Raw genomic sequence first — 115,343 nt, 5'->3', positions numbered from 1 at the left:
CCCCTTGCAACTTAATCACGGACAAAGCCGTACTTCTGACTGGATGTGGAGCTGGAGCTGTTTTTCGTACTAGTGATATTCCCAATAATACAGCTAATACCCCCGTAATATTGGGATTCTATGACGTGCGGGAAGAACAAGCGATAGAACGTTTACCAACAAGTTTGCGTAATGGAAATAACAAAATAACACTTCCTATTCTGAGTGAGGATCAGCGTGTATTAAGGTTAGAGGTGAGCTATGAATAAGATATTTTTTTTCCTAATGTTATTTGGAATTTTATCTAGCGCATTTTCGAATAATCAATTGGATGTGGAGTTTAAAGGCGAGCTTATTAGTAATAGCTGCCAAATTTCAGCGGAATCGGTGAATAAACAAATCAAGTTAGATAATTTGCGTTGGCAATACATTAATAAGTTTGGCTCCAGTGATGTGATGCCTTTTTTTCTTGAAATAGAAAAGTGCAGTGAGGCTAACTTGAATAAAACGATTCGTATGACTTGGAAAAGTAGTCAATTGATTAAAGTTGATGGACATGAATATTTAAACACACAAGGTGCTAGTGGTGCGTTACTTGGGATTATTGAAGTAGATAAAAATGAGCAGCCTATTGTTTGGAATTCTCCAATAGATGTTGGCGTAATTTCTGTCGTTGAGGACCGGCAGAAATTAAATTTTGGCGTCTTTGTTCGTAAACCTGCAACGGGTGATATTAAGGTGGGGGATTTTAAAGGAACAGCGACATTTGCAGTGGAGTATGAATAATGAAACAACATTTTATTATCGGCCTGATACTGCTATTAGGTAGTTCATCTGCTTTATCTGATATTTTTGTTGAAGTAAATGCGACCATGCTAACGCCCGTTTGTGATATCCGCAGTGAAAACTATAGTTCTCCGCTGGTAATTGATTTTGGTACGGTTAATTCAGAGCAACTGAATGGAAATACGGTTGATAGAGATTTTCCAATTTATTTGTCTGGCTGTGATTTTAATAAAAGTATTGCCATTACGTTGAATACCCGAGATGGCAATACATTGATGCATAATGGTCAAGCATTATTAGCAACGACAATAAAAGGTCTGGGTATTCAATTCAATGAAACTACAGAGGGGACGATACGTTTCCTTGATGTTAATGCTATCCAAGCCATTCATCCTATTCAAGTTAATGCCACTGAATATCGTACTGATATACAAGCACAACTTGTAGGGACCATACCAGCGGATGAATTATCAAGCGGTCGGTTTACATCATCCATGACGGTTTTAGTGATGTATGAGTAATAGGGAGCTCAGCTATGTTTGACTTAAAATCTCATCATGATAACGGTGTAGTTGCTAAATATTGGAATATGACGCTGGTGTCATTATCAATCATGATATGTCCAATTGCAGTCGCGGATTATGCGGCGCAAATTCAGGATCCTTCCTCAGGCTACACAATTAAGTTAGAGCGTGATAGCCAATTAATAGACCCTCCCATCACTGCAACAAATGGGAAAAAATATTATCGTATTGGTAGTGTGATACAAGTTGATATTGGAAGTGCTGGTGTTGATGTATCAGGAAGCGTTAAATGCCATGGACGAGAGTGGGGAGATACGAGTAAACCAATCTCTGCTCAGAATGCATTTCATCGCTTATTTATGTATCTACCAATGGCTGGAACGAATATAGAAGGAAAACCTGCATATCAAATTCATAGTAATTTACTCATGACTATCGAGACAAAACTGACGGATTGGATAAAGGGAGATGCAGGTATTTGTTCCAATGGTTATGGTGGTGAGGTTTTTCCATCATCGTCGTTTACAACTCATTTCCCAATGGGTTTGACATTCTATGTCAATGAAAAAATTATTGATAATCAATTGGTTATTGCCCCTATAGATTTGGGCGGATATGTACGAGCTTTTACTGCGGCAGGAACCCCCCCACCTTATGATAGTTGGTCAATAAATGAAACAACAGCACCGCTACGGCTCGAGGCATCTCAAATACATCTTAACTCTAAATGTTCAACGATGACCAGCACAGGGCAAGCAGAAACGGTGAGCCTAAGCCATGGGGGTCTTAATAGCATCAAGTATGACAGCCTAGTAACTGAGAAAGTGAACTACATTTGTCAATTTACCTCTGGAACGAAGGTTCGCTTACGCTTAGATTACACTAAAGATAGTGACCCACAGAAACGTTTGCCTTTAACTAACGATACAGACGGTAATGATGTTATTTACAGCGAATTAACACTGACTGATGAGGCTTCAGGACAAACAGGGCAAGCTTTGCAGGTCGAATTTAATGAACTTAATACAGTCAGTATTTCGAGCCATATAAAAGGAGAGAATGCCGCGGCTGGAAATTACTATGGATCAGCATGGTTGATCGCTACCTATGAGTAACCTATTTTAAAGGGTATACGCTCTAAATAATTTGAGTTGCGGGTGGGCGATAAGCGAAGATAGCCGGGGAGCATAGATAAATGATGTAACTCGGCGAGCGTAGCATCGTTACTTATACCTCAACGAAAAGTCCTGAAATTTGAAGTATGACGAGGGTAACAGTTTTGGTTGCACTGTAAGTATTATCGACTTATTAAGTAAATTCAGGGGGGCAGCCCTGAATGATATACGATAAAAAAGCGTCGCTATTTCTCCCCTTATGAGACGTTTGGCTTACGGTTCAACCGATTTTTTTATTGGGCAATACGTTGAATAAAACTGGATGGTGTTTGCCCCAGCCACTTTTTAAACATGGTTGAAAACGACCCAACGCTGTTATATCCCAAATCAAATGCGACTTCAGTGATCGACTTCCCTGCTGAAATATGCGTGATTGCATTGAGTAAGCACGCTTGTTGGCGCCAATCAGAAAATGACAGGCCAGTTTGCGCCCCAAAAAAACGACTAAAAGAACGTTCACTTTTATGTAGTTTTTCAGCCCATTCATGGGGTAATGATGTGATTTTTGGCGATTTTAGGAACTCTCGACAGAGTTTGGCTAAGTTTGCATCTCGAGGGATTGGCGCATAAAAAGGCAGTGGTTCAGCGCGCGCGATCTCATGTAAGGTTAACTGTATCAACATGCCATCTCGCCCATTAAGCTCATATTCTATCGGCATATCAACAGATTCAAGTAATAGCTGGCGCAATAATGGCGATACTCGTAAAACTTCGCATTTCTGATTTTGCCGTGGTGCCGCGGTAGGTTCGATATATAAACTGCGAGTGCTTACATTCAACATACGTGTTTCGTGCGCAGTATTTTCAGGGATCCAAACACCACTATCCGGCGGAATAACCCACTCACCATCAGCTGTACTGACTTCAATTAACCCTGTCGCACCATACAAAAATTGAGCACGTCGATGAACATGTGAATTGAGTAATACATTCGGGAGGTAGTCGGTGCCGATCGCTAATACATCACGTTTTACATCATCGACGCTTTTAAGTGGAATATTTCGCATAGTCGCTCTTATTGGCTGAGATTCAAATATCATTGTCTATTTTTCGAAAGTTGGCAACTCAATAAATGTTTACTATGACACGGCAACATAATGTATTTTTGAGGTAGAGTTATTATGGAAAGTAAGCACAATCAGTCTGATGAGCAACTGATTGGTCCGTTAAGTCGTCGCCGGTTTATCCAAGGCAGCTCTGCACTAATGGCTGTGCCTTTTTTAGCGTCTAAGTCAGTTGCCTCTATCCCTACAGACCCGTCAGTGATCCCAACAAAAAACATATCAATTCAGGATACTGAACGGGTCGTTTCTACATGCAGTAGTTTTGACTGTGGTGGTAAATGCGATATTAGAGCGCATGTTAAAGAAGGCATTGTCACTCGTATCAGCACACGGCCTGATGCTGATCTTGATGAGGAAATGCCGATTATGCGAGCTTGTGTGCGTGGGAGAAGCTACCGCAAGTTTGTTTATCATCCAAATCGCTTGAAATATCCAATGAAACGAGTCGGCAAGCGAGGTGAAGGCCGTTTTGAACGCATCAGTTGGCAAGAGGCTACCACCCTAATCGCGAGTGAATGGCAGCGTATTACCGATCAATACGGTCCAGCTTCGCGGTTTGTGAGCCTAAGCACAGGAGTTACAGGGGGAATTTTTTCAGGTGCCAACATGTTGCGCCGATTATTTAATTTGACGGGCGGTTTTCTGGAAAATTACCATTCGGTTAGTAATGGTAACACGATGGCAGTGACGCCCTATACTTATGGCACTTCAGCAAGTGGTAGCACTCTTGATACATTAGAAAATACCCCTTTAGTTATTTTATGGGGACATAATCCAAATGAAACTATTTTTGGTCATACCAACCATTATTTTCAAAAAATGAAGAAAAACGGCACTAAATTTATTGTCGTTGACCCACGCTACTCAGATACAGCTTCATCTTTAGCTGACCAATGGATCCCCATTTTACCGACGACAGATAATGCATTAATGGATGCGATGATGTATGTGATCATCAGTGAAAATTTACATGATCAAACATTTATCGATAAATATACACTTGGATTTGATGAACATCAGATGCCAGAAGGCGTCGCTGAAAATGAATCATTAGTTGCTTATTTAATGGGTAAAAAAGACGGTGTTGTTAAAACACCTGAATGGGCAGAACCGATTACTAAAGTTCCCGCAGAAACGATCAAACAACTCGCGAGAGAATATGCATCAACCAAGCCTGCAGCATTAATGCAAGGTTGGGGCCCGCAACGCCATATTTGCGGAGAACGCTCTGCACGTGGTGCGACCTTGCTAGCAACTATCACGGGGAATGTGGGTGTTCGTGGTGGTTGGGCTGCTGGTTATGGCATGGCTGTAACACCCGACCTACGAAAAACGATCGCAGGGCCTAGCCTATTTGAAAATAAAGTTAAAGCCAAAATCAATATTACGAACTGGGTGCAAGCTTGTGAAAATGCGGCACTTGTGACGCCTGATAATGGCTTAAAAAATGCAGAAAAATTGGATACTGAAATCAAAATGATTTTCTCGCTGGCGGGAAATTATATGACTAATCAGAACCCTGATATTTTGCATGCAGCGAAAGTGCTGGAAGACGAAAGCAAAGTTGAATTTATTGTCTGTAGCGATCTTTATCTCACACCAAGCGCAAAATATGCTGACTTATTATTACCTGAAACTAGCTTCTTAGAACGTTGGAACATTGGTGGGACTTGGGGGCCAGGTGATTACATTATTTTGTCTGAAAAAGTGGTCGAGCCTGAATTTGAGCGGCGAAATGACTATGATTGGTTGTGTGATGTGGCTGATAAATTAGGTGTTGGTGAGCAATTTAGTGAAGGGCGCACAGAAAAACAGTGGATAGAGTTTTTAGTGAATGATGCGCACGCTAAACGCCCTGAAGATGGTATTCCAACTTTTGAGGAGCTGCTAGTTAAACGTCGCCACTTATTGAAACATAAACCTCACACAGGTCACGTTGCTTTTGAAAAAAATATTCAAGATCTTGAAAAACACCCATTTGAAACGCCATCAGGCAAAATTGAAATATTCTCTAAACGGTTGTATGAGCGCAATAATCGAGATATTCCTGCTTTATCACATTATGTGCCTGCCATTGAAGGGCCTGAAGATAGATTAACACATCGTTATCCTTTGCAGCTGATCACGTGGAAAGGACGTAATCGTGCTAACTCAACGCAGTTTGCAAATCCTTGGTTACAAGAAGTGCAGCAGCAAGAACTGTGGATAAACCCGATTGATGCCCTGCAACGTGGTATTGAAGAGGGCGAACGTGTTCAAGTCAGTAATGACCGTGGCACCACGATGGTGCCTGTTAAGATCACGCAGCGGATCATGCCTGGCGTTGTCGCTTTACAAGCAGGAGCATGGTGGATGCCCGATGAGAAAGGAATCGATCAAGGAGGGTGTGCCAACGTATTAACGTCTGCACGCAGCACAGCAATGGCACATGGTAATGCCCATCAAACCTTATTGGTGGAGGTAAGCAAAGTATGAGTAAATTTGAAGTTCGTCCCGCAGTGAGTGATCGACAGCTGGGGTTTTATATTGACTCTGCGCGTTGCTCGGGCTGTAAAGCCTGTCAGGTTTCCTGTAAAGATAAAAATAACCTTGAAGTCGGACGCAAATTTCGCCGTGTCTATGAAGTAACCGGCGGAGAATTCATTGAGAATGGGACTGGCGGGCTGATAAATAATGTTTTTGCTTATACCTTATCTATTTCATGCAACCACTGCAAAGACCCAATGTGTGTAAAAAACTGTCCAACAACAGCAATGCACAAGCGAGAGGGGGATGGCATTGTGTTGGTTAATACGGATAAATGTGTTGGTTGTGGTACTTGTGCATGGTCATGCCCTTACGGTGCACCACAGATGAACCCAGAAACTCAGCAAATGTCCAAATGTGATTTTTGTATTGATTTACAACTAAAGGGCGAATCTCCAGTTTGTGTGGCGACATGTCCTTTAGGCGCGATTCAGTTTGGCCCAATTGATGAATTAAGAGCACGCTATGGTTCACAAGCAGATGTAAAAGGATTGCCTGATCCTTCAATTACTCATCCAAATTTGGTTGTCCACCCGCATCAAGGTGCTGGTCGTCATGCTATGGCGTATCAAGGAGCGAAAAAATGAATGAATGGCCATTATTACTTTTTACATTTTTGATGCAAACCTCTATTGGTTTAACGCTAATGTTAGTTTTCTCTGCTAAAAAATTAGCGAGTTTATTCGAACAGGGAATGAGTCGCTCATTTTTACTTGGTTACCTTTTTGTTAGCTGCGCATTTGCTGGGGTCGGGTTAATTTCTTCAATTACTCACTTAGGTGTACCGCTCAATGCGCCAAACTCACTGTTGAACATTTTTTCGTCTTGGTTGAGCCGAGAAGTGGTATTTACCGCGACGTACTTTACCTTTTTGGGATTAGCATTTTTATGGGCGTGGTTTAGAAAAGCGTTATCTTACCCATTATTAAGCTTAGCGGCAGTCGCTGGGTTATGTGATGTTTATGCGATGGCATCGATTTATCGTTATACATCCATGCTTACATGGATGAATGATAATACTTATTTGATGTTTTATGGTGCTACATTGACGTTGGGGGCTGCGGGATATTATTTACTGGTTAATTTATTGATGAAGTTTAATCAAGGAAACATCATCAAATCGTTTTCGCATCAAGGAATTTGGGTTTTGTGTGCAGTGATTAGTGCGAGTTTGTTTATTCGTTTATTGTACCAGCCTTACTATGAACGCTATTTGGTTGATAGCACTTATAATAATGAATCAATAACATTTCCAATTTCGTCAATTGAGGCTTATCAAGATATTGAATTGCTACGATCCGTCGGCTGGGGGCTCTCGATAGTTGCGGTATTTGCACTTGGGTATGGCCTATTTCGCCGTGCTAAAGCTCAGAGACAAAATACAACGATTGTAAATAGCCAGACATTTTTAGCCTTGGGATGCTGTGGCGCGGTTGTTGGCGAGTTTATGCTGCGTTACTGTTTTTATTATATTCATATTTAACATTAATAGCGGTTTTAAAAGGTTTAAACATTACTGATGATCCACTTTTCGCATTACGCTGCGGCTTTTAACCTATTAGGAACGTGTTATTTATTTTCACCTAATGATGAAACTAGCCACAGCGCACTTAATTTTTTTAAAACGGAAGATTTTGCAACGCAATGGCCTTGCAAAATAGATGATTCATTGAGTCGACAAATTAAAAATGCACTAGAAATAGATTTTGAACAATTAAATTCTCAGTGGGTAGGGTTATTTATTGGTCCTAATAGCTTGCCTGCCCCTCCTTGGGGATCTGTGTACTTAGATCCTGAAGGCGTATTGCATGGGTCATCGACGGTCGCATTAAGTGAATTTTTAAAAAGAGAGAGATTAAAACTACAGACGAGTTATCCAGAACCTTCGGATCATATTGGACTCATGTTATTTCAAGCCGCAGTTCTTGCTTCAGAAATACGTGAAAAAGCATTAACTGAATTACTTGAAGAACACTTAGGGACTTGGCTACCTTTGTTTGCGACACAATTTAAGTGTGTTGTAGGCAGCCCATTTTATAGCGCATTAACTGAGTTGACGTTAGTGACTGTCAATCAATACCGTCGGTAAGTTTTTTTATATTAAAGTGGAAGCAATTAAATTGCTTCCACTTAATTAATGATGTGATTATAAATTAAAAAATAGTAAATGGAGCCATAACAATAAATTTAACATCTTTTTCATCTTGGAAGATATTATTATAGCCGCCCCCCCAGCTTGGGATATTCGAGTGGTTATCGTAACGTGTATAGTGAAGTTTAAATGTTGTATCTTTTGCTTTCCCTGATTGGATCGTATACATAATATCGAAATTCCATGCACTTTCAGTGAGGCGTTTATTTGGATTAACTGTTGGATCAAGTATTGTATTTGGTTTTGCATCCCAGCCATGAATATATGACGTTCCTACTTTCCAACCAGCGAGATCCCAATTAGTTAAATCATAGGTTACACCTGCAAATAACGCTTTTTCACCGTCGGCGTTAAAGTCTGAGCGGCCATCCCACCAAATATCTAAGCGGCCATTAGAAGAACCATATTGATTAGTTAAACGTTGTAAAAAGTATCCCATACGACCTGGAGAATGGACTATTGTACCTTCTACACGGAAGTCAAAGGAGTCATAGGTATAGCCGAGTGTAAAGGCTTGTAACCATGCAAGACCATCGTACACATCGTTGACACCGCCACTATTGTCCTTATCGTTTGCACCATAGAATTGATATGACATTCTGATATCACGTTCAGCAAGTGGGAAGGCGTAAGACAACTTGCCGAAGTATTGTTCCATATAGTTTGCTGCTTCACCAACAGCAGCTTCTAAGACCAATTTATTTTTAGCATCATATTTGACCCCTAATGAATGGAGATAATCAATCGGAGTTTTTTTATCAGCCATACGGAAATCATACATCGAGCTATACCATGGAGCTTTATATTGATCTGTCCACATATAGGAAATATTAAATTTTCCATTTGAGCCAGCATCAAACTCAGCCCCCAATTCAGCACCGCGATATGTACCGGGTAAAAAACTCCAGTTAGATGCTAACAATGTTTGACCTACAGGTTGTATATAGCCTACATTCGCCCAAAATGGCCCTGCTTTTAGCTTGGTTGCGGCTTTGGTAAATGAAAATCCACTACGATCGCCAGTCCATTTTTCATCCCAAACGGTTTTAGCATTACTAAGATCAATTTCGTTTGGTGCTGCGGGACCGCCATTAGATAATGCAAATGCATAAAATCCTGCAAGGTCAACGCCAATGAAATTTTGAATATATCCAGACGAAAAATCTAAAGCAAAATTTGCTGAAGAATGCTTTAAGTTATCTGAATATTTATCAGCCTTAACGTCTTTTCTTGAACGATCCCTTTGCCAATAATAAATGCCACCTTTTAATGTTGAATCCTCAAAAAAAGGTTCTGCATTGATTTTTGGAATATAGCAGGATGCAGTTAATATCGAAAATATCTCTAGTACTAATAGTTTTTTAGTGTATTTTTTCATTGAATTAGCCATTCTTTATTCCTCAATATCTCTTGAGTTAATTAATTTTTATTTTATATATATAGGAAATGGGCGAGAAATTAATAAAACACTAAGCCCATAATAGTTATATTTTGTGTCGAAAATTAAGCAATCTGAAAATGTCTATTTACACACGATAAAGGGAGTTAATTGATAAACACGTTAAAAACCAGTGATTATATTTATACTAATAAACTAAATTGGAATTTTGTTCTGTACTGAATGTCATGAATAGACTTTATGCTTAAATTTTATTTTTATTGGTTGTTTTATCAATGAAATTTATTTTTTGGTTTATTTATAAATGTCAATGTAAAACAATTAATAGAGTTTAGGCATTAAAAATGTTCTGTTTATTTATTGAGTATGATTATTTATTAGTGTTTCACAATGTGGCGTGTAAAAACAAAAAGTTGTCACCTTCAGCTATTAAATAAAATAAAAATTTATATATATATTAATGAAAATAAAATAAACAGAGGGTTTGATATGAGTGAATCAGTCGGATCTATAAAGTCGCAGAGGTTACCATTAGCGACATGGCGAGTATATTTGGCTCCTATAATTGGTGGTATATTTGTACCTATGACGTTCTTATGGGCTCCATTAATATCTTTACAAATGGATAAAGAGCTTGGTTTTTCACCTGAAAAGGTGGGCTTTATTTATATGATAGAAATATTAACAGGTATGACAGCAAATGTGTTGGCCTTCTTCTGGTTAAAAACCAAGATTAATTGGTATCATATATTTGTCACTATGATTTTATTAACAGCAGTATTGAATATAATTTCTGGTTTTTTAATTAAAGATCACTTTAGTCTCTATATTGCAGTTAGGATCTTAGCCGCAATATCGGGATCAACGATTTTTATCATTACTAATTCAAGCATGGCATTGTTGCCAAATTCATATCGAGCATTTAGCATCTCACTGTTCAGTCAGATTGTTTTTGGTAGTTTAGGTCTATTTATATTACCGTTATTTCTCGGTAAATATGGAATATTTTCTGTCTATCTTTTTGTGTCGTTATTGTTAGTTTGTGTATTGCCTTTAACAAAGGGCATTGACTCAATTTGGCGTATGAAAGAAGAAAGTATCCTCAAAGAAAAATCACATTCACAACAAGGCATTGTCATTAGTTCTCGTTCTAGCGCGATGAAAAAAGAAATGTATTTATGTTTAGTTGGTATCTTTCTATTTAATCTTGTCGTTGCTGGTGTATGGACATTTATTGGTGGATATTTAACGTCATTAAATATAGAACTCTCTGTTGTTTATAATATTTTAGGTTCTTCAAGTATGCTTGGAATATTAGGAGCAGGAACATCAATTTTATTCAGTAAAAAGGTTAATTTGGTTATTGTGACTTGCTTTATATTCTTACTTGCTTCTGTTCTTGCAATGTATATGAATGTTAATGCTATTTTAGTTATAGCTAGCTGCTATACCTTTAAATATATCTGGACACTTGCCCTACCATTTACAATGAGTATTGCGGCAGAATATGAAGTTGACGGAAATATGATGAACCTTGTTTCGTTGTCATTAGGGTTAGGGATCGCCTTGGGACCGATGCTGAGTGGCATGTTTATTGAAAGGGTTAGTTTTTCATCAATGTTTTTATTCAATTTTATAATGTTGATGATATCTATGGCCATCATTATGAAAATTATATTCAAGTCAATTAGAAATAAGGCTCAATAATAATGAACGAAAATTTAAATAATTATCATGTTCATACAACATGGCAAGAGGTATTAAATGGAATTTCACTTAAAAATAAAAAATATTTAATTACAGGAGCAAACATTGGTTTAGGAAAGGAATCGGCTAAGGCGATACTTAGCCATGAGGGTTATGTTATATTGACGGTGCGGACAGAAGAAAAAAAGCAAAAGCTTTATGAAGAATTAATTTCACAATTTGATGTGAGTTTATTTGATATTCGGTTGCTAGATTTAGCCTCATTAAACGATATTCGTCGTTTCACTAAACAGTTTTACTTAGAGGGTATTAAACTAGATGGTGTGCTTGGTAACGCAGGCATTATGGCAACGGATTTTAAATGCACAGTTGATGGGTTTGAACAACAATTCGGTGTAAATCATTTAGGGCACTTTGTTCTTATTAATAGGCTGACTGCGTGCTTATTAAAAGGTGCGCGAGTTGTGATGATGACATCGGGTGCACATCGACTCAGTAATGTTGATTTAGCTGATCCTAACTTTAACCATCGGGAATATAGTCGCTGGACAGCTTATGGTCAGTCTAAATCAGCCAATGTGTTGTTTGCATTTGAATTTGATCGCCGTTGGAAAGATTATAATGTCCGTGCGTTTGCTGTAGCTCCCGGTATTGTGCTTGATACCAATCTACATTTGCATTTGCAACATGATGATTTCAAAGAATTAGCCGATAAGCAAGAGACAGATAAAGTACCTGTAAAATCATTGCAAGCAGGAGCAGCGACCCAAATTATGGCACTTTGCCATCCCGAATTTGCTAATAAGGGGGGAGTTTTCTTAGAGCATTGCAATTACTCACAAGTCAATGGAGATACTCGCCAAGGAACGGGGGTCATTCCATGGGTTTTGGATGTCGAATTCGGGCAAAAGCTGTGGCAACTTTCAGAAGAAATGGTTAATGAAGTCTTTCCTGAAACGGCTAAACTTGCCTATGAAATCAGTTATGGTGAGCTTGCACATAACCGATTACCTAAAAGCCAAAAGTTGCAACTGATGGGTGTTGAATTTAAAACTGAAGATTCGATTATAGAAATTTTCTTTGAACAAGATACCTGTACGATCGAAGGATATAGCCATCCCGATATTTCGATTCCGTCGATTGCTAATTATGAACTAGTTGAAATTAGAGATAACTTATTCTTTGCTGATCTTTTATTCACTGAAAATACCGAAATCACAGTATCGATAGCAATTGATTTTAAATCCAATAAGGCATTATTTATATTGACTCGGTATCAACCTGCCAGTACACCTGATAAAAATGCGCCAATACCACTAAAATTAGCGTCTAACTATCAACAATATTTTACACCAGCAATCGTATTAACCGGTAATCATCAAGTTGATCAATGTCGGTATCCTCATATTACAAAAGACCTGATTGGCAGCCGGTCTTTATATTGTTACTCGGCTTCAATACCCACTGTTTATGAACATATCTATATGAATTCACACTGGTATTGTTACAACGTGATCAATGGAATAAGGAAAGGGGATGGTGGTTGTGATCAAGTGAGTTACTATAAATTTGATGATTCAACCTATGTAGTGACTTGGCGAGAATTGCTTATCGATCTCTCTTTTGTATTTGTTTATGACCTTGATAATAAAACCACCACAGGGAAAGGTTGGGGGAATCTTTCTGATGTCAATAAAATGATCAATATACCCGCTGGGGCTCATATTATTCCTCTTAATCCTTTGAATTATCCATTGAATTATATTCCAACCTAAGGTGATGATGATGAGTCAGGGGGCTGATTTAGTGATTATTAATGCAAAAGTTGCCACTGTGGATCCAGACTTTTCATTTGCGGAAGCGATTGCTGTATTAAAAGGGCGTATCGTTGCTGTTGGTAGCAATGAGGTAATTAGACGAAAAATAGGCCATCAAACTCGCGTTATTGATGCAAATAATAAACTGGTTTTACCGGCAGCTCATGATGCACATATTCATGCAACACATACAGGGATGTTGATTTCAGGGGATTTCTTAAATTTATTTGAATGTAAAACAAAAAACGATCTGAATAATAAACTAGATGCTCACTTAGACACTGAGAAAAATAGGGATTGGATATATGGTATTGGATGCCAATTTGAATTAAATGATGGGGATAACCAAAAGTTTAACCTTAATAAATCATATTTAACCAGTAAAATACCAGAAAAACTAGCAAGCTTTAGTGATTTTAGCTTGCATAATTTAGTCGTAAATCAGAGTGTTATTGATAAATTTGAGGTTGATTTCATTGATCTGCCCAAAGAAGTAGGACGTGTGGGGTTAGATGACCAAGGTAACTTGAATGGCACTATTTTTGAATGGGGGGCGATGAACCTTGTTGGTAAATATCTTCCTCAGTTATCCGATGAGGAACTCAAAAAGTATATTTTATTGATCCAGAGTCATTTATTACAAAATGGCATCACGAGTTATACCGATATTTTAGGACCAGGTGGTGAGCATTTGTTTCATGGAGCATGGAGCAGCCGAATTATTCAGTTATATAAGGAACTCCATGATGAAAATAAATTATTAACTCGAGTTAGTGTCGATCTTTTTGCTGCTAAAGACGGGATCCATAGCTTTGAGCACATTCTTGCCGGTGTTGAGGCGTTTGAGTTTCCAGTTGGTCTTGATAAGTCTTGGTTGAAGATTGATACCATCAAATTATTTGGTGATAGCTCACCTTGTATTAGAACTTCCTGTCATGGTTATCATGGTGAATTAACATTTGCTGGTAATAATATTAATCAGCAAATTGCAGAGCTTCAAAAAACCATTGTTGAATTGCATTGCCTTGGTTGGCAGGTTGGGATCCATGCAATAGGTGGTAAAACGATTGATGCTGCGATCGAGGCTTTTTCATACGCAGAAAAAATAATGCCCAATAAAGATCTACGGCATTTTATTATTCATGGTGATGACCTCACCATAAACAATGCAAAAATGATGGCAAAAAATAATATTTTGCTTTCCTGCCAGCCTGTTGCTGGCTATAGCATTATCGAAGGTATTAAGCAGCTCATTCCTGATGAATACAATGCTAAGTTATTTGATTGGCAGTCATATATTAATGAAGGGGTTATTGTGGCTGCGGGATCTGATGCGTGTTGTTTCCCGTTTAATTGGTTAGAAGGGCTTGAATTTACTGTTACACGAAGAGCAAAAAACAATAAAGTTTATCAGGCAGAACTAGCTTGCAATATTGAAGATGCTATTCGCATGTATACGATAAATGGTGCTATTCAAGAACATTTAGAGGATGAACGGGGTTCTATAGAGGTTGGTAAATTTGCCGATTTACAAATATTGAGTCACGACATCTTCATAATCCCTGCCGAGCAAATAGGAAAAACAAAAGTAGTGACCACTATTTGTAATGGAAAAGTTGTTTACGAGCGGTGAGATACCTTTATACCGTTAAAGAAGCTTGAATTTCATTATCTTTTAAAGGAGAAGATTATGCTTTGTACGATTAAAGATCCTGCGATTAAAACCGGTTTTTTTTATCACGAATATTGTTTATGGGGTCGTAACCATAAATCATCTCCTTTGGGACAAGATCAAATGAATTGGTTGCAGCCTTTTGCAACGAATGAGTTTGGTGCTAATCCTGCAAGTTGTGTGCGTCGATTTAAATCATTAATTGATATGAGTGGCGTGAAAGATCATTTGTTTACTAACAGCGCAGAGCCTATTACCTATAATGATGCAGCACGGGTTCATACAGAAGAATACTTAAATAGTTTTATTGAACTGAGTAACAATGAGGGAGGAGAACTAGGGTTACAAGCGGCTTTTGGTCCTGGTAGTTACCAGATAGCGTTATTATCGGCTGGTCAGGCAAAGGCGGCAGTCCATCATGTCATGCAGGGCTCATTAAATAGAGCTTATGCGGTTTGTGTTCCTGCTGGGCACCACGCATTACCTGATAAAGCGATGGGAGCGACATATCTTGCAAATAGTAGTATTGCAGCTAAATATGCACTGGAGTGCTTAGGGGCAAATAAAGTTGCTATATTGGATTGGGATGTTCACCATGGAAATGGCACTCAAGAGATTTTTTATGATGATAATAAGGTTCTGACAATATCGATGCATCAAGATAATTGTTTTCCAATTAATTCTGGAGGTATTGAAGAGCAGGGAAATCGTGAGGGATTAGGATTTAATATTAATATCCCATTACTACCAGGGTGTGGGCACGATGAATATTTATATGCGTTAAGAACAATTGTACTTCCTGCGATAACCACCTATAAGCCTGATATTATTATTGTTGGAAGTGGTTATGACGCGAGCACCTTTGATCCTTTGGGGCATATGCAGCTTCACAGTCAAAGCTATCAAGAAATGATGGAAAGTATCGTTGCGATTGCAGAAGAAATTTGCCATGGAAAAGTGGTGGTTATTCATGAAGGTGGATATTCAGAGCATTATGTTCCTTTTTGTGCGTTGGCGGCATTGGAAGGATTAAGTGGAATAAAATCGCATGTTGTTGATCCTTTTATTTCATTTATCCAACAACAACATATTCCTAGCGCATTAAAAAATTTACAAGAAAATCTGATTAATCATCAAGCTATCAAATTAGGTTTATAACTCCTTAAATTTCCGATATTACAGAAATCGTTTCAGTATTAATTTCATCTATTAATAAGGTGTGCAACTATGAATATATTAAAAACAAATGACTGTATTATTATCGGATGGCATTCGTCTTGTTATACCGGAAGCTTTGATTCACAATTAAAGAATATTGTTTCAGAGGTTGATGATATTTTAAATAAAATGAATATCAGCTACTCTGATATGTTGAAACATACCATTGCCATCAAAAGTGGTGAAGTAGACCCTATTTATGCAATTAATTTGTTTCATGATATTAGCCGAAAAATATCCAAGGGGTATGGTGAAAAAAAACCTGTTGGCACAATAATTAAACTTCCTAAGTTATTATCTGATAGTGCATTAGTTGCAGTTGAATTTATTTTTCCGTGTAAAAAAACAGATGTGTTATGTTTACCTTTCTACAATATGGAAATGGATGTAAGCCGTTCCTTAATATATGAAAAATTACTCTATGTTACAGGTACAGAAGCTTTAGTGGTTTCCGATGATAGTGTTAGTCCTTATTACGTAAGCAGTACCTTGGAAGAGCAAGTTGATGCTGTGTTTACAAAAATTCATCGTTCGATTATTGAGCTTGATTATCTGATGGATGATATTTTTTTATTAAATGTCTATTTACGCAGTGATATTGATTATCAAACGGCAGTGGAGTTAATAAGGCAAGAAATTGCTAAGTATACTGATAATACACTCGCTATTAACTGCAATATAAATATTACATATTGTGATGGTATGGCCGTTGATGATTTTTTAATTGAAATAGATGGTTTTGTTAAGAATAAAAATTCGACGTCAGATGAACCTATCAGTTATGCATGTTTTCAGCTTAACTTAGATTTATATGATAGCTTTAGCCATGCAAAAAATCATCTTGATAACTTACTAAAAGATAACTTATCACCGAGTATTAGAATTACAACAAAATATGTTAAGAGTAAAAACAGTAGTGAGGTCTATATTGATATTATACATGATGAACTGATGATGACGTTAAACAATGCTAATATAGATAATTATATCATAGAGACACTTCCAGTTAGAAAATTAATGAATAATAAGTCTTTTTTGGAAGTAAACATTCATTCATTTTAATTCATATAATAGGTGATAATATGACTGATCAGATAATCCATGACGTATCATTTGATACTTTCACTAATGAGTTAAAGAAAAATAGGTTAAAAAGAAGCAATGAAATTATTAATATTGAATTTAATCTGTTTTTAAATAATGAGAGTTTTTATTTTCGTATTGATGAACATGATCGAATAAACACCGATAGCACATTCCTCAGTGATTATTTTGACAATAAAAATAGACAGATTAGTGATCTTACAGAGGCCGCGAAAGGTGTTTTTTTGATTGAGATATCAAAGGGCAATGTAGACTTTGCACATACTGTCATGATCTTAGATTTGAATAATAGCAATGTTGTCTTGTTTGTCTCTCAGTATCAACCAAGCAAGAGAGTCTCTCCCCGTTTTGAGCAAAATTATCATATTGGTAAAATCATCGGCAGCCAGTCAAGTACAACGCCACCAGCAGAAACCCGTGATTTGATTGGATTACATATTTTAAATGAATATAGCGACACAACCGCAGTAGAGCATATTTATATTAATAGCCAATGGTATGCTTATCATATTTATGGTGGTGTGAGACACGGTGAGTGTGATTGTGATCAAGCGAGCTATCTAAAAATCAAAGATAATGTCTATTTACTTGGCTTTAGGGAACGCGCTGTTGACGTTGCAATTATTTTAATATTGGATATGGCCTCGATGAGGAATACAGGTTTTGCCATTGGTTATACGGAACAACGATGGTTTAGTATCCCTATTGGCGCATACATGAAAAAAATTAATAAAAGGTTAGATGAACATAACCTTTATGCTTTGTAATGGCCATTTTTTTTGATGTATTGAAGAGGTGGAGAGCCTGTCCATCGTTTAAATGCTTTTGAAAATGCGGCACTGTCAGTATAGCCTAGTAGTTCAGCTAGGCTATCTATTCTAATATTTTCTTCGACAAGTTTATTAATCGAAATATCACAACGAATTTTATCTAGGATATCTGAAAAATTGATATTTTCTTTTGCTAATTTTCTCTGAAGTGTTCTTGGTGAAATATATAGCTTAGAGGCTATCCATGATAGAGAAATATTTTTTTCGGATAAAATATATTGATGTACAATATCTTGAACTCGGGTACTCATAGACTCAGGCATACTGCTCGAATGCTTAAGTTTATCTAAATGGTTTTTTAGGAAAAAAATAAAAGTTTCATCATATTCTTTTTGATTTAAACTATCATGAAGCCAGTGCTCACCAAATGAGATTGCATTAAATTTAGCATTGTCTTCATAGTGGGTAGGAAGGATTTTTTTTAAGTTTTCTTTATCTTTTTTAGTTAGTGTATATTGAAAATGAAATGAATCGGGTACCCAGTTTTTCCCCAATCTCTCTCGCAATTGGCCAACTAAACGAAATAGACTATATTCAATGTCAAATCTATAAAATTCAGGTTTAAATATACTGACCTCATAATTAACAAAAGCTTTGTTATTTTCTATTACAATATCTGTATTGGTTTTACCTTGGAATAAATCAGTATATTTGTTGAGTTCAATTAAGGCATCATGTAATGTCTTTGCAGACATGAAAAGCTCTCCTATAGGGGAGTAATTATGCTGGCAAGATGAGAGTCCTGCTTTTGCACACCATTGTAAATCCTTAGTTTCATAGGCAATCAATCGCAGAAACTCGTTATATATCTGGATTGGAGCAACCTCTGTTAGTTTTAATAGCTTAAATTTATTATATAACACTTTAGATCTATATGAGAATGGGATATCTATTGACTTTAAATAGCTCATAATCTCAGATAATTTCAATTGATGTATGTATGAATAGCTCGAGTGATGAGCACTATTTTCTTTTTTCATATTGGTGCCTCGTATTAAGGATATGTTATTTTTATGAATTAAATACATACATCATTTTTAGATGATAAAATTACATGTTAATAATTAAATAGCAACGACTTTGTGTGGTTATCGCTTTATATTGATTAATTAAATAATTCATTTTTATGTTATTGATAGACTGTCTTAATTAATATTGGTTTTAATATATTTAAAATATAGAATTATGGGGGGGTGTTTTTTATTAAGAAAAAAATGGATTAATACTAAAGAACGGTGCTTTCTATCACGATATTTTTAGTTTTTTTACGATAATCCAAAATAGTATTTTGTTATTTGTTTTTATTGTCTTATATTCAAATTATTATAAAAAATGCTGCTTTATACTACTAAAGTATTAGTCATGATTGCCGATAAAAATGATACTGGTATGATAATTACGAATAAATTCGATTCTCATTTTGCTCGCAATTAAACCATAATAAATGTTTTCAGCTTGGGAGGTTTACGGTGCTAGGTTCATTTAATCGGTTGTTAACTCATGATGATGCTGGAAAATTATTACTACGCATTACTATCGGTGGGCTCATGCTGTTCCATGGTATGAGTAAGTTGTTAACAGGAGCTAGCGGTGTCAAAGCTATGTTGGCTGCGCATGGCTTACCTGAATTTATTGCTTATGGAACAATTCTAGGTGAAGTGGTTGCACCGATTTTTATTGTTTTAGGTATTTTGACGCGGCCATCAGCGCTTTTAGTTGCCTTTACTATGGTGGTTGCATGGTTGATGGTCGGTTTAGATAAAACATTTGTGCTTGAAAAAACGGGGGCATGGGCAATAGAAAGTATCGTTTACTTTTTCGTTGGCTCTATTGCACTAGCATTGATGGGATCGGGTAAGTACTCTATTATCAAAAACCCAAATTGGCGCTAAATATCGTAAGGCCATCAAGTGTGATGGCCTTAGCTAATAATGACTACATTTTTTCAATAAACTCTTTATGTGATTTGAGGGCCTGCAAGTAATTGTTCATTGTGGCAGTCGGCTTAAGGAAATTAATTTTTTCTAAGTACAGTAAAAAGTAACCTACATATGCATCAACGGCAGTCAGTTGCTTACCACAAATATAAGGGGCTGCATTGGCAATCCCTGTTTCTAAACAATCCATTACTCGCTTTAACGAGCCAAAACCTGACATTTTTTGTTGTTCAGCATCCAACTCTATCTCCATTGCATGAGCGGTAAACGCTGCTTCAATTGGGCCTGCAGTGAAAAAGAACCAGCGGTAATAGTCAGCACGTTCAGGTGCATCTAATGCAGGCGCTAAACCTTTTTCAATAAACTTGTCGGCTAAATAGGCACAAATGGCAGCCGTTTCAGTAATGACTTTGTCACCGTCAACCAATGCAGGCACTTTTCCCATCGGATTAATTGCAAGGTATTCTGCTGTGTGCATTTCCTCACCATAATCTAGCTCAATACGCTGATAAGGAACGTCTAGTAGTTTAAATAGCAGATCAACTGTGTTACCGCGCGACATTGAATTTGTGTACAGAGTGAGTGAGTTCATGGAATTTTCCTTACGATTAAGTTGAGGTTTAATCATAGAAGAGAGAGGTGTCAGATTTTGTCAGTAGTCATGCATAAGACTTCTTTTCGCCATTGTTCAAATAAATAATGTTTCGGGTACGGCAATTTTTCATCAAGAGCAGTATAGGATTGGATCCTATCTAAGCGAAAATGACGATAGCTTTGGCGTAATTCGCACCATGCTGCAAGTACCTGTGTTGCTTTCATATAACCAATGGCAATGGGCCAGATTGTTCTATTACTACGTTTGCCACTTTCATCTTGATATTCAATTTTCGCTTTAGTTTCTTTGCGTAGACTACGGCGTAGATCTTTGGCTATCACATTATCAATAGATGTAGTTTGTGTACTTGGTGCAAACAGTGTTGTTTGGCTAATAACGGTCTGAGCACTTTGTTTTACCACTGAGTTAATTTTATTGATGGCTCGTATTGCAGATAATTTAAGCTCTTCATCTGCATTGTTTTCAACCCAACGTAAACCTAAAATAAGTGCTTCTAACTCATTTTCGTCAAACATTAATGGGGGCAGTAATAGCCCCGATTTTAATTGATAGCCAATACCGGCTTCCCCCGCAATATCTGCGCCTTGGCAGCGCAACTCTTCTATATCGCGATAAATTGACCTTACGCTAATTTGTAATTGTGATGCTAAAGACTCCGCAGTAATTGGACAGCGGCTTTCTTTTAAAATTTGTAATAAGGTGAGTAAGCGTTGTGTGCGAGTCATTTTTATCTATTTTCGGGTCATGGAGTACAAACGTTATAATTAGAAAAGAGTGGTAGGGCAAGCAACCGTACCACTAACTATTATGCTATTTTATTTATATTCGTCATACTTCAAGTTGCAGTATTGTTGACTACGTTCACTTACGCTAGTCACATCGTTTTCTATGCGCCTAGTAATTCGCTCGCTTGTGGCCTAGCTGCATCTCAAATTATTTAGAGTATATTAATATTGTATCTTTTAAAAACGCATCTAATAAACGACTATCGCGGCAATAGGGCTCAGGTAGATTGAGTTTCTCAGCTTTAGCAATTGTTTCACTTATTAGTTTATCAATTGTAGGCCGTCGCGCGCCGTATTGGCTTTCATTAACATTTTGTTTGATCAGCAATAATTCATCTATTTCTGCTAACACGGCATGCTCTGTGACTGTTGCTGCAACCAATTGTGAAAATGCCATCGGTGGCATATTTTTTGATTGTTCGATCCATCGTAATGCTAATATTGCTCTCAAAATATAAAAATACTTTTTAAGCTTAACTTGTTCACCTTTAAAGTCAGTATGTAAGTTGCGTCTTGCTATCGATAAGTAGTGGTAGCGTGCTTTCAACGGTGAATAGAACTTTGAGGCTAACTGTTCCAATTGTTCAAAGAATACTTGGTCTTTACCATAAACAATTGGTGAATGTAGCCATTCAATTAATGCGGGGTTAGAGTTACGCATCAGTTTCAATGCCTTCGACAACTCCCAACCAGCAATATCTAATTCATCATCAATCGGTTTTTCGATAACATCACGTTGACTATCAAGGGTTAAATACCAATCTAGTGGGTGAACATAGATAAATCGTACATCATAATCACTATCACGGGAGGAGAATCCCCACCCGCGGCTTCCTGATTCACAAGCAAAAAGTACTTTTACTTGATGCTCAGCTTCTATTTTTACTAAGGTTTCTTGTATCCGTTTTTGCATCAATGGGGATACCATTACCGATTCACTTTCCATGCCATCCTCCTATCCTTTTACACACACCACTTGGCGTAGCGTATGGACAATTTCTACTAGTGATGATTGAGCAGCCATTACGGCATCAATATCTTTATAGGCCATTGGGATCTCATCGATCACATCACTATCTTTTCGGCACTCCACATGAGCAGTCGCTATTTTTTGGTCGGTTACGGAATAGCGTTTTTTTGCTTCAGTACGACTCATTACACGTCCTGCACCATGACTACATGAGCAAAAGCTTTCTTCATTTCCTAGACCACGAACAATGAAACTTTTTGCTCCCATTGAGCCTGGAATGATCCCCATTTGGCCTTTTTTCGCCGATACTGCGCCTTTGCGCGTCACTAAGATTTCTTCACCAAAGTGTTGTTCTTTCTGCACATAATTATGATGGCAGTTAACCGCTTCCTGTTGCGTGGTAAAAGGTTTGGTGATTTGTTTCGATAGCGCTTCAAGCACTCGGTGCATCATCACTTCGCGGTTATGGCGGGCAAAATCTTGTGCCCAACCAACGGCTTCCATGTAATCATCGAAATGGCGGCTACCCTCTTCAAAGTATGCTAAATCACGATCGGGTAAATTAGCGATATGTTGCTGCATATCTTGTTGAGCCAATGAAATAAACAGGTTACCTATTGCATTACCCACACCACGCGACCCACTATGTAGCATCACCCACACACAATCTTGTTCATCTAAACATAGCTCAATAAAGTGGTTGCCTGTTCCCAGTGTTCCTAAGTGATTGTAATGATTGGTTCCACGTAATTTAGGATACTTATCACAGATACGTTTAAACTGTTCATCTAAAGAAGCCCAATGTTGATCAACGATCTCAGGCGCTCGATGCCATGCTCCTTTATCACGCCCATGTCGATGAGTTGTACGCCCATGTGGCACGGCAGCTTCGATCGCAAAACGAATGTTTTGTAAGCTATCTGGCAGATCAGATGCAGTAAGTGATGTTCTCACTGCAATCATTCCACACCCTATATCAACGCCAACGGCGGCAGGAATGATGGCGCCTTTAGTTGGGATCACGCTTCCAATTGTTGAACCTTTCCCAACATGGACATCAGGCATCACGGCAAGATGTTTAAAAATAAATGGCATTTTGGCTGTGTTTTGTAGTTGTGATACCGCTTTTGGATCAACGGGAACGCCATTAGTCCACATTTTTACAGGTGCACTGTTTTCTAATATAAATTCATTAAAGTTACTGTTAGTCATTATTTATTCCTTAGTTTTTAATTTTTATTGGCCACTATACCTTTTACAGACCAAATTCTCTTTCTAGTCATTCCTGATAGTGGGTGGAATAAGTATTGCCATAAGTATGCCAACTTTTATGAATTCACTAAAAATAATCATATCTCTTTGATATTTATTTGATAATTATTTTATGCTCTTTTAGGGTATTCTTTGTAAGGTAAATGATTTATGTTGTTTCTTATCTTTTTATATATCAATTTATAAAATTTTATAAAATATCATGAGTGATAAACGCAAAGTAGTGATTGGTGTGCTAGGTACTGTCCTTGATAGACGAGGTAAAAAAGCTAACCGCTGGACCAAGTGGCGGCCGACTGTTGGCCTATGTCAGCAGCCTGATTTAGATATTTATCGTTTTGAATTAATCCATCAGGTTAATGATTATAGTATGGCTCATCGGGTTAAAGAGGATATCGAGCAAGCTTCCCCAAATACTGAGGTAGTATTACGGGAGGTGGATATTGCCGATCCTTGGGATTTCGAGGAGGTGTATACCTCATTGCTTGATTTTTCGAGTCATTATTCTTTTGATACAGAGAACGAAGAGTATTTGGTACACATTACCACAGGAACCCATGTGGTGCAGATTTGCTGGTTTCTGTTAACTGAAGCATATTACTTGCCAGCAAAATTATTGCAAACTTCACCTTCTCAAGCAGGAAGAGAGAAAGATCCTGCGGGTATTTACACAGTAATTGATCTCGATCTCAGTCGTTATACTCATATCACCAGCCGTTTTCAAAAAGAGCAACAAGCGCAGATTTCCTTTCTTAAGTCAGGCATTGCAACACGTAATGCTAATTTTAATGCCATGATTGAGCAGATAGAGCGTGTCGCATTACGTTCAAAAGCACCTATTTTGTTAAATGGGCCAACTGGGGCTGGTAAATCATTCCTTGCGCGTCGGATCTATCAACTACGTGAAAGTCGTCATCAAGTTAAAGGTCGTTTTGTTGAAATTAATTGTGCCACTTTACGTGGTGATAATGCGATGTCGACGCTATTTGGCCATATTAAGGGGGCATTTACGGGGGCAATCAACGCACGTCGAGGCGTATTAAAAGAAGCCGATGGCGGGGTTTTGTTTCTAGATGAAATTGCGGAGCTTGGGTTAGATGAGCAGGCGATGTTGCTTAAAGCAATTGAAGAAAAAAGTTTTTTCCCTTATGGCGCAGATGAAGAAATACAGAGTGATTTTCAACTGATAGCGGGAACACATCGTAACCTTACACAATGGGTTGAAGAAGGGAAGTTTCGTGAAGATCTGTTTTCACGTATCAACATGTGGACATTTGCTTTGCCGGGGTTGGCTGAACGACGTGAAGACATCGAACCAAATATCGATTATGAATTAGCAAAATGCAGTCAGGAAATGCAGAACCAAATTCGTTTTGATAGTGAGGCTCGTCAGGTCTACGTGCGGTTTGCTTGCTCGGCAAATGCACTATGGCGTGGTAACTTCCGAGAATTAGGTGCTTCAATTAGCCGTATGGCAACATTTGCAGAACATGGTCGCATCACTAAAGCGATTGTTGAGGAAGAAATTATGCGTTTGCAATCACAGTGGGCCACTAAAAAAGCAACGGTTCTACCTGCTGAAATAGGTGAAATTGATCTGTTCGAGCAGCAGCAGCTGGCTACGGTTTTAGAGGTTTGCCGCCGTTCAGCGAGTCTTTCAGAGGCGGGACGAACCCTGTTTGCCGTTTCTCGCCAGCAGAAAAAACAACCCAACGATGCGGATCGGTTACGTAAGTATTTGGCAAGGTTTGGGTTGGATTGGGAGCAGCTAAAGCATGATGAGTATTAGACAAAAGCCCTCACAAGGAGGGCGATAAGCTAAATAGTCGAGGTTAATTATTCGATATACTCATAACTCATTTTCGGCACCCATTTTGCTTCTTTAGTCTGCTTGTTTGTACCTAAATAAGTAACAACTATTTTCGAGTTGTTTTTCTTGCCCTTCAAGTGCGCAGTATAGACGCCTTTATTAGGATATTGCTCTGCAAATCCATTTATAGTTGGATCTTCGCCTGCTATTGCTGCATTGAGTTTAGCTGCTTGGCCCGTAATTTGTAAGCCTTGGTTATCCATTAAGATCACTATTATCTGCCCCTGTTTGGACGCTGTATTTTCAGCGAGTGCAGCGGCGATCCTTGCCTGAGAGGGATCCGCAGTATAGTAGAAATCACAGTCAATAGGATCGCCATTCTCAGGAGTCGCTTTGACAGTCACTGTACCTTCATGTCGTGAGGCAACTTTAATCGTAACTTCACCTTTTGCATTCGTCCTGGTGGTGTAGATCCCATCATCATCACTATTAATAAACCTCACTGATGGTACATTTGCCATCAAGTTCATAGATGATTGTTGACTAGCAAGGTCTGGGATCTCCGAGAACTCAAACGTGATTTTTTGGTTAGGTACCGCATTACCGTCGTTATCATTGAGCACTATTGTTGCTTCACTGATATTTTTACCTTTTATCTGCCTTTGAGTCCCTTTTTTTACAATAGCTCGCACACGTTTTATTTTGCTGGCTTTGTTGATTTTGATATCTTCGGTTTTGCCAATAATTTCATTAATTTTGAGATCAAATGTTCCAATACCCGGTTCTTTCATTGTGACTGTTGCGGTATAACTACCGTTATCATTATCTTTCCAATCAGATAGAGTGATAGGCGAGCTAGCAAAGTGGGCAGTAACATCATTTTTATTGATACCTTTTAGCGTATTACCAAGGGCATCTGTTAATTTCACAGTGAATTCTACAGTTCCACCAACCATAATTTCTTTGGCTTTAGTGTCTACGCCAATGTTATGAACAACCGCAAACTCACCATCCTTACCATTTTTATTGACGGTAACAGTACCCGCTACAAACGCAATATCAACAGTCTCTTTGGCTCCATTGACTGTCGCTGTGACAGTGCTTGTACCTACTGTAGTGCTTGAAATATCGACCTCAGCAATTCCTTGTTCATTAGTTTTTGCTGTTTTCTTAATAGTGGTGTTAGTTGCTTCAAAATTAACTAATTCATCTTTAACACCATTGCCATTAGAGTCAGTAACATGGACACTAATTGTGTATGTCGCTTTACCATCAGCAATAACATTCTGTCCTAATGCTTTAATTGAATGAATTTTGGTTTGTGCGGTGTCCGCTTTAAACTCAAATGTTTTGGAAATCGACTGACCATGCTCAGGGATCGCTTGAATACTAAATGAACCTGCACTTTGTGCAGTAAAGTGAACTGATGCTTCACCTTTTTCGTTGGTCACCGTTGAATACGCTTGCTGAGTCATCGATTTTACCGCTTGTGCTTTTTTTATGATGCTATTTTGCGCAGCACTGCGTGAGCTTACTTTTTTGCTAACGCGCTTTAACCCTGCGGGTAACAAAAAGGTGACTTTTTCATTGGGTACGATCTTGCCAAACGCGTCTTTAATAACAACGGTTAAGGTATTTATATCATTACCATTTGCAATTCCATGGCCTGTTTGTACTACACTTGTTGGTGGAATAATCACAGAGCCTGAATCAGCCACTTCAATCCATGTTTCCGCCTGAGATGATGCATTGCCTTGATTATCATAAGCAATTGCTGTGAGGCGATAGCGGTTTGCTTTTAATTGTTCTTGAGCTGTAGATGCTGTTTTATGTGATGGTAATTTAACCTTCAAAGCAGTTCCTGAATGACTAATAATGCCGCCAGCAAGTGTCAATTCAGGTGCTTGCCAAATAATTCTATCCAGAGGGTATTTGCTACTAATTTGTTCGATTAAAGCATATTCCTTACCTGTGCTACCACGAATGATTTTTGGCAGAACTAAGGTAATTAAGGTTTTCTTTTGGTACTCGAGAACGATATTGTTGTTACGATTAACAAAATCATAGCGATTACCATTAAATTGGCGCAAGGCCGCCACTTGTAATGGATCCAGCTGTTGCGCTAAGTTTTGACCAAATTGCCATGTGAAATCGATTTTAGCTTGAGTATCACTTAGGCCGGAGCTACCCATTTTATGTTCTGCACCAAGTGTCAGCAGTGGGAATGGGGTCCAATTTAAACCAACGGTAGTCGCAAATGGGTCTTGTTGGCGCTTGTCTTTGCCAAATAATGCTACTTCATCGCCATAATATTGTTCTAATTTTAGGTTCGCACCAATATTAGGGTAAGACGGTAGCCAGCCTTCCGCATTAACATCCCAACCATTGGCAGGGCGTGCATTGTAATCATTATTTAGGCCATCAGCGCTACGCCATGATGATAAACGGTAGTAACCATTTGCCGACAAACGCAGGTAGTTCATCCAATATTCCGCACCTACACCAAGACGTGCGTGAGACTGTGAAATATCATAGTCATAAAAAGCATTCACGCCGTACATCGCACGATCAGTAAATTGGCGCACACCAACACCGTTATTGGTTTGCCAGCGCGAATCGGTACGATGTAGGCTATGTTGAGTAAATAACACTGTTTTGTCATTGTCATACCATGGTACTAACCAGTCGAATTCAGAACTATTTAAAGACAGATCTTTATCAATGCCAACTCGAGCTTTGACATTCCCATAGTGAGATAACCATTTTTCAATTTTGGCAGTAGCAGCGCTACTTGCTGCATTTAGTGCGTAATTTTGCGCCGTTTCTGACAATTGCTGTGCGTTTTTGTTTGCAGATAAAATGGTTGCTGCTTCTTTTGCATGCTCTGCAAGCCAGCGCTCATTTTCACTTGGGGTATTATTTATGTCACTTTCATTAGTCACATGATTATTGTGAGGCAGCATTTTTGCGTAACTAGGCATGGTTGGCATAACAATCATTGACCAAACGGCGGTCGCTAATGCTATATGGTTTTTAATTTTGCTTTTCATGATTTTCTAGGTGTTTCCCATCGAAATTTACGAGTTAATTTGTTTTTTTAATGCAGTTATTTTTATTCAATCGATGGTTTTATGCTTTGGAATAACCCTGACTTATTTGGAGTCTGGATGTGCCGGTATGATTTATTGATGGGAAAATAGAGGGTTGCAGACGTTAACGTCATATTATCGATTCATTTGAAAAGTCTTGCGAAAAACGATTCTGGCAGGTTGGAATCTTTTGGAATACATTGGAATTATTGGTTTTAATATAATAAAAACAATTGATTATATTAACTTGGGGAGCATTAACTTTTTTGCTAGCCCGCAGTGTGTTTGATATTTGGATTGTCCGAAAAGTATAAGTTTGATGTTTTACCCTCCAGATAGGAGGGTAAACAAAGCATAATGATAAGTGACTCTGCTATTTTTCAGTGATATTTAAATCAAATTTTTGTTTTATCGATGTTCCATCAACGCTGATTTCCACTTGATGATGGCCTGCAGATATACTAGTAAAGCTAATTATATATGCTCTTTTATCATGAATGATAAATTCATAGATCTGTGGGTCAACAAGTTTGTCATCAATGAATACTTTAAGTTTTTTTTCTAATCCAGAAACAAAGTTACCTGTCGTATCTAAAACTCGCACACCGATATCGTTCCTTTTGTATATTTTGTCGACCATGATTATCTGTGAAGGTGGACCTGCAACAAAGTGAACACTGGCTCCCTTAACATGATCCTTTCCATCGAGGGAGACAAGTAATACAGATGTCGTTTTAATGGTATAAGAAAGATTGATTTCGGTATAACCATTGAGGTCAGTCGGTAAAGGGGGGGTTCTTATATCAGCGCTAGAAGAGGCGGTTATTTTAGCTCCTTTAATTGGATGACCTTGTTCATCAGTAATATGCACTCTCACTTTATTGGTATCTATTCCGTCAGCAATGGCATAATCTTTTATTACTTCTAACGTGATGTTGCTTGCTGTAGTTGTTGAGGGAGTCACTTGGATTTCTTGTTCTGCTGTAATGCCATTTACACTGACGGTTAACCGATGTTTCCCCGCACCTTGCAGAGTCACATTTGTGGAATATACACCATATGTTCTATTAGCATGAGTGTGTGATTGGTCGTTTTGCCAGTGAGTAGGTAATATTACAGAATGGCTATCTATATTATCAGTGAGTGTAATATCGGCATTTGATACCCTCGTGACCCCGTTACCATACTGATCTGTTGCGATTAAAACTAATTTAACCTGTCCATTTTCTTGCAAAGAGAGTGTAGGTGAGGTCAGCGTTAAATGAGCAATATCAGCGCTGTCTTTTGGGGGAAAAATAGAAAATTTGATAGGAACGCTTTTTTTGCCATTAACTATAGCCGTGATGGTATTCAGCCCCGTTTTGGTCATTGGAACACTTGTGGTGTATACGCCATCACTTTCCATTTCCCATGATAGTTGACGATTATCAATAACGTTTTGATCGTCATGTAAATCAATTGAGCGGTTATTTAATCCGACAACACCATGATTATATTGATCGATGAGTGTGAGCGTAATTAGGGCACTTTCACCCACCTCAAGGTTGGTCTCTTTGACATCCATGGTGACTTTACTGACTTGTGCTGCGTTATCAGCTTTATCAACCACAACACTGAGTTCCTGGCTTTGGCGCGAGTTAATCGCTATTTTAAAATGGTGCTTGCCCGCTTGGGTTAATTGCAGCTTACTGCTATAAGTACCTAAAACATTATTTTTATGCCATAGAAGTTGTTCGGCTGGGACTAAGGTATCATTATCAAAGAGTTGAATACTTTTCAGGTTAACATCAATAACGCCATTCTTGACATTGTCATACAAGTAAGCAACAACATCGATCTGGTCTCCGACATGCGCATATTGCTTAGGTAGAGCTATGTTAACTGAGTTAACGGCGTCATCACCAGCTTGCGGTATGACATTAATAGCGATACTTTGGCTTTCTACCTGATTAATGACGGCTTTTAATGTGTCATCTCCGAGCTTATCAAGCAACAGATTGATATTGTAAGTCCCATCCTTATTATCTCTCCATTGTGGCGAAGTCTGCTGGGTGTGGGTAATGGCATTATCTAAATTCACACCGCTTAAACGATGACCAAAAGCATCTTCTAAAATGATATCTAGACTGAATTGATGGCCTGATCTTGCTGTTGGCGTTTGCTGTTTTGTAAAATAAACGTTTTCCACAACACCTTTTTCACCTTTAGGACCACTGCCATCTGGGTGATTAGCAGGGATAATATTGGATGAGGAAACATCTAAAATAACCCTCTGAGATGGCTGATTATCGGCAATAATGATGAGCTGATGATGACCTTTTGTTTGCTTTGGTACAGTGACTGTGTAGCTCCCTTTTTTATCAATCAGCTCTTTGGCTGGCGTAATCGTCTTTATTCCATCAATAGAGAGGGTTATGTCGCCAAGAAAGCCTGTAACCAGTTGCTTATTCGCATCTTTTAATTCGAAGGTCACTACGCCTTCCTCACCGGCTTGCATGGGGGAAGTCTCAATAATATGCGGTGTCACCATACTATTGGCCGTAAAGTTAACGGAAAGTTTTTTGCTCTCGCCATTGGTTGTCGCCGTCACTTCGCTGTGACCTATCTTATTGCTTGTCAGCGTGACTTCTGCGTCGCCATGACGATCGGTGATTGCTTGAGGGGTTATGGTTGCGCCGTGAGTGGCTGTGAAATCGACAAAAGTACCCGCGACAGGCTGGCCTTGCGTATCGGTAATATGAACTTTTGCTTTATTAGTGGCAGTGCCATTAGCAAGCGCATTATCATCAATGATGGTGAATTCAGCAATACGGATCTGATCAATACTTGGCTTAATGGTGACTTGGCTAATGACAGGTGTGCCATTTTTAGGGAGCGCGGTGATGTTATATTGCCCAGCAACATGGGCGGTATATTGAACGGAAGCTTCACCTTGGTGATCAGTGGTTGTTGAATATCGTTGCGCTGAGGAAGGGCGGGTCTTCAAGGGGGTGCTCACTAAGCGGTTATAAAAGGTACTTGATGTTTGTGCCAGTTTTAATTCAGCAGGTAAAACAAAGGTTATTGGGGTATCAGGGAGAATATTCCCCGCATTATCACGAAGTGTCACTTTTAACGTATTAATATCTTTACCGTTAGCCAGAGCACTACCTTGTTGTACGACATCCACGGGTTTTGCATTGATGGTGGTTGGTTCAATCACATCAATAAAGGTTTCTACCTGAGGGGAAGCATTACCTTGGTTATCATAAGCTATTGCTGTGAGTCGATAATGGTTTTTCTGTTGTGTTTCTTGAGGCGTAGCTGCCGCTTTATAGGCAGGAAGTTTGAGCATTAAATTGGCGTTGGTATAGTCAACACGGCCACCTGCTAAAATTAATTCAGGCGCTTGCCAGCTCACTTTATCGAGAGGGTATTTGCTATCAATACGCTGGATCATTGAAACGCTGGTACCCTCAGTGCTGCGAATTAATGGTTTTAACACCAAAGAAATCAGATTTCTTTTTTGATATTGCAACACAATATTATTATTACGTTGCACAAAATCATATCGGGTACGACTCAGTTGGCGCATTTCATTAACTTCTGATGGTTCAAGGTGCTGTGCAAAGTTTTTACTAAACTGCCAAGTAAAATGAATATTAGCTTGCGTATTACTTAACCCTGAATTGCCAATTTTGTGCTCAGTACTGAGTGTAATGAGTGGAAACGGTGTCCAATTCAGGCCAACGGTAGCCGCGAAAGGGTTATTTTGACGTTGATCTTTACCAAATAATCCCACTTCATTGCCATAATACTGCTCATATTTTAGCGTTGCCCCAATATTAGGGTAAGTGGGTAACCAACCTTCAGCATGAAGATCCCAGCCCCTCGCAGGCTTGGCGTTATAATCATGGTTAAGTTCTTTTGCTGCGCGCCAAGATGATAATGGGAAATAGTGATTGGCACTGAGTTTTAAATAATCTTGCCAATATTCTGTGCCAAGACCAAGCCGTGAATGGTATTGGGAAATATCATAATCGTAAAACGCATTTAAACCGAACATGGCTTCATTTTGGAATTGTCGAATACCCACTCCGTGATTGGTTTGCAGGCGAGAATCCGAATGATGGATACTGTGCTGCGTGTATAACACGGTGTGTTGGTTATCGTACCAAGGCATTAGCCAACTGAATTCGCTATTTTTTAATGATAAATCTCTATCAATATTTAAATTAGCTTTAATATTGCCGTATTGAGGTAGCCATTGGGTGAGAGCCTTGTTCGCCATCTGATTGGCCGTGGTGATAGCGTGCTGTTGGATGGCTTCTAAAAGTGCTTTGTTATTTGGGGTTTCTGTTATTGTGATAGCCGCATTTTTGGCTTGTTCGGCAACAATTTGCTCAGTAGCGTTTTGTTCTTGAGATAACATTTTTGAGTAACTGGGCACAATGGGTATGATAGCCAGTGACCAAATGATAAATGCTAAGGTTGTAGAGTTTTTTATTTTTAACCTTAGATATTGTTGTATTTTTTTCATGCTAACAGATCCCCAGTTATGACTAATAATGTTGTTAACGGTTTAAATCGGTTATGGTTTTGTTGTCAGTTCGTATTATTCGAAACCAATCTTTGGGCGAGGGTAGCGAATAGGTGAAGTGAATGATTTTATTTTTAGATGCTGAATTGAATGTCATAGCGAAAAATGTAAGGCGACTTCCCAAAATGTTGAATGATGTATTTAAAATAAAAAGAGTGATTAATGGAGTAATAAAAGATGGAATTAACTTTCCTTGGCACCAGTGCTGGCGTACCAACAAAAGAGCGAAATGTCACCAGTATGCTGTTAAACCTAACTGGTATTCGTAAAACCTACTGGTTATTTGATTGTGGTGAAGGCACTCAACATCGCATTCTCAATAGCGTGTTTAAGGCTCCGAGAATCGAAAAGATTTTTATTACCCATTTGCATGGCGACCATATTTTTGGTTTGCCGGGCTTGCTATGTAGTCGTTCAATGGGGGGCTCCACTGACTTATTAACTCTGTATGGCCCAAAAGGGATCAAGCAATATGTGGAAACAGTATTAACATTGAGTGCCTCTTATTTAACCTACCCGTTAGAAATTGTGGAAGTAGATGCAGGACAACTGTTTGATGATGGCGAGCTAATTGTGACGGCATATCCATTAGATCATCGTGTTGAGTGTTATGGCTATCGCATCGAAGAACATCCTAAAAATGGTTCATTAGATATTGATAAGTTGGCGTTAGATAATATTCCGCGCGGGCCATGGATGCAGGCATTGAAAGCGGGGGAAACTATCACTCTAGATGATGGGCGGATAGTTAATGGTGCTGATTATTTAGGTGAACCGAAAGCAGGGAAAGTGATTGCTATTTTTGGTGATACAGAGCCCACTGAGCAAGCACGATTACTGGCTCAAAATGCCGATATGATGGTACATGAAACAACCTTAGAAAATGCGTTTCATGAAAAAGCCAATGAGCGTGGACATAGTACGACAGGCCAAGCGGCACAATTAGCGCGAGATGCAGGTGTGAAGCGGTTTATCGCAACCCATATCAGCGGTCGCTATAGCGCAGAAGATGTGCCGATGCTACTAGCTGAGTGCCGAGCTATTTTTCCTAATACAGAAATGGCCGCTGATTATTTGACAATTAAGATTTAAAATTAAACCGCCTAAAGCTTTGGTTAGGCGGTTTTTTGCTTATGTGTTTTGGTTGGGATAAGGTTCAAACAGATGTCGATCATCACTCATTAAACTCATCAATCTATAGTTAACGAATAATTTTTCCCTTCCAAATTGCATTTCATTTAATACGTTAATATCACAAAGTTTTTTTAAATAATCAGAGGCTGTTTGTCTTTTGGCGATGTTTTTATCAACTAAATTTTTGATTCGGCAATAAGGTTGTTCGAAGATGCACTGTAATAATTCATAGCTATAAATATCATTATGATACGTTTTAATATATGAAGATGTGAGCTCGATTAAATCACGGATGGCATTTATTTTCTCCATAGTCCATTTTGATGTGTGTTCAATGGCAGAGAGCATATAGAGGATCCATGATTGCCAGTCACCTTCTTTGGTGACGTTTAACAGCAAAGAGTAGTAATTATTTCTATTTTGAATAATGTAGCGACTCAAATAGAGAACGGGGATAGTAATCAGCCCTTTTTCGATTAAAAACAATATGTTTATAACCCTTCCTGTCCGCCCATTGCCATCCGTATATGGATGAATTGCTTCAAATTGGTAATGAGTGAGAGCGAGTTTGACCAACGGATCTAAGTCATCTTCTTGGTGAATAAATTTTTCCCAATTACTGAGAAGCTCTGTAATTTTTTGCTCCCCTAGTGGTGGAGTATAAATAATCTCACCTGTCTTTTGGTTTTTTAGCGATGTTCCAGGGAGCTTTCTTATTTCCATTTGAGTATTTTTAATCGTGTTACACACTTTCAATGCGGTATTTGCACATAACGGTCTGTTTTCTAATTCTTTATAACCTTCATAGAGTGCTGTTCGATAGCGCAAAGCTTCTTTGGTCATAGGATCTGCATGGCTATCTTCACTGATGTACTGAAAAAGTTTATCTGTCGTTGTTACGATATTTTCTATTTCAGAACTATCTTTCGCCTCAAGGATAGGAATGAGGTTAATTAATAAATTTTGATTAGGTAATAGCTCACCAGCCTGTTTTAGCCCCTCTAGTGCTGTTCTTGCTTCAACACAGGCTTTCAAAACAGCTTTTGTTTCAATATCTTGTTGTGGAGGAAGTAGAGGTAAATTGTTATAAGGTTGTGCCGGATCCCAAGTCATTGCTATGTCTCTGTCATTGCCATTTGTACAGAGTATAAACTAGAAAAGGTTATTTTACGTTAAATATGTCGAAAAACCATGGAAAAATGTACATGTTTTGATGTTATGTCGACTCAATCGACACGTCGCAATAATATGTCGAAAAATAGTGAAAAAATGTACATGTTTTGATGTTATGTCGACTCAATCGACACGTCGCAATAATATGTCGAAAAATCTTGGAAAAATGTACACGTTTTGATGTTATGTCGACTCAATCGACATGTCGCAATAATATGTCGAAAAATTATGGAAAAATGTACACGTTTTGATGTTATGTCGATTGAATCGACACGTCGTAATCACGTGTCGAAAATTTAAGATAAAATCGACATATTAAGGCTAGTATATCACCTTCACAAAACCATTACGGCAATAGGTCTCATATTCATCAGAGAGCTGGCGGTTGGTAATGATGACATCGAATTGGGAGAGATCGCCCATATTTGCGGTCGCGACTTCATCAAATTGGTTATATTTCGCCAGTAAAATTTTACGAATCGACTTTTCCATGGCTTTCTTTTTCATTGGTAAATCATCTAAGTTGTAGCAAGTTACACCATAGCTACTGTGAATGCCCGCTGCTGAAATAAAGGCTTTTTTCGGGTTTATCGAGTCAAGAATTGAGGGCTGGGTAGGATTATAAAATGAATCACTTTTAGGGCGGTATTCACCACCACACAGTAAGGCTGTCGCGTTTTTCTTCTGACTTAATGCGAGGAAAACGTTATGAGAGTAACAAATACCAGTAAAACTAATTTCTTCTGGGATCAGTGATATCAGTGTCGCCATTTCGATTCCATTATCGAAAAAGATCACATCGTCATCGGATACCATACTGGCTGCTAAGTTAGGGATGTATAGCTCTTCAGTTTGATCGGGGGTGAAAATATTGGCTTGGGGGTCGTTATGTTGTGGCAAGGATGGTTGGGTAACAGAAACAATATAGCCACCGAGAAGTGACATAGGGATAGGGCCTTCAGTATCGGCATTTAAGTCACGGCGAATCGTCATTTCAGAGACTTCAAGTATTCTAGCCGCTTCTTTCAGGTGAATTCTTCCTGAGCGTTTAATACATTCACTCAAACGGCGAAGGCGTTCTTTTTGTTTAGTTTCTATCACCGAGCAATCCTTTTTTAATTGGCGCGGATTTACCGCGCCCCGTCGTTTAGTACCCACTTGAGGTTACATTTTCACCTGAGACAATCGCGACACTCGCGCTGGCCCCAACGCGGTTGGCACCAGCTTTGATCATTTTCTCTGCCGTTTCACGATCACGAACACCACCAGAGGCTTTAACGCCAATTTCATCACCAACGACTTTACGCATTAATGCAACATGGTGTTCAGTGGCACCCATTGTACTGAAACCTGTTGAAGTTTTCACAAAACCAACCTTCAATGTGCGGCAAATTTCACAAACTTGAATAATTTCTTCATCGGTTAACAGGCAGGTTTCTAAAATCACCTTCAGCGTTGCATTGTCACAAGCGGCTAAAACGGTAGCAATGTCCTGACGAACGAACTCAAGCTCACCACTTTTTAGCATTCCTATGTTGATCACCATATCAACTTCATTTGCACCGCGACGCACTGCTTCTGCGGCTTCAAATGCTTTTGCTTCAGTTAAACAGGCGCCGAGAGGAAAGCCTACCACACAACAGACCATGACATCGCTATTTTTGAGGCATTCACTGGCTAAAGGTACATAGCCAGTGTTTACACACACGGATGCGAAATGGTATTCAGCAGCTTCAGAGCAGAGCTGTTTGATGTCGTTTACGGTAGCATTAGCCGCTAATAAGGTGTGATCGATAAATTGTGCTAAGTTTTTCATTTAAATGTTTCCTATAAAGAGCAAATATGGAGTTAATAACAATGAATGAAAAAATGTGGCGGATATAACACTTGGTCATTCGTTATTCGCGATCTTAATCACAAATGATATTTATGCAACATGATAATGTTATTATCATATCATTATGTGATTTATTTAACACGAGGGACATTATGGATATAGCAGTTATAGGTTCAAACATGGTCGATCTGATCACTTACACTGATCAGATGCCAAAAGAGGGCGAGACCTTAGAAGCGCCGTCATTCAAGATTGGTTGTGGTGGTAAAGGGGCCAACCAAGCCGTTGCCGCAGCAAAGCTGAATTCAAAAGTGATAATGTTAACAAAAGTGGGTGATGATATCTTTGCAGATAATACGATCCGTAATCTAGAGTCGTATGGCATCAATACTCGCTATGTTGAAAAAGTGCCTTGCACATCGAGCGGTGTAGCGCCGATCTTTGTTAATCCAAACTCCGCAAATAGCATTTTGATCGTTAAAGGGGCTAATAAATTCTTATCACCTGAAGATATTGAACGTGCCGCGGAAGATCTGAAAAAATGCAAACTGATTGTATTGCAGCTCGAAGTGCAACTAGAAACGGTTTATCACGCCATTGCTTTTGGTAATAAACACAATATTCCAGTATTACTTAACCCAGCACCCGCACAACGTACATTAGATCTCGACTTTGCCTGTCGTTGTGATTTCTTTGTGCCTAATGAAACAGAGTTGGAAATTCTCACCAATATGCCAGTCGACACCATGGATAATATCCGTCGTGCCGCTCAATCATTATTGGATAAAGGGCTAAAAAATCTCATCGTCACATTAGGTGAAAAAGGCGCGTTATGGATGACTCGTGATAGCGAATTGCTGATCCCAGCCATCAAGGTAAATGCGATAGATACTAGTGGTGCAGGGGATGCCTTTATTGGCTGTTTTTCTCATTACTATGTCCATACAGGCAATATTGCTGATGCATTGAAAAAAGCGGTACTGTTTTCTGCATTTAGTGTGACAGGTAAAGGTACTCAATCTTCTTACCCAAGCATTGAACAATTTACTGAGTTTGTGCAACTGAATAGCTAATAAAAAAGCGATATCCCTCGATAATAATGCGGTCATTAGAGCCGCAATAAAAGTGGATATCGATAATAAAAATAAGGGTTACTCTATGAACATCAAAAATATCACTCAGTTGCCTGATGGCTACCTGAGTCGGACTCCTATATTCCAATTTATCCTATTGTCGTGCTTATTTCCGCTTTGGGGATGTGCTGCGGCACTTAATGATATTTTAATCACACAGTTTAAAAGCGTTTTTGAATTAAGTAACTTTGCCTCGGCACTGGTGCAAAGTGCTTTCTATGGTGGTTATTTCTTAATTGCCATTCCTGCTTCTTTGGTGATCAAAAAAACCAGTTATAAATACGCAATTATGATTGGTTTAATTTTATATATTGCGGGCTGTTCAATGTTTTTCCCTGCATCACACATGGCAACCTACACAATGTTTTTAGCGGCGATCTTCGCGATTGCGATTGGTTTAAGTTTTCTTGAAACTGCTGCCAACACTTATAGCTCAATGATCGGGCCAAAACAGTATGCAACACTGCGTTTAAATATTAGCCAGACCTTTTATCCAATCGGTGCTGCTGGTGGTATTTTATTGGGTAAATATTTGGTGTTCTCTGAAGGCGATAGTTTGCAAAGCCAAATGGCGAACATGAACCCAGATCAAGTGCATCAGTTCCGTTTAGCGATGTTGGAAAATACATTAGAGCCGTATCGCTATATGATCATGGTACTGGTGGTCGTGATGATCCTATTTTTACTGACTAAATTTCCAAAATGCAAAGTGGCAGAAACCAAAGATCATAAACGCCCATCTGCATTAGATACGTTGAAATATCTAGCGAAAAATAGTCGTTTTAGAAAAGGCATTATTGCGCAGTTCTTATATGTGGGTATGCAAGTGGCGGTCTGGTCATTCACAATTCGTTTAGCACTTGAAATGGGGGATATTAACGAACGCGATGCATCTAACTTTATGGTATACAGCTTTGCTTGTTTCTTTATTGGTAAGTTTATTGCCAATATTTTAATGACACGCTTCAATGCCGAAAAAGTATTGATTATCTACTCCGTGATAGGTGCATTGTTCTTAGCTTATGTCGCCTTTACACCTAGCTTTACTGCGGTTTATGCAGCGGTATTAGTCAGTATTTTGTTTGGACCATGTTGGGCAACCATTTACGCGGGTACCCTAGATACCGTTGACAATGAACATACTGAAATGGCGGGTGCGGTGATCGTTATGGCCATCGTCGGTGCAGCATTTGTGCCTGCGGTACAAGGTTATGTCGCAGACGCATTACACTCATTACAACTCTCTTTCCTTGTTTCAATGTTCTGCTTTATTTACGTTGGCATTTACTTTATTGGTGAGCGCCGCTTCAAAGCCAAGAATGCGGAATAACTCTTTTACGAGGCAGACTAGTCTGCCTCATGGATTAATTTAACCGTGAGTATGAAAATGAATACGATCATTCCACTTCACAAAAGCTTATTTACGGATAGACCAACACTGATCGTTAAAAATAACCACTTTGTGGTAAATGCCTTTCGCTACGCATCGGGTGTTGAAGGTCTAAGGATTGAAAATTCACAAGGCTATCTGACTATTCTGCCATTTCTTGGGCAAATGATTTGGGACGCGGAGTTTTGCGGGCAAAATTTGAAAATGGATAATATGTTCTCAGAACCTAAACCGGTTAAAACGGTGGTCGAAACATATGGATGCTTTGCTTTTCATTCAGGCTTAATCAGTAATGGTTGTCCATCGCCAGAGGATAGCCACCCATTACATGGTGAAATGCCTTGTGCAGCAATGGATAATGCATGGTTATCATTATCACCGAACAGCCTGCAAATCTGCGGTGAATACGAGTATGTGATGGGGTTCGGCCATCATTATCTTGCAGAACCGAGTGTTAAATTAACCGCAGACAGTGCATTGTTTGATATTCAAATGTCAGTGACTAATCTTGCATCTGTTCCTATGCCACTACAGTACATGTGCCATATGAATTATGCCTATGTGGATAATGCACAACTGAGTCAAAATATTCCCGAAAATGCAATTATGTTGCGTGAATCAATTCCCGGACATGTTCATCCAACACCGCAATGGTTGGATTTTAATCAATCAATTCAATCAGGTAAGGTCACATTGAATCAACTCAATCAGCCGAACTTGTGTGATCCTGAAATTGTGTTTTTTATGGATAATTTGTCGCAATATACCCAACAGCCTGAATTTCGCATGATATCTCCTGAAGGGATTACGTTTGTGACACGTTTCAGTGCCTCAGAGCTAAATTATGCCACTCGTTGGATCTTATATAATGGCGATCAAAAAGTAGGTGCATTTGTGCTACCTGCAACTTGTCGGCCGGAAGGTTTTTTAGCTGCAAAAAATAATCAAACACTGATTTGGTTATCAGCAGGAGAGAGTCGTCAGTTTACGGTGACAACAGGGGTTGAAAAATAGTATTGAAATCAGCGCAGGTGCTGTTTATGCCTGCGTTGTTTATTCGTATTGTTTACATTCCTCTATGAGATCTTGCAAAAGATGTTTTGCTTGAGTAATGACATAGGTTTCGCATTGCGGATCCATCATAATTGCAATTGTCATATTCGCGTCATGCATATCAGGTAACATTTCGGCCATAAAATGTGTGAGATCTAAGCGTTTAGATGTGAAATGTGACCATTTACCTTCTAGATTCCGTTCAACATAAGCCTTCGCTGGCCAGACTGGAAACAGCAATCGATGTTGATTATCTTTTATTGTAACTAATTCATCGACATCACAGAATGTCCAGACCTCCTCCCAATCGGCAACTTTACCGATAAAATAAAGGTATTTTCGTTGTAAGCTCAACTCGAGTACATTATTGATCTGTTTTTGATTGGGGCTAAACATGTTATCTGCTCTATATTGGATTGTCTAAAAAAGCGATTGATAATTATCAAGAAAATAAACTTTAAAGTTGTTATCTTAGTAACGTTTTGAATGGTTCACAGTGTAACAAACGCCATCGAAAAATGTAAAACATGGCAGTTGAGGGCAGTAAAATATGATTGACACACTACTCGAAAAATATGCGATCGGCATGACGATTATTGCAGTTTTTTTGGCCGTTTTTGTTGTTTTCGAGATGATAAGTAAAAAACGTAAACATAAACACAAGCGTAAAAGCATTTTCATTCATGTTATTCAAACCGCCGTATTATGCGGTATGGTTGTGATTGCTGCGCAGTATGTTGATATGGCAGCAACAGACTTCGATTTGACTTTTATTTCGACACCACTGATTAATTTTATTACCGTTGCATTAATTGCCATTATTCTGATGCGCAAGTTATTTCAACTGGCTAATCGGCTTGAAAAAAGCCAAATAAAGAAAGGCAGTGATCCAACATCAGCTCGTATCATTGCGAGAGTGTTTAAAACCGCAACATTTGTGGTGATCATCTTATTATTTGGTGAACATTTTGGCATGAGTCTATCAGGGTTGATGGCTTTTGGCGGTATCGGTGGTATTGCTATCGGTATGGCGGGTAAAGATATTCTGAGTAACTTTTTCTCGGGGATCATGCTGTACTTTGATAGGCCGTTTAATATCGGTGATTGGGTTAGCTCACCAGATAGAAATATTGAAGGGACTGTGGTGGAGATTGGCTGGCGTATCACTAAAATTGTCACCTTTGATCATCGCCCTTTGTATATCCCTAACTCATTGTTTTCATCAATAAGTGTGGAAAACCCTGGGCGCATGACCAACCGAAGAATTAAAACCACATTAGGCTTACGCTATGAAGACGCCGATAAAATCAGTGTGATTGTCAGTGAAATTCGTACTATGTTACAGCAAGAGCCGAGTATTGATACAGGGCAAACCTTATTGGTTTACTTTGATGAGTTTGCTGATTCATCGTTGAATATTATGGTGTATTGCTTTACTAAAACAACGGTATGGGCGGAATGGTTAGCGGCACAGCAGGATGTTTATTTGAAGATTATTGATATTGTTAAGAGCCATGGCGCTGACTTTGCATTTCCTTCACAGACGTTGTACATGGAAAAAAACAACTAACTTCCCATTCTGGATAAAATTGCCGACTAATATTCTGATGAATATCTTAATGTTAGTCGGTAATTTTAATTTATATCATATTTATCCCGCTTCACTCTGTTATTGCCAAAAGAATGCCTAATATTTTTATGCTATTAACCAGCATGTTATGAAAAATTATCTGCTTTTAAATCTTATGCGTTATTTCTGGTTGTTTGGATCATTCCAATCTTAGGTGCTATCCAGTATATTGTCGGCCTCTTTTCCTCAGCTAACTAAGAGCCAGACTGCTATGCAAAAAATCAATGTGGCATGTAGCCAGGGGGTCGCTATCTACTTTTCTGGAGATTTCCAATGGGTAGATATTCGCGATGCACAGTTAAACAATATTGCTGCTGTTGTGCTATCCGAACAGGATGCCAATCAAGGGCTGTGGAAAAGGGTTGCTGATAGTAAGCTCAGTATTCCGCTGTTTATCATTAGTGATAAGCAGCTCCCCGATGATATTGAAGCACCTCCTTATTTAACTGGCATTTTACCGCCAGCACCGGCAGAGCGTGCTGAAAATGACCGTCAGTTATTTGATGCTGCAACGCTTTATCTTGAGCAGTTATTACCGCCATTTTTTGCACGAATGACGGACTATGCTGCGGGTCATAATGTGACTTTTGCTTGCCCAGGCCATCAAGGTGGGCAATTTTTCCGTCGTCATCCAACGGGCGAGCAGTTTTATCAATTTTATGGTGAAAATCTGTTTCGTACTGATTTATGTAATGCTGATGTGGCGATGGGCGATTTGCTGATCCACGAGGGGGCAGCAAAAGAAGCACAGAAATTTGCCGCTAAAGTCTTCAATGCGGACAAAACCTATTTTGTGTTAAATGGTACTTCATCATCCAATAAAGTGGTCCTCAACGCCTTATTAACACCGGGCGACTTAGTTTTGTTTGATCGTAATAACCATAAATCTAACCACCATGGCGCGTTAATCCAAGCTGGAGCGACACCTGTTTATTTAGAGACGGCTCGTAACCCATTTGGTTTTATTGGTGGTATTGATGCACACTGCTTTGAAGAAGGTTACTTGCGTGAGCTGATTGATGAAGTGATGCCAGAGAAGAACGCTACTGCACGCCCATTTCGCTTAGCCGTGATCCAATTGGGTACTTATGATGGCACTGTTTATAACGCGAGGCAGGTGGTGGATAAAATTGGCCATCTATGTGACTACATTTTATTTGATTCAGCATGGGTAGGTTATGAGCAATTTATCCCAATGATGCGTCAATGCTCACCATTATTGCTGGAACTGAATGAAAATGATCCTGGTATTATGGTCACGCAGTCGGTACATAAACAATTGGCAGGATTTTCTCAGGCATCACAAATTCATAAAAAAGATAATCATATAAAAGGGCAACCGCGTTTTGTTTCCCATAAAAAACTGAATAATGCATTTATGATGCACGCCTCTACCAGTCCATTTTATCCGTTGTTTGCTTCTCTCGATGTCAATGCACGTATACATCAAGGGGATGCAGGCGAAATGATGTGGATGGAATGTGTGAAGCAAGGTATCGAGGTAAGAAAGGCTATTATCAATCACTGTCACTATTTTAGGCCATTTGTTCCTGAACAAGTGGATGGTAAGCCATGGCAAGAGTATCCAACAGAGCAAATTGCGGCTGACCAACGCTTTTTTAATTTTATTCCTAAACAGCGTTGGCATGCATTTGAGGGCTACGCTGAAAATCAATACTTTGTCGATCCATGTAAATTAATGCTCACAACACCGGGTATTGATCCACAAAACGGTAAGTATGAATCTTTTGGTGTCCCAGCCACTATATTGGCACATTTTCTGCGTGAACATGGCGTGATCCCTGAAAAATGTGATTTAAATTCGATTCTATTTTTATTGACGCCAGCAGAGAGCAAAGAAAAACTCGATTTATTGGTGATGCATTTAGTTCGTTTTGAACAATTCCTTGATGAAGATGCGCTATTAGAGGATGTTCTACCATCAGTCTATCAACGTTATCAGCAACACTATCAAGGTTATACTTTGCGCCGGTTATGTCAGGAAATGCATCAATTAAGTGTTGATCATGATATCAAACAGCTACAAAAAGAAATGTTCCGCAAACAACATTTCCCAACGGTGAAAATGAATCCGCAGCAAGCTCATCTGGAATTTATTCGTGGCAATGTGGAGTTGCTGCCATTGTCTGAATTGGAAGGGCGCATTGCTGCCGAAGGTGCATTGCCATATCCACCGGGTGTGCTCTGTGTGGTTCCCGGTGAAGTGTGGGAAGGGCCAGTATTGCGTTATTTCCAAGCGTTAGAAGCAGGGATCAATTTACTCCCGGGTTTTGCTCCAGAGCTGCAAGGAGTTTACCTTCCTAAAACAGAAGATGGCCAAAAACGTGTTTACGCACATGTTTTGAAGTAATCGTAGAGACAGCCCACAACATAAAACATGTTGTGGGTAATATTCTTTAATCAGATGGCAACTTATGTCCTAATTGGAACCATTAAAAAGTATCATTTTGAGATAGCAAACAATGCGTTATCGAGAGTTTATCTATACACTGAAAAATAAGAAACCTATTACTTATTTTAAAAGGTATGGTGTATGGCAAAAAAAATTATCCTTGATTGTGATCCCGGACATGATGATGCAATCGCTCTTCTCTTAGCCTACGGTAATCCTGAAATTGATCTGCTTGCAGTCACGACAGTCGCGGGTAATCAAACACTTGAAAAAGTGACTCATAATGCACTTGCTATTGCTGAAATGGCAAAAATTCACAATATTCCTTTCGCCGCAGGCTCTGCACGACCATTGGTACGAGACACTGAAGTTGCACCAGATATTCATGGTGATTCTGGTTTAGATGGCCCCAAGTTGCCAGTGCCAACATTGGTATTAGAAAGTTGTCATGCTGTGGAGCTAATTATTAAACTCATCATGTCACATCCACCTAAAACGATTACCTTAGTTCCCACTGGCGCATTAACGAATATTGCTCTTGCTGCAAGACTTGAGCCTCGTATTGTTGAACGTGTCAAAGAGGTGGTTTTAATGGGGGGTGGTTACCATGTTGGTAACTGGAGTGCGGTGGCTGAATTTAACATTAAAATTGATCCTGAAGCGGCACACATTGTATTTAACGAACAATGGCCACTGACGATGGTAGGGCTCGACCTTACCCATCAAGCACTGGCTACCCCTGATATTGTTGCTAAGATTGCTGATGTAGGAACTGATTGTTCTCAATTTGTAGTAGAACTATTGGACTTTTTTGGCAAGATGTATAAACAAGCTCAAGGTTTTGATGCGCCTCCAGTGCATGATCCTTGTGCGGTTGCTTATGTGATCGACCCAACGGTGATGACGACACAACGTGTACCTGTCGATATTGAATTAACAGGGACATTAACATTGGGCATGACGGTTGCAGATTTCCGCCATCCAGCCCCCGATGATTGTCATACCCAAGTTGCAGTGAAACTCGATCATGCTAAATTTTGGCAGTTGGTGGTCGACGCATTAAAGAATATTGGATAATTAAGGAAATCGCCGTGGATCAACAATACGAAAATATGCCCTATGCTGCATTAATTGAGCGCAGTATGAATTCATTGCAGTACAAAAATCAATTTCATTGCGATAATTGGAAACTTGATGAAGCCAATTGGTCTGTAGATCAGGAGAAAGGCTCGATAGTGTTTGATGCACCAGAGAATATTATGGTGACTGCACCTGTTCAAATCATTGGTACTTATGATCAAAACCAAGGTAGTTGGATGTGGGGCTGGGCAAATAGCTCGGTCGAAGAACCACTTATTCAAGATGCTCTGGCAGTGCAGGAGTTTGGTGAACGCCATGGCTATGAACCATTAACTGAAGCGATTTGTGAGATAAATGAAATTGAAGCGTGGCAATTTGCTGCTCTGGCTTGTGAGTTAAATCAACAGCAAGGTGTTTATCGTGGGTTCGCTGGTAGTACGCTGATTTTTATGACCTTTGGTGAGGTATCGTTACAAAAAATGGGTACAGATTAGGTTTAAAATACACAGCACTACAGGCCGGAACCAAATCCGATCATTGAGTGTGGCATGTCGATATGCACATAGCATCGTGGTAAGACAACGCTAATGATCACGATAGCGAAGGGTTTATGCTACAATGCCCAACTGAATTGGCTCTTATTTTTGCCTTCTTGCTTTTAAGAGCTAAAAATCGATAAAACTCAAAAGATTAGCATGCAACAACAAACACCAAACTCAATCAGCACTGAACAGACTGCAACGCAAGGCTACCGTAATCTTAATCGCTTCTCGGTTGCGCCCATGTTGGACTGGACCGATCGCCATTGTCGCTATTTTCACCGTTTACTCAGCAAAAACACGTTGCTATATACCGAAATGGTAACCACGGGTGCGATTATTTATGGAAAAGGTGATTACCTTGCTTTTAGTCAGCAGGAACAACCAGTTGCATTGCAATTAGGTGGCAGTGATCCTGAAGCATTAGCGCAATGTGCTAAATTAGCGGAACAACGCGGTTACAATGAAATTAACCTGAATGTCGGCTGCCCATCTGATCGTGTGCAAAATGGCCGCTTTGGTGCTTGTTTGATGGCAGATGCTCAGCTAGTCGCAGATTGCATCAAAGCGATGCAAGATGTCGTTTCAATACCTGTTACCGTGAAAACACGGATTGGTATTGATGAGCAAGATAGCTACCAATTCCTTTGTGATTTTATTGATACCGTCTCAACGAAAGGCGGCTGTGAAATGTTTATTATCCATGCACGTAAAGCATGGTTATCTGGTCTTAGCCCAAAAGAAAACCGTGAAATTCCACCTTTGGACTACCCACGTGTTTATCAATTGAAACGTGATTTTCCACACTTAACCATGGCAATTAATGGTGGAGTTAAAACGCTTGAAGAAGCAAAAGAACATTTGCAGTATCTTGATGGCGTGATGGTAGGACGTGAGGCTTATCAAAATCCATCAATTTTAACCGCAGTAGATAATCAATTATTCGATAACCAATTACCAGTGGTCGATGCGGTCGAAGCCGTTCGTCAAATGTTCCCTTATATTGAACAAGAGTTATCACAAGGTGCCTACCTTGGGCATATCACTCGACATATGTTAGGTATATTTCAGGGGATCCCCGGCGCACGTCAATGGCGACGTTATTTAAGTGAAAATGCTCATAAGAAAGGAGCTGATCTCGCGGTAGTTGAGCAAGCTCTTTCGTTAGTGACTCGTGATGAGTAGTGTTGATAGGGGTGCCAATGGTTATTGGCACCCAAATTCCTTAAGGGATCAGTAAGCTAGAACCTTGCGTTTTTCTTGATTCCAGCGTTCGATGAGCGGTTTGCACGTCTTTGAGTGCAAAGATTTGCTGTTCTGGCACATCGACATTAAGTTTGCCACTTAAAATCATGTCAAACAGAGCCTGACTTGCTTGGTCTAACTCAGCACGATCAGAAACATACACGCCTAAAGATGGGCGAGTAACATATAAACCGCCTTTCTGATTCAAAATACCTAAATTTACCCCTGTGACAGGGCCGGATGCATTACCAAAACTCACCATCAAGCCTCGGCGCTTTAATGAATCCAATGAGGCAATCCACGTTGATTGACCGACAGAATCATAAACAACGTTAACTTTCTCGCCTTGGGTCAGTTCTTTAACGCGTTCAGCAATGTCTTCAGTTTGATAATTAATGACTTCCCATGCACCTGCGGCTTTTGCACGTTCTGCTTTTTCTGCACTACCGACAGTCCCTATCATTTTTGCGCCGAGTGCTTTCGCCCATTGGCAAGCAATTAACCCCACACCGCCCGCCGCCGCATGAAATAAGAAGGTTTCATCGCGTTTGATTTGATAAGTTTGATTGAGGAGATAATAAACGGTCATGCCTTTTAGGCCACAAGCGGCTGCTTGTTGGAAGGAAATGCCGTCGGGAAGGTGAGCGACGGCATGTTGTGGTACATTATGAACCTCACTATATGCACCAAGTGGGCCTTGAGCATACATGACTCTATCTCCAGGGCGGAAACCCGTCACCTGTGAACCTGTTCTTACAACCACACCTGCAGCTTCAGTGCCTAAGCCCGAGGGCAAGCTTGCGACAGGGTATAAACCACTTCGCACATAAGTATCAATGTAGTTAATCCCTATTGCATGATTTTCTATCTGAATTTCGTTATCGGCAGGTTCTTTTAGGTCAAAATCGGTGTAAGTTAAAACTTCAGGGCCACCGTGTTGTGCAAATTCAATACGTTTTACCATGATTATCTCCGATAGGAATAGTCTATTTTATTTACCATACCAATGACTCGATAATAACGCTACGTTTTGGTGATATGAATGTAAGGTTGTCGGGTAAATAAATAGAATGCAAAAATTCAGCTAAGGAAAGTCAAAGAAAGGCCCCCTCAGCAACAAGTTTGGCGTATACTAATGTGCTAGTTAATAATAGATGTGGATTATAAAGTATGGCTAAAAAATACCCTTCAGAAAACAAGAACAGTGCACCGCGCGATCAGCAGATGGAGGGTTTAAAGCTTCCGCCTCACTCTATCGAAGCGGAACAGTCTGTATTGGGAGGGTTGATGTTGGATAATGAGCGTTGGGATACCGTTTCTGAGCGTGTTACCCATGCTGATTTCTACAGCCGTCCACACCGTACTATTTTTGCTCAAATGCAAACGTTGCTTGAGCAAGGTAAACCTATCGATTTGATTACACTGTCTGAATCCCTCGAACAGCAAGGGGAGTTAGATGGTGTTGGCGGGTTTGCTTATTTAGCCGAATTATCTAAAAATACGCCAAGTGCGGCGAACATCAATGCTTATGCAGACATCGTCCGTGAACGTGCTGTTGTACGCGATATGATCTCTGTCGCCAATGACATTGCCGATGCAGGGTATGATCCGCAGGGGCGTAGTAGTGAAGATCTACTCGATTTTGCAGAAACAAAAGTCTTCCAAATTGCTGAGTCACGAGCTAATAAAGATGAAGGGCCAAAAGATATTGAAGCAATTTTGGCTGAAACCATCGAAAAAATCGAAAAACTCTATCAACAGCCACATGATGGTGTGACAGGGGTTTCGACTGGCTACCAAGACCTTGATAAGAAAACTGCGGGTTTACAAGGCTCTGACTTAATTATTGTCGCAGCTCGTCCATCAATGGGGAAAACCACCTTTGCGATGAACTTGTGTGAAAATGCAGCCATGACAGAAGAAAAACCCGTGCTGATTTTCAGCTTGGAGATGCCCGGCAACCAAATCATGATGCGTATGTTAGCGTCGCTATCGCGTGTAGACCAAACGCGTATCCGTACTGGTCAGCTCGATGATGAAGATTGGGCGCGTATTTCCAGTACCATGGGGATCTTGTCCGAAAAGCGCAATATGTACATCGATGACTCCTCAGGTTTGACACCAACAGAAGTTCGCTCGCGCGCCCGACGTATTTATCGTGAGCATGGTGGTTTAAGCCTTATCATGATTGACTACTTGCAGTTAATGCGAGTGCCTGCATTATCGGATAACCGTACTTTAGAAATTGCAGAAATTTCACGTTCATTGAAGGCATTAGCAAAAGAGCTGAATGTCCCAGTGGTTGCATTATCACAGCTTAACCGAAGCCTAGAGCAACGAGCAGATAAACGCCCTGTCAACTCTGACTTACGTGAATCAGGGTCTATCGAGCAGGATGCTGACTTAATCATGTTTATCTATCGTGATGAGGTCTATCACGATAATAGTGAGCTGAAAGGGGTCGCTGAAATTATTTTAGGTAAGCAACGTAATGGGCCAATTGGTACGGTTCGCTTGACGTTTAATGGTCAGTGGTCGAGGTTTGATAACTATGCAGGGCCTGCTTATGACGACGAATAGCTCGTCATATTTCAAGCCACAGCGTTGTTGACTGCGTTCACTCGCACTAGTCACATACTTATGTATGCTCCTAGCGACTCGCTTACTTGTCGCCTAGCTGTGACTTGAACTATTTAGAGCTAAATTAGTGACTCTTAGAATTAATTTAGCAAGTTAATTTTGATATTGATTAGCGTATCGTATAGAAAATAAATAAAAGAGGGAATATGAAAGCGGCAACCGCATTAATTAACCGCCGCGCTCTGCGACACAACTTGCAGCGAGTGAGAGAACTTGCACCACACAGCCGCCTCATTGCAATTGTTAAAGCAAACGCTTATGGTCATGGATTAACCGAGGTCGGCAGTACGATTGAGGATTTAGTTGATGGTTTTGGTGTCGCCCGCCTAAAGGAAGCGATCACGCTAAGGGAGCAAGGGATCAGGGCCCCGATTGTGTTATTGGAAGGCTTCTTTGAAAGCGCTGATCTGCCTTATTTAGTTGAACAGCAAATCGATACTGTGATCCACTGTGTCGAGCAGCTTGAAATGCTGGAAAACAGTCAACTTGCTAAGCCTATCAAAGTCTGGATGAAACTGGATACAGGTATGCATCGTTTAGGTGTGCTACCTCAAGATGCAGAAGCTTTCTATCAACGCTTACAGCTCTGCAAAAATGTCGAACTCCCTATCAATATTGTTAGTCACTTCTGTCAGGCCGATGAGCCTGAACTGCTGACAACCTCGAATCAAATTAGCTGTTTTAAACAATTTATTGCAGATAAAGCAGGAGAGAAATCGATAGCAGCATCTGCTGGGATCTTATTATGGCCAGAAGCACACTATGACTGGGTAAGACCGGGGATCATTATGTACGGTGCTTCGCCTCAAGAAGGGCAATCAGCAGAACAGTTTGGTTTGCAAAGTGTGATGACACTTAAATCGACACTAATTGCGGTTAGGGAACATGCTGCTGGGCAATGTGTCGGCTATGGTGCAACATGGTGCAGTGAACGTGACACTCGGCTGGGTGTGGTGGCAATTGGTTATGGTGATGGTTACCCAAGAAGTGCGCCATCGGGTACACCTGTACTAGTCAATGGTCGGAAAGTGCCAATTGTTGGGCGTGTCTCTATGGATATGATCACCGTCGATTTAGGGCCAAATGCCAATGATAAAGTCGGTGATGAGGTAATTTTGTGGGGGAAAGCTCTGCCTGTTGAAGAAATTGCCACACAAACAGGTATTATCAATTATGAGTTACTTACAAAATTAACCTCACGTGTGGTCATGGAATATATAGACGAATAGCTAACAAAGGGTTATGTTCAAAACGCAAAATAAAATTCTAATGAAAGAGTTAGGGAGATACCTGTGTACAAACATGTTGATTCTTACCCTGGCGATCCGATTTTATCGCTGATGGATGAATTTAATAAAGATACCCGTGATAATAAAATCAATCTAAGCATCGGTTTATACTATGATGGTGAAGGCAAGACCCCTGAACTAAAAACAGTCGGTCATGCAAAATCAGAAATCAACAAACGTCCTGCCAGAGCATCATTATACCTGCCAATGGAAGGTTTGAAGGATTATCGTTTAGAGATCCAAAAACTATTATTTGGTGCTGATTGTCCTTTGATTGCACAAGAGCGTATCGCCACTGTACAAACTATTGGTGGTTCCGGCGCATTAAAACTTGGTGCTGATTTCCTTCATTACTATTTCCCTAAATCAGAAGTCTGGTGTAGCGACCCTACATGGGAAAACCATGCATCCATTTTCTCTGGTGCCGGCACAAAAGTGCATTATTACCCTTACTTTGATGAAAAAACTAAAGGGGTAAAATTTGATGAAATGTTGGCAACATTCAAGACATTACCAGAGCAAAGCATCATTTTAATGCACCCTTGCTGTCATAATCCAACTGGCTCTGATTTGACAACAGAGCAATGGGATGAAGTGACTAAAGTGGTTAAAGCGCAAAAATTGATCCCATTCTTAGATATTGCCTACCAAGGTTTTGCTGAAGGGATTGATGAAGATGCTTATGCGATCAGAGCGATGGTAAAAGCAGGGCTGCCAGTATTTGTGAGTAACTCATTCTCTAAAATCTTTGGTATTTACGGTGAACGTGCAGGTGGCCTGTCTGTGATCTGTGAAAATAAAGATGAGCGCGATCGTGTGTTGGGGCAATTGAAAGCAGGTGTACGCCGCTTATACTCAAGCCCACCATCAAATGGTTCTAAAATTGTTGCTCAGGTGCTCACTGATGCAGAGCAGAAAGCACAATGGTTACAAGAAGTTGAACAGATGCGTGTGCGTATTTTAGAGATGCGTACTGTGTTAGTGAATGAATTGAAGAAAGCATTACCTAACCAGAACTTTGACCACTTATTGAAGCAACGCGGTATGTTCAGCTACACCGGTTTCTCGAAAGAGCAGGTTACCCGTTTAAAAGATGAATTTGCTGTTTATTTAGTTGGAACAGGCCGTGTATGTATGGCTGGTGTTAACCGCCATAATGTACATCGTATCGTGGAAGCGTTTGCCGCAGTAGCTAATAAATAATAAGTGAATTATTGATTTAAAAACGCAGGTAAAACCTGCGTTTTTTATTTTCTCAATACGGTTCAACTAGTTAAGTTTATCACTAATAACCACGCGCTAAGATTGGCTTTAAGAAACGCGCAGTGTGTGATTTCTCACATTCAGCGACTTCTTCAGGTGTGCCTGCAATCAGAATTTCTCCACCACCACTACCGCCTTCGGGGCCTAAATCAACAATCCAGTCAGCGGTTTTGATGACATCTAAGTTGTGCTCGATAACCACAATGGTGTTGCCTTGATCACGCAATTGATGCAAGACGGTAAGTAATTGTTGGATATCAGCAAAATGCAGCCCTGTGGTTGGTTCATCAAGGATATAAATAGTTTGCCCAGTTCCACGTTTCGATAGTTCACGTGCCAATTTGACACGTTGTGCTTCACCACCTGACAGTGTGGTTGCTGATTGCCCTAAACGAATATAAGACAGGCCAACATCTATTAAGGTTTGCAGTTTACGCGCCAATGCAGGTACGGCGTCAAAGAAATCGCGAGCCTCTTCGATAGTCATATCAAGGACTTCGTGAATGCTTTTACCTTTATACTTAATTTCTAACGTTTCTCGATTATAACGCTTACCTTTACATTGATCACAAGGTACATAGACATCAGGTAAGAAGTGCATTTCCACTTTGATCACACCATCACCTTGGCATGCTTCACAGCGTCCACCTTTGACGTTAAAACTAAAACGCCCAGGGTTATAACCACGAGTGCGTGATTCAGGCACACCTGCAAATAATTCACGAATTGGTGTAAATACCCCAGTATAAGTCGCAGGGTTTGAACGTGGAGTGCGACCAATTGGGCTTTGGTCAATATCGATCACTTTATCGAAATGTTCTAAACCTTCAACATCCAAGTAAGGTGCTGGTGTGATTGTGGTGGCACCATTTAATTGGCGTTGTGCAATAGGGAACAAGGTATCATTGATGAGCGTCGATTTACCTGAACCAGAAACCCCGGTGATACAGGTAAACAAACCAACAGGCAGTTTTAAGGTCACATTTTTTAGGTTATTACCTTTTGCCCCAAACACAGTTAGCATCTTGTCTTTATTCACTGGAATGCGTTTTTCAGGGATTTCGATACGACGCTCACCGCTAAGGAATTTACCAGTTAATGATTCAGGATTAGAAACAATATCCTCTAATGTACCTTGTGCAACGATTTGCCCACCGTGCACTCCAGCCCCAGGACCAATATCAATGATATGATCCGCAGCTCGGATGGCATCTTCATCGTGCTCAACCACAATCACGGTATTACCTAAGTTACGCAGGTGAACTAGGGTTTCTAATAAACGATCATTATCGCGTTGGTGCAGGCCGATTGATGGCTCATCAAGCACATACATAACACCAACTAAACCTGCGCCGATTTGGCTAGCAAGACGGATACGCTGTGCTTCACCGCCAGACAAAGTATCGGCAGAACGAGATAAGGTTAAGTAATTAAGACCAACGTTAACTAAAAATTTCAGTCTATCGCCAATCTCTTTTAGCACTTTCTCTGCGATTTGCGCACGTTGCCCACTTAATTTGAGATTTTGGAAAAACTCCATCGCGTGGCCAATACTGTAGTCGGCGATTTCTGGGAGCGTAGTATTTTCAACAAACACAAAGCGTGCTTCTTTACGTAAACGTGTGCCGTGACATGTCACGCAAGGACGATTACTAATATATTTGGCTAGCTCTTCGCGAACTGCGGTTGATTCAGTTTCTTTATAGCGACGCTCCATATTATTGAGCACGCCTTCGAAGGGATGACGACGTACCGTAATATCACCGCGATCGTTACGATATTTAAACTCAATTGTTTCTTTCCCTGACCCATAGAGGATAATTTTCTGAATGGATGGACTGAGTGAATCATAAGGCGCTTCAACATCAAATTTATAATGTTCAGCAAGGGATTGGAGCATCTGGAAGTAATAAAAATTACGACGATCCCAACCACGGATAGCGCCCCCAGCCAATGAAATCTCAGTATTTTGGATCACTCTTTCTGGATCAAAGAATTGTTGTACACCAAGACCATCACAGCTTGGGCATGCACCAGCAGGGTTGTTGAATGAGAACAAACGAGGCTCTAATTCCACCATGCTGTAACCACATATCGAACACGCGAAGTTAGCTGAGAAGACTAATTCTTCTGCTTTAGGATCATCCATATCAGCAACGATAGCAGTGCCGCCGGAGAGCTCTAATGCGGTCTCAAATGACTCGGCCAAGCGCTGTGCAATATCATCACGGATCTTAAAGCGATCAATCACCACTTCAATAGTATGTTTCTTTTGCAGTTCAAGCGTTGGCGGATCAGAGAGATCACACACTTCACCGTCGATACGAGCTCGAATATAGCCTTGGGTGGCTAAGTTATCTAATAATTTTACGTGTTCACCTTTGCGGTCCTTCACTACAGGTGCGAGTAACATCATGCGACGATCGGTCGGCTGTGCTAGCACGTTGTCGACCATTTGGCTGACGGTTTGTGCCGCTAATGGAATATCATGATCAGGGCAGCGAGGCTCGCCGACACGGGCAAACAGAAGACGTAAATAATCGTGGATCTCAGTGATTGTTCCTACCGTTGAGCGCGGGTTATGGGAGGTCGATTTTTGTTCGATAGAAATCGCGGGTGATAGCCCTTCTATATGGTCAACATCAGGCTTTTCCATTAAAGAAAGAAACTGCCTAGCATAGGCCGATAAAGATTCAACATAACGCCGTTGACCTTCTGCATATAGAGTATCAAAGGCTAATGAAGATTTCCCTGAACCAGACAACCCAGTAATAACTATCAGTTTGTCTCGGGGGATGATGAGATTGATGTTTTTCAGATTATGAGTGCGGGCACCGCGTACTTCGATATTATCCATTTACCACTTCCCGGATGATTTGATAGTGAACAATCATAAGTGGATCATTATCGCACAACTTAAACTGAATGGATATACAGTATATTATTAAAATAATATTCCGTGGCTGCTCTTTGCCGTAAACGGCGAAGCTTCCCATTTTTCAGTCCGCTGCCGTCTGTACCGCGGATTTACACTGCCCTCGATTTGCACGGCCTTTTTGCTAAATAATTACAAAGCGGTTCGCATTTTGATTAATCCACTGGTATTTTCATCAGTAATGCGTATGCAATAGAGGATAGGTCGTGCTAAACTTCACGATTAATACAGCGATTAAATTTAATGCATCAGGAGTAATTCAATGGCCAGCAGAGGCGTAAATAAAGTAATTCTTATCGGTAACTTGGGGCAAGATCCTGAAATCCGTTACATGCCTAACGGCGGTGCTGTGGCAAACCTAACTCTGGCAACTTCTGAAAGCTGGCGCGATAAGCAAACTGGTGAAATGCGTGAAAAAACCGAATGGCACCGTGTTGTGATTTTCGGGAAATTAGCTGAAGTTGCAGGCGAATATCTGAAAAAGGGTTCACAAGTTTACATCGAAGGTTCTTTGCAAACGCGTAAGTGGCAAGACCAAAGTGGCCAAGATCGCTACACCACTGAAGTGGTTGTGAATATTGGCGGCTCAATGCAAATGTTAGGTGGCCGTGGTGGTGAATCAACAGGGCAAAGCCAAGGTGGACAAGGCAGTTGGGGTCAACCTCAGCAACCAGCGGCAGCGCAGCAATTCAGTGGCGGTGGCGCTCCAGCACGCTCACAAGCTCCTGCTCCACAAAGCAACGAACCACCAATGGATTTCGATGACGATATTCCGTTCTAAGAGATATTATTAGCAATTATTCTAAGAAGCCCCGTTTGTCGGGGTTTTTTGTTTTTTAATTTTGCTCTAGAGTAATAATTCTAAGTACGAAAAACGATAAGTGATATTTTAAATAAATATTAAAACTGTAATGAATTTTTGCAGGGGAATAGCTCTGTCAAATTTTTGTTTGATTTTACTTTATAAGTATAAATGAATATATGCTTAATATTATCTAATTTAAGGCATTACTTTAATAATAACTTTTTTATTATAAAAAACCTTAAGAGTTTATTAAGATTTGTTTTAATTAGTAGGCCACTGAAACATACCTTGGATATTCTTTGTTTTTACTCAAAAATAAAGCTCCAGTCGATTAAAACGTGGAGCTTATTAGAGGGTTATATTGTGATATTTAAAATTTCGATATTTTTTCATATTAGCTGATTAAGCTACCTGTGGTTCTAACAGCACAGGGTCATTATCACAAATATCAGCAAGGCGGTATAAAGAAGGTGAGGTTCCTAAGTATGCCCTGAATCTTTTTGCGAATGATTGCTGTGAGTCAAATTGGTACTTTAATGCTATATCAATGACTTGCATATCTGTTGTTCGTAAATCTCTTGCGGCTTCACTTATTCTTCTACGGCGTATATATTCTCCTAAAGGTATACCCACAACTTTACGAAATACTCGTTGTAAGTGCCATTTTGTATACCCAGCACGCTGCGCAATATCATCTAATAATAATCGATTGGTAAGGTTTTCTTCTATCCAAACAATAATATCAGAGACTACAGTAGACTGGAATTTAGTATATCTGTTGCTATATGAAATGGATAATTTGTTATACATAATAAATTTCCTGCTTGTTAGATTATAAGCATAGCCTCCATTTAATCAGTTTTAAATAAATAATTATTAAACAAACTACAATACAGGTTGCTGTTGAGTAATACAGTGAATTCCACCACCGCCAATAGCAATAGCATCGATATTTATTGCATTAATCTTTTTATCTGGGAAATAGTCATTTAATATTTCAATGGCAGTATTATCTGCAATCTTATCGCCAAATTGAGGAATAATAATGCCATTGTTGCAGTGATAGTAATTAATATAACTTGCAGCAAAATCAGGGTAGCGACTACGACTGACCCTAATATCTTGAGGCGCATTGAGAGTAATAATGTCTTCTAGCGAGCGATCGACCTGTTGCTGCTTTTGTAAGGTAGCAAGGTGTGAACGAGTCACATGATAGTCAAATGAATCAGGGTCATCATCCATATTGATAATAATCGCGTTATCGTTCAAAAAACGTGCATAGAAATCAACGTGCCCATCAGTGATATCTCGCCCTTTAATGCCTTCTAGCCAGATAATATTATTGAGCCCTAAACAGCGTTTAAGCTCTTGCTCGATTTGTTGCTTAGTTTGTGTCGGATTGCGATTGTGGTTAATAATGCAGCTTTCAGTGAGGACTGCATTACCTCGTCCATCGACTTCGATTCCACCTCCTTCCATGGTCAGAGAGCTTTTAACAAGTTCAGCACCAGTAAACTCAGCCATTAATGTTGCAACATGTCGATCAAATTGATGAGGTTGCTTATTACCCCAGCCATTAAAATTGAAATCAATAGCGGCGAGTTTTTGCTGTTGAGTATCGATGACAAAGTTGGCACCGTAATCTCTTACCCAAATATCATTTAAGGGAGCTTCTATGTATTCAACATCATGACCCATCAACTGATAGGCCACATCTTTATTATTGGCGGTGACTAAAACTCGTACGGGTTCAAATTGCGCAATCGACAGTGCAACATCAGCCACGTTTTGTTGTACCAATGGTAATAATTGCTTCCCCCAAATAGTAGGGGACATGCCAAATGCAAGCCAAGTACATTCATGTTTTTCTGATTCAGATGGATAGCGGTACATAGTCAATTAACTCTTGAACAGTGGTGGCAAAGTGGTACTTATGGATTTTTTAACTTCACAAATTTGCTGTCAAAGGACTGAAAAAAAAGTGCTGACGATGCTAAGATTGGCTCATTGAATAAAGGTTTAATGTTGAGCGAATCTATTCGCATAGGTTGGCCTTTTTACAGCTTACTAATTATAGATAGAGTAATCAGTCTAATTTTTTATGTCCAGCGTTTTTGGAGGAAATCCATGTCGGTTCAGACCGAAAGGCAAAAAGCGAAGAAAAAGCAGATTATTGATGCTGCGATCAGCTGTTTTATTGAAAAAGGCTTTCATGCCACATCAACAGCTGAAATATGTAAAGCCGCTGGGATGAGCCCCGGGAACCTGTTCCATTATTACCCAACCAAATATGCAATTATTGAAGCTATTGCTATTGAAGATCAGGTTTATATTGAGCAGATCTTAAATTCATTTGAAAATGCTAGCACATCCATCGACTCAGTGATCTTAATGATGACAAAACTGATCGAGCTATATAGCGATCCTGACTATGCGCGCATCAGTATTGAAATTTTTGCGGAAGCCAGCCGAAACCCAGAAATTAACCATATCTTTGTTGAAAATGATAAAAAGCTGCGAAATAAGCTAACAGCATTAATCGTTGAGGGGAGAAACAACGGCGAAATTGATAGCCAGTTACACCCCGAAAACACAGCTTCTTGGCTAATGACAACAGCCGATGGTTCGATCGGCCGTGAATTAATGGATCCTGAGTTTAACTGGCAAAAAAGTCTTGATGCTTTTATTTATATGATCAAAAAAACCCTGTCAGCTTAAAATTAAATTGTTAAAGAGCAATCAGTCAAAGAATATAGCGGCAGGTGAAATACCTGCCTTCTCTGCCTCTAATGCGGAATGTATTTTTTTAACGTTAGATAGGTTAAAAATATCATCAGCGCAACTACAACAGTCACAATATTCATGAGCTGCCAGCCAAGTGAGAAAAACAGAACTCCCGCACCGAGACTGCCTATTGCCCCAAAGAAGTAAATCAAGAAGTCAGTCATCCCTTGCACTTTGGCGCGCTCATGCATTTGATAGCCATGAGGCAATAGATTGGTGGTGCTAATTAAAATGAGATTCCATGCAACGCCAACAAATATTCCTGACAGTAGGTAGTTGTAAAAATGTGTACCTAACAAGTTCATGATGGCAGATAAGATCAATAATAAGATGCCAACAAAGATGATCTTTTTTGCACCAATTTTCTGCACTAAATGCCCAGTAAAAAACGAAGGCGCAAACATGCCAAGGACATGGCACTGAAAAACAATGGCGATCAGTGCAAATGGAAAATCATGTTGTTTCATTGAAAGTGGAATAGACGCGAAAGTGAATACCACCAATGCATAACCGACAGCACTGACAACGGCAATTAACTTGAGTATCGGTTGCGAATAGAGTTGTTGATAGCTACGTTTCTGCTCCGTACTGTTTTGTGATTGCTGAGGTATTTTTTTTAATGGAACATTGAGCAATAACACAAAGGCGATTAGGTAGATAACCACTAGTGTGCTGAATGGACCTGCAAATGGATAAGCAGAGAAAAAGCGTTGTGTCGTCACAGCAAGTGTTGGGCCAATTAAGGCGGCAGCAATACCGCCACTCATGACTAAACCAACCGCTTTAGCATGTAAATATTTAGGTGCTTCTTCGAGTGCGGCAAAACGGAACTGTTGAGCTGTGCCAATAGCAATCCCAGTAAAAAACAAGCCAATCGAGAAAACAATCAAATTGTGATAAACGATACCCACAATGGATAAAGTTGCACCAATCATGCCTGCAATATTGCCAAGAATGAAACCGAATTTTCTTGAATATTTCTGCATTAAATAGGCAATCGGAATTGTTGCCATAATCAGACCAATATATTGGCTCAATAATGGAATTGTCGAATAACTCGGATCTGGCGAAAGTGCTTCACCAATGACTACCGCAGTGGAAAGCACAATGGCATTCCCAGAGGTAAATAGCGCTAATGCAATAGTTAACCACCAAACATTTTTTGGCATAACATCCTCTAAAATAATGAAAATAAGTTGATAGAGTGGCAATATTTCAATTGTTGATGGAATCGAATGATCGGCATCTTACAACTTCAAGTTGACTTTAAGTCAAGGGGTGAGGAGTGTTATTTTTAGCTAGATAATAAAATGGTAAAATAAGAGATTATTAGATAAATATTCTAATTAAGTTTAGTGTGATATTGATCGCGTTTTACATTCACGGTAAATAAAATCAGAAAAAATGATTGTTATTACGAAGAAGATATGTTTTCTTAAAAGAACTTACACAGAATAATGATTAATAATTTAAACGCAGAATTGATATATAGGATTAACCCGTGAACATGAACCTTAATCACTCAAACCTACTACTTACCGCGCCACGTGCCGCGGTGGTCGTGCGTGTGGTGGTGGTCGTGGGCTTAGCGCCGTAACGGGTACAAATCAACGCAGATTTAGAACCCCGCCGGCGCGAACCGAGCGGGGTTTTTTTATGACCTACCGCTCGGATCCGCCGCCTAGTGTGAAGGATAAAATTATGAGCGAGTCGGGTACAACATCATCAAAGAAAACCTGTTTTACGGGTGCAGAACTGATAGTTCACCTGTTAGAAAAACACGGTATCACGATAGTATCGGGGATCCCCGGTGGGGCAGCATTGCCTTTTTATGATGCTTTAGGTAAAAGCAAACAAATCCGCCACATTCTTGCACGTCATGAGCAAGGGGCTGGCTTTATTGCTCAAGGTATTGCGCGTACAACGGGTAAGGCCGCGGTATGTATTTCTTCAAGTGGCCCCGGCGCGACTAACCTTGTGACCGCGATTGCTGATGCTAAGTTGGATTCTATTCCACTGGTATGTATCACTGGACAAGTCCCTTCTTCAATGATCGGGACCGACGCATTTCAGGAAGTCGATACCTACGGTATTTCGATCCCTGTTACCAAACATAACTATTTAGTTCGTGATATCAATGAGCTGCCACAAGTCATTTGTGATGCATTCCGTATTGCAGAATCAGGGCGTCCGGGGCCTGTTTGGATTGATATTCCTAAAGATGTCCAGACGGCAACGATTGAACTTGAGTCATTACCAGAAATTCAGATGAAAGATAAAGCGCCTAGTTTCGATATGGAAAAAGTCCTGCAAGCTGCCGACATGATAAATCAATCGAAGCGACCAGTCCTCTATTTTGGCGGTGGGGTAATCAGTTCTGAATCAACTGAAACGGCGGTTGCTTTTGCGGAAAAAGCTTCATTGCCAACCACCATGACACTAATGGCATTGGGGACAGTTCCGATGCGCCATCCACTGTATTTAGGCATGTTAGGCATGCATGCGGCTCGTAGCACTAACATGGTGATGGAAGAGTCAGATTTACTGATTGTTATTGGTGCACGTTTTGATGATCGCGCAATTGGTCGCGCAGAAAAATTCTGTCCTAATGCTAAGATCATACACGTTGATATTGATAAAGCGGAAATCAGTAAAATCAAACGCCCAGATATTGCTATCAATGCAGATGCAGGGCAAATCCTTGAATTGCTGCTGCCACTGGTTGAACGAGATCAACGTGAAGAATGGATAACCCGCGTTAATGAGTTAAAGCAGGGCTACCCATTGAATCTCAGTGAGGCAGACAATCCATTGACTCATTATGGCTTAGTGTTAGCGGCAGCAAGAGCCGCTGGTGAAGAGGCGATTGTCACTACCGACGTTGGGCAGCACCAAATGTGGGCTGCACAGGTTTATCCGTTGTCACGTCCACGCCAATGGCTAACCTCCGGCGGTTTGGGCACTATGGGTTTTGGTTTACCGGCAGCGATTGGTGCGGCATTGGCTAACCCAGAAAAGACGATCGTTTGTTTTTCAGGTGATGGTAGCTTAATGATGAATATTCAAGAGCTTGCTACTGCTGTTGAGCACCAACTGAATATCAAAATCGTTTTGATGAACAACCAAGCGCTTGGCATGGTTTATCAACAACAAGAGCTATTTTTTGACAATCGCATTTATGCGGCGGCTTATCCATATCAAACTGACTTTATTAAGATTGCTGCGGGGTTTGGTTTACAAACTTGTGATTTAAATAGTGAAGCTGATCCAGAAATGGCTTTGGAAGCCATTATGAATACGAAAGGCCCTTGCTTAATTCATGCCCTGATCGATGTGAACCAAAAGGTTTACCCAATGGTCCCACCAGGTGCAGCTAACATTGATATGATCGGAGCGTAATTATGGTTTTTGAACATCACCCTATCGCCTTAGAACTGATTGTCCGAAACCATCCGGGCGTTATGTCACACATTTGCGGCTTGTTTGCTCGTCGAGCTTTTAACGTTGATGGCATCCTATGTATGCCAATTAAAGATAAAGATGAAAGCCGTATTTGGTTGCTGGTACAAAAAGATGAGCGCTTGTCGCAAATGATCAATCAAGTGGAAAAACTGGAAGACGTTAGAGAAGTTCGCTTTAGCGATGATCTACGGTTATTTGAGACGATGCAAAACTACCTGCAATAAATAATTATCAATATTCAACCTACATTCACCCTGTAGGTTGAATTTTTTTATGGCTAAACGACACAATTAAAGTACATTTGTTTGTTTTTATATAACAAAGATTTCTTAAAGCGAACGGTAATGATATAACGTGTTGAGTATCACATCACCAAGTAGACATCACGAGGTAGATTATTCATGCAAAACAATCTTTATCTTACTGACACTTATCTTTATGAAATCGAAACAACTCTACTCGAACAAGGCCAAGACGACGAAGGTCAATGGGTTGCACTTACTGACAACATTTTTCACCCCCAAGGTGGTGGTCAGCCAGCGGATACCGCTTGGATCAATCAACAGCCTGTTCGGATTAAGAAACACTTGAATGGCTTGATCGTGGCTTACGTGGAGGGAGAGTTCAGTGCAGGCTTATCAGTAACTGCTAAAATTGATCAGGAAAAACGTCAATATTATGCGGCATTGCATACCATGGGGCATTTATTAAGTTGGGAAATGGCGCGTTTTGGTTGGAAAGGGCAAAAAGGGCATCATTTTCCGGATGAATCACGCGTTGAATTCAGCGCCATTAGTGACGATGCGATACCTATTGAACAATTAAATGATCAGCAAATAGAGCAGTTAGTAAATGATAGCTTACTGGGCGATCATGCGGTATCAATAGGGCAAAGAGGAGATCTGCGCCTGTGCAGTGTGATTGAAGGCGATGAAGTACCTTGTGGTGGCACACATGTTGATTCATTGGGTAAAATTTGTCAGTTTGTAATCAAATCAATGAAATACAAAAAAGGTGTTCTGCGTATTAGTTATGATGCGAAACACATCAGGCTCTAGATACCATCGCTAAGGTGTGAATAGGTCATCACGACGGTTGCATTTAGCTCCCCCTCCATACATAAGTAGGAGTGGGGGAAGTCACAGCTAAAGGCGTAAAAATCACCCATTTCTAATAATACTGTTTGTTCATTCTTCAACCGCAACATTAATGACCCTGTATGCAACATAATGTGCTCATGTGTACCGCTCATATGTGCAGGGCTGTTAATGACGGCGCCCCGTTTCATATTAAGTTGCCATATCTCAGAAATATTGCCCATATTAATGCGAAACTTAAATTGTTGGGTATAGTCACTTTGCATAGGCGTTGATTTGACTAAATAAGGATAAGCTTCGTGTTGCAGTGTAAAGAGGTCACTGAGGGGGAAACGCAGCGCAATAGCAATTGCTTCTAAGGTGTCAATTCGCGGGTTGGAATCCCCAGATTCCAGCTTTGAAAGCGCCGCTTTTGAGATCCCCGACAAACGAGAGAGCTCATTTAATGATAGATTTCTTGCCTGTCTCAATAGACGTACTTTTTGGCCTATCTTTATATTAATTTTTTTGTCCACGATGTGCCGTCCTTGAAAGTGAAATTATGGTATAAATTCTATCATAATAGCTAGCTTATGCCAGAAAGGCATTTTTACGCATATAATGTTTTGGAAACGAAGATAAATAACCACTAATACCTTATTTAATCGTTAACTTAAGTGATCCTTAAAAAATAACGATAGGGCTATTTTATTTTTCTAGAAGAATTTATAGTGAATAAAAATATTCCTGATAGGGCTCTACTATGCCGTTTGATTTCTTCTCGCTAGAAATGGCGATTTGTTTTGTCACGTTATTATGTGCTTATTTAGTGTTTGGAATGGCCGGTTTTGGCTCTGCACTGATTGCAACGCCTGTATTAGCGATGTATTTACCCTTAAATATGATTGTTCCAATACTGGCATTAATTGATTTAACCGCTGCGCTGATTAACCTCGCAAAAGATGGTAAAAATGCAGACTATCAGGAAATAAAGTGGATTATTCCACTGATGGTGGTCGGTAGCTTGATTGGAGCAGCAATATTATTAAAAACGCGTCCTGATATTTTAGTTTTACTGCTGGGTGTTTTTGTTATTTGTTATGTACTTCATTCATTTTTATCGAAAAAAGGCCAGTCGCATTTTTCTAAGGCGTTAGTGGTTCCTTTTAGTTTAGTGGGTGGGGTTTTTAGCGCATTATTTGGCAGCGGTGGTTTTATTTATGCGATGTATCTTTCCAGTCGTATTGCAGATAAACAACGCTTTCGTATTACGCAGATGACGTTAATCGGTTTTAGTACTTTAACGCGGGTGATTATATTTTTAGCGATGGGGGTTTATGTTAATACTGATATTTTATTAATGGCGTTAGCTTTTTCTCCTGCTATGTTACTTGGTATTTGGGCTGGTCGACATATAACCCTAAAAATATCGCGAGAAGCTTTCTTAAAAATCATTAATATCGTTATTTTAATTTCAGGAGTGGCATTGTTATACCGCTATTTCTTTGTCCTATAAAAATATAAAACATGCTACAATCAGTTTCTCTATATCTATGATCTGTGGTTATCAAAAATAACCGCAGATTTTTTCACTATTTAATTGACTAAAAATGGATGTTTTCGCCAGAAAACAATTAACATCAAAATGAGCTCTGATAATCAGTGTTTACCGCATTTTCGCCATAGCCCTTCATTTGCTATTTTTACCATCACCACCAGTATCGCTGTCATTGGCATCGTCATTGGTTTAAGCATCCCAATGGTGGCACTTCGCTTAAATAATTATGGGATCAGCGAACTCTACATTGGCATTATTTCTGCTGCCCCTGCACTCGGTATGTTTTTAATTGCACCCGTTGTACAACGTATTGTGTATTGGTGTGGGAAACGGCAAGCAATGCTGATTGCAACGGTGATCTCAGCCATTAGCCTGCTACCTCTATTGGGCTCGTTACCACTATGGCTACTGTTTCCACTGCGTTTGATTACTGGGTTAGCGAGTGGAGTATTGATTTGTTTAGGTGAAACGTGGATCAATGAATTATGCCCTGAAAATCGGCGCGGACGCATCCTTGCTATCTATACTACCGTTTTTACCGTTAGCCAGTTATTAGGTCCTTCTTTTATTGCCTATTATGGCGTAGAAGATAAATCACCATTATTCATTTGTACCTTACTGCATGTCATTTCTGTGGTCCTGTTTTTAATCATGGATCAAAAAGTAGGTGACCGCATTTCTTCAACAGCCAGTGAGTCGAATTTTTCAATTATTCAGTTTGTTAAAGTTGCCCCAGGTATTTGTGCAGGTATTTTATTTTTTGCTTTCTTTGATGGCACGATTTTATCTATGTTCCCGATTTATGGAATGGGCATGGGGCATACCGAAGCCATCGCCGCAATGATGATCAGCGCGATTTTAGCGGGGGATGCGATTATGCAAATGCCATTTGGCTGGTTGGCTGATCATATGAACCGTGAAAAACTGTATCGGATTTGTGGCGTGGTCACATTAGCCGCAAGCTGCATGTTGCCATTGATGATCACCCATAATTATTTAATTTGGGTACTCTTGTTTGTATTGGGGGCTACTGCGGGGGCTATTTATACCATCGCTTTGGTGCAAATCGGGCAACACTTTAGCGGCAATGATCTGATTATTGCCAATGCCGCAGCGGCAATGTTATGGGGTATTGGTAACTTGTCAGGGCCGTTATTGGCAGGGATCGCAACATCGATTTCCTCATCGGGTTTACCTTTGTTACTGATTGCGATTGCTACACTGTTTTTATGGTTCACACGAAGCAAATTTAGCGCTCGAGTCACGCAAGAAGCCTAATAAATGGGGTGTTAACAATAGCACCCCATCATCAGTTTATTCAATTGCTTTATAAACCACTAAATTTTCAGTGGATTCATCAGGGCGATGATTTGTCCAAAACAGCGTCATACCTGATGGCGCTGGTTTAACTTGTTTTGATAAGACAATTAGCCAACGACAGTGTTCTGGTTTTTCAAAACGATCTTGTCGTTGATGCAAAATTCCAGTGTAGTAGTACAGCATTGGTGCTTCAGATTCACCAATATTATCTGAAGCCATGCAATCATCAACGTGGTAGTGGTCTTTTAATTGCTGATCTAAGTCAACAAATACACCTTCAAAGCCTTTACTATAGTCAATCCAGCCAACAAACAAGCTTAAAATTACACCCCACACAATGCACATACCAAGAGCCCAATTTTGTATTGCGCGTAGTGCGATTTGTGAGCTAACAAACAAGCTTCTTGAAAACCACACGACAGTTAGGATAACTGCACCTATAAAGCCCCAAATTGAAAATGACATTTGGTAACTCATCGGGAGCCATTTACCAAATGGTGCGAGCCATGTCGACGCTTCTCCGGATAAAGAGACCAAGTAGCAAGCCCAAACAAATATTACCAAGAGTGACCATAGCACCGCTGAAAAATGAGAAAAAATGCGTAGTATTTTTTCTGGGAGATTTAGCAAGGTATGTGTACCTAGTATTGCTAGCGATGCAATAAATGGCAGTAGGTAAAGTGCGCGTCCAGTGGCAGAAATCTGTAAAAGTAAGATCCCTAATAAAGGAAACATAGTGACTAAGTAAATATTAGGATCGCGTAAACGTTTTAATGGGCCCCTAAAAAAGTAGAGGACTGCCAAAATTCCTGAAGGCAATGCGAAAAGAGCAATAGCAGAAGGGATGCGTGTTAAATTTGCTTTAGCTCCCAGCTTTTCAACGGAAAAACCTAAGAAGCGACCGATGTTGTTTTCCCAAATCCACGAAACGAATAGCTCTGGGTGCTGGTGGTATAGCAAAATAGGCCAAGGCAAAATGAGCATTAGGGAAACTAGCCCTGCTGTTATTGCGGGTAGCCAAAATATTTTTTGACGACACTGAGGTAGGAAGATTGGCGCAAAGAACAGACTGAGCCATAACACACCCGGCACAAATAATCCTTTCGATAGCATTGCGACTACAGTACCGATCATTAGCCATAGTGCAGACATTGCCACTTTTTCTTGACGTATCAACCCCAAAGCGCCGTATAAGCCAATAGTTGTCCCAGTAATCAAGGCCACATCAGTAAACATATCGTGGCTGTGCCTTAAGATACCAGGGGCACAGACATACAATGCAAAGGCAATCCAAATGCGTTTATCACTGATATCACAAGTATTAAAGGCACGGCGAGCAAGTAAAACAAAGAAGCAAAAATTAATGATCATAAACAACAGGCTAGCACTACGTGCTGCATCATAAAGAGGCATAAAGCCAGACAATAGATGAGAAGTGATAGTGGCAACCCAATAATAGAGTGGAGGCTTCTCCATAAAGGGTTCACCCGCATTAGTTGGCACTAACCAGTTACCAGTTTCAAACATGGTTTGAATAATACCGAAACTGTAGTTTTCATCTTGTTTCCACGGAGTATGCCCATAAATACCCGGCAAAAGGTAAATAATGAGAAAACCAACAAATAAAACGAGTGATATTTTTTTAGGTAATAATAATTTTTGCATTATTTCTACGGTGAATATTTATTCGCGATTAATAGTTTCTACTTAAATTGAATTATAACCTAGTGAAATTAAATTAAAGCTCAACAATAAAAATTTTAATATTATGAAATGAAAGTTTAATTTCAATTTGATTTTTCATGAATAGATTATAGAGTGACAATGCAAGATACTTAATAATAAATGCCATTTATACTCGGCATACTTCAAATTGCAGCGCTTTTCGTTGAGGTATAAGTGACTGCACTCAGCTAGCCGAGTCACAGTGTTTATCTATGCTCCCCGACTATCTTCGCTTGTCGCCTACCTGCAATTCGAATTATTTAGAGTATATAAAATTGAATTTATAATAATTGGAATTTAATGTTTATGGTTTTTAATATAATGACTCTTCCATTATAACAAAGTATTTATTAACTACACTTAAACGAAGTATTAAATTGATGCTGAAATTAAATGTTACTCTTATTTAGTCGATTAATTAGCTGCTATGTATGACTTTTTTAAATATATTCGTCAACTTTAAATTGCAGCGCCTTGCGTTAAACTATGGTGATTACATTCATTCACCATTTGTGCCTAGTGACTCACTCACTTGCCGCTTAGCAGCACCTTGAATCATTTTGAGTATATGATGATATTCAGTGCTTATCTTAGAAATAAAGGTTAAAAATTTTACTTAAGTTGCCTGCAACCTGTACCATCACTCGACTTAACTCGAAAACACTTGATCATTACGCCTATTTCGATTGATAATTGCACGCTTCACAATCCGCCGTTCCTTATCAATAAAGCCAAACGATTGCGTAACGAATATTTCACTAAGATAATGTCTTAATGGATCGTTCTATTTTAAATAGGTAATCGTTTTCGTCAGTGGGGATGGTCGCTTTTAGTCATGTTTAGCAGGGGTATCTCCATGTCTGGCCAACAGGCTTCAACCAATTGTAAGTTGGATAAATATTTTAAAATTTCAGCGCGCGGCTCCTCCGTTCGCCGTGAAATCATTGCTGGGTTAACCACCTTTTTGGCAATGGTCTATTCCGTCATCGTTGTGCCTGGGATGCTAGGGCAAGCAGGGTTCCCTCCTACCGCTGTGTTTATTGCGACTTGCTTAGTGGCTGGTTTTGGTTCATTACTCATGGGGTTATGGGCTAACTTACCGATGGCGATTGGCTGTGCAATTTCATTGACCGCATTTACTGCATTCAGTTTGGTATTAGGCCAGCAAATTAGTATTCCAGTAGCCTTAGGCGCTGTATTCTTAATGGGCTGTTTGTTTACTATTATTTCTGTTACAGGTATCCGTAGTTGGATCCTACGCAATATGCCAATGGGTATTGCGCATGGTACAGGTATTGGTATTGGCTTGTTTTTATTGCTAATCGCTGCAAATGGCGTCGGTTTAGTGGTTAAAAATCCGAATGCAGGCCTGCCTGTGGCACTTGGCGAGTTCACTTCTTTCCCTGTCTTGATGGCTCTCGCTGGTTTGGCTGTGATTTTTGGCTTAGAGAAACGCCGTGTACCGGGTGGCGTGTTGTTAGTGATTGTTGCAATTTCAATTATTGGGTTAATTTTTGATCCCGCAGTGAAATATCAAGGTTTCTTTAAGCTTCCTTCGCTGGGCGAAGATGGCTTATCACTGATCTTCAATATGGATATCATGGGGGCCTTACAACCGATGGTTTTACCAAGCCTATTGGCGTTGGTAATGACAGCGGTATTTGATGCAACTGGCACCATTCGCGCCGTTGCTGGTCAAGCTAATCTGTTGGATAAAGATGGCCAAATCATTGATGGTGGTAAGGCTTTGACTGCAGACTCTGTCAGCAGTATTTTTGCAGGGGCAATCGGTGCTTCTCCAGCCGCTGTGTATATTGAATCCGCAGCAGGTACTGCCGCAGGTGGTCGCACAGGTTTAACTGCTGTTGTGGTTGGTGTGCTGTTCCTGCTCATCCTATTTTTATCACCGTTATCTTATCTTGTTCCTGCATATGCAACTGCACCAGCTTTGATGTATGTGGGCTTGTTGATGTTAAGTAACGTTTCTAAATTAGACTTTGATGATTTTGTCGACTCAATGTCTGGCTTATTATGCGCTGTGTTTATTGTTCTTACCTGTAATATTGTTACGGGTATTATGTTGGGCTTCGCTGCTTTGGTGATTGGACGCATTTTTGCAGGTGAATGGCGTAAGCTGAATATTGGAACTGTCGTGATAGCGGTGCTTTTAGTAGCGTTTTATGCTGCTGACTTGGCGATATAAAACCATTTTATCTATTGTAGCGGTCTTAATGACCGCTCTCTAATGGATTATCGCGATTAATCTTAAAGTTTGAATAATTTTCCCGTCTAAGCATTAGTTGACGATAGAATAGATGCACGGCGGTGAATCAAGTAAAACCCGCGGGTTTTCACGAGTTGCTGGCTACTGAAAAATTTTATGGCCTAACCAGTTACCTAATATTCTATTGCGATGGGCCATATTTGGGTTTTGGTTCGTATGGCTAATCAGTAAGGGTAACATGGAAATTTTCTTTACTATTCTCATCTTGATCTTGGCAGTTTCTGTTTCTGGTGTCGTGACAAAAGTCCTTCCAGTTCGTGTTCCATTACCCTTAATTCAAATCGCGATAGGTGCCTTGCTTGCATGGCCTCAGTTCGGCTTGCATGTCACGTTTGACCCTGAATTATTTATGGTATTACTGATCCCTCCATTGCTATTTGTTGATGGCTGGAAAACCCCCACACGTGAATTTTTCCAAAATGGCCGTGAGATTTTCATCCTTGTATTAGTGCTGGTGTTGGTCACCGTGGTCGGTATTGGTTACCTAATATATTGGCTGATGCCAGGGATCCCGCTCATTGCTGCCTTTGCTCTTGCAGCAGTCCTTTCACCGACCGATGCCGTGGCACTTTCATCTATTGTGGGCAAAGGACGCATTCCAAAGCGCATGATGAGTGTGCTAGAGGGTGAAGCATTGATGAACGATGCTTCAGGTCTTGTTGCCTTAAAATTCGCGGTCGCTATTGCGATGGGAACTATGGTGTTCTCTGTCTCAGGCGTGACGATTGAATTCTTTAAGGTGGCTGTGGGGGGGTTATTAGCTGGTGTCGTGGTGACATGGGTATACAGTAAGTCCTTACGTCTGATGAGCCGCTGGAGCGGTGATGATCCTGCAACACAAATCGTCTTTATGTTATTGCTGCCTTTTGCTTCCTACATGATTGCAGAGCATATTGGCTTTTCAGGTATTTTGGCTGCCGTTGCGGCAGGTATGACAATTACTAAGTCAGGCGTGATCCGCAATGCGCCATTGGCGATGCGTTTACGAGCTGACAGCGTCTGGTCAATGTTAGAGTTCGTGTTTAACGGGCTAGTGTTCATTATGTTAGGCTTGCAACTTCCGGGGATCTGGCAAACCTCAGTCATTCAAGCAGAACTGGATCCAAGTGTTGAAACTTGGATGCTATTTACCGCCGTCGCTGTTATCTACTTTGCCTTGCTGATCTTACGTTTTTGTTGGCTATGGTTAATGAAAAGGTTTAGTCGCCTGTTCTTAAAGAAAAAGCCATTACAGTTTGCTAACTATACTGTACGCGAATTATGGCTGGCTTCCTTTGCGGGGGTACGCGGGGCAATTACCTTAGCGGGTGTGCTCTCTGTTCCATTGTTTTTAAGTGATGGCTCACCATTCCCTGCTCGTTATCAATTAGTGTTTATCGCAGCTGGGGTGATTTTATTTTCCATTTTTGCTGGTGTTATTGCCTTACCGTTGTTACTGCATAATTTTAAAGTCGGTGATAAAGAGGCTGACATCAATGAGATCCGCATGGCAAAAGCTGCGATGGCAGAAGTGGCTATTGTTAGCTTGAATAAGATGGAAGAGCGTTTATCTGCGGATGTTGATGAAAAATTAGATCCAGAAGATATCAGTGAAGTTGCCTCAAGGGTAACGGGTTATTTACGTCGACGTACCGCAGGTCAAGATGAAATCGACCATAATCTATTGATTGAAGATCTTGAGCGGCGTTTCCGATTGACAGCATTACGCGCTGAACGCGGTGAGTTATATCATTTACGTGCAACACGTAAAATCAGTAATGAAACACTACAATCATTGCTGGTTGATCTCGACTTATTAGAAGCCGTTCTGATTGATAAAGAACACTGATAAAAAACTGAATTGAGAACAATATCACTATGTGGTTATTAGTTATTACGACGCTGCTTTGGGCTGCGTCTTTTAGTCTGATTGGCGAATTTCTTGCTGGGCGAGTAGACAGCTGGTTATCTGTATTAATTCGCGTTTCACTTGCTGCACTGGTCTTTCTACCATTTTTACGTTGGCGTGGCTTTGGTGCCAAAGTTATCACTCTGTATATGTTAGTGGGTGCATGCCAACTGGGTATTATGTATTTCTTTGTTTTCCAAGCTTATAAATATCTCAGTGTCGCAGAGTTTTTACTGTTTACCGTCTTAACGCCTCTCTATGTAACATTAATTTATGATCTATTGGAGCGCCAACGGTTGCGAATAGGCTATTTATTTAGCTCTTTGCTAGCGGTCATCGGTGCAGCCATCATTCGTTACGATCATCTGAGTGAATCTTTCTGGCTGGGATTGGTGTTTGTACAATTAGCAAATATTTTCTTTGCAATAGGGCAGGTGGGTTATAAGCGTTTGATGGAAGTTCATCCGATCCCGCAGCATCAAGCGTTTTCATGGTTTTATATCGGCGCAACACTGGTGGCGCTAATTGGGTGGTTGCTATTTGGCAATAAATCGTTGGTGCCTACAACGCATTCACAATGGTGGGTTTTATTGTGGTTGGGCGTTGTTGCTTCAGGTATTGGTTATTTTATGTGGAATTATGGTGCAACCAAAGTGGATGCCGGAACCCTTGCTATTATGAATAACATGATGGTTCCAGCAGGATTACTGGTGAATTTCGCGATTTGGCAACAACATCCAGATTGGCTGAGTTTTACCATTGGAGCGAGCCTAATTGTTGCTTCTCTGTGGGTGCATAGGCGTTGGATACTTTCACCGGTTTCACATAAGACAAATTCTCCACAGCGTGATTAGCCGCTGTTTTGGTAAATGCTTCAATAGCAGGTTGGCGTTGTTCGCCTTCGCGGCAGGCAGCGTACAACCGGCTCCATAAACCACTCCCTAACGTTTTTGTGGTAATCAAACCTTGCCTTTCGAATGAATCGACCGCCCAATGAGGCAATGCAGCAATACCCATTTTTGCGGCTACCATTTGAATTAAGATCAGCGTGTTATCGACGGTTTTAATATTCGGTGAAACCCCAGCAGGTTGCAGGAAATGCCGCCAAACATCAAAACGATTACGCTGTACAGGGTAAATCAGCAAGGTATCATCAGCGAGATCGTGTGGCTCAATAATAGGCTTTCTGGCTAGTGGATGGTCGTTTGCCACAATCAACTTCACTTCATAATCAAACAATGGCGTGTAGTGAATTTCTTTGTCAGCCAAAATATCTGATGTCAGCACAATATCCAGCTCTCGTGACTGTAATTCAGGTTGCGGGTCGAAAGTTACCCCTGATTTAAAATCGACAGAAACTTGTGGCCATGTTTGCCTAAATTGCTGTAATGCAGGGGTCAGCCACTGAATACAACTATGACATTCGATTGCAATACGCAATGTCGAAACACCGGGCTCATTACAAATACGGATCGCATCTTTCACCAGCGGTAGGATTTGTTGTGCGAGCTGTAATAACACTTCCCCTTGTGGGGTAAAGCGTAGTGGTTGGCTTTTACGAACGAATAACTTGAAGCCAAGGCGGTGTTCTAAGTCGCTAAACTGATGTGACAGAGCAGACTGAGTCTGGTGTAAGTACGTTGCAGCCGCAGCTAATGAGCCATGTTGGTTGAGTGCTTGCAGCGTCTTTAAATGTTTTAATTCGATCATGAGAAACCTTCAAGATGACAATGAATAATTTGCGCTTGTGCTTTATACAGTACCTGTTGATTATAGATGTGTAAACATCTAGACGGCTAAATATTTTAAGGGGTCAATATGTCTGTTATAAATCATACACTTGGTTTTCCTCGTGTCGGTCTGAAAAGAGAACTAAAACGCGCACAAGAAGATTATTGGGCAGGCAAGATTGACCAAGCCGCACTTCTAGAGACTGGGCGTGAGTTGCGTGCTCGCCATTGGCAGCAACAAAAAGAGCAGGGCGTTGAGCTGCTGCCCGTTGGTGACTTTGCTTGGTATGACCAAGTATTAACAACTAGCTTGCTGTTGGGGAACGTTCCACCACGTCATCAAAATGAAGATGGTTCCATTGATTTAGATACCCTGTTTCGAGTGGCTCGCGGTCGTGCACCAACCGGTAAGCCAGCGGCAGCGGGAGAAATGACTAAGTGGTTTAATACCAACTACCACTACATTGTGCCAGAATTCCAAAAAGGGCAAAAATTCAGCCTATCATGGACGCAACTGTTTGATGAAGTTGATGAAGCGCTTGCTTTAGGTCATAACATCAAACCTGTGGTGATTGGTCCAATTACCTATCTGTGGTTAGGTAAAGTGAAAGGTGAATCATTCGATCGTTTATCTTTATTGAATGATTTATTACCTGTGTATCAGGAAATTTTGTCACGTTTAGCGCAAAAAGGCGTTGAATGGGTACAAATCGATGAGCCTGCACTGGTTTTGGATTTACCTGCTGAGTGGCAACAAGCCTATAAAACAGCTTACCAAGCACTGACAGGTAAAACGAAGCTACTGTTAACCACCTATTTTGATGGTATCAGCCACCATTTAGACGTGATCAAGCAATTGCCAGTACAAGGTTTACATGTTGATGTAGTGGCAGGTCACGATGATATTGAAAAACTGCACAAGGCATTACCGCAAGATTGGGTTTTATCACTGGGTGTTATCAATGGCCGTAACGTTTGGAAAGCAGACTTAGGCGAAAAATTTGCTCGTGTAAAACCACTGTTAGGTCAGCGCACGTTGTGGATTGGCTCATCTTGCTCGCTGCTGCATAGCCCAATCGATCTGAATGATGAAACTCGCTTAGATGAGGAAGTCAAAAGTTGGTTTGCGTTTGCACTGCAAAAATGTGCTGAATTAGCACTGCTGAGCAAAGCACTGAACCAGCCAACAGAACAGCATATTGCTGAGTTGGAACAATACAGCACACCAATTCGTGCTCGTAAAACCTCAACACGAGTGAACAATGCTGCGGTTGCTAAGCGTTTACAAGCGATCCGCGAAGGTGATGCAGAGCGTAACAGCGCATACCCAACAAGGGCACAACGTCAGCGCGAACGCTTCAATCTACCATTGTGGCCAACGACAACCATTGGTTCGTTCCCACAAACCAGTGAAATTAGAACACTGCGCCTTGATTTCAAAAAAGGCAATGTTGATAAGACGCACTATCGTACCAATATCAGCGAGCACATTAAGCAAGCGATTAAAGAGCAAGAGCTGCTTGATATCGATGTTTTAGTACACGGTGAAGCGGAACGTAACGACATGGTGGAATACTTCGGGGAACACTTTGACGGTTATGTATTTACACAAAATGGTTGGGTGCAAAGCTATGGCTCACGTTGCGTGAAGCCACCAGTTATCATTGGTGATATTAGCCGTCCTGAAGCCATTACTGTTGAGTGGGCGAAATATGCGCAATCCCTAACTGAAAAGCCAGTCAAAGGAATGTTAACAGGGCCCGTCACGATCCTTTGTTGGTCATTCCCACGTGAAGATGTCAGTCGTGAAACCATTGCCAAGCAAATAGCACTGGCGCTCCGCGATGAAGTGGACGATTTACAAAAAGCAGGTATTGGTATCATTCAAATCGATGAACCAGCACTGCGTGAAGGGTTGCCACTGCGTAAAGATGAGTGGGCAGAGTACTTAAATTGGGCTGTTGATGCTTTTAAACTGAGTGCTGCGATTGCGGAAGATGACACACAGATCCACACGCATATGTGTTATTGCGAGTTCAATGACATCATGGATTCGATTGCCGCTCTCGATGCAGATGTGATCACGATTGAAACCTCGCGTTCGGATATGGATTTACTGGATGCTTTCGAAGACTTCGATTATCCAAATGAAATTGGGCCGGGAGTGTATGATATTCACTCACCAAACGTACCAAATGTAGAGTGGATTGTTGCGTTACTGAGAAAGGCCGCAGATCGCGTACCGGTAGAGCGTTTATGGGTTAACCCAGACTGTGGTTTGAAAACACGTGGCTGGACAGAAACTCGTCAATCATTAGCCAACATGGTTGAAGCGGCGAAAAAACTGAGAAACGAATATCAAAGCTAATTAATCGTTTATTAGCAAAGACGAAAACGGCAGGTTAAGCAAAAGCTAACCTGCTTTTTTTTGATGGTACAATTGATACTGTCTTAGATACTTAATGCTTAGCTAATAAATTACTTTTCGTAGTTTTTGATAAAAATAGCTCACCAAATAAAAAATAATATATCCAACTAGCTATATTGTTTTTATGATTATTTAAACCATCTAATTTGGCCTGCTCAAATGCAATGAGTACTACATATATTGATGTGTTTATTTATACAATAAGTGAGGTTTTATTATGAACGATAGTATAGAAGTAACTGCTGAGCCGGATAACCATGGATATGGTACTGGACCTGAAGGAAATGGTGATAGCCGCGATAATGGCGTAGGTAATATTAATGTTAAATATGATCCGAACTCCTCAATGTCGTTTAAGATGGTCAGAGGTGATGGGCTGACTTGGACTGTTGATGTAGTAGGTGTTGCATTTAAAGATGTACCAAACCTTAATTCAAAATTTGAAGGTTTCATTGATGTAAGTCCAAATAAAAATGATAATTCGAAAGATAATAATAATTATAACAAAAATCTTCCTGTAAAAGATATCGTTAAGAGTATAAATGCTCCTCAACCATACGGGGTTCACTATCAGTCGGTTACTCGTGATATTCAAAAAAACAAATTTGATTCAAAGAACAGATTGAGTTTTTACCATCACGGATTCAATTATAGTGTTCAAGTTAATGAGGATGGTAATATTATTGATTACAAAGAACAACAAACAAGTAAGACACAAAACGCGGATATGTCTAGATACAGTGCTCTAGGCGATGCAAAAAGAAAAGATATAGTGACAAAATTGGTTCAACTTGAGTTTAAATCTCAATCATCTGAAATTAGAGATTTTAGTATTGATATTCTTGATTTTAATTACAGTATTAAGATAAATAAATATGGGGTTTTAACAAGCTTCAATAAAGTTAAATATGAGGTTACAGGTGCGAAGAAAAAAATGGCACTTGAAAAGCAAAAGAAAGAGCTAGAACAAAAAGGCATTAAAACAGATGCAGATTTAGAACAATATTTAATTAGTTTCACTAATGTATTTTTTAATAATTATGAGAAAAACAAAAGTAGGGTAAAGCAACTTGAAAAAGATACTTTGCTAGATGCAAGTGCAATCATTGTAGATTCAGGAGAAAAAATAAGCACTCTATTGGGGCAAGAGTATAAAGCTATTTCAGATAGAATTGCTAATGATGTGAAAAACTTCCAAGGTAAAAAAATTAGAAGTCTTAATGACGCTTTAAAAGATTTAGATAAAATATTGAAAAATCCTAATTTTAAAGTAAGTAAACAAGATAGTACTGCAATAGTAAATGCAGTTAAACAGATAGAGGTGACAACTTTATCTGATAATTTTTATCGTTTAGGTAAAGCTTTTAAAGTTCTGGATGTCGGTTTAAAAATAGAAAAAATTAGAGAAAAAACGACAGAAGGTTTTAACACTGGGAATTGGAATCCGCTAATGCTTGAAGTAGAAGCAATGATTTTAAGTGGTTATACTGCAAGTTTAGCTCTCAGTATTGTAATCAGTCTGATTGGCTCAATCGCCTCATTACTTTCTGTAGGAGCCTTGCCCGTAGCCTTGGTGAGTATTGCAGCTATAATTCTTATTAGCTATATGTCTTCTCTAATTGATACTAATCTGGTTGATAAAATTAATCAAGAATTGATTCGACCTGCTCATTAGTAATATTGTGGTAAATTCCAAAAGTTAGATTTAAACTCTGACTTTTAATTTTTTGTAAGGTACGTATATGGATAGTATAAAAAATAAGCAAAAGAAAAAATAAATCGAAAAGAAAGCAGTGATATAATAGAGTAACAATAAATATTCATTTTTAGATATTGTTTGTACTTTGCTCCAGCTGGTCGATAAATTTGTACTATAAAAATAGGTAAAGAAAATTAAAAATGAAATGATAAATAAAGATAATATAATCATACTGATTAACTTGCCCCAAGTTAAGTTTTTAATAGCTTCTTTTTTTAATTTTAGTTTATTCCAAATGCAAACAATGAAAAGCAATGAAAATAAAGGTGACAGCTTAGTGTAGTTACCTAATATTTTGCTAATAAAAGGGTATGTTTCTGAAAAAGATGAGGGTAGGCTTATTATTCCCACATATAAATAATTTAAATATTCAATTCCAAATTTTGATATATACATGGCAAAAAATACTAATATGGGTAGTATTCCCAATATAAATATAGATATTGAATAAAATAGTAAGTCTTTATCATTTGGGTGTTTTAAATTATCCATGATATCCCGCCTTATATGCAGTAAGAATAGAGTCAATCATGATTTTTTTCTGATGTGTGCTTTCATTTTCTACTCTTTTTGTTTCAACATGAACTTCTTCTGAAACGAACTGTTCTCTGCTTTCTATGTTATTAATAAATTCATTACTACTCAAGTAGCTCAATTTTTTCTCATAATCTTCTTTTGAAATTTTATTTTTTTTATCTTCTACACCTAAGTCATAAAACTGTTTAAAAAATGGAGTCATAAGCTTGATTGATGCATGCTTATTAGTTTGAAAATTAGGATCTGAACTTTCATTGGCTGATTGATACACATAATGCTTACTTATTTTTTCATAAGGTAATACATTAGAATTACATGCAGACAGAACAAAAATAGCTTTAATAAATAATAACCTATTGAAATTATTCACAAAATCACCCGTATTACTATTGGTAATAGTTTTCATTCAAGCTATCATAAAACCGATGTTTAGCAAAATCCATCGTAAACCTTTGACCAATGCTGGCGGAGATATAAGGCAAAAAGCCCTGAGGGCTTTTAAGAGTAATTATCAAAGCGGTTCCTGAGGGACTTTGTCACAAAATATAAAGCTACCTAAAATTTAATAAAAGATGGTTTTACCATCACTAGATACCCATGGCATCAACAGGCACTTTTTTATTTAAAATAATATAATTGATATAGCAGGTTAAGCAAAAGCTAACCTGCTTTTTTTGATGATCATTAACCAAACAGTTTTTCTTTTAGCATATTCATGCCAACCGCGGTTAAATCAATATTATCTGGGATCACACCTTCTGGGGTCGCGTTACTGACCAGTTTTGGCAGATATTTAGCGATCAGCTCAGCCGTTTCTTGTGAGTCAAAGCCCACTTTTTGCGCCAGTTGTTGAATATCTAAATTACCAAATACTTGAATAAGCTGATTAACGCTAACAGGCAAGTTTTCGCTATTGCCGATCCATGATTGAATGATGTCACCCAAGCCTTGTTGATTAAATTTATCAGCAACACCCGCTAATCCGCCTTGTTTATCAATCCATTCAATAACAGATTGAAACTGACTCATTTTATCACCTGCAACCATAGTGATCAGTTGATCGAAAAGACCCATTTTTTTTCCTTACTGTAGCATTAAACTTTATTAAGCAGCTATTTTGGCGAATTTATATGATGCGTCAATCAAAAATGGTGCGATTGCTAACAACTGAATGTAATCATTGAAAAGTTTTCTTCACAAATTATCACAAAAGCATAAATCAGGCTCACATCACATTTTTTCTCACATTGTGATGTGAAAGGTTTTGTGAATTGTGAAAACATTAAAATATATAAAAATCATGTTGTTATTAATAAATTGTCTATTTTTTATATTATTCATAATGTGATGCTCATCATGTGTTTGTGAATTTTGTTATGTGAAAATTCACACCAATAACAAAGATTAACAACATCAGGAGTTGTTATGGAAAATGTCATTAGCAATGTTGGTGTTATTGGGCTTGGCTCAATGGGGATGGGGATCGCAAAATCACTAATAAGAAATCAGATCCCAACTTATGGCTTCGATCTTAGCCAACATGCCTGCGAAACGTTAAAGCAAGTAGGTGCCGTTGCTGTCGGGCAAAATGCGGCTGAATATGCTCAGTATTTACAAGCGCTATTACTAGTTGTGGTAAATGGTAAACAAGTTGAGTCGATATTGTTTGGCGGTGACAGTCCATTAGTCGAACAGTTGAATGCAGGTACTATTATTGTCTTGCATAGCACATTATCTGCCGAGCAAACAAAACAGATCGCTCAGCGCTTGGCGCAATATCAGCTACCTTTGATGGATGCACCGATTTCAGGTGGGGCTTTAAAAGCCGAAGAAGGCAAGTTAACTATCATGGCATCGGGGTCAGATAACCTATTTGAACAACTACAACCGATTTTTGCAGCGACCTCAGAGCGTTTATATCGTGTAGGTAATGAAGTAGGTCTTGGCTCAACGGTAAAAACCATTCACCAATTGTTAGCGGGTGTGCATATTGCGGTTGCGGCAGAAAGCATGGCATTAGCCGCCAAAGCAGGCATCGACCTCGATATGATGTATGACATTGTCACTCATGCTGCGGGCAATTCATGGATGTTTGAAAATCGTATGCAGCACGTGCTTGAGGGGGATTATACCCCAAAATCATCCGTTGATATTTTTGTGAAAGATTTAGGGTTGGTGATGGAAACAGGTAAAGCGCTCAATTTCCCTCTGCCTATTGCGGCAACTGCCCACCAAATGTTTATTTCTGCTAGCAACGAAGGCTTTGGACTTCAAGATGACAGCGCAGTGATCAAAACTTTCAAAGGCATTTCTTTACCGGAGAAAAAAGTATGACAGTAAAACTGGGTGTGATCGCCGATGATTTTACCGGTGCAACCGATATCGCTGGTTTTATGGTGCAGAACGGTTGGCGAGTGGTTCAATTGCTGAATGAACCTGATGAAAACACTGCCGTGCCACAGGATGTTGATGCAATTGTTATCAGCCTAAAAAGTCGTTCTTGCCCTGTTGATGAAGCGATCAATGCCTCATTAAACGCTTGTCGCTGGTTAAAGCAGCAAGCTCAGTGCCAACAGATTTTCTTTAAATATTGCTCTACCTTTGATTCGACAGAAAAAGGCAACATTGGCCCAGTTACTGACGCATTAATGAAGCAGTTAAACACGCAACTGGCGCTGGTATGCCCTGCACTACCTATTAATGGCAGAACTGTTGTTCATGGGCATCTGTTCGTGAATGGCCAGTTGTTAAATGAAAGTGGTATGCAGCATCATCCAGTGACACCAATGACGGATGCTAACCTGATGCGTGTGATGGAAAAACAGTCTGAAGGCAAAGCAGGAGTGATTGCTTTACAAGATATCCAACAAGGCAGTGCAGTGATTAAACAGCGCTTGTGTACCTTGGCTGAACAAGGAGCAAGTTATGTTGTGGTCGATTCATTAACCATGAATGACTTACTGCCTATCGCTGAAGCTGTAAAAGAAATGCCATTACTGACAGGTGGTTCGGGTCTTGGTGCTGCACTGGCGAATGTCGATACAGGTTGTGAATGGGGCGCAGGCAGTCAACGTGGCGCGAAGCCATCTAAACAAGGCCGTAAAACGATTATTTTATCTGGCAGTTGTTCTGTGATGACCAACAAGCAAGTTCAGTGTTACCAACAAATCGAACCTGCAAAAGTGCTGGATGTGGGTGAATGTATTGATAACCCACACTATGCACAACAATTGGTTAACTGGGTACAAGAGCAGCAAACAACGGGTTTAGCGCCTTTGTTATATGCCACACAACCACCAGAGATGTTGAAAAAAATCCAAGAAAACTATGGCGCCGAAGTTGCAAGCACTGCAGTAGAAAATGTCTTTGGTGAGGTAGTGAAACTATTACAAGCACAAGGCTATAACACGTTTATCATTGCTGGCGGTGAGACATCGGGCAAAGTTGTGCAAAGTATTGGCACTGAGCAATTAAGTATTGGAGCGCCGATCGCACCAGGGGTTCCATGGGTAGAAGATTTAACTAGCGGTTATTGGTTGGCACTCAAGTCAGGTAACTTTGGGCAAGAGAATTTCTTCCAATACGCACAGGAGATGTTTGATGAGTGAAGAGAAGGCGCTGCGTCAAGAGTTAGCTGATTGGGCGAAATCGATGTTTAACCGTGGTTATAGCAGTGGCGGGGCAGGCAACATTAGTGCCAAACTTCCCGACGGCAACATTATTGTGACACCGACGAATTCAAGTTTTGGCGATTTAGATCCTGAAAGATTGAGTAAGTTAGACGCAGAAGGAAACTGGATCGACGGTGATAAGCCAACCAAAGAGGTTTCCATGCACATGGCGATGTATCGACAACGCCCTGACTGCCAAGCGGTGGTGCATTTACATTCACCTTGGTTGACTGCGCTATCTTGCCTATCGGGGCTAGACAGCAGTAACTGCCTGCCCCCAATCACACCTTACTACGTGATGCGAGTGGGGAAACTACCACTGATTGAATATTTGCCACCGGGAGATGATCGTATTGGCGAAGAAATTGAAAAATTAGCGCCTAATCATAATGCGGTACTACTTTCCAATCATGGTCCAGTGGTTGGCGGGAAGACCTTACGGCAAGCCTTCTTCAATGCAGAAGAGCTAGAAGATACAGCACGTTTATATATTACGTTACGTCAGCAAGGTTTTACCACATTGACCGCAGATCAGGTTAGTGAGCTAGAAAACCGTTATCCAAAAAAATGAGGCATTAAAAATGGCAAAATTTGCAGCAAACCTCAGCATGATGTTTAACGAAGTTCCATTTATTCAGCGTTTTCAACGAGCGGCACAGGCTGGATTTTCAGGGGTTGAGTATCTTTTCCCTTATGAAGAGCAGCCAGAAGCGATCGCAGAACAGCTGAAAAACAATGGCCTGACTCAGGTGTTATTTAATATGCCAGCAGGGGATTGGGCTGCGGGTGAGCGTGGTATGGCATCCATTCCTGGGCGTGAAAATGAATTTGCACAAGGTGTACAAACAGCACTGAAATATGCCAAAGCGTTAGGTTGTAAACAGGTACATGCCATGGCTGGTAAGCTGGATACACGTTTTACACCAGAACAGCAGCGCAATTGTTTTATTAACAATATTCAACATGCAGCAGATGTGATGGCTGAGCATGGAATTCGTGTATTGATTGAGCCTATCAATACACGAGATATGCCAGGTTATTTTTTGACCACACAGAAACAAGCTGAAGCTTTATTGCCTGAAATTAACCGTGGAAATGTCTTTATTCAATTAGATCTCTATCACTGCCAAATCATGGAAGGTGATTTATTGAAAACAATTGAGCGTTTATGGGGTAAATTTAGTCATATTCAGATAGCTTCAGTTCCATATCGTCATGAACCTGATAGCGGTGAAGTCAACTACCCATGGATTTTTAATCAGTTAGATCAAATGGATTATCAAGGTTGGCTTGGTTGTGAATATCACCCCGCTGGTCGTACAGAAGATGGTTTGGGCTGGCTAAAGAAAGCACAATCGTAAACAGGAGAGCCTATGATCCCTTCAGAACGCCGTGATTTTATTTATCGTTACGTTCATGAATACCAGACAGTGTCTATCAGTGACTTGGTAGAGCTAATGAACGTATCGCATATGACGGTAAGGCGTGATATTCGCATGCTGGAAGAAGAAGGGAAAGTGGTTGCGATAAGCGGTGGCGTTAGACTGAACGATGCATTACGCCAAGAGTTACCTTGGAGTGAAAAAGCGCGTTTACACCACCGAAGCAAACGTGAAATAGGCCAATTTGCCTCATCGCTGGTTGAAGATGGGCAAGTTGTTTACCTTGATGCAGGAACGACAACATTTGAGATAGCGCGTGTGTTAGGTGAACGTTTTAACTTAACCATTGTGACTAATGATTTCTCCATTATGCAGTACTTGATGGATAAATCGCAGCTCAATCTGTATCACACAGGAGGGCAAGTAGATAAACGTAACCATTCCTGTGTGGGGAATACGGCATCGATGATGCTGCAAACCTTAAACGTTGATGTGGCATTTATGAGCACAAGTTCTTGGGATCTTCTGCATGGGGTTTCGACTCCGCATGAAGAGAAGGTGCAAATAAAGCAAACATTGTTGGATGTGGCTCGGCGTTGCGTATTGGTTTCAGATAGTAGCAAATTCGGCAAATATGGCATGTTCCGTGTTTGCCCACTTAATCAATTGCACGACATCATTTGTGATGATCAGCTACCTGCTGATGCCGTGCAGCAGATAACAGAACAAAATATAAAACTTCATTTAATAAAAACATAAATCATCTTACCTAATGATAAATAGCCATAAATAGGCTATTTCAAGGAGAATAACAATGAAAGTTATCATCACTGGTGGCGCTGGCTTCTTGGGCCAGCAGCTAGCCGCTGCTTTACTTAAAAACAGCCAGGGTTTGCAATTTGATCAACTTATTTTAGCCGACATTCAATGCCCTACATCACCGATTGAAGATGCGCGAGTGAGCTGTGTTGCTACCGATCTCACTCAAGCAGGTGCGGCAGATAAACTGATTGATGCACAAACTGATATTATTTATCACCTTGCAGCCATCGTTAGTAGCCATGCTGAAAGTGACTTTGATTTAGGTATGAAAGTGAACTTTGAAGCTACACGTCAGCTACTTGAAGTAGCACGTGCTAAAAATCCAGCTATCAAATTTATTTTCACCAGTTCACTAGCGGTATTTGGTGGTGAATTGCCTGATGTGATCACTGACCTGTGTGTGGTAAACCCTCAATCCTCTTATGGGGCACAAAAAGCAATGTGTGAGCTGATGGTGAACGACTACTCACGCAAAGGCTTTGTTGATGGACGTGTAATGCGTTTGCCAACTATCAGTATTCGTCCTGGCGTTCCTAACAAGGCCGCTTCTTCATTTGCTAGCGGTATTATTCGTGAGCCGTTAAATGGCATCGAAAGTATTTGTCCTGTATCGCCTGATCTAGCGCTGTGGCTATCTAGTCCAGAAACCGTCGTAAATAACTTTATTCATGCGGCAAGTATCCCAGCGGAGAAATTTGGTTTATCACGCACGGTTAACTTACCGGGGATCACCGTTACGGTTCAAGGCATGATCGATGCATTACGTGATGTTGCAGGTCAAAAAGCAGTCGACTTGATCCGCTTTGAGCCCGATGAAGCGATCAATCGTATTGTTGCCAGCTGGCCGGGTAAATTTGATATTAGTCGTGCGTTAGGTTTGGGCTTCCGTGCTGATGGCTCATTTGCTGATGCTATTCGTTCATTCATCACTCATCATGGCTCACAGCAATAGGGGATAAGCGATGTCCTATATTCCTATTATTGGCCTTGCGGTGGCCATATTTGTACTGATTTTCTTGGTATTACGAACGCGTATCCATGCGTTACTTGCTATGTTGATTGCCGCAGCAATTGCGGGTATTTCAGGCGGATTGACTGCAGCAGAAACAGTCACTGTTATTACAAAAGGATTTGGTACAACACTAGGTGGTATTGGTATTGTTATCGGCCTAGGGGTCATGATGGGAAGGGTACTTGAAGTCTCTGGTGCCGCTGAACAAATAGCATATAGCTTTATTCGTTGGTTAGGTAAAAAACGTGAAGAATGGGCGCTAGCGATCACTGGTTACATTGTGAGTATTCCAATCTTTGTTGATTCAGCGTTCGTTATCCTCTATCCGCTGGCAAAAGCGCTCGCGAAAAACGGTAAACGTAATCTACTAACCTTAGGTGTGGCACTTGCAGGTGGCTTGGTGGTGACTCACCATACTGTTCCGCCAACACCGGGGCCATTAGGCGTTGCAGGGATCTTCGGCGTCGATATTGGCGCAATGATCTTAACGGGTATGACACTCGCGGTGCCTTGTGTTATCGGTATCGTATTCTATGCTAAATGGTTAGCGGTTAAATACCCTGAGTTTGTGCCTGATGAAAGTAGCAGTGGCGATCTAAAAGAAATCCACGATCGCTACATGGAAGAGAAAGCTAACAAACCATTGCCAAGCTTGTTCTTATCCGTATTACCGATTGTTACACCAATCCTGCTGATTTTTATTAACGCAGTGAATGGGTTACTGCTAAAAACAGCCACCTTTCAAGGCATGGAAAGTAACTGGTATTTCCAAACATTTGAGTTCCTTGGTGCGCCAATTATTGCACTTTCAATTAGTGTTCTAATTGCGGTGTATACATTGATGCCAACAGCAACTAAAGAAGAAGTCATCGACCGTATGGAAGAAGGCTTACAGTCAGCAGGGATCATCTTGCTGGTAACCGGTGCTGGTGGTGCATTAGGTGCGGTATTACGTGATAGTGGAACGGGCAATATTTTAGCGGAACATGTCGCTAGCTTGCCAATCACCCCTGTGTTGATCCCGTTCATTATTGCGACCTTAGTTCGCTTAATTCAAGGCTCGGGCACAGTCGCGATGATCACTGCGGCTTCTATTTCCGCACCAATTATTAGCCAAATTCCTGATATTAACCTACTGGTTGCTGCGCAAGCTGCCACCATGGGGTCACTGTTCTTCGGCTATTTTAATGACAGCCTTTATTGGGTTGTGAACAGAATGATGGGTATTAAGGACGTTAAACAACAGATGATGGTCTGGTCTATCCCAACAACGATAGCGTGGGCAATCGGTCTGGTGGGCGTTCTGATCCTTGATGTAGTTCTCTGATAGTAAACTATCTTTTATTTTGCCAATAATCAAAAGCGCTATTCAAATTATGAATGGCGCTTTTTTTATCATACAAGCAGATTAATGCTCAACTTTAATCAACGGCTCAACTTGCATTTTAAAGCCGTAGCGGCTGAGTGGATCAATTTTCACACTATCGATTTTACCGCTGACAGTGAGTGTTTTGCTTTCATTCGGTCTTAAATAGAATTGGCCTAGGCCGAGCGATGCATTGCTTGGCAATACCGTTATATTGGGTCCTAAACGGATCACTTGTCGCCCAGTATTGGTTAGTGTCAGGTTTGAGCCAGACTGGACGATTTTCAGTGCATCCCAGGGTGTTTGGCTGATGGTCATGTCTGAAGGGACAATCAACATCGCAACATCTTGTCGAATAGGCATCTTAGTGGCATTTTCTTTTATTGCTCCAACCCCTTGAAAAGATACTTTTAAAATCGCTTCATCCGTCAGTTTGAGACCATTTTTGAGTACAAAGTTAATTTGTTGGCTCTCTTGAGGCTCGATACGAATAATTGGTGGTGAAATTAAAACATCTTGTGCTAAGGCTTGCCCGCCTTCGATATCAGCCAATTTAGTCGACAGCAAGATGGGAGAATTTGAGGTGTTTTTGACACTGAACACTTTGCGTGGCTCTGCGGCATCTAAAATCACTGTCATTGTTTCTAGCTGAAAACTGGCGTGTGCCCATTGGCTTACCAACACTAAACTTCCCATTATTAAATTACGAAATATTTTTTTCATGATTGTTGTTTCCTTGTTTCTTTTATTAATTGATGCCGCTGCGTTATTCGCAACGTGCTGCAACTTCTTCATACAGTGAATTAGGGTCAAAGTGATCGGGAACGGGGTAATTGACAAGACAGTCGCCCTGATTTGTCATGCGTAAACGGATGGTTTGGCCGATTTGCTCGTTATTTAACATCACATTACCATTACCCATCACCACTCCAATCAGTTGTCCTTTAGCATCAAGGACGCTGGCTCCGGAAGGTGCCGGTGTGCCGTCTGGTAACGTAATACCCAGCAACAGTTGTTTCATGATGGTGGCTCCGATTTCACGGGAGATCACCGTGCCTGATTCAACGGCAACATCAAACGAAGTGGCGGCTAAACGAACGTTTAAAGGCAGCTTTTTGGTATCAAGCTGTACGGTAGTTTTTCGATTCACTGGCAAGGTTGGAATGACAGCGGTGCCAAAATGGTTGGTCACGGTAGTGCCACCCCCCATACTGCTAATGCGTACTCCGGATTGATAAGGAACACGGATCACGCCAAACGTATTCCCAACGGCGATGGGGGACGTGGCCACCATGCCATCGGCATACACCACAGCTCCCGCAGCGGATAACATCATGGATTGCGCGTTTTCATCACTCCATGAACCGTTGGCATTGATCTGGCTGTAGGGTGTCGTGGCATTTAGGCTGCCGTTAAAGCGAGTTTGGTTGCTATTACGTGAAGCACCGATTGAATAGCCCCACAAATCAGAAGGCCGATGATTGACGGTGGTATTTAAATTGGTGTCATTATGATAACGCTGCATTTGGGCACTGATGGACGCTTTGCGGCCTAATGGCATAGATAAATTCAGGAAAACGCGATTATCGCGGTCGTTACCGGTCTGAAAGCTCAAGTTCATCGACAAATCGCGAATTTTAGTGCCATAGCTGACTGTGTGCATCACACTGTCACCTTTGTCTCCATAATAATGACTGTAACCCAAACTATAGCCAATACGCCCCCATGAGATATCCGACCAACCGATATTGGCTGAACTGGACGATTGCAGCTCACTGCGTACCCAGTTAGGCTGATTATTAAGATCATTGGTTTCGCGCTTTTGCGGGTCTTTTTGTACGGTATTATCCAGTGTTGGATAATCACGGGTTTGGTATAAAGTCGATATACCAAAAGAAAATGCGCCTAGAACATTGCTTAGGCTACCATCCACTTGTGCACCGCGTTTGTCTGTCGAACGTGCAATAATGCTTCCTATATTGCTGGCAAATGTTCTCTTTTCGAACCATTGACGATTGAAACGCCCACCGATTGCTTGATAGTGTTCAGATAATAGCGTTCCTGCTGTGTATTCTATTTGTTGATAGCTAAAACGGCTTTCTGCACTCGCTACCATTGGGGTATCAATATCTTCACTGCTATTACGTTTACGGTATTGCCCAATGGCAAATTGATAAGTGCTGGAGGCCGTATTGGCATCTTGTCGTGTGGCGGTGGTGACAGTAAATTGTTGGTTGTGCCCATCATCTTGAATCACTGACACTTGCAGAGGTTGCCCACTCACCACATTATTAATGCGGTCAAGCGAAAAGGGCCCAGCTGGTACTAAAGTACGGTACAGTAAACGTCCATTTTGACTCACTTCCACCGTGGCAGCGCTTTCAGCAATGCCAGTAACAGGCACGACGAGCTGGTTAGTGTTATCAAGAGCGGAATCTGAATAAATTTGTGCACCGTTTAGCGGTGTTCCACCAAATAAGTTGCCTTGGCTGCTTATTTGCCCCATCTCCAATTGAGACTGCAAAGAGATAAGACTACGCGTTAAGGTGGTCTCATTAAATTGGTATTCGGTATTATCGCGACCGGAGGAAAAACTGCTGTTATTACGCAAAATCCAATTTTGCCAGTTCACCCCACTATCAAATTGGCCTTGATAGAACTCTTGATTGTTGCCCTGACCACTTTTCATTTGCATGCCGTAGACACGGTAGTTACTGAGCAGGGCAAACCCGCCAGTCGTCAAATCACGCCCACGGCGACGATTATCAAAGTCGGTTTCAGAGACAGTGATATCAAGGGTATATTCGTTCGGGTGAGGCAATACTTGCGATCCTGGGTAAACCATTGTGAAATCGACACAATCGGTTGGTGAGGGAATAGTATTGTCTTTGAGTTTAAGGGTTTCTTGCAACGTCGGGGTCACGCATAGCTCACCGTGCTCACCAATGGTGACCAGTACAGGATAGCGTGCACTGCCGTTAACAATTAATACCACATCATATTGCCCCGGTAAAAACTGGCTGCCTTGCTTAAAAAACTCCGCTACTTCCGCACCATAGCCGAGTGATTTGAGTGAATCCACATCAAATTCGATCACATCTGCGGATTTTGGTTTGGCTGGTGCTGACGTGTCAGTACGACTTTCACTGGTCAAAGGCAATAGCAATAAGACTGGATAGCATAAAGAACGAAACCATTGTTGCTGCATCATAAACATACCCATGAATTATTATTTTTTTAGGTTATGCAGCGTCATGGCAAGACACACAGCACAACAAGGGATAACAAAAAAGCTCTCAACGCTCTAAATACCAAACTGAAAACTAAGGCTGACATTGCCTGCTAATTCGGCACCACTCACTAGAGGTCCTTGCGTCTCTTGCAAGCTATTAAGTGTTGGCGTGACCGTCATATCCAAGGTGAATAAAGAGCCAATAGCCGCACGATTTTCATCCGTCGCCCAGCCATAAAATTTGTCGCTTTCAACCGTGAGTTGATTGGTTAATACGCCTAGCTGTTGCTGGTCTTGGGTCTGATACAAACGAGTTGTCTGACTGTCCACGGTGGCGTGACTTAAATCCAAACGGAAGTAGCCGATTTTGCCCGCCCCATTGACGTAACCCAAGCCGAATTGAGTGGTATCCTGACCGGAGGTGGTATCATGTTGTAGGTCGGTCACCTTAAATAGCACCGTTGTGGGGGCACTACAATTGACACTCCATGTTTGCGTCATCGGTGGTAATGTGGTGTTTTGCTGTAATTGCACTTGTCGAGCCGGTAACTGGGCGTAGGCATACTCACCTGCATTTGGGAGGATCAGCTCACACGTGGGTGCCGCCTCGATTTCAGGAAACACAGTTTGATCTGCGAGGCTATGGGCTCCGGCGGAACAGGTACCTAGTAAAAACCCTAATGGGAGTAGACATTGGGGTACCTTGGAAATCTGCAAGGAGAAAAACATGGTGACATTCCTTCAACAACGGCAACACGATCAGAGATGAAAAACAGCGAGTTTAAAATATAAAAAAACCGAACCTAGGATGAAATAGGTTCGGTAGATTCAGGTTTATACGCCGAAGTTAAAGGTCAATACAGCTTCACCGATAAAATCAACTCCTTGATCTGGCGTTACTCCATTTGCAGCTAAAGCATCTTTTGATAAGATAAATGACTTAATAGTCCCCCCACTTCGGAAAGAAACTTGGAATATTTTTCCATACACTAAATCTAATTTCTCTAAATCAACAGATGTTTGTTGGCTCGATGTCCAACCATTTGTTGCCCCTTTATAGAGCGCATTGTTGTAGGTTGTACCTGTACCTGTGATAGGAACATCATTAGCGCGACTAATGAATGAAGACTTTCCATCAACGAAAGTATCTTCCCAAATAAATGCAGTGGCTCCAACAGTTTGTTTAATATCACTTTTATTTACAAAGTAAAACCACCCTGAATTATACTGATCAGCGCTTAACTGCCCGTTATCATAGGTATCAGAGGATTGAAATGTTAAGTAAGTGTCAGAATCACAAGATATCGTGACGCTATTTTTTACGAAAGAGCTTGGATATTGATAGTTTGTTGATTGAGGTATTAGAGATGGGCTGATCTGACCAAAATCAAAAATAACATCATTTTGGGCCAAGCCATTAACTGTACAAGTCGGTGGTTTAATATCCCCTGTGACTTTAATATTGGCGGTAGGCGCAGATAATGCAGTAGCAGAAACCAATGCACTTAATAGTGATAATCCTAATGCAATTTTTTTCATGATAAAAATGCTCTTGTCATGTAGGTGAAATTAGTATCACTAGATTTCACCCACTAAAAATTAAAAAATGAATTACAGGCCAAAGCCAAAGGCTAATACCGCATGACCATCCAGCTGTGCATCCCCAGCACTGTTTTTCATTTTGCTGTCAATGGTTGGAGTGACAGTAAAGTCAGCGGAGAAGATTTGCCCTTGTGCCAATACCGCTGCACTGGTTGCCCATGCGGTTTTTTTGGTTTTATCCACCACACCACTGGTCGCATAGCTAGCACCAATTAACACACCCACATCTTTTACTGCCGCATTTTCATTGGCTTGCACTTTGGCATTTTCCATGGTGATGGTGTAGTAACCGACATTGTCGGTATTGTATTTATTCAGACCGAAGTTTTTATCACCAGGAACGGAAGCAGTACCATCGCGTTGATCAGTAGCATCAAAGGTTAAATAGGTAGTTGCATCACAAGTGACGGTAATTGGCTGTGATTCAGCTTCTAAGGTTAAATCGCCAGAGGCAGGGAAAATACCTGGCGAAATATCGAAATCATAGGTATTGGTGATTTCGTTTTGGCTATCAATAGTACAAGTTGGTGGTGTGATGGAACCCGTAACTTTTAGGTTAGCGACAGGAGTAGATAACGCTGCACCAGATAATGTTATCATAGACAAAGCGAATACGGTTTTCTTTAACATAGAAGTGACCTCTAAATAAATAGGATAACTATTCGTGTGGTCACGATAGTTAGTTAAATTAATTTAAAATGATGAAGTAGGGATAAAGAAATAAGAACACATAATTACTATGTGCATATATATGAAATATATGTGACCTATTTAATTTTATCTAACGATGGTATTTTAATTAACCAGCGAGCTTATACTAAAAGGTTGAAAGGTATATTACCTTATTTTTTCCTGTTAACAAGTGAGAGGAGTGTTTTGAATGTGGTGAAAATTACGTTTAAGGTGTATTTTTATATTTAATTAGAATTCGTTGATAGTTCAATATATTATAAATTTTAACTTATTGTTTTGTTTATTGAAATTTAATGCGTCAAAAAAAGATGATGCAATTGGATACAAACTATTTATTGTTGCTAAAGGGAAGCTTATAAGAACGATTTGGCTTAACTTAGTGAATTTTAAAATAAAAAAGCTGAGCCCATGCTATGATAGGCTCAGCTTTCTTTATTTAACGTTATACGCCGAAGTTAAAGGTTAGTGTGACTTGGCTGATATAATCTAAGCCACTAGTAATATTGACATCACCTGCACTCAATTTATCTTTAGATAATATCGCGGTAGCTGCGATATTCCCTCCAGCAACATGTGTGCCACTAGAAATCGTCGCATTAAATTTTTCCCCTGGAATAAGTTTTAACTCATTAAGGTCGTCGACATTTGGTTGCCCTACAGATGTCCATGCCATGATGCCTTCTCTGATGAGAGAGTCATTCCACCATGGAGCTGTAGCTGTTTTAGTTCCTGAACGTCCCAAATATGCAGCCTTATTATCAACAGTAAGATTAGTCATCGCATATCCAACTCTGCCTATTTCTTTTGTCGTATCTGATGCGTCAACTAATCCAAATACTTCGTCTTTAATTGCTGACTCAGCGGTGTCAATAGTGTAATTATCCGTCGCTGTAAAAGTTAAAAATGTTTGCGCATCGCATAGGATTTCTATAGTGGCAGTTCTTACCGGAAGCTGATAATTAGTAGATTGAGGGATAACAGTAGGCGATATTTTTCCATAATCAAAAAGAATATCATTATTCCCACCATTGACCATACAGGTTGGTGGCTTAATATCCCCTGTGACTTTAATGTTCGCAACAGGAGCTGATAATGCGGCACCGGATAATGCCATTACCGACAGAGAGAATATGGTTTTCTTTAACATAGAAATGACCTCTAAATAATAGAATAACTATTCGTGTAGTCACGATAGTTAATTAAAAAATGATGAAATAGGTGTGCAAAATGAAAATATATTGTTGTTATATGGATTTAATGAGATATATGTGTTTGTTTATTTTTATGCAATTAAGGTGCCTTAATTAAATCGCTAAATTAATGCTAAAGCTGTGGGGTATACTAACGTATTTTTATTCGTTCACAAGTGAGAAGCGTGTTTTGTTTATGACATAAATTACTTTATCGGTGTATTTTTATTTTTAATTAAAATATGTGAAAATTTCAATATATTATAAATTATAATACTTTGTTTTATATGTTAAAAATTTGCCACTCCAAAAAAGATGATACAATTGGTCATAAAATATTTATCATAGCTAAAGAGTTGAAAAAATATTGCTTACTAAAAAATTTTAATTAGAGAAGGTACTTTTGATGAAAAATTTTCTCTATATCAATATTGATTGTGAATTGAATATCAATCGATACTTTTTATAGGGAGTTTTGCGTTGGCTCTGTCCACATCGTCTATACTGATTGGATGATTGGATTTAACCCTTACTATTTGTGATCTGAATCACGATATGTTGAAACATGAATGAATTAATTTTCATTAAAAGTGATTGGTATCACTAAAACCCTCTGGGTTTACCGCTATATTACCCATAACGTATAAATTCAATGATGCCATAGTGTAAAGGAGTTTGATATGTCTGATGTATTCCATTTAGGCCTGAAAAAGAGTGACTTACAGGGTGCTACTGTTGCTATTGTCCCCGGTGATCCTAATCGTGTAGAGAAAATTGCACGCCTGATGGATAACCCAGTGCATCTAGCTTCTTTACGTGAGTTCACCTCTTGGCGTGGTGAGCTTGATGGCAAAGCGGTGATTGTGTGCTCAACTGGTATCGGTGGCCCTTCAACTTCTATTGCCGTGGAAGAATTAGCGCAATTAGGTATCCGTACTTTCTTGCGCATTGGTACAACAGGCGCTATTCAAGAAAATATCAATGTAGGCGATGTGTTAGTCACCACCGCAGCAGTACGTTTAGATGGTGCGAGCCAACATTTTGCACCGTTAGAATACCCAGCAGTCGCTGACTTTACTTGTACTAATGCACTTTATGATGCCGCTAAAGAGGCGGGTGCAACAGTTCATGTTGGGGTCACTGCGTCATCTGATACTTTCTACCCAGGCCAAGAGCGTTATGATACCTATACAGGTCGTGTTATGCGTCACTTCAGAGGCTCAATGAAAGAGTGGCAAGATATGGGAGTGATGAATTATGAAATGGAATCAGCAACATTATTAACCATGTGTTCTAGCCAAGGGCTACGCGCGGGCATGGTTGCAGGTGTGATTGTGAACCGCACTCAACAAGAAATCCCTAACGAAGCACTGTTGAAGAAAACCGAAGGTAATGTATTAAGCATCGTGGTTGAAGCTGCTCGTCGTTTACTGTAATCCCTAATTACTGGCTCGCTTACTCTACTTTCACTCGGTTGTGGATAAAATGTAGGCGAGCTCAGTTTTCTCTCTCTCTCTTTCTTTGATTGATTTTCTTTGTGTAAGTCATTTTATTGATGCCTGCTGAAATGCAGGTATTTTTTCCTATTTTATTTAAGCCATAATCTGTTATGGTTTTTATAGCAATCAAATATTATAGGTACTGATAATTATGACAAATACACCTTACTTACACCCTTCGGTCTTGCCTTTGAAAGGCGGAATTAATTTTCGCGATCTTGGCGGAAAAAAACTGGCAAATGGCAATAAAATAAAAGCGGGTGTTTTATTTCGCTCAGGAGCACTTGATCGTCTAACCGAAAGCGATCTGTCTATTTTACAAGCTCAAAATCTCTATCAAATATTAGATTATCGTGATATGGCAGAGATCAAATCTAAGCCTGATTTGATCTGGGATGGTGCGCATTATGTCAATGCCCCCGCTAATCCTATGTCCGATGAAGTCAGCGCTAATTTAGATCAACTTACCCCAGAAATGCTCGAACAATTTGATCCACAAGCTTTTATGGGACGTTTATATGAGTTACTGCCTTTAAATAACCCTGCTTACCATCAGCTGGTTGGTATGCTGAAACAGCCTGAAAAAGGAGGGATTGTTCAGCATTGTGCGGTAGGTAAAGATAGGACTGGTGTAGGATCTGCGCTGGTACTTTTTGCTCTTGGTGCAGACCTTGATACCGTGATGGATGACTATTTACTGACCAATGAAACATTAGCACCATTTCGCGAATACTTGCTAAAAGAGCATGCACAAAGAATGAGTGAAAGCGTGGTGAAAAAGTTTGAGTATGTTTATTCGGTGCGTGAAGAATTTCTTATGACAGCGATTAATAGCATAAATACCCATTATGGCAGTATTGATGAGTGGTTAAAGGCTGATTTTGGTTTGGATAATACCAACAGAGAGCAATTGCAGAGTTATTTCCTCGAGTAATTAGTTTAGGATTGGTTTATTACATATTGGTTAATGTATTAAACCAATCAATTATAAAAGAGGAAAGTTTATGACGCTGAATGAAATTGTGGCTGCGGTAACTGATTTTACCCGTGCTCATGAGATATGGGCGCTGCCAATCATTTTTTTCCTCGCTTTTGGTGAGTCTTTAGCTTTTCTTTCCTTATTGCTTCCTGCTACCGTTATCTTGTTAGGGCTTGGTGCTTTAATCGGGGAGAGCGGCATATCGTTTTGGCCTGTTTGGTTAGCTGCGACCTTAGGGGCATTTTTTGGGGATTGGCTCTCATATTGGTTTGGTTTCCATTATAAAGACAATGTTCGCAAAATGTGGCCTATTTCTCGTAAACCTCAAATGATTGATCGTGGTCAGCACTTCTTTAATCGATGGGGAGTGTGGAGTGTATTTTTTGGACGGTTCTTTGGGCCATTTAGAGCCGTTGTTCCTCTAGTAGCGGGTATTTGTAAAATGCCTAAACGCTATTTTCAGGTAGCAAATATTGTGTCAGCCATGATCTGGGCATTTGGTATATTGGCTCCAGGGGCATTTGGCCTGCGTTGGTTGGCCCAATGGATGGGATAAGTTGCGAAACTGCTCGCAGTTTCTTAGGTTGTTGACGAAGCGGGATAAAAGCGTGGTTTTTCCCACTTCGTGTTATCAGCCGAAAATCAATAAATTGATTTTCCTCATTTATTTCAAAAACCTTAACGACCGCCGACAAACAGAATACGTTTGTCAGCAGTTTGCGAAACTGCTCGCAGTTTCTTTTGCTATATAAATTACTTCTGGACAGATATACAGTATCCGATTACTTTACATTGGATCGCATAATGTAAGGATTTAACTGTGGATACCTCTCTATTATATGGGGTGATTGGCGCCCTTGGTGGTATTTTAGTCGGCGGCTTAGCTGTCTGGTTGTCTATTGCACAAAAATTGAGCCAAAAAGAACAAGACTTGCAACAACTTCACCGCCAACTTGCTGCAAGTGATGAAAAAAATGCTTACCTTTCTGAATGGAAAAATGAGTATGAGCGTCTTGATCAGGAACTACGGACATTAAGAGATATTAATCGCGAGCAAGAAGCTGAGTTGCGGGAAATCACCACGCGCTTTGAACAAAACCAATTAGCTAATGAAGAAAAGCAGCGGTTATTACAAAACAGTGAGCAGAGATTAACCACTCAATTTGAAAACCTTGCCAACCGTATTTTTGAGCAAAGTGAGCGTCGTGCTTCAGAGCAGCAGCAAAAAAGCTTAATTGCAATGTTGTCACCATTTCGTGAGCAACTTGAAGGTTTTCGCCAACAAGTTCAGCAAAGTTTTGGTGAAGAAGCGAAAGAGCGGCATACTCTTGCCTATGAAATTCGTCAATTGCAGCAGTTAAATAACCAAATGACTAAGGAAACGGTTAATTTAACACGTGCATTAAAAGGAGATAATAAGATCCAAGGGAATTGGGGAGAGACCATCCTTGCTCGTATCTTAGAGGCCTCTGGTTTGCGTAAAGGTAGTGAGTTTGAAACCCAAGTTAGTATTAATACCAGCTATAATAGTCGTTATCAGCCGGATGTGATTATTCGCCTACCTGAAGGAAAAGACGTTGTAGTTGATGCCAAGATGTCTTTAGTTGCTTACGAAAACTATTTCAACAGTGAAGATCCTGATGAGCAAGCGAATGCAATTAAAAATCACATTGCTTCAATTCGTAATCATATGCGGATATTGAGCCGCAAAGACTATCATCAGCTACCAGGCGTACGTTCACTTGATTATGTTCTTATGTTTATCCCTATTGAACCAGCCTATTTACTCGCTTTAAAAGAATCCCCTGAGCTACTTGATGAAGGGATAAAACAGAATATCATGTTAGTTTGCCCATCAACTTTACTGGTTGCGGTGCGCACCATTAATAACTTATGGCGTTATGAACGCCAAGGACAAAATGCGCAAGAAATCGCGGCGAAAGCGGCTAAAATGTATGACAAACTGCGCCTTTTTGTAGAAGATATGCAGGCATTAGGAATCAGCCTTGATAAAGCAGAGCATGCTTACCAATCTGCGATGAAACGTTTAGCGGAAGGGCGTGGTAATTTAATTAGTCAAGCTGAAAGCTTTAAAGAAATGGGCGTTGAGATTAAGCAGCCTATCTCACCTCAATTAGTTGAAAAGTCAGATAAGCCATATTGTGCGGAATCTTAGACTTCTTGATAGGGTTTTATTGTAAAGGCTGTTACACTTCGTACAAAAGTTTTGAATTATAAACAGGCATAATAGAAATGACAGAACCATCAAAAGAGACCATTGATTTTGGTTTCCGTACAGTAGGCAAAGAAGATAAAGTTGGCCTAGTGGCAAATGTTTTTCACTCTGTAGCATCAAAATATGACTTGATGAATGATTTAATGTCTTTTGGTATTCATCGTGTCTGGAAGCGTTTTACTATTGAGGCGAGTGGTGTACGTCGTAACCAACGTGTGCTTGACCTCGCTGGTGGAACTGGTGACTTAACGGCAAAATTCTCTCGCCTTGTTGGTGAGAAAGGTGAGGTCGTTCTCGCAGATATCAATGATTCGATGTTAAAAATGGGCCGCGAAAAATTACGTGACCTTGGCATCGTGGGTAATGTGAGCTATGTTCAGGCTAACGCCGAAGAGTTGCCATTCCCTGATAACTATTTTGATTGCATCACCATCTCATTTGGTTTGCGTAACGTCACCGATAAAGACAAAGCGTTGCGTTCTATGTTTAGAGTGTTAAAACCGGGTGGTCGTTTGCTTGTTCTTGAATTCTCTAAGCCTGTTATTGAGCCACTGAATAAAGCTTATGACGCTTATTCATTCCATATTTTACCGCGTATTGGGCAAGCGATTGTTGGGGATCCTGATAGTTATCGTTATCTTGCAGAATCTATACGTATGCACCCTGATCAAGAAACTCTCAAGTTAATGATGGAAAATGCAGGGCTTGAGCAAGTCTCTTACACCAATATGACTGGTGGTATTGTTGCATTGCATAAAGGGTTTAAATTCTAAGATGGAAGCCACATCAGCACAGGCAGAAAGCCAAAACACAGTGTTATATTCTTTAATGACTGCTTTTATGGAAACGTCTTTGAATCATATGCTATTCAAAGAGGCGGTACTAAAACCTGCTCGAGTTCGCTTAGCGGGAAAAGTGATGTCTATCGACTTAAAAGAGTTTAATAAAACGCTGACGCTGATCTTCACTGATAACCATGTTGATGTGTTAAGCCAATGGCATGAACCTGCCGACTGCACAATTAAAACCTCGTTGTTCACACTGATTAAGCTTAAAGATAAGCAACAGCTCTCCCAATTGATTAACAGTGGTGATATTGTTATTGAAGGGGATATGCAGGTTGTACAACATTGGTCATCACTACTGGATATGGCCATTTGGGATCCTGCTCATTATTTGTCACCTTACTTAGGTGACGTAGCGGCTCAAGGTCTCAGCCAGGTGCTAAGGAAAGGTGTAAGCCTCGCTTCTCATCTTGTTGATAGGCAAAAAACCTATATAAAAGATACGTTACTTGAAGAGTGGAAAATGGCACCAAATCCACTTGAGCTTGCTTATTTCAGCGATGAAATTGAACAAGTTTCTGGCTCACTTAACGAGTTAGAAAAACGATTGAGTCAGTTGGAGGAGAAGAATGACGCCCGGTGAAATAAAACGCCTCTACTTCATTATTCGGGTATTCCTCTCGTATGGTTTAGATGAATTAATCCCAAAAATTAAATTGACCTTACCATTGCGTATTGGCCGTTTTGGCTTTTTTTGGATTAAAAATCAACATCAAGGTAAAGAACTTGGTGAACGCTTACGTTTAGCGTTACAAGAACTTGGTCCTGTATGGATTAAGTTCGGTCAAATGCTCTCAACACGCCGTGATCTCTTCCCTCCCGCAATTGCAGATCAACTCTCACTATTACAAGATAAGGTCGCTAGCTTCGATGGTAAATTAGCACGTCGCTATATTGAAGAGTCGCTAGGTGGGCCATTAGAACAATGGTTTGATGATTTTGATGAGAAAGCATTAGCGTCAGCGTCAATCGCTCAGGTTCACACTGCAAAGCTCAAAGAAAATGGCAAAGAGATTGTTTTAAAAGTCATCCGTCCCGATATCTTACCTATCATCAAAGCTGATGTGAAATTGATGTATCGTATAGCGAATTGGGTGCCCTTACTGCCTGATGGGCGACGTTTGCGCCCTAAAGAAGTGGTACGTGAGTACGAAAAAACGCTAATTGATGAATTAAATCTTTTACGTGAATCTGCGAATGCGATCCAGTTGCGCCGTAATTTCGAAAACAGCTCAATGTTATATATACCTGAAGTCTATGCTGATTATTGCCGTGAAAATGTCATGGTGATGGAGCGTATTTATGGTATCCCTGTTTCTGATATTACAGCTCTAAAAGCGCAAGGAACGAATATGAAGATCTTGGCTGAAAGAGGCGTAAAAGTCTTTTTTACTCAAGTTTTTCGTGACAGCTTTTTCCATGCAGATATGCACCCAGGCAATATTTTTGTCAGCTATGACCATCCAGAGGATCCGCTTTATATTGGTATCGACTGTGGTATTGTCGGTTCATTAAATAAAGAAGATAAACGTTATCTTGCGGAAAACTTTATTGCTTTCTTTAACCGCGATTACCGTAAAGTTGCCGAACTGCATGTTGATTCAGGTTGGGTGCCCGCAGATACCAATGTTGAAGATTTTGAGTTTGCTATTAGAACCGTTTGTGAGCCTATTTTTGAAAAACCGCTAGCAGAAATATCATTTGGGCATGTGTTACTGAATCTCTTTAATACTGCTCGTCGGTTTAATATGGAAGTTCAGCCTCAATTGGTATTGCTGCAAAAAACGTTACTCTATGTAGAAGGCTTAGGCCGTCAGTTATACCCACAATTAGATTTATGGAAGACTGCTAAACCATTCTTAGAAGACTGGATCCATAGCCAAGTTGGGCTGCCTGCAATTACTAAAGCGTTAAAAGAAAAAGCGCCTTATTGGGCAGAAAAAATGCCTGAAATTCCTGATTTAATTTATGGTGCTTTACGTCAACATAAGTTTTTGCAGTCAAATATTGAGCAACTTGCTGAACAACTGAAAGATCAGCGTAGCAAACAACGTAAATCACAATACCTATTAGGAATTGGTGCAACATTTATCCTTTGCGGTAGTTTATTCTTTATTTCGGACTCTACAAGGATGGCTGTAGCATTTATGTCTGCTGGGGTGTTGTCATGGGTTATTGGCTGGTGTAAATCAGGGAAAAATTAAGTAAACCTTGTTTTGTGACAAGTTTATAAGCCTGTGAATATTTCCGTATTGGTGCTAGGTTGTATATAATGGGATAAATAACTATTGATCCCACTTTTACAGAGGTATAAACAATGGAATCAACTATTGCAACGGCCGCTTTTGGTAGCCCTTGGCAACTTATCATTATTGCTCTACTTATTATTTTAATTTTCGGCACCAAAAAACTACGTTCTCTGGGATCGGATTTAGGTGAGTCATTGAAAGGCTTTAAAAAAGCAATGAACGATGATGAAGCTGCTAAGGCTGCAAAAGAAGAGCAAGAGAAACAAGATGCTGATTTTGCGACCAAAAATATCACAGAGCAACAGGCTACCGAAAAGAAAGATAGCCCAGTTGAGAGCAAAAATAAAGAGTAGGGTTAAACCGTGTTTGACATAGGTTTCAGTGAACTACTGCTTGTTGCAGTTATCGGTCTTGTTGTATTGGGGCCTGAGCGTTTACCAGTGGCAGTGAGAACTGTTGCTGGTTGGATCCGTGCTATGCGCTCGCTAGCTGCTAATGTGCAAAATGAATTGTCACAAGAGCTGAAGTTACAAGAACTGCAAGAAACGTTGAAAAAAGTTGAGGAGAAGGCTGGTATGGAAGCACTTTCTCCTGAACTAAAACAATCGATGGATGAACTTCGTCAAGCGGCGCAGTCTTTAAAATCAGGCTATCAATCAACGACTGATAGTGTGGAAAATGAATTGCAGAAAGCTAAAGAGTTAACTGACAGCTATGATAGTGCAGTGAAAGATGCGCAAACGACAATTTCACAGGTACAAGAGTCAGATCCTGATCCTGAATATGCAGCCAAAATGGCAGAAGTTGTTGAGGAGCCTGCACCTGCTAAAGGCGAAAGCTCTCCAGAAAACAACATTGATGCAAAGAAAAACCCTCATCAGATAGAAAGCGAAAAATAGAACATGGCTGTAAATGATACACAACCACTTATTAGCCACCTCATTGAATTAAGGAAGCGGCTACTAAACTGTTTGATCACGGTTTTAATTGTATTTGCTGCTCTGGCTTACTTTTCAAATGATATTTATCGGCTAGTTGCCGCCCCTTTGATTGATAAGCTTCCTGTTGGCTCCCAAATGAGCGCAACAGACGTGGCATCCACATTCTTTACCCCTATTAAATTGACGATGATGGTGTCAGTATTTCTTTCGATACCTGTGATCCTTTATCAAATATGGGCATTTATAGCTCCTGCGCTGTATAAACATGAACGTAGGTTAATGTTGCCTTTATTGGTTTCTAGTAGTTTCCTTTTCTATTTGGGAATGGCATTTGCTTATTTTGTGGTCTTCCCACTAGCATTTGGTTTTTTTGTCAAGACGACTCCTGACAGCGTTAATTTTATTCCAGATATCAGCAAATATCTGAGCTTTGTTATGACATTGTTTATGGCATTTGGTGCGGCATTTGAAGTACCTATTGCCATTATTTTATTATGCTGGACTGGTGTAACAACACCTGAGTCATTAAAACGTAAACGCCCATACATCTTAGTTGGTGCATTTATTATTGGGATGTTCTTAACGCCGCCTGATGTACTTTCTCAAACATTGCTTGCTGTTCCAATGTATCTGTTGTTTGAGCTTGGTGTGCTTTTATCTAATTTCTATGTAGGTAAAGGTCGCCGAAGATCTGAAAACGATGAAGAAGATGAAGAGAAAGAAGAGTCATAAAATATAGCTAGCAGATTAAAACCCACATGATTGTGGGTTTTTTTATTTTTATTCAGGTAGTTTTTTAAATTGGGTGTTATCGAGAACTTTGGTTACACTCTTATTCAAAATATTGAGTAAAAGAATTGAGCGTGTTTCACCATTTGGCTCATCGTAGATTGCTTGAATACCTGCAAATATTCCTTCGGTAATTAGAACATTATCACCATGCATGGGGGTTTCGGGCGCGACAAGGTGAGCAAGTTCTGTTTGTTGTAATAATTCAATTAGCTCATCTGGAACAATAGCAGGTAATTGGCCAAAACGGACAAAGTGGCTAACCCCTCGTGTTGATTGCACTGTGGTCGTATGGATCTCATTATGATCAAATTTGACAAACAGATAATTAGGAAATAACGGTTCTTGGACTGTGGTGCGTTTTCCTCGAATGACCTTTTCAATATCTGCCATTGGTGTTATGCAGATAACTTCTTGCCTACTCAGGTTCTCTATAGCCCTATCGATTTGGCCTCGTTTACAATATAACAGATACCACTTTTCCATTTTTCAAATCCAGCCTAACAAAATTATGCTCATCATAACAAATTAGCGCATAAAAATGTGACTAATCGATTAAGTAAGAATATCATTCATAATCAGAAACATATCTTAACTTAAGTGCAATCAATTGTCGTTAACTGTAGTGTAACAACTCGTTATCTAGGAGACAGTATGGAAATTTTTTTATTGAGTAACGGTAAGCTTCCAAATAACCCTGTGTGGCTGAGTTATGCATTACCTCGTATCAATGAAGTGATCACGCGTAAAAATATTAAATCAGCAGTACTTGTTCCTTATGCGGTCTTGCGTGGTTCTCATGATGAAAGAGCAGAGCAATTAAGCGATGCATTAGGTATTAAAGTCACGTCCATTGAACATTTTTCCAGTCCTGTGGAAGCGATTGAGCAGGCTGAGTGCATATTGGTGAGTGGTGGAAATACTTGGTGGTTAAATAAATGCTTGCATGAAAATGGCTTGATCGTCGCTATTCAGCGGGCGGTGAGAGAACGTAGTGTGCCCTATATCGGATGGAGTGCTGGTTGTAACGTTGCCACGCCAAGTATTCGTACAACCAATGATATGCCTGTAAGCAATGCCGTTATTATGCCATCATTAGGCCTGTTCCCATTACAAATTAACCCTCACTATATTGATGCTCATATTTCAGGTCATATGGGAGAAACGCGTGATGAAAGGTTGCAAGAGTTTTGTGTGATAAACCCACATGAAACAGTCGTTGCACTCAGAGAAGGCAGTGGTTTGCAAATTAAAGGTAATACTTTAGAGTATTTTAGTGGCAAAGGTGATGGGTTTAAACTATTTAAACACAATCAATCCTTCCCTGAACAATTTGATACTTTATCATTAAAAGAGCTTGTTCCATTTGATTGCCAATAAAATAATATGTTTTAAATGATAAACATATTGATTGTACATAGTTTTTATGGGTAACTTGTAACCTTGGCCGGACGTCTTATAATGAGACTCCCTCTGTAATAGTAAAAGATGACAATGAAATACCGTGACCTAAGAGACTTCATTGCCCAGCTAGAAAAGCAAGGCGAATTAAAACGTATTACGATGGAGGTCGATCCTTACCTCGAAATGACGGAAATAGCCGATCGTACTCTTAGAGCGGGGGGGCCGGCCTTACTATTTGAAAATCCCAAAGGCTATAACATGCCTGTTCTGTGTAACTTGTTTGGCACCACGAAACGAGTTGCTATGGGAATGGGACAAGAAGACATTAAAGCATTACATGATGTTGGCAAATTGCTTGCTTTCCTAAAAGAACCTGATCCTCCAAAAGGGTTCCGTGACCTATTTGATAAGTTACCTAAATTTAAGCAGGTGTTAAATATGCCGGCAAAAAGGTTGAGTTCAGCGCCTTGCCAAGAGCAAATTTGGGCAGGTGACGATGTCGATTTAACAAAAATTCCTGTCATGCATTGTTGGCCTGAAGATGCAGCACCTTTGATCACCTGGGGCTTGACTGTCACTCGAGGGCCAAATAAGGAACGCCAAAATTTAGGTATCTATCGTCAACAAGTTTTGAGTAAAAATAAAGTTATCATGCGTTGGCTTTCACATCGTGGTGGCGCCCTTGATTTTCAAGAGTGGTGCCAACAACATCCAGGTGAAAGGTTTCCTGTTGCAGTTGCATTAGGTGCCGATCCCGCTACTATTCTAGGAGCAGTGACGCCTGTACCTGATACATTATCTGAATATGCATTTGCTGGCCTATTACGGGGTAATAAAACTGAAGTTGTGAAATGCATCTCGAATGATCTTGAAGTGCCAGCTGGTGCTGAGATTATTCTCGAAGGTTATATCGAGCAAGGTGAGCTAGCGCCAGAAGGTCCATATGGTGACCACACCGGCTATTATAATGAAATTGATAGCTTTCCTGTATTTACTGTCACACACGTTACTCAACGTCGTGATGCTATTTATCATTCAACCTATACTGGGCGCCCGCCAGATGAACCAGCTGTACTTGGCGAAGCACTGAATGAAGTCTTAGTGCCAATTCTACAGAAACAGTTCCCTGAGATTGTTGATTTTTACTTACCACCAGAAGGTTGCTCTTATCGCCTTGCCGTTGTCACGATGAAGAAACAATATGCGGGTCATGCCAAAAGAGTGATGATGGGGGTTTGGTCATACCTTCGACAATTTATGTATACAAAATTTGTCATTGTTTGTGATGATGATATCAATGCTCGGGATTGGAAAGATGTGATATGGGCAATTACGACGCGTATGGATCCTGCTCGTGATACTGTTATGATGGAAAACACGCCAATAGACTATCTTGATTTTGCTTCGCCAGTATCAGGTTTAGGTTCAAAAATGGGACTAGACGCAACGAATAAATGGCCTGGAGAAACAAGCAGGGAATGGGGGCGACCTATTGTTATGGATGAAAAAGTAAAGTCGCGAGTTGATGATATTTGGGAACAATTGAATATTTTTGGAAAATAAGAGGGGAGCCATGGCAACTTTGAGCTGCAAAGTCACATCTGTTGAGTCTATAACTAATACCGTTTATCGGGTTATTTTGTTGCCAGATGGCCCTTTTCATTTTAAAGCAGGTCAATACCTTATGGTCATAATGGATGAACGGGATAAGCGTCCATTTTCTATGGCTTCAACGCCTGCAAATAACGAAACAATTGAGCTTCATATTGGCGCTTCTGAAATCAATCTTTATGCAATGGCAGTCATGGATAGGATCCTAGATCAGCGTCGCATTGATATTGATATCCCTCATGGCAAAGCATGGTTTAGAGAAAACAGCCAAAACCCGATGATCTTAGTTGCTGGTGGTACAGGTTTTTCTTATACACATTCAGTACTACTCGCTGCTTTAATGGAAAACCCTGCTCGTGATATCACTTTTTATTGGGGAGGACGCCAGTTAGAGCACTTGTATGATTTGGGGGAACTGCAAGCTCTCAGCGAACGCTATACTAACTTGAAAATAGTTCCTATTGTTGAGCAGCCTGATGAATTATGGCGAGGGCGCTCAGGAACGGTATTAAGTGCAGTATTAGACGATTTTGGTGATTTATCTGCTTATGATATTTACATCGCGGGTCGTTTTGAGATGGCTAAAATCGCAAGAGAACGTTTTTGTGCGGAGCGTGGAGCAAAGTCAGAACAGCTGTTTGGCGATGCTTACGAGTTCATTTAATTAATCTATTAATTCCTTTTGTTTTTTTACAATTAAAAAAGCCCGCCCCTGACTAGGCGGGAATGTTGACAACATACAACAACACTACGGCAAATAGTGGATACCCTCTATACTCGTCATACTTCGAGTTGCAGGGGGGTTGACTACGCTCAGCTAGCCGAATCACATAGTTTATCTATGCTCATCGTCTATCTTCACTTGTCGCCTACCTGCAACTCGAATTATTTAGAGTATATATATCAAGTAGCAACATTGCTGGCGATATTTTATAATCAATAGTTACCTTGTATTGATTAATTAATGTAGATTGCCAGCCCTGTTACCCCTTGAGCCATTCAGAGTATTGGGTTTTTATATGCGCTCAATGATAGTTGCTATCCCTTGGCCAAACCCAATGCACATAGTTGCTAGACCGAATTGTTTATCCTTCTGCTCTAATTGATTCAGTAAAGCGGTGGTGATCCTCGTTCCAGAACACCCGAGAGGGTGACCTAATGCGATAGCTCCACCGTTAAGGTTTACTTTTTCATCAATTTGATTTTCTGGTAGCTTAAGGCCCTTCAAGCAAGCGATAGATTGCGCAGCGAATGCTTCATTTAACTCAATGATATCGATATCAGTTAATGATAATCCTGCTCGTTTGAGTGCTAACTCAGTGGCTGGAACAGGCCCAAAGCCCATAATGGAAGGATCACAGCCCACAACAGCCATTGAACGAACCCGTGCTCTTGGTTTTATACCATTGTTTTTGGCATAACTTTCACTGGTGATCAGCATTGCAGATGCGCCATCAGAAAGAGCGGATGAGTTACCTGCAGTTACAGTGCCACTTATAGGGTCAAAAGCAGGTCTCAATGCTGCTAATCCTGCTAAGTTAGCGTCAAAACGAATCACTTCATCGTAATCGACAGCAAATAGGTTTCCATTACTGTCGTGCCCTGCAATAGGGGCTATTTCATACTTAAATGAACCATTTTTGGTTGCCTGAGCTGCTCTTTGATGAGAGCGGAGTGCGAATGTGTCTTGTTCTTCACGGCTAATTTTATACATTTTAGCCAGCATTTCTGCTGTTAACCCCATTGCACCAGCCGCTTTTGCAACCCTCAACGTTAATTTAGGGTTCATATCTATACCATGAGTCATCGGAACATGACCCATATGTTCAACACCACCAACTAATACTGAATGTGCATCCCCAGTCATGATTAATCGACTTGCATCATGAATGGCTTGCATAGACGACCCACATAAACGGTTAACGGTCACTGCGGGCACTGTATGGGGAATATCAGTGAGTAGTGCGGCATTTTTAGCGACATTAAACCCTTGCTCAAGTGTTTGTTGTACACAACCCCAAATAATATCATCAAGCTCTTTCTTACTGGCATTTGGGTTGCGTTCAAAAATAGTATTCATTAGGTGTGCAGAGAGGTCTTCCGCTCGGACTTGGCGAAATACTCCACCCTTTGAACGACCCATTGGTGTACGTATTCCATCGATAATAACGACATTTTCCATACTTTTAGCCTCTCGCAACTTTTTGAATATCGATTGCCACAACAGGAGGTTGTGCATAATAACTAGCATTGGTCTGCGACTTTGCTTTAAGACCCGCAGGAATTTGATACAGAGGACTTAAATCAGCGTAGTTTTCTGCTGTTTTAGCGTAAGATGTCGTACCAACAGTATCTAAATAGCGGAATGCTCCCCCACGGAAAGGGGGAAAGCCAAGACCATAAACTAAAGCAATGTCTGCATCAGCAGGGCTGTGAATGATCCCTTCTTCTAAACAACGGACAACTTCGTTGATCATAGGGAGCATCATTCGAGCAATGATCTCTTCTTTTGTGAATGATTTCTTCGGACTACTGATTGGTGCTAATAGCTCATCAGTTGCAGGATCATCAATTTTTTTCGGTTTGCCTTTTTTATCTTTTTCATACTGATAAAAACCTTTACCATTTTTCTGCCCAAAGCGTTTCTCTTCAAACATTACATCAATGGCATTTTTACGGGTTTTACTCATACGCTCAGGGAAGCCTTGTGCCATCACTTGCTCTGCATGAAAGGCGGTATCAATACCAACGACATCAAGTAAATAGGCTGGGCCCATTGGCCAACCAAATTCTTTTTCCATGACTTTATCAATTTCTCTAAAGTCCGCACCATCCTGTAATAATAAGTTGAAACCTGCAAAATAAGGAAATAGCACTCTATTAACAAAGAAGCCTGGACAGTCATTGACAACAATAGGTGTTTTACCCATTCTGCTTGCATAGGCAACGACTTTAGCAATTGTGTCATCGGATGTTTTTTCCCCACGAATGATTTCAACTAATGGCATGCGGTGTACTGGATTAAAGAAGTGCATCCCACAGAAGTTTTCAGGTCGTTTGAGTGCTTTTGCTAGCTCAGTGATAGGAATTGTCGATGTGTTAGATGCTAAGACAGTTTCAGAACTGATTAAAGGCTCAACTTCTGCGAGTACAGCCGCTTTAATTTTCGGATTTTCTACAACTGCTTCAACAATAACTTGTGCATCTTCAATACCTGCATAAGAAAGAGATGGGTGAATAGATGCGAGTGTTTTTGCCATTTTAGAGGCGCTGATTTTCCCTCTTTCAAATTGCCCATTTAATAATTTATGAGCTTCTTCAATGCCCAAATCTAACGATTTTTCATTGATGTCTTTCATTAGAACAGGAACACCTTTACTTGCGGATTGATAAGCTATCCCTCCACCCATTATTCCTGCACCAAGCACTGCAGCATGCTGAGGTGCATCAACATGCCGAGAAAGCTGTTTACTCGCTGCTTTAACTTGTTGGTCATTAAGAAAAATACTGACTAAAGAGCGAGCAACATCGCTGTGTGCAAGGGGAACAAAGGTAGCTGTTTCGTATTTTAACGCTTCATCTCTAGCGCAGTTTGCTGCTTTTTCGATTGTATTGACTGCTGCCATTGGTGCTGGGTAATGTTTACCCGCTACTTTGTAAACCATACCTTTTGCAACATTAAAGCTCATCGTTTGTTCTATAGGACTAAGTTGCAATGGTTGCAACTTAGGTTGACGCCTTTGTTGCCAGTTAATTGCACCTGAAATCGCTGATTCAATAAGCTGAACTGCCGCTTGTGGTAGTTTCTCTGCTTCAACGACAGCATCAACTAAGCCTAATTTTAATGCCTCAGTTGCGCCAACATCTTTACCAGCGGTAATAATTTCAAGAGCGCTATCTAAACCGATTAATCGAGGAAGGCGAACAGAGCCACCGAAACCAGGCATGATCCCCAATTTAGTTTCTGGAAGGCCAACGCGTGCATCTGGGGTGGCAATACGCAGATCAGTGGAAAGAATGCATTCACAGCCACCACCCAATGCATAGCCATTAATGGCGCTGAGAGTAGGTACAGGCAAATCTTCAATACGATTAAAGATATGATTAGCGTAACTTAGCCATTCACTAAGTGTTTCAGCAGATGCCTCAAATAGTGACAGGAATTCTTTGATATCAGCGCCTACAATGAAAGCAGGCTTGTCTGATCTTAAAATAACCCCTAATAAATCAGATTGTTGTTCAAGAACAGAGACTGCTTCATCAAGTGAAGCAACGGTATGAGTATCCAACTTATTTATTGGCCCAGGTGAGTTAAAAACGAGTTCTGCAATACCTGTTTTCAACCATTGAACATAGATCGTTTCACTTTGATAAAGCATGCCGTTCTCCTTATGATGATTTAATCATCTGGTACGACCAGATGGATTTAGTGTGACTAGAATGTTAAAGGAATGCAAATAATCAATAACAAAAGTGGAATGGTGATCACAGCAAATAAGATAAATACAACAGTTATGAAATAGTATTCATTATAATAATCAATATGTTAATTTATTCCCTGCTTAGACTGCATACCAGTAAATTAAAGAACGTGCTAAGCTTGGATTTTCTTATAAAGCTGAAAGGTTGAATGAAATGGAAAAACTGACTGCACTCTACGCTGAACATATTAAAACTTTGCAAACAACAACTCAGCAAGTCTTACAACGCAGCAAGCTAGACGCCATATTGATTCATTCGGGTGAACCTATACGTATCTTCCTCGATGATAGTGATTACCCCTTTAAAGTAAATCCACACTTTAAAGCTTGGGTACCTGTCACCGATGTACCGCATTCATGGTTATTAGTCGATGGTGTGAATAAGCCTAAATTATGGTTTTATTCACCGGTTGATTATTGGCATAGCGTTGAGCCACTACCAACAAGTTTTTGGACTAAAGAAGTTGAACTTATCCATCTGAAAAATGCAGATGACATCAGTGAATTTCTGACTAATCTAGCAAAAGATAATGTTGCTTATATTGGTTCCTCCAAAGCAAGAGCTGAATCACTGGGGATTAGCCAACACAATATTAACCCAAAATCGGTTATCGACTTCTATCATTACCACCGCTCTTATAAAACAGATTATGAAATGTATTGCATGCGTGAAGCGCAAAAAATGGCAGTTAATGGTCATTTATCTGCATTTGAAGCATTTCAGGCTGGCATGAGTGAGTTTGATATTAATATTAGTTACTTGCAAGCAACTGGTCATCGCGATACAGATGTTCCTTATGGCAATATTGTTGCGCTCAATGAAAATGCGGCAGTATTGCACTACACCAAATTACAACAGCAAGTCCCAAGTGAAATTAGAAGCTTTTTAATTGATGCAGGCGCTGAGTATAACGGTTATGCAGCGGATATAACTCGTACCTATGCGGCCAAAAATAAAAGCGATTTTGCTGCACTGGTTGCGGATCTAAATAAAGAGCAACTTGCATTAATAGACACCATCAAAGCGGGTGTTCGCTATACTGACTATCATGTTGATATGCATCACCGAATTGCCAAGTTACTGAAAAAACATTCAATAATTAAAGGTATTAGTGAAGAAGCTATGGTAGATAAAGGCTTAACGACACCATTTTTACCACATGGCTTAGGGCATCCACTTGGTTTACAGGTTCATGATGCGGCTGGCTTTATGCAAGATGAGGATGGCACTTTGCTTGCTGCGCCAAAAATGTATCCTTTCCTGCGCTGTACACGAGTCTTAGAACCAAGAATGGTGCTGACAATTGAGCCTGGCCTTTACTTTATTGAGTCTCTCTTAGCCTCCTGGCGTTCAGGTGAGTTTAGCCAATATTTTAATTGGGAAAAAATTGAACAGTTCAAACCTTATGGTGGTATTCGTATTGAAGATAACATCATCATTCACCATAATCGGATTGAAAACATGACACGAGACCTGCAACTACCGTAATGAAACCCTATTTAATACCGGCTGAATCTATTTCTTATATAGAAGAAATTAAAAAAAGTCGTTTTATTACTTACCTTGCCCATACTGAAGGTATTGATGCAGCAAAAGATTATATTCAATCGATAAAGGCTCAATACCCAGATGCCCGGCACCATTGCTGGGCTTTTGTTGCTGGTCGTCCTGATGATTCTCAACAATTAGGGTTTTCTGATGATGGGGAACCAACGGGGACCGCAGGTAAACCGATAATGGCTCAGTTACTTGGGAGCCAGTTGGGGGAAATTACGTGTGTTGTTGTGCGTTATTTCGGTGGAATAAAACTTGGAACGGGTGGGTTAGTTAAAGCTTATGGTAATGGTGCCCAGCAAGCTCTTAAACTGTTGCCAACACAGACTAAAGTACCGCAAAAAACTTTCCAGCTAGTTTGTGATTATTCATTAATTAGCTCGATTGAGCAGCTCATTGTACAGGTTGGAGGAATGGTTCTGCATAGTGAATACAATGAGGTCGTGTCTTTGCGTATTTCAATTCCTGCTACCCTAGAGCAAGAAGTAAATGATAAATTACGTGATATGAGTCGCGGAGCTTTGGAACTCATAACAGAATCTGAATAGTCTATTGGTTAGCAAGGAACCTGCCGAATGCATTTTCGTGCAATAACCCGTATTGTCGGGCTGCTCGTCATTATTTTCTCTTTTACCATGGTCGTCCCTGGTATTGTCGCGTTAATTTATCGTGACGGTGCAGGGCGAGCATTCAGCCAAACTTTTGTTGCAGCGCTTATTATTGGGCTGATTTTATGGATCCCAACCCGTAACAGCAAACACGAATTGAAGGCGAAGGAAGGCTTTTTGATCGTAGTTCTGTTCTGGACTGTGCTGGGTAGTGTTGGGGCATTACCATTTATCTTTTCTGAAAAGCCAAACCTTTCAGTCACTGACGCTTTTTTCGAATCATTTTCAGGGCTAACAACGACAGGAGCAACGACACTAACAGGTTTGGATACGCTTCCTAAAGCCATTTTATTTTATCGGCAGATGTTACAGTGGCTTGGGGGGATGGGGATCATTGTACTTGCTGTTGCCATTCTGCCTTTATTAGGTGTTGGGGGAATGCAGCTTTATCGCGCTGAGATGCCTGGCCCGCTAAAAGATAATAAAATGCGACCAAGAATTGCTGAAACAGCAAAAACACTTTGGCTTATTTATGTCTTATTGACAATTATTTGCGCAATCGCACTCTGGATAGCAGGGATGGATGTTTTTGATGCCATCTCTCATAGCTTTTCAACCATCGCGATTGGCGGCTTCTCAACCCATGATGCAAGCATAGGCTATTTTAATAGTCCTGCAATTAATACAATAATTGCTGTCTTTTTAATTATTTCAGGTTGTAATTTTGGTTTGCACTTTGCAGTACTGACTGGGCGTAGTTTGGGAATTTACTGGCGTGATCCTGAATTTAGAACTTTTATAAGCTTTCAGTTAGTTTTAGTCACGATATGTACATTAGTTTTACTCTACCATTCTGTTTACGGGTCGTTTGGGCAAACATTGGATCAAGCATTTTTCCAAGTGGTATCAATGGCAACGACTGCTGGATTTACGACAGATAGTTTTGCTGGATGGCCGCTTTTTTTACCCATGTTGTTATTATGTGCAGCATTTGTTGGTGGATGTGCGGGTTCAACGGGTGGTGGTTTGAAGGTTATTCGTATTTTATTACTATTTTTACAGGGATCTCGTGAACTAAAAAGACTTGTACATCCAAACGCAGTTTATACCATCAAGCTAGGTCAAAGGGCATTGCCTGAAAGGATTATTGAAGCGGTATGGGGGTTCTTTTCTGCGTATGCGTTAGTCTTTGTTGTCAGTTTATTACTGTTAATAGCAACTGGTGTTGATGAGTTCTCCGCTTTTTCAGCGATAGCAACCACACTTAATAACTTAGGGCCGGGGCTTGGAACAGTGGCTGATAACTTTACAACGATGAATCCTGCGGGCAAATGGATATTAGTTGTAACGATGCTGTTTGGGCGTCTTGAAGTATTTACGTTGTTAGTTTTGTTCACGCCAACGTTCTGGCGCGACTAGGTGATAGGATCAAAGATGAGTTACTTACTTCTACATTCAAGCACTGATGGGCAAACAAAGAAGATTGTATTAAAAATTGCAGAGCAGCTACGCAGCGTAGGCCGTCAGTGTGATATTCGTGATTTAAATAATGAAAAGAATATTAATGTTATTGCCTATGAGAAAGTATTAGTTGGAGCATCTATACGCTATGGTCACTTTAATAAAGTTCTTCTGCGATTTGCAACGACACACCAAAACCAATTGAATTCAATGAAAACAGCTTTTTTTGCTGTTAATTTAACGGCTAGGAAGGAAGGTAAAAACTCACCTGAAACAAACGCGTATACACGGAAATTTCTAGAAAAAAGTCCTTGGCAGCCAAGTTTGAAGTCGGTTTTTGCTGGGGCGCTGATGTATCCACAATATGGCTGGTTTGATAAGACAATGATCCGCTTTATTATGAAGATGACCGATGGGCCTACAGATCCTAAAACAGAGATTGAATATACCGATTGGGATAAAGTTAGCCAGTTTGCTAAAGAATTCGATAGTTTGTAGTATTAATTTTCAGCAAAAAGAGGTGGATTTAAGCAATTTGCCTAATGTTTCAACGGTTGAAATAAAAAATAAAAAAAACACTTGATAGATTTTTTC

At 40.2% G+C, this 115,343-nt stretch carries 98 protein-coding genes (1 of these 98 running past the window's edge); 65 read left to right on the top strand and 33 right to left on the bottom strand.

What is annotated here, in order from left to right; genetic code table 11:
- The 4 genes in view from AC3Z9T_RS17595 to AC3Z9T_RS17580 are tightly spaced (at most 14 nt apart) and all read left to right on the top strand, a layout consistent with a single transcriptional unit that may run on beyond the window.
- Window positions 1-248: the 3' portion of a fimbrial protein gene (locus AC3Z9T_RS17595; protein ID WP_490127391.1), read on the top strand. Its footprint begins 148 nt before the window's first position; the window shows 248 of its 396 coding nt (coding positions 149-396); its start codon lies off the left edge, out of view; its stop codon occupies window positions 246-248.
- Complete coding sequence (locus tag AC3Z9T_RS17590; protein ID WP_490127390.1) at window positions 241-765, top strand: fimbrial protein; 525 nt, start codon at window positions 241-243, stop codon at window positions 763-765. Before AC3Z9T_RS17595 ends, AC3Z9T_RS17590 begins: the two co-directional genes overlap by 8 nt.
- On the top strand, window positions 765-1,286 hold the full coding sequence (locus tag AC3Z9T_RS17585; protein WP_490127389.1) for a fimbrial protein: 522 nt from the start codon (window positions 765-767) through the stop codon (window positions 1,284-1,286). Before AC3Z9T_RS17590 ends, AC3Z9T_RS17585 begins: the two co-directional genes overlap by 1 nt.
- A 14-nt stretch (window positions 1,287-1,300) precedes the next feature.
- Window positions 1,301-2,404, top strand: a complete 1,104-nt coding sequence (locus AC3Z9T_RS17580) for an MrpH family fimbial adhesin (protein WP_490127388.1) — start codon at window positions 1,301-1,303, stop codon at window positions 2,402-2,404.
- 293 nt (window positions 2,405-2,697) lie between these two features.
- Here AC3Z9T_RS17580 and AC3Z9T_RS17575 read toward each other — a convergent pair whose 3' ends face one another.
- Window positions 2,698-3,471, bottom strand: a complete 774-nt coding sequence (locus AC3Z9T_RS17575; RefSeq protein ID WP_490127387.1) for an AraC family transcriptional regulator — start codon at window positions 3,469-3,471, stop codon at window positions 2,698-2,700.
- A 114-nt stretch (window positions 3,472-3,585) separates the two neighbouring features.
- Here AC3Z9T_RS17575 and AC3Z9T_RS17570 point away from each other — a divergent pair, with 114 nt between their 5' ends.
- Genes AC3Z9T_RS17570 through dmsD form a run of 4 tightly spaced genes read left to right on the top strand, consistent with a single transcriptional unit; the run spans window position 3,586 to window position 8,143 of the window.
- Window positions 3,586-6,003 (top strand): DMSO/selenate family reductase complex A subunit, encoded by a 2,418-nt coding sequence (locus AC3Z9T_RS17570; protein WP_490127386.1) that lies wholly within the window; start codon window positions 3,586-3,588, stop codon window positions 6,001-6,003.
- A complete protein-coding gene (locus tag AC3Z9T_RS17565) occupies window positions 6,000-6,641 on the top strand; it encodes a DMSO/selenate family reductase complex B subunit (RefSeq protein WP_490127385.1) in 642 nt (213 codons plus the stop codon). The genes AC3Z9T_RS17570 and AC3Z9T_RS17565 overlap by 4 nt, the downstream gene beginning before the upstream one ends.
- Window positions 6,638-7,537 carry a dimethyl sulfoxide reductase anchor subunit family protein gene (locus AC3Z9T_RS17560; RefSeq protein ID WP_490127384.1) on the top strand — a complete coding sequence of 300 codons (900 nt, stop codon included), beginning with the start codon at window positions 6,638-6,640 and terminating at the stop codon, window positions 7,535-7,537. The genes AC3Z9T_RS17565 and AC3Z9T_RS17560 overlap by 4 nt, the downstream gene beginning before the upstream one ends.
- 36 nt (window positions 7,538-7,573) lie before the next feature.
- Complete coding sequence (gene dmsD / locus AC3Z9T_RS17555) at window positions 7,574-8,143, top strand: Tat proofreading chaperone DmsD (RefSeq protein WP_490127383.1); 570 nt, start codon at window positions 7,574-7,576, stop codon at window positions 8,141-8,143.
- Window positions 8,144-8,207: 64 nt separating this feature from the next.
- Here dmsD and chiP read toward each other — a convergent pair whose 3' ends face one another.
- Window positions 8,208-9,596: a chitoporin ChiP gene (chiP, locus tag AC3Z9T_RS17550; protein ID WP_490127382.1), complete on the bottom strand. Its 1,389-nt coding sequence runs from the start codon at window positions 9,594-9,596 to the stop codon at window positions 8,208-8,210.
- 498 nt (window positions 9,597-10,094) lie between these two features.
- Here chiP and AC3Z9T_RS17545 point away from each other — a divergent pair, with 498 nt between their 5' ends.
- The 6 genes from AC3Z9T_RS17545 (at window position 10,095) to AC3Z9T_RS17520 (ending at window position 17,890) form a co-directional block, all read left to right on the top strand.
- Window positions 10,095-11,312, top strand: a complete 1,218-nt coding sequence (locus AC3Z9T_RS17545; RefSeq protein ID WP_490127381.1) for an MFS transporter — start codon at window positions 10,095-10,097, stop codon at window positions 11,310-11,312.
- 2 nt (window positions 11,313-11,314) lie between these two features.
- Window positions 11,315-13,087, top strand: coding sequence for an SDR family NAD(P)-dependent oxidoreductase (locus tag AC3Z9T_RS17540; protein ID WP_490127380.1), 1,773 nt, complete (start codon window positions 11,315-11,317; stop codon window positions 13,085-13,087).
- A 10-nt stretch (window positions 13,088-13,097) separates the two neighbouring features.
- Window positions 13,098-14,762 carry an amidohydrolase gene (locus AC3Z9T_RS17535; protein WP_490127379.1) on the top strand — a complete coding sequence of 555 codons (1,665 nt, stop codon included), beginning with the start codon at window positions 13,098-13,100 and terminating at the stop codon, window positions 14,760-14,762.
- A gap of 57 nt (window positions 14,763-14,819) precedes the next feature.
- Window positions 14,820-15,959: a class II histone deacetylase gene (locus AC3Z9T_RS17530; protein ID WP_490127378.1), complete on the top strand. Its 1,140-nt coding sequence runs from the start codon at window positions 14,820-14,822 to the stop codon at window positions 15,957-15,959.
- A gap of 69 nt (window positions 15,960-16,028) precedes the next feature.
- Window positions 16,029-17,081, top strand: a complete 1,053-nt coding sequence (locus AC3Z9T_RS17525) for a RidA family protein (RefSeq protein ID WP_490127377.1) — start codon at window positions 16,029-16,031, stop codon at window positions 17,079-17,081.
- A gap of 20 nt (window positions 17,082-17,101) precedes the next feature.
- Window positions 17,102-17,890: a MoaF C-terminal domain-containing protein gene (locus AC3Z9T_RS17520; RefSeq protein WP_490127376.1), complete on the top strand. Its 789-nt coding sequence runs from the start codon at window positions 17,102-17,104 to the stop codon at window positions 17,888-17,890.
- Here the strand turns inward: AC3Z9T_RS17520 and AC3Z9T_RS17515 are convergent.
- Window positions 17,878-18,933, bottom strand: a complete 1,056-nt coding sequence (locus AC3Z9T_RS17515) for an AraC family transcriptional regulator (protein WP_490127375.1) — start codon at window positions 18,931-18,933, stop codon at window positions 17,878-17,880. The genes AC3Z9T_RS17520 and AC3Z9T_RS17515 overlap by 13 nt on opposite strands.
- A gap of 489 nt (window positions 18,934-19,422) precedes the next feature.
- Between AC3Z9T_RS17515 and AC3Z9T_RS17510 the strand changes: the two genes are divergently transcribed.
- Complete coding sequence (locus tag AC3Z9T_RS17510) at window positions 19,423-19,845, top strand: DoxX family protein (protein WP_490127374.1); 423 nt, start codon at window positions 19,423-19,425, stop codon at window positions 19,843-19,845.
- 43 nt (window positions 19,846-19,888) lie between these two features.
- On the opposite strand, the gene AC3Z9T_RS17505 is transcribed toward AC3Z9T_RS17510, so the two are convergent.
- From AC3Z9T_RS17505 to AC3Z9T_RS17490, 4 genes are all read right to left on the bottom strand, one after another.
- Window positions 19,889-20,482 (bottom strand): glutathione S-transferase family protein, encoded by a 594-nt coding sequence (locus tag AC3Z9T_RS17505; RefSeq protein WP_490127373.1) that lies wholly within the window; start codon window positions 20,480-20,482, stop codon window positions 19,889-19,891.
- A gap of 50 nt (window positions 20,483-20,532) precedes the next feature.
- Window positions 20,533-21,231 carry a helix-turn-helix transcriptional regulator gene (locus AC3Z9T_RS17500; protein ID WP_490127372.1) on the bottom strand — a complete coding sequence of 233 codons (699 nt, stop codon included), beginning with the start codon at window positions 21,229-21,231 and terminating at the stop codon, window positions 20,533-20,535.
- Between the two features lie 208 nt (window positions 21,232-21,439).
- Window positions 21,440-22,237 (bottom strand): nucleotidyltransferase domain-containing protein, encoded by a 798-nt coding sequence (locus tag AC3Z9T_RS17495; RefSeq protein WP_490127371.1) that lies wholly within the window; start codon window positions 22,235-22,237, stop codon window positions 21,440-21,442.
- 9 nt (window positions 22,238-22,246) lie between these two features.
- Window positions 22,247-23,473: an RtcB family protein gene (locus AC3Z9T_RS17490; protein ID WP_490127370.1), complete on the bottom strand. Its 1,227-nt coding sequence runs from the start codon at window positions 23,471-23,473 to the stop codon at window positions 22,247-22,249.
- A gap of 262 nt (window positions 23,474-23,735) precedes the next feature.
- Between AC3Z9T_RS17490 and rtcR the strand changes: the two genes are divergently transcribed.
- Complete coding sequence (rtcR, locus tag AC3Z9T_RS17485) at window positions 23,736-25,322, top strand: RNA repair transcriptional activator RtcR (protein ID WP_490127369.1); 1,587 nt, start codon at window positions 23,736-23,738, stop codon at window positions 25,320-25,322.
- 47 nt (window positions 25,323-25,369) lie between these two features.
- On the opposite strand, the gene AC3Z9T_RS17480 is transcribed toward rtcR, so the two are convergent.
- Window positions 25,370-28,393 carry an inverse autotransporter beta domain-containing protein gene (locus tag AC3Z9T_RS17480; RefSeq protein WP_490127368.1) on the bottom strand — a complete coding sequence of 1,008 codons (3,024 nt, stop codon included), beginning with the start codon at window positions 28,391-28,393 and terminating at the stop codon, window positions 25,370-25,372.
- 412 nt (window positions 28,394-28,805) lie between these two features.
- Window positions 28,806-32,951, bottom strand: a complete 4,146-nt coding sequence (locus AC3Z9T_RS17475; protein ID WP_490127367.1) for an inverse autotransporter beta domain-containing protein — start codon at window positions 32,949-32,951, stop codon at window positions 28,806-28,808.
- 237 nt (window positions 32,952-33,188) lie between these two features.
- On the opposite strand from AC3Z9T_RS17475, the gene rnz reads away from it, so the two are divergent.
- Window positions 33,189-34,103: a ribonuclease Z gene (rnz, locus tag AC3Z9T_RS17470; protein WP_490127366.1), complete on the top strand. Its 915-nt coding sequence runs from the start codon at window positions 33,189-33,191 to the stop codon at window positions 34,101-34,103.
- Between the two features lie 39 nt (window positions 34,104-34,142).
- Here the strand turns inward: rnz and fic are convergent, their stop codons facing one another.
- The 3 genes from fic to deoC all read right to left on the bottom strand — a co-directional run bounded on the left by fic (window position 34,143) and on the right by deoC (window position 37,134).
- On the bottom strand, window positions 34,143-35,258 hold the full coding sequence (fic, locus tag AC3Z9T_RS17465) for a protein adenylyltransferase Fic (protein ID WP_490127365.1): 1,116 nt from the start codon (window positions 35,256-35,258) through the stop codon (window positions 34,143-34,145).
- 381 nt (window positions 35,259-35,639) lie between these two features.
- Complete coding sequence (gene deoR, locus AC3Z9T_RS17460) at window positions 35,640-36,419, bottom strand: DNA-binding transcriptional repressor DeoR (RefSeq protein WP_490127364.1); 780 nt, start codon at window positions 36,417-36,419, stop codon at window positions 35,640-35,642.
- A gap of 46 nt (window positions 36,420-36,465) precedes the next feature.
- Complete coding sequence (deoC, locus tag AC3Z9T_RS17455; RefSeq protein ID WP_490127363.1) at window positions 36,466-37,134, bottom strand: deoxyribose-phosphate aldolase; 669 nt, start codon at window positions 37,132-37,134, stop codon at window positions 36,466-36,468.
- Window positions 37,135-37,307: 173 nt separating this feature from the next.
- Between deoC and rbsK the strand changes: the two genes are divergently transcribed.
- The 3 genes from rbsK (at window position 37,308) to AC3Z9T_RS17440 (ending at window position 40,692) form a co-directional block, all read left to right on the top strand.
- Window positions 37,308-38,228: a ribokinase gene (gene rbsK / locus AC3Z9T_RS17450; RefSeq protein WP_070927248.1), complete on the top strand. Its 921-nt coding sequence runs from the start codon at window positions 37,308-37,310 to the stop codon at window positions 38,226-38,228.
- 85 nt (window positions 38,229-38,313) lie between these two features.
- Window positions 38,314-39,618: an L-fucose:H+ symporter permease gene (gene fucP / locus AC3Z9T_RS17445; RefSeq protein WP_490127362.1), complete on the top strand. Its 1,305-nt coding sequence runs from the start codon at window positions 38,314-38,316 to the stop codon at window positions 39,616-39,618.
- A 57-nt stretch (window positions 39,619-39,675) separates the two neighbouring features.
- Complete coding sequence (locus AC3Z9T_RS17440) at window positions 39,676-40,692, top strand: aldose 1-epimerase family protein (protein WP_490127361.1); 1,017 nt, start codon at window positions 39,676-39,678, stop codon at window positions 40,690-40,692.
- Between the two features lie 39 nt (window positions 40,693-40,731).
- Here the strand turns inward: AC3Z9T_RS17440 and AC3Z9T_RS17435 are convergent, their stop codons facing one another.
- Window positions 40,732-41,085 carry a DUF2750 domain-containing protein gene (locus AC3Z9T_RS17435; RefSeq protein ID WP_490127360.1) on the bottom strand — a complete coding sequence of 118 codons (354 nt, stop codon included), beginning with the start codon at window positions 41,083-41,085 and terminating at the stop codon, window positions 40,732-40,734.
- 196 nt (window positions 41,086-41,281) lie between these two features.
- Between AC3Z9T_RS17435 and AC3Z9T_RS17430 the strand changes: the two genes are divergently transcribed.
- From AC3Z9T_RS17430 to dusA, 5 genes are all read left to right on the top strand, one after another.
- Complete coding sequence (locus AC3Z9T_RS17430) at window positions 41,282-42,301, top strand: mechanosensitive ion channel family protein (protein ID WP_490127359.1); 1,020 nt, start codon at window positions 41,282-41,284, stop codon at window positions 42,299-42,301.
- A gap of 271 nt (window positions 42,302-42,572) precedes the next feature.
- Entirely contained in the window at window positions 42,573-44,732 is a 2,160-nt protein-coding gene (locus AC3Z9T_RS17425; protein WP_490127358.1) for an ornithine decarboxylase, read from the top strand.
- A 183-nt stretch (window positions 44,733-44,915) separates the two neighbouring features.
- Window positions 44,916-45,851, top strand: a complete 936-nt coding sequence (gene uriH / locus AC3Z9T_RS17420) for a uridine-preferring nucleoside hydrolase UriH (protein WP_490127357.1) — start codon at window positions 44,916-44,918, stop codon at window positions 45,849-45,851.
- A 14-nt stretch (window positions 45,852-45,865) separates the two neighbouring features.
- Complete coding sequence (locus AC3Z9T_RS17415; protein WP_490127356.1) at window positions 45,866-46,348, top strand: DUF6882 domain-containing protein; 483 nt, start codon at window positions 45,866-45,868, stop codon at window positions 46,346-46,348.
- A gap of 201 nt (window positions 46,349-46,549) precedes the next feature.
- Window positions 46,550-47,578 (top strand): tRNA dihydrouridine(20/20a) synthase DusA, encoded by a 1,029-nt coding sequence (dusA, locus tag AC3Z9T_RS17410; protein WP_490127355.1) that lies wholly within the window; start codon window positions 46,550-46,552, stop codon window positions 47,576-47,578.
- 40 nt (window positions 47,579-47,618) lie between these two features.
- Here the strand turns inward: dusA and AC3Z9T_RS17405 are convergent, their stop codons facing one another.
- On the bottom strand, window positions 47,619-48,602 hold the full coding sequence (locus tag AC3Z9T_RS17405) for an NADPH:quinone reductase (RefSeq protein ID WP_490127354.1): 984 nt from the start codon (window positions 48,600-48,602) through the stop codon (window positions 47,619-47,621).
- Between the two features lie 206 nt (window positions 48,603-48,808).
- Between AC3Z9T_RS17405 and dnaB the strand changes: the two genes are divergently transcribed.
- From dnaB to AC3Z9T_RS17390, 3 genes are all read left to right on the top strand, one after another.
- Window positions 48,809-50,218 carry a replicative DNA helicase gene (gene dnaB / locus AC3Z9T_RS17400; protein WP_490127353.1) on the top strand — a complete coding sequence of 470 codons (1,410 nt, stop codon included), beginning with the start codon at window positions 48,809-48,811 and terminating at the stop codon, window positions 50,216-50,218.
- A 206-nt stretch (window positions 50,219-50,424) separates the two neighbouring features.
- A complete protein-coding gene (gene alr, locus AC3Z9T_RS17395) occupies window positions 50,425-51,507 on the top strand; it encodes an alanine racemase (RefSeq protein WP_490127352.1) in 1,083 nt (360 codons plus the stop codon).
- A 63-nt stretch (window positions 51,508-51,570) separates the two neighbouring features.
- Entirely contained in the window at window positions 51,571-52,770 is a 1,200-nt protein-coding gene (locus AC3Z9T_RS17390; RefSeq protein ID WP_490127351.1) for an amino acid aminotransferase, read from the top strand.
- 82 nt (window positions 52,771-52,852) lie between these two features.
- On the opposite strand, the gene uvrA is transcribed toward AC3Z9T_RS17390, so the two are convergent.
- Window positions 52,853-55,687 (bottom strand): excinuclease ABC subunit UvrA, encoded by a 2,835-nt coding sequence (uvrA, locus tag AC3Z9T_RS17385; RefSeq protein WP_490127350.1) that lies wholly within the window; start codon window positions 55,685-55,687, stop codon window positions 52,853-52,855.
- 340 nt (window positions 55,688-56,027) lie between these two features.
- Here uvrA and AC3Z9T_RS17380 point away from each other — a divergent pair, with 340 nt between their 5' ends.
- On the top strand, window positions 56,028-56,546 hold the full coding sequence (locus AC3Z9T_RS17380; RefSeq protein ID WP_490127349.1) for a single-stranded DNA-binding protein: 519 nt from the start codon (window positions 56,028-56,030) through the stop codon (window positions 56,544-56,546).
- Window positions 56,547-56,972: 426 nt separating this feature from the next.
- On the opposite strand, the gene AC3Z9T_RS17375 is transcribed toward AC3Z9T_RS17380, so the two are convergent.
- Window positions 56,973-57,380: a helix-turn-helix domain-containing protein gene (locus tag AC3Z9T_RS17375; RefSeq protein WP_490127348.1), complete on the bottom strand. Its 408-nt coding sequence runs from the start codon at window positions 57,378-57,380 to the stop codon at window positions 56,973-56,975.
- A 75-nt stretch (window positions 57,381-57,455) separates the two neighbouring features.
- Entirely contained in the window at window positions 57,456-58,463 is a 1,008-nt protein-coding gene (locus AC3Z9T_RS17370) for an agmatine deiminase family protein (protein WP_490127347.1), read from the bottom strand.
- Between the two features lie 234 nt (window positions 58,464-58,697).
- On the opposite strand from AC3Z9T_RS17370, the gene AC3Z9T_RS17365 reads away from it, so the two are divergent.
- Complete coding sequence (locus tag AC3Z9T_RS17365; RefSeq protein ID WP_490127346.1) at window positions 58,698-59,288, top strand: TetR/AcrR family transcriptional regulator; 591 nt, start codon at window positions 58,698-58,700, stop codon at window positions 59,286-59,288.
- A gap of 68 nt (window positions 59,289-59,356) precedes the next feature.
- Here the strand turns inward: AC3Z9T_RS17365 and AC3Z9T_RS17360 are convergent, their stop codons facing one another.
- On the bottom strand, window positions 59,357-60,523 hold the full coding sequence (locus AC3Z9T_RS17360) for an MFS transporter (RefSeq protein ID WP_490127345.1): 1,167 nt from the start codon (window positions 60,521-60,523) through the stop codon (window positions 59,357-59,359).
- A gap of 338 nt (window positions 60,524-60,861) precedes the next feature.
- Between AC3Z9T_RS17360 and ivbL the strand changes: the two genes are divergently transcribed.
- The 4 genes from ivbL (at window position 60,862) to AC3Z9T_RS17340 (ending at window position 63,874) form a co-directional block, all read left to right on the top strand.
- A complete protein-coding gene (ivbL, locus tag AC3Z9T_RS17355) occupies window positions 60,862-60,951 on the top strand; it encodes an ilvB operon leader peptide IvbL (RefSeq protein ID WP_490127477.1) in 90 nt (29 codons plus the stop codon).
- Window positions 60,952-61,055: 104 nt separating this feature from the next.
- Complete coding sequence (ilvB, locus tag AC3Z9T_RS17350; protein ID WP_490127476.1) at window positions 61,056-62,753, top strand: acetolactate synthase large subunit; 1,698 nt, start codon at window positions 61,056-61,058, stop codon at window positions 62,751-62,753.
- Between the two features lie 2 nt (window positions 62,754-62,755).
- Window positions 62,756-63,040, top strand: a complete 285-nt coding sequence (gene ilvN / locus AC3Z9T_RS17345) for an acetolactate synthase small subunit (RefSeq protein WP_070927583.1) — start codon at window positions 62,756-62,758, stop codon at window positions 63,038-63,040.
- A 177-nt stretch (window positions 63,041-63,217) separates the two neighbouring features.
- Window positions 63,218-63,874 (top strand): alanyl-tRNA editing protein, encoded by a 657-nt coding sequence (locus tag AC3Z9T_RS17340; protein ID WP_490127344.1) that lies wholly within the window; start codon window positions 63,218-63,220, stop codon window positions 63,872-63,874.
- Here AC3Z9T_RS17340 and AC3Z9T_RS17335 read toward each other — a convergent pair.
- Complete coding sequence (locus AC3Z9T_RS17335; RefSeq protein WP_490127343.1) at window positions 63,871-64,428, bottom strand: helix-turn-helix domain-containing protein; 558 nt, start codon at window positions 64,426-64,428, stop codon at window positions 63,871-63,873. The genes AC3Z9T_RS17340 and AC3Z9T_RS17335 overlap by 4 nt on opposite strands.
- Before the next feature lie 227 nt (window positions 64,429-64,655).
- Here AC3Z9T_RS17335 and AC3Z9T_RS17330 point away from each other — a divergent pair, with 227 nt between their 5' ends.
- Entirely contained in the window at window positions 64,656-65,408 is a 753-nt protein-coding gene (locus AC3Z9T_RS17330) for a sulfite exporter TauE/SafE family protein (protein ID WP_490127342.1), read from the top strand.
- A 129-nt stretch (window positions 65,409-65,537) separates the two neighbouring features.
- Window positions 65,538-66,728 (top strand): MFS transporter, encoded by a 1,191-nt coding sequence (locus tag AC3Z9T_RS17325; protein WP_490127341.1) that lies wholly within the window; start codon window positions 65,538-65,540, stop codon window positions 66,726-66,728.
- A 36-nt stretch (window positions 66,729-66,764) separates the two neighbouring features.
- Here the strand turns inward: AC3Z9T_RS17325 and AC3Z9T_RS17320 are convergent, their stop codons facing one another.
- On the bottom strand, window positions 66,765-68,435 hold the full coding sequence (locus AC3Z9T_RS17320; protein ID WP_490127340.1) for an ArnT family glycosyltransferase: 1,671 nt from the start codon (window positions 68,433-68,435) through the stop codon (window positions 66,765-66,767).
- 916 nt (window positions 68,436-69,351) lie between these two features.
- Here AC3Z9T_RS17320 and AC3Z9T_RS17315 point away from each other — a divergent pair.
- The 3 genes from AC3Z9T_RS17315 to AC3Z9T_RS17305 all read left to right on the top strand — a co-directional run bounded on the left by AC3Z9T_RS17315 (window position 69,352) and on the right by AC3Z9T_RS17305 (window position 73,521).
- Window positions 69,352-70,698 (top strand): NCS2 family permease, encoded by a 1,347-nt coding sequence (locus AC3Z9T_RS17315; RefSeq protein ID WP_490127339.1) that lies wholly within the window; start codon window positions 69,352-69,354, stop codon window positions 70,696-70,698.
- 259 nt (window positions 70,699-70,957) lie between these two features.
- Window positions 70,958-72,607: a Na+/H+ antiporter gene (locus tag AC3Z9T_RS17310; RefSeq protein ID WP_490127338.1), complete on the top strand. Its 1,650-nt coding sequence runs from the start codon at window positions 70,958-70,960 to the stop codon at window positions 72,605-72,607.
- Window positions 72,608-72,636: 29 nt separating this feature from the next.
- Window positions 72,637-73,521, top strand: coding sequence for a carboxylate/amino acid/amine transporter (locus AC3Z9T_RS17305; RefSeq protein WP_490127337.1), 885 nt, complete (start codon window positions 72,637-72,639; stop codon window positions 73,519-73,521).
- Here AC3Z9T_RS17305 and metR read toward each other — a convergent pair.
- Window positions 73,421-74,377: an HTH-type transcriptional regulator MetR gene (metR, locus tag AC3Z9T_RS17300; RefSeq protein WP_490127336.1), complete on the bottom strand. Its 957-nt coding sequence runs from the start codon at window positions 74,375-74,377 to the stop codon at window positions 73,421-73,423. The two genes, AC3Z9T_RS17305 and metR, sit on opposite strands and share 101 nt — an antisense overlap.
- Before the next feature lie 108 nt (window positions 74,378-74,485).
- On the opposite strand from metR, the gene metE reads away from it, so the two are divergent.
- Together metE and AC3Z9T_RS17290 are read left to right on the top strand one after the other, a co-directional pair.
- On the top strand, window positions 74,486-76,765 hold the full coding sequence (gene metE / locus AC3Z9T_RS17295; protein WP_490127335.1) for a 5-methyltetrahydropteroyltriglutamate--homocysteine S-methyltransferase: 2,280 nt from the start codon (window positions 74,486-74,488) through the stop codon (window positions 76,763-76,765).
- A gap of 277 nt (window positions 76,766-77,042) precedes the next feature.
- Window positions 77,043-78,500, top strand: a complete 1,458-nt coding sequence (locus AC3Z9T_RS17290; RefSeq protein WP_490127334.1) for a colicin-like pore-forming protein — start codon at window positions 77,043-77,045, stop codon at window positions 78,498-78,500.
- Between the two features lie 30 nt (window positions 78,501-78,530).
- Here the strand turns inward: AC3Z9T_RS17290 and cui are convergent, their stop codons facing one another.
- The 3 genes from cui to AC3Z9T_RS17275 form a co-directional block, all read right to left on the bottom strand.
- Window positions 78,531-79,076, bottom strand: coding sequence for a colicin immunity protein Cui (gene cui, locus AC3Z9T_RS17285; RefSeq protein ID WP_490127333.1), 546 nt, complete (start codon window positions 79,074-79,076; stop codon window positions 78,531-78,533).
- Window positions 79,069-79,527, bottom strand: coding sequence for an Exc2 family lipoprotein (locus tag AC3Z9T_RS17280; protein ID WP_490127332.1), 459 nt, complete (start codon window positions 79,525-79,527; stop codon window positions 79,069-79,071). The genes cui and AC3Z9T_RS17280 overlap by 8 nt, the downstream gene beginning before the upstream one ends.
- Before the next feature lie 278 nt (window positions 79,528-79,805).
- Window positions 79,806-80,195 carry a YidB family protein gene (locus AC3Z9T_RS17275; RefSeq protein ID WP_490127331.1) on the bottom strand — a complete coding sequence of 130 codons (390 nt, stop codon included), beginning with the start codon at window positions 80,193-80,195 and terminating at the stop codon, window positions 79,806-79,808.
- 351 nt (window positions 80,196-80,546) lie between these two features.
- On the opposite strand from AC3Z9T_RS17275, the gene ltnD reads away from it, so the two are divergent.
- Genes ltnD through AC3Z9T_RS17240 form a run of 7 tightly spaced genes read left to right on the top strand, consistent with a single transcriptional unit; the run spans window position 80,547 to window position 87,335 of the window.
- Window positions 80,547-81,455, top strand: coding sequence for an L-threonate dehydrogenase (gene ltnD, locus AC3Z9T_RS17270; RefSeq protein ID WP_490127330.1), 909 nt, complete (start codon window positions 80,547-80,549; stop codon window positions 81,453-81,455).
- Window positions 81,452-82,729 (top strand): 3-oxo-tetronate kinase, encoded by a 1,278-nt coding sequence (otnK, locus tag AC3Z9T_RS17265; protein WP_490127329.1) that lies wholly within the window; start codon window positions 81,452-81,454, stop codon window positions 82,727-82,729. The genes ltnD and otnK overlap by 4 nt, the downstream gene beginning before the upstream one ends.
- Window positions 82,722-83,363 (top strand): 3-oxo-tetronate 4-phosphate decarboxylase, encoded by a 642-nt coding sequence (gene otnC / locus AC3Z9T_RS17260; RefSeq protein WP_490127328.1) that lies wholly within the window; start codon window positions 82,722-82,724, stop codon window positions 83,361-83,363. Before otnK ends, otnC begins: the two co-directional genes overlap by 8 nt.
- 10 nt (window positions 83,364-83,373) lie before the next feature.
- Entirely contained in the window at window positions 83,374-84,153 is a 780-nt protein-coding gene (gene otnI, locus AC3Z9T_RS17255) for a 2-oxo-tetronate isomerase (RefSeq protein ID WP_490127327.1), read from the top strand.
- Between the two features lie 12 nt (window positions 84,154-84,165).
- Window positions 84,166-84,933, top strand: a complete 768-nt coding sequence (locus tag AC3Z9T_RS17250; RefSeq protein WP_490127326.1) for a DeoR/GlpR family DNA-binding transcription regulator — start codon at window positions 84,166-84,168, stop codon at window positions 84,931-84,933.
- Between the two features lie 55 nt (window positions 84,934-84,988).
- Entirely contained in the window at window positions 84,989-85,948 is a 960-nt protein-coding gene (denD, locus tag AC3Z9T_RS17245) for a D-erythronate dehydrogenase (RefSeq protein ID WP_490127325.1), read from the top strand.
- Window positions 85,949-85,958: 10 nt separating this feature from the next.
- A complete protein-coding gene (locus AC3Z9T_RS17240) occupies window positions 85,959-87,335 on the top strand; it encodes a GntP family permease (protein ID WP_490127324.1) in 1,377 nt (458 codons plus the stop codon).
- Between the two features lie 81 nt (window positions 87,336-87,416).
- Here AC3Z9T_RS17240 and AC3Z9T_RS17235 read toward each other — a convergent pair whose 3' ends face one another.
- The 6 genes from AC3Z9T_RS17235 to AC3Z9T_RS17210 form a co-directional block, all read right to left on the bottom strand.
- A complete protein-coding gene (locus tag AC3Z9T_RS17235; RefSeq protein ID WP_490127323.1) occupies window positions 87,417-88,097 on the bottom strand; it encodes a fimbria/pilus chaperone family protein in 681 nt (226 codons plus the stop codon).
- 43 nt (window positions 88,098-88,140) lie between these two features.
- Entirely contained in the window at window positions 88,141-90,585 is a 2,445-nt protein-coding gene (locus AC3Z9T_RS17230) for a fimbria/pilus outer membrane usher protein (RefSeq protein WP_490127322.1), read from the bottom strand.
- A 93-nt stretch (window positions 90,586-90,678) separates the two neighbouring features.
- Window positions 90,679-91,335, bottom strand: coding sequence for a hypothetical protein (locus AC3Z9T_RS17225; protein ID WP_490127321.1), 657 nt, complete (start codon window positions 91,333-91,335; stop codon window positions 90,679-90,681).
- Between the two features lie 105 nt (window positions 91,336-91,440).
- Window positions 91,441-92,145: a fimbrial protein gene (locus tag AC3Z9T_RS17220; RefSeq protein WP_490127320.1), complete on the bottom strand. Its 705-nt coding sequence runs from the start codon at window positions 92,143-92,145 to the stop codon at window positions 91,441-91,443.
- 72 nt (window positions 92,146-92,217) lie between these two features.
- Complete coding sequence (locus AC3Z9T_RS17215; protein ID WP_490127319.1) at window positions 92,218-92,838, bottom strand: fimbrial protein; 621 nt, start codon at window positions 92,836-92,838, stop codon at window positions 92,218-92,220.
- Window positions 92,839-93,343: 505 nt separating this feature from the next.
- On the bottom strand, window positions 93,344-94,048 hold the full coding sequence (locus AC3Z9T_RS17210) for a DUF1120 domain-containing protein (protein WP_490127318.1): 705 nt from the start codon (window positions 94,046-94,048) through the stop codon (window positions 93,344-93,346).
- A gap of 723 nt (window positions 94,049-94,771) precedes the next feature.
- Between AC3Z9T_RS17210 and udp the strand changes: the two genes are divergently transcribed.
- The 10 genes from udp to tatC all read left to right on the top strand — a co-directional run bounded on the left by udp (window position 94,772) and on the right by tatC (window position 103,572).
- Window positions 94,772-95,527: a uridine phosphorylase gene (udp, locus tag AC3Z9T_RS17205; protein ID WP_490127317.1), complete on the top strand. Its 756-nt coding sequence runs from the start codon at window positions 94,772-94,774 to the stop codon at window positions 95,525-95,527.
- Window positions 95,528-95,741: 214 nt separating this feature from the next.
- Complete coding sequence (locus AC3Z9T_RS17200; RefSeq protein ID WP_490127316.1) at window positions 95,742-96,524, top strand: tyrosine-protein phosphatase; 783 nt, start codon at window positions 95,742-95,744, stop codon at window positions 96,522-96,524.
- A 70-nt stretch (window positions 96,525-96,594) separates the two neighbouring features.
- On the top strand, window positions 96,595-97,125 hold the full coding sequence (locus tag AC3Z9T_RS17195) for a DedA family protein (RefSeq protein ID WP_490127315.1): 531 nt from the start codon (window positions 96,595-96,597) through the stop codon (window positions 97,123-97,125).
- Window positions 97,126-97,389: 264 nt separating this feature from the next.
- On the top strand, window positions 97,390-98,745 hold the full coding sequence (gene rmuC / locus AC3Z9T_RS17190) for a DNA recombination protein RmuC (RefSeq protein WP_490127314.1): 1,356 nt from the start codon (window positions 97,390-97,392) through the stop codon (window positions 98,743-98,745).
- Window positions 98,746-98,822: 77 nt separating this feature from the next.
- Window positions 98,823-99,578, top strand: coding sequence for a bifunctional demethylmenaquinone methyltransferase/2-methoxy-6-polyprenyl-1,4-benzoquinol methylase UbiE (ubiE, locus tag AC3Z9T_RS17185; protein ID WP_490127313.1), 756 nt, complete (start codon window positions 98,823-98,825; stop codon window positions 99,576-99,578).
- A gap of 1 nt (window position 99,579) precedes the next feature.
- The gene (locus tag AC3Z9T_RS17180) at window positions 99,580-100,233 is read left to right on the top strand and encodes a ubiquinone biosynthesis accessory factor UbiJ (RefSeq protein WP_490127312.1); all 654 of its coding nucleotides are present in this window, start codon (window positions 99,580-99,582) and stop codon (window positions 100,231-100,233) included.
- A complete protein-coding gene (gene ubiB / locus AC3Z9T_RS17175; protein WP_490127311.1) occupies window positions 100,220-101,854 on the top strand; it encodes a ubiquinone biosynthesis regulatory protein kinase UbiB in 1,635 nt (544 codons plus the stop codon). The genes AC3Z9T_RS17180 and ubiB overlap by 14 nt, the downstream gene beginning before the upstream one ends.
- Before the next feature lie 113 nt (window positions 101,855-101,967).
- Entirely contained in the window at window positions 101,968-102,252 is a 285-nt protein-coding gene (tatA, locus tag AC3Z9T_RS17170) for a twin-arginine translocase TatA/TatE family subunit (protein ID WP_490127310.1), read from the top strand.
- A gap of 9 nt (window positions 102,253-102,261) precedes the next feature.
- Window positions 102,262-102,798 (top strand): Sec-independent protein translocase protein TatB, encoded by a 537-nt coding sequence (tatB, locus tag AC3Z9T_RS17165; protein ID WP_490127309.1) that lies wholly within the window; start codon window positions 102,262-102,264, stop codon window positions 102,796-102,798.
- Window positions 102,799-102,801: 3 nt separating this feature from the next.
- On the top strand, window positions 102,802-103,572 hold the full coding sequence (gene tatC / locus AC3Z9T_RS17160; protein ID WP_490127308.1) for a Sec-independent protein translocase subunit TatC: 771 nt from the start codon (window positions 102,802-102,804) through the stop codon (window positions 103,570-103,572).
- Window positions 103,573-103,620: 48 nt separating this feature from the next.
- Here the strand turns inward: tatC and rfaH are convergent, their stop codons facing one another.
- On the bottom strand, window positions 103,621-104,115 hold the full coding sequence (rfaH, locus tag AC3Z9T_RS17155) for a transcription/translation regulatory transformer protein RfaH (protein WP_490127307.1): 495 nt from the start codon (window positions 104,113-104,115) through the stop codon (window positions 103,621-103,623).
- Between the two features lie 168 nt (window positions 104,116-104,283).
- On the opposite strand from rfaH, the gene pepE reads away from it, so the two are divergent.
- From pepE to fre, 3 genes are all read left to right on the top strand, one after another.
- On the top strand, window positions 104,284-105,009 hold the full coding sequence (pepE, locus tag AC3Z9T_RS17150) for a dipeptidase PepE (protein ID WP_490127306.1): 726 nt from the start codon (window positions 104,284-104,286) through the stop codon (window positions 105,007-105,009).
- Window positions 105,010-105,123: 114 nt separating this feature from the next.
- Window positions 105,124-106,596, top strand: coding sequence for a 4-hydroxy-3-polyprenylbenzoate decarboxylase (ubiD, locus tag AC3Z9T_RS17145; RefSeq protein WP_490127305.1), 1,473 nt, complete (start codon window positions 105,124-105,126; stop codon window positions 106,594-106,596).
- A 10-nt stretch (window positions 106,597-106,606) separates the two neighbouring features.
- Complete coding sequence (gene fre, locus AC3Z9T_RS17140; protein ID WP_490127304.1) at window positions 106,607-107,308, top strand: NAD(P)H-flavin reductase; 702 nt, start codon at window positions 106,607-106,609, stop codon at window positions 107,306-107,308.
- Window positions 107,309-107,659: 351 nt separating this feature from the next.
- On the opposite strand, the gene fadA is transcribed toward fre, so the two are convergent.
- Both fadA and fadB read right to left on the bottom strand, forming a co-directional pair.
- Window positions 107,660-108,826, bottom strand: a complete 1,167-nt coding sequence (fadA, locus tag AC3Z9T_RS17135) for an acetyl-CoA C-acyltransferase FadA (protein ID WP_490127303.1) — start codon at window positions 108,824-108,826, stop codon at window positions 107,660-107,662.
- A 4-nt stretch (window positions 108,827-108,830) separates the two neighbouring features.
- On the bottom strand, window positions 108,831-111,023 hold the full coding sequence (gene fadB / locus AC3Z9T_RS17130) for a fatty acid oxidation complex subunit alpha FadB (RefSeq protein ID WP_490127302.1): 2,193 nt from the start codon (window positions 111,021-111,023) through the stop codon (window positions 108,831-108,833).
- Window positions 111,024-111,279: 256 nt separating this feature from the next.
- On the opposite strand from fadB, the gene pepQ reads away from it, so the two are divergent.
- From pepQ to hemG, 4 genes are read left to right on the top strand one after another with little or no spacing between them, the layout of a single operon-like run.
- Entirely contained in the window at window positions 111,280-112,614 is a 1,335-nt protein-coding gene (gene pepQ / locus AC3Z9T_RS17125) for a Xaa-Pro dipeptidase (protein WP_490127301.1), read from the top strand.
- A complete protein-coding gene (locus AC3Z9T_RS17120) occupies window positions 112,614-113,228 on the top strand; it encodes an IMPACT family protein (protein ID WP_490127300.1) in 615 nt (204 codons plus the stop codon). Before pepQ ends, AC3Z9T_RS17120 begins: the two co-directional genes overlap by 1 nt.
- Before the next feature lie 27 nt (window positions 113,229-113,255).
- A complete protein-coding gene (trkH, locus tag AC3Z9T_RS17115) occupies window positions 113,256-114,707 on the top strand; it encodes a Trk system potassium transporter TrkH (RefSeq protein WP_490127299.1) in 1,452 nt (483 codons plus the stop codon).
- 15 nt (window positions 114,708-114,722) lie between these two features.
- A complete protein-coding gene (gene hemG / locus AC3Z9T_RS17110) occupies window positions 114,723-115,247 on the top strand; it encodes a menaquinone-dependent protoporphyrinogen IX dehydrogenase (protein WP_490127298.1) in 525 nt (174 codons plus the stop codon).
- The last annotated feature ends 96 nt before the right edge of the window (window positions 115,248-115,343 follow it).

This window comes from Providencia sp. 6390 (assembly GCF_058148425.1).
The sequence above is the reverse complement of the archived record's forward strand: the minus strand, read 5'-3'. Positions and strand labels throughout refer to the sequence as shown.

Excerpts from the sequence above, each read along its gene's own strand:
- AC3Z9T_RS17195 (WP_490127315.1), top strand. The coding sequence starts at position 96,595 with ATGACGCTGAATGAAATTGTGGCTGCGGTAACTGATTTTACCCGTGCT.
- ilvB (WP_490127476.1), top strand. The coding sequence starts at position 61,056 with ATGAGCGAGTCGGGTACAACATCATCAAAGAAAACCTGTTTTACGGGT.
- otnK (WP_490127329.1), top strand. The coding sequence starts at position 81,452 with ATGACAGTAAAACTGGGTGTGATCGCCGATGATTTTACCGGTGCAACC.
- AC3Z9T_RS17290 (WP_490127334.1), top strand. The coding sequence starts at position 77,043 with ATGAACGATAGTATAGAAGTAACTGCTGAGCCGGATAACCATGGATAT.
- ubiD (WP_490127305.1), top strand. The coding sequence starts at position 105,124 with ATGAAATACCGTGACCTAAGAGACTTCATTGCCCAGCTAGAAAAGCAA.
- AC3Z9T_RS17200 (WP_490127316.1), top strand. The coding sequence starts at position 95,742 with ATGACAAATACACCTTACTTACACCCTTCGGTCTTGCCTTTGAAAGGC.
- udp (WP_490127317.1), top strand. The coding sequence starts at position 94,772 with ATGTCTGATGTATTCCATTTAGGCCTGAAAAAGAGTGACTTACAGGGT.
- AC3Z9T_RS17575 (WP_490127387.1), bottom strand. The coding sequence starts at position 3,471 with ATGCGAAATATTCCACTTAAAAGCGTCGATGATGTAAAACGTGATGTA.
- AC3Z9T_RS17505 (WP_490127373.1), bottom strand. The coding sequence starts at position 20,482 with ATGAACTCACTCACTCTGTACACAAATTCAATGTCGCGCGGTAACACA.
- AC3Z9T_RS17480 (WP_490127368.1), bottom strand. The coding sequence starts at position 28,393 with ATGAAAAGCAAAATTAAAAACCATATAGCATTAGCGACCGCCGTTTGG.
- dusA (WP_490127355.1), top strand. The coding sequence starts at position 46,550 with ATGCAACAACAAACACCAAACTCAATCAGCACTGAACAGACTGCAACG.
- AC3Z9T_RS17440 (WP_490127361.1), top strand. The coding sequence starts at position 39,676 with ATGAATACGATCATTCCACTTCACAAAAGCTTATTTACGGATAGACCA.
- uvrA (WP_490127350.1), bottom strand. The coding sequence starts at position 55,687 with ATGGATAATATCGAAGTACGCGGTGCCCGCACTCATAATCTGAAAAAC.
- tatA (WP_490127310.1), top strand. The coding sequence starts at position 101,968 with ATGGAATCAACTATTGCAACGGCCGCTTTTGGTAGCCCTTGGCAACTT.
- AC3Z9T_RS17360 (WP_490127345.1), bottom strand. The coding sequence starts at position 60,523 with ATGCCAAAAAATGTTTGGTGGTTAACTATTGCATTAGCGCTATTTACC.
- AC3Z9T_RS17520 (WP_490127376.1), top strand. The coding sequence starts at position 17,102 with ATGACTGATCAGATAATCCATGACGTATCATTTGATACTTTCACTAAT.
- ilvN (WP_070927583.1), top strand. The coding sequence starts at position 62,756 with ATGGTTTTTGAACATCACCCTATCGCCTTAGAACTGATTGTCCGAAAC.
- dnaB (WP_490127353.1), top strand. The coding sequence starts at position 48,809 with ATGGCTAAAAAATACCCTTCAGAAAACAAGAACAGTGCACCGCGCGAT.
- metR (WP_490127336.1), bottom strand. The coding sequence starts at position 74,377 with ATGATCGAATTAAAACATTTAAAGACGCTGCAAGCACTCAACCAACAT.
- AC3Z9T_RS17590 (WP_490127390.1), top strand. The coding sequence starts at position 241 with ATGAATAAGATATTTTTTTTCCTAATGTTATTTGGAATTTTATCTAGC.
- AC3Z9T_RS17515 (WP_490127375.1), bottom strand. The coding sequence starts at position 18,933 with ATGAAAAAAGAAAATAGTGCTCATCACTCGAGCTATTCATACATACAT.
- otnI (WP_490127327.1), top strand. The coding sequence starts at position 83,374 with ATGGCAAAATTTGCAGCAAACCTCAGCATGATGTTTAACGAAGTTCCA.
- AC3Z9T_RS17535 (WP_490127379.1), top strand. The coding sequence starts at position 13,098 with ATGAGTCAGGGGGCTGATTTAGTGATTATTAATGCAAAAGTTGCCACT.
- AC3Z9T_RS17540 (WP_490127380.1), top strand. The coding sequence starts at position 11,315 with ATGAACGAAAATTTAAATAATTATCATGTTCATACAACATGGCAAGAG.
- uriH (WP_490127357.1), top strand. The coding sequence starts at position 44,916 with ATGGCAAAAAAAATTATCCTTGATTGTGATCCCGGACATGATGATGCA.
- AC3Z9T_RS17405 (WP_490127354.1), bottom strand. The coding sequence starts at position 48,602 with ATGGTAAAACGTATTGAATTTGCACAACACGGTGGCCCTGAAGTTTTA.
- trkH (WP_490127299.1), top strand. The coding sequence starts at position 113,256 with ATGCATTTTCGTGCAATAACCCGTATTGTCGGGCTGCTCGTCATTATT.
- AC3Z9T_RS17215 (WP_490127319.1), bottom strand. The coding sequence starts at position 92,838 with ATGTTAAAGAAAACCGTATTCGCTTTGTCTATGATAACATTATCTGGT.
- ivbL (WP_490127477.1), top strand. The coding sequence starts at position 60,862 with ATGAACCTTAATCACTCAAACCTACTACTTACCGCGCCACGTGCCGCG.
- AC3Z9T_RS17320 (WP_490127340.1), bottom strand. The coding sequence starts at position 68,435 with ATGCAAAAATTATTATTACCTAAAAAAATATCACTCGTTTTATTTGTT.
- fic (WP_490127365.1), bottom strand. The coding sequence starts at position 35,258 with ATGACTTGGGATCCGGCACAACCTTATAACAATTTACCTCTACTTCCT.
- AC3Z9T_RS17325 (WP_490127341.1), top strand. The coding sequence starts at position 65,538 with ATGAGCTCTGATAATCAGTGTTTACCGCATTTTCGCCATAGCCCTTCA.
- ltnD (WP_490127330.1), top strand. The coding sequence starts at position 80,547 with ATGGAAAATGTCATTAGCAATGTTGGTGTTATTGGGCTTGGCTCAATG.
- cui (WP_490127333.1), bottom strand. The coding sequence starts at position 79,076 with ATGGATAATTTAAAACACCCAAATGATAAAGACTTACTATTTTATTCA.
- AC3Z9T_RS17305 (WP_490127337.1), top strand. The coding sequence starts at position 72,637 with ATGTGGTTATTAGTTATTACGACGCTGCTTTGGGCTGCGTCTTTTAGT.
- AC3Z9T_RS17375 (WP_490127348.1), bottom strand. The coding sequence starts at position 57,380 with ATGTATAACAAATTATCCATTTCATATAGCAACAGATATACTAAATTC.
- AC3Z9T_RS17525 (WP_490127377.1), top strand. The coding sequence starts at position 16,029 with ATGAATATATTAAAAACAAATGACTGTATTATTATCGGATGGCATTCG.
- AC3Z9T_RS17275 (WP_490127331.1), bottom strand. The coding sequence starts at position 80,195 with ATGGGTCTTTTCGATCAACTGATCACTATGGTTGCAGGTGATAAAATG.
- AC3Z9T_RS17475 (WP_490127367.1), bottom strand. The coding sequence starts at position 32,951 with ATGAAAAAAATACAACAATATCTAAGGTTAAAAATAAAAAACTCTACA.
- pepE (WP_490127306.1), top strand. The coding sequence starts at position 104,284 with ATGGAAATTTTTTTATTGAGTAACGGTAAGCTTCCAAATAACCCTGTG.
- tatC (WP_490127308.1), top strand. The coding sequence starts at position 102,802 with ATGGCTGTAAATGATACACAACCACTTATTAGCCACCTCATTGAATTA.
- AC3Z9T_RS17280 (WP_490127332.1), bottom strand. The coding sequence starts at position 79,527 with ATGAAAACTATTACCAATAGTAATACGGGTGATTTTGTGAATAATTTC.
- AC3Z9T_RS17380 (WP_490127349.1), top strand. The coding sequence starts at position 56,028 with ATGGCCAGCAGAGGCGTAAATAAAGTAATTCTTATCGGTAACTTGGGG.
- rbsK (WP_070927248.1), top strand. The coding sequence starts at position 37,308 with ATGGATATAGCAGTTATAGGTTCAAACATGGTCGATCTGATCACTTAC.
- rnz (WP_490127366.1), top strand. The coding sequence starts at position 33,189 with ATGGAATTAACTTTCCTTGGCACCAGTGCTGGCGTACCAACAAAAGAG.
- hemG (WP_490127298.1), top strand. The coding sequence starts at position 114,723 with ATGAGTTACTTACTTCTACATTCAAGCACTGATGGGCAAACAAAGAAG.
- dmsD (WP_490127383.1), top strand. The coding sequence starts at position 7,574 with ATGATCCACTTTTCGCATTACGCTGCGGCTTTTAACCTATTAGGAACG.
- AC3Z9T_RS17310 (WP_490127338.1), top strand. The coding sequence starts at position 70,958 with ATGGAAATTTTCTTTACTATTCTCATCTTGATCTTGGCAGTTTCTGTT.
- AC3Z9T_RS17560 (WP_490127384.1), top strand. The coding sequence starts at position 6,638 with ATGAATGAATGGCCATTATTACTTTTTACATTTTTGATGCAAACCTCT.
- AC3Z9T_RS17365 (WP_490127346.1), top strand. The coding sequence starts at position 58,698 with ATGTCGGTTCAGACCGAAAGGCAAAAAGCGAAGAAAAAGCAGATTATT.
- fre (WP_490127304.1), top strand. The coding sequence starts at position 106,607 with ATGGCAACTTTGAGCTGCAAAGTCACATCTGTTGAGTCTATAACTAAT.
- AC3Z9T_RS17120 (WP_490127300.1), top strand. The coding sequence starts at position 112,614 with ATGAAACCCTATTTAATACCGGCTGAATCTATTTCTTATATAGAAGAA.
- ubiB (WP_490127311.1), top strand. The coding sequence starts at position 100,220 with ATGACGCCCGGTGAAATAAAACGCCTCTACTTCATTATTCGGGTATTC.
- AC3Z9T_RS17580 (WP_490127388.1), top strand. The coding sequence starts at position 1,301 with ATGTTTGACTTAAAATCTCATCATGATAACGGTGTAGTTGCTAAATAT.
- AC3Z9T_RS17500 (WP_490127372.1), bottom strand. The coding sequence starts at position 21,231 with ATGACTCGCACACAACGCTTACTCACCTTATTACAAATTTTAAAAGAA.
- AC3Z9T_RS17340 (WP_490127344.1), top strand. The coding sequence starts at position 63,218 with ATGCAAAACAATCTTTATCTTACTGACACTTATCTTTATGAAATCGAA.
- AC3Z9T_RS17220 (WP_490127320.1), bottom strand. The coding sequence starts at position 92,145 with ATGAAAAAAATTGCATTAGGATTATCACTATTAAGTGCATTGGTTTCT.
- fadB (WP_490127302.1), bottom strand. The coding sequence starts at position 111,023 with ATGCTTTATCAAAGTGAAACGATCTATGTTCAATGGTTGAAAACAGGT.
- chiP (WP_490127382.1), bottom strand. The coding sequence starts at position 9,596 with ATGGCTAATTCAATGAAAAAATACACTAAAAAACTATTAGTACTAGAG.
- otnC (WP_490127328.1), top strand. The coding sequence starts at position 82,722 with ATGAGTGAAGAGAAGGCGCTGCGTCAAGAGTTAGCTGATTGGGCGAAA.
- AC3Z9T_RS17490 (WP_490127370.1), bottom strand. The coding sequence starts at position 23,473 with ATGACTAACAGTAACTTTAATGAATTTATATTAGAAAACAGTGCACCT.
- rtcR (WP_490127369.1), top strand. The coding sequence starts at position 23,736 with ATGAGTGATAAACGCAAAGTAGTGATTGGTGTGCTAGGTACTGTCCTT.
- AC3Z9T_RS17240 (WP_490127324.1), top strand. The coding sequence starts at position 85,959 with ATGTCCTATATTCCTATTATTGGCCTTGCGGTGGCCATATTTGTACTG.
- fucP (WP_490127362.1), top strand. The coding sequence starts at position 38,314 with ATGAACATCAAAAATATCACTCAGTTGCCTGATGGCTACCTGAGTCGG.
- AC3Z9T_RS17330 (WP_490127342.1), top strand. The coding sequence starts at position 64,656 with ATGCCGTTTGATTTCTTCTCGCTAGAAATGGCGATTTGTTTTGTCACG.
- AC3Z9T_RS17370 (WP_490127347.1), bottom strand. The coding sequence starts at position 58,463 with ATGTACCGCTATCCATCTGAATCAGAAAAACATGAATGTACTTGGCTT.
- AC3Z9T_RS17430 (WP_490127359.1), top strand. The coding sequence starts at position 41,282 with ATGATTGACACACTACTCGAAAAATATGCGATCGGCATGACGATTATT.
- AC3Z9T_RS17425 (WP_490127358.1), top strand. The coding sequence starts at position 42,573 with ATGCAAAAAATCAATGTGGCATGTAGCCAGGGGGTCGCTATCTACTTT.
- AC3Z9T_RS17180 (WP_490127312.1), top strand. The coding sequence starts at position 99,580 with ATGGAAGCCACATCAGCACAGGCAGAAAGCCAAAACACAGTGTTATAT.
- fadA (WP_490127303.1), bottom strand. The coding sequence starts at position 108,826 with ATGGAAAATGTCGTTATTATCGATGGAATACGTACACCAATGGGTCGT.
- alr (WP_490127352.1), top strand. The coding sequence starts at position 50,425 with ATGAAAGCGGCAACCGCATTAATTAACCGCCGCGCTCTGCGACACAAC.
- AC3Z9T_RS17250 (WP_490127326.1), top strand. The coding sequence starts at position 84,166 with ATGATCCCTTCAGAACGCCGTGATTTTATTTATCGTTACGTTCATGAA.
- AC3Z9T_RS17565 (WP_490127385.1), top strand. The coding sequence starts at position 6,000 with ATGAGTAAATTTGAAGTTCGTCCCGCAGTGAGTGATCGACAGCTGGGG.
- AC3Z9T_RS17585 (WP_490127389.1), top strand. The coding sequence starts at position 765 with ATGAAACAACATTTTATTATCGGCCTGATACTGCTATTAGGTAGTTCA.
- AC3Z9T_RS17235 (WP_490127323.1), bottom strand. The coding sequence starts at position 88,097 with ATGAAAAAAATATTTCGTAATTTAATAATGGGAAGTTTAGTGTTGGTA.
- AC3Z9T_RS17545 (WP_490127381.1), top strand. The coding sequence starts at position 10,095 with ATGAGTGAATCAGTCGGATCTATAAAGTCGCAGAGGTTACCATTAGCG.
- pepQ (WP_490127301.1), top strand. The coding sequence starts at position 111,280 with ATGGAAAAACTGACTGCACTCTACGCTGAACATATTAAAACTTTGCAA.
- rfaH (WP_490127307.1), bottom strand. The coding sequence starts at position 104,115 with ATGGAAAAGTGGTATCTGTTATATTGTAAACGAGGCCAAATCGATAGG.
- ubiE (WP_490127313.1), top strand. The coding sequence starts at position 98,823 with ATGACAGAACCATCAAAAGAGACCATTGATTTTGGTTTCCGTACAGTA.
- AC3Z9T_RS17495 (WP_490127371.1), bottom strand. The coding sequence starts at position 22,237 with ATGGAAAGTGAATCGGTAATGGTATCCCCATTGATGCAAAAACGGATA.
- AC3Z9T_RS17570 (WP_490127386.1), top strand. The coding sequence starts at position 3,586 with ATGGAAAGTAAGCACAATCAGTCTGATGAGCAACTGATTGGTCCGTTA.
- denD (WP_490127325.1), top strand. The coding sequence starts at position 84,989 with ATGAAAGTTATCATCACTGGTGGCGCTGGCTTCTTGGGCCAGCAGCTA.
- AC3Z9T_RS17230 (WP_490127322.1), bottom strand. The coding sequence starts at position 90,585 with ATGATGCAGCAACAATGGTTTCGTTCTTTATGCTATCCAGTCTTATTG.
- metE (WP_490127335.1), top strand. The coding sequence starts at position 74,486 with ATGTCTGTTATAAATCATACACTTGGTTTTCCTCGTGTCGGTCTGAAA.
- AC3Z9T_RS17225 (WP_490127321.1), bottom strand. The coding sequence starts at position 91,335 with ATGTTTTTCTCCTTGCAGATTTCCAAGGTACCCCAATGTCTACTCCCA.
- AC3Z9T_RS17210 (WP_490127318.1), bottom strand. The coding sequence starts at position 94,048 with ATGTTAAAGAAAACCATATTCTCTCTGTCGGTAATGGCATTATCCGGT.
- deoC (WP_490127363.1), bottom strand. The coding sequence starts at position 37,134 with ATGAAAAACTTAGCACAATTTATCGATCACACCTTATTAGCGGCTAAT.
- AC3Z9T_RS17530 (WP_490127378.1), top strand. The coding sequence starts at position 14,820 with ATGCTTTGTACGATTAAAGATCCTGCGATTAAAACCGGTTTTTTTTAT.
- AC3Z9T_RS17315 (WP_490127339.1), top strand. The coding sequence starts at position 69,352 with ATGTCTGGCCAACAGGCTTCAACCAATTGTAAGTTGGATAAATATTTT.